The sequence below is a fragment of the Burkholderia sp. Bp9143 genome (assembly GCF_003853645.1).
Classification (GTDB): Bacteria; Pseudomonadota; Gammaproteobacteria; order Burkholderiales; family Burkholderiaceae; genus Burkholderia.
The window spans coordinates 1-102,157 of the sequence record NZ_QTPO01000033.1 but is presented as its reverse complement, the minus strand read 5'-3'; the positions used below and the strand labels follow the sequence as shown (position 1 = coordinate 102,157).

Here is a 102,157-nt window from a genome sequence, read left to right as displayed (position 1 = left end):
CACGGCCTCACGTACTCGGGCCATCCGGTCGCAGCCGCGGTGGCGGTCGCGAACCTGAAGCTGCTGCGCGACGAAGGGATCGTCGAGCGCGTGAAGCACGACACGGGCCCGTACTTCCAGGCGCTGATGCGCGAAACCTTCGCGCGTCATCCGATCGTCGGCGAAGTGCACGGCCACGGGATGGTCGCGAGCCTGCAGCTTGCCGAATCGCCGGCCGAACGCCGCCGCTTCGCGAACGGCGGCGACGTCGGCACGATCTGCCGCGACTTCTGCTTCAACGGCAACCTGGTCATGCGTGCGACGGGCGACCGGATGCTGCTGTCCCCGCCGCTCGTGATCTCGCGTCAGGAAATCGATGAACTCGTATCGAAGGCGAAGAAGGCCGTCGATGCGACCGCCCAGCAACTGGGCCTTTCGTAACGACTTTGCCTACAGGCGTGCGGCGGGTGCCGCACGCCGCCATAACCCAGGGGAATTCCACCATGCGTGCCTGCTTTCTTCGCCAAGCCTGTTCCGTCGCGGCCCTTGCCGCCGCGGCCGCGTTCACGTCAGTCGCCAGTCCGTCGGCGCATGCCGAGGACCTGAACGTCTACAACTGGTCCGATTACATCGCCCCCGACACGATCCCGAACTTCCAGAAGCAGACGGGCATCCACGTCAAGTACGACAACTACGACAGCGACGACACGCTGCAGGCGAAGCTGCTGGCGGGCAGCTCGGGCTACGACATCGTCGTGCCGACGTCGAACTACATGGCCAAGCAGATCCAGGCCGGCGTGTACCAGAAGCTCGACAAGTCGAAGATCCCGAACCTCGCGAACCTCGATCCGCTGCTGATGAAGATGATCTCGGACGCCGATCCGGGCAACCAGTACGGCGTCCCCTGGGCCTATGGCACGGACGGCATCGGCTACAACGCGCAGGCGGTGAAGAAGGCGCTCGGCGACAAGGCACCCGTCGACAGCTGGGCGCTGGTGTTCGACCCGGCCAACATGGAAAAGCTGAAAGGCTGCGGCGTGTCGTTCCTCGACCAGGCCGTCGACGTGTTCGCGGCCACGCTGCAGTACATGGGCAAGGATCCCAACAGCAAGAACCCCGGCGACTACCAGGCTGCGTTCGAAGTCCTGAAGAAAGTCCGACCGTACATCACCCAGTTCAACTCGTCCGGCTACATCAACGACCTCGCGAACAACGACGTGTGCGTCGCGCTCGGCTGGTCGGGCGACGTCGGCATCGCGCACCGCCGCTCGTCCGAGGCGAAGCGCTCGTATGACATCAAGTTCTCGAACCCGAAGGAAGGCGGCCTGCTGTGGTTCGACGTGATGGTGATCCCGAAGGATGCACCGCACCCCGAGGCCGCGCTGAAGTGGATCAACTACGTGTCCGACGCGAAGGTCAACGCGGCGATCACCAACACGGTGTTCTACCCGACCGCGAACAAGGCCGCGCACCCGTTCGTCACGCCGGCCGTCGCGCAGGACCCGACCGTCTACCCGCCCGAGGACGTGCTGAAGAAGATGGTGCTGATGAAGCCGATGCCGGCAGACATCCTGCGCCTCGAGAACCGTCTGTGGGCGCAACTGAAGACGGGCCACTGATCGCAACCCATCACGGCGGCGCAGGCATCGGCTGAACGCCTGCCCCGCCCGAGATCCGCGGACCTTCCGTCCGCCCGCGCGCACCGCGCGCCCTGTTCCATCCGGCACGAGCCGTTGTCCGCGAGTCGCTTTGCGCGCCTCGTGCGGGGACGCTCACGCCTGCAATCCGTGAAGAACGAATGGTGACTCCCATGCAATCGATACCCTCTTCCGCTGCTGCACGCCACACCCAACCGGCCCCCGTGGCCCGCACGAAGAACGACGCGTTCGTGCGCATCGAAAACGTCGTGAAGAAGTTCGGCGACAGCACGGCCGTCGACAACGTGAACCTGACGATCGCGAAGAACGAGCTGTTCGCGCTGCTCGGCAGCTCGGGCTGCGGCAAGTCGACGCTCTTGCGCATGCTCGCCGGGCTCGAGACGGCCACCTCCGGCAAGATCTTCGTCGACGGCGAGGACCTTGCCTCGCTGCCGCCGTACCGTCGTCCGGTCAACATGATGTTCCAGTCGTATGCGCTGTTCCCGCACATGTCGGTCGAATCGAACGTCGCGTTCGGCCTGAAGCAGGAAGGCACGCCGAAGAACGAGATCAAGGAACGCGTGGCGGATGCGCTCGCGCTCGTGCAGATGAGCAAGTACGCGAAGCGCAAGCCGCACCAGCTGTCCGGCGGCCAGCAGCAGCGCGTCGCGCTCGCGCGCTCGCTCGTCAAGCGTCCGAAGCTGCTGCTGCTCGACGAGCCGATGTCCGCGCTCGACAAGAAGATCCGCCAGAAGACCCAGCTCGAACTCGTGAACATCATCGAGAAGGTCGACGTGACCTGCGTGATGGTCACGCACGACCAGGAAGAAGCGATGACGATGGCAAGCCGCCTCGCGGTGATGAGCGAAGGCAAGATCGTGCAGATCGGCTCGCCGGGCGAAGTGTACGAATACCCGAACAGCCGCTTCTCGGCCGAGTTCATCGGCTCGACGAACCTGTTCGAGGGGCGCGTGGTCGAGGACGAACCCGATCACATCTTCGTCGAGAGCGACGACCTCGAAGCGCGGATGTACGTGAGCCACGGCGTGACCGGTCCGCTCGGCATGCCTGTCGGTATTTCCGTGCGGCCGGAACGCGTGCACGTATCGCGCGACAAACCCGGCTCGCATCACAACTGGGCACGCGGCGTCGTGACCGACATCGCGTACATGGGCAGCTACTCGCTGTATCACGTGCGCTTGCCGAGCGGCAAGACGGTTGTGTCGAACCTGTCGAGCTCGCACCTGATGCATGACGGTGCGCCGTCCTGGAACGACGACGTGTTCGTGTCCTGGTCGCCGGCCAGCGGCGTCGTGCTGACGCAGTGAGGGCGACATGATGAGAACTTCCGCTTCCACTCCGTCCGCGCCGGTTCCGACCGGTGCTCCCGCTACGACACAGGCCGCCCGGCGCCGCGGCCGCTTCGCCGCGCTGTCGCGCTTCCTGCCGTCGGGCCGCGGCGTCGCGATCGGCGTGCCGTTCCTGTGGCTCACGATCTTCTTCGCGCTGCCGTTCGTGCTGGTGTTCAAGATCAGCTTCGCCGACCAGGTGATGGGCATCCCGCCCTACACGTCGCTCGTCGAGATCAAGGACGGCGTCGTGCACTTCGCACTGCAGCTGTCTCACTACGCGTTCCTGCTGCAGGACGACCTGTACATCGCGACCTACCTCAGCTCGCTGAAGATGGCCGCCGTGTCGACGCTGCTGTGCTTGCTGATCGGCTATCCGATGGCGTACTACATCGCGCGCTCGGAGCCGGGCCGCCGCAACGTGCTGATGATGGCCGTGATGCTCCCGTTCTGGACGTCGTTCCTGATCCGCGTGTACGCATGGATCGGCATCCTGAAGGACGACGGCCTGCTGAACCACGCGCTGATCGCGCTGGGCATCATCCACACGCCGCTGCGCTTGTATCACAGCGACGCGGGCGTCTACATCGGGATGGTCTATTCGTACCTGCCGTTCATGGTGATGCCGCTCTACGCGCACCTCGTGAAGATGGACCTCACGCTGCTCGAGGCCGCGTACGACCTGGGCGCCAAGCCGTGGGTCGCGTTCACGCGCATCACGCTGCCGCTGTCGAAGAACGGGATCATCGCCGGCAGCCTGCTGGTGTTCATTCCGGCGGTCGGCGAGTACGTGATTCCGGAACTGCTCGGCGGCGCCGACACGCTGATGATCGGTCGCGTGATGTGGGACGAGTTCTTCAACAACATGGACTGGCCGATGGCGTCCGCGGTGACGGTCGCGATGGTGCTGCTGTTGCTGGTGCCGATGGCGCTGTTCCAGTACTACCAGGTCAAGGAACTGGAGGAAGCGAAATGATCAAGCCGAGCAAACCGCTGTCGACGGGCGTTCTCGCCTTCGGCTTCCTGTTCCTGTACATCCCGATCATCAGCCTGGTCGTGTACTCGTTCAACGAGTCGAAGCTGGTGACGGTGTGGTCGGGCTTCTCGCTGAAGTGGTACGCGGCGCTATGGCAGGACGACGAGCTGCTGACGGCCGCGTGGCTGTCGCTGAAGATCGGCCTCCTGACGGCCACCGCGTCGGTCGTGATCGGCACGTGGGCGGGCTTCGTGCTCGCGCGCTTCGGCCGCTTCAAGGGCTTCACGCTGTACACGGGGATGATCAACGCGCCGCTGGTGATTCCGGAGGTGATCCAGGGGATCTCGCTGCTGCTGCTGTTCGTTGCGCTGGAGCAGATGTTCGGCTGGCCGAAGGGGCGCGGGATGGTGACGATCTGGATCGGTCACGTGATGCTGTGCGTGTCGTACGTGGCGATCATCGTGCAGTCGCGCGTGAAGGAGATGAACAAGTCGCTGGAAGAAGCGGCGCTGGATCTGGGTGCGACGCCGCTGAAGGTGTTCTTCGTGGTGACGCTACCGCTGATCTCGCAGGCGCTGCTGTCGGGCTGGCTGCTGTCGTTCACGCTGTCGATCGACGACCTGGTGCTGTCGGCGTTCCTGTCGGGGCCCGGCTCGACGACGCTGCCGCTGGTGGTGTTCTCGCGCGTGCGGCTCGGGCTGAACCCGGAGATGAACGCACTGGCGACGCTGTTCATCACGGCCGTGACGATCGGCGTGATCGTCGTGAACCAGATGATGATCGCGCGCGAACGGCGCCGGGTGGCCGACATGAAGGCGGCGTTCGCGGCGGCCTGACGCCCCTCTTCCCTTTCCCTCGATAACAAGACCCGCGCGCCGCGTGATGCGGCGCGCCAACCGAGCACACATTGACAGGCGCACGACAAGGAGAATCCGCAATGAAGAAGAAACTGATCTGCCTGCTGGTGGCCGGCGCGTTGCCGGGCATCGCGCTGGCCGACTCGACCTCCGCCGAAATCAAGGCACTGCAGGCGCAGGTCGCCGCGCTGCAGAAGCAGATGAAGGCCATGCAGGCGCAGCTCGCCGCGAAGCCGGGCGGCGCGCCGGTCGCGCAGGCCGGCGGGACCGCCGCGGCGAAGCCGGCGATCGTGGCCGCCGATCCGTCCTCGCCGGACTACGGCCGCGCCCAGGCCGCGCTGACCAACGACGAAGTCAGCGAAATGAAGCAGCAGATCGCGAACCAGCAGCTGAAGGTCGACTCGCTGACGGACGCGGCCAACACCGGGCCGCTCGCGGGCCTGTCGGTGACGGGCTACCTCGACCCGACCTACATCTACAACCGCGCGGCCGGCACGTCGTCGTTCCTGTTCGCGAACCACGAGAACGCGTACAACTACTTCAACAGCACGTTCGGCGACCTCTACCTCGACATCAAGAAGACGTTCGGCGTCGGCCCGATGGCGCCGTCAGCGGAGATCACGCTGATGCCGAACCGCGGCAACGGCATCACGCTGCTGCAGAACTCGCGCGGCTCGATCACCGACAACCTGCTGAACACCGCGGTCATCAACGTGCCGATCAGCGCGACGACGACGCTCGTCGCCGGCCTGATCCCGAGCTTCGGCGGCTACGAGGTGCAGCAGTCGAACCAGATGCTCACGCTCACGCACAACCTGCTGTACGACTTCTCCGATCCGGGCAGCTACGTCGGCGCGGGCGCGAACTACACGAAGGGCAACTGGGCGTGGAAGTTCTTCCTCGGCAACGAGCAGTACCGCACGTACGGTTCGGTCACGCAGACGGGCACCAATGCGCTCGGCGATCCGATCACGACCAGCAACAAGGTACCGACCTTCACCGCGCGCGCGGACTACACGTGGTCCAGCGCGCTCGACATCGGCGGGTCATTCAATATCGGCCGCCAGACGCTGCCGAGCGCGATCGACCCGACGACCGGCAACGTGTCGTACGGTGTCGGCGGCGCCGCGCCGAGCGCATACGGCACGTTCTTCTTCGGCGAAGTCGACGCGACCTACACGCTTGCCGACATCCAGTACAACGCCGAACTCGACTACGGCCAGCAGCAGCATGCGGCGTACAACGGCGGGCTCGCGCAGTGGTACGGCCTGTCGCTGCTCGCGCACCGCAAGTTCAACGCGCCGGTGGTCGGCCGCATGGGCGTGACGCTGCGCTACGATGCGCTCGTGAACAGCAAGAACGGCGGCGGCGGCGGCGGCATCGCGCTGAACGGCAACGGGATGGATCCGAGCAACGGCTTCGGCGTCGATGCGGACTGCCTCGCGACGTCGAAGGCGAACGGCGGCCTGGGCTTCGACTGCAAGGGGGCGATCCGCCAGGACGTCGCGCTCGACCTGCTGTTCTATCCGACGCAGCAGATCACCGTGAAGGTCGAATACCGGCACGACTGGGCGAACAACAAGGTGTTCCTGCGGAACGACGGTTCGTACGGCAAGTCCAACGACCTGCTCGCGACGCAGTTCATCTATTCGTTCTGATGCAGGCCGCGCGGGACACCGTGCCGCAAGAATGGCGTCCCGCGCCGTTTCACCCGGCCGGCTCGCGGTGCGTCGCGCACCGCCGCCGGCCGTCTTCGACGGAGTCGGTTTGATGACGCAGTCTTTCACCCGCCGCGCCGACGCGCTCGCGCGCGACTCGTACTACGAAGCGACCGCCACGCGGCCGGTGGTCGACGACCCCGCGCTGGAGGGCGCGATCGACGTCGACGTGTGCGTGATCGGCGCGGGCTTCGCGGGCTTGTCGACGGCGCTCGATTGCCATGCGCGCGGACTGTCGGTCGCCGTGATCGATGCGCACCGGCCCGGCTGGGGCGCATCGGGCCGCAACGGCGGCCAGGCGATCACCGGCTTCGCGAAAGACGAGGTGATCGAGCGGCAGCTCGGCGCCGCCGGTGCACGCGCCGCGTGGTCGCTGTCGCTCGACGGCGTCGCGTTGATCGCCGAGCGGATCGCGCGCCACGGGATCGACTGCGACTTCACGCGCGGCTACCTGACTGTCGCGACGAAGCCGCGCCGCATCGATGACCTGCGTGCATGGATGGAGGCCGCGACGTCGCGCTGGGGTCATCCGTCGCTGTCGTGGCTCGACACCGGCGAGATCCGCGCGCGGATCGCGTCGTCGCGCTATCTGGCGGGCGTCTACGATCCGCTGTCGGGCCACCTGCACCCGCTCAAGTATTGCCTCGGCCTCGCCGATGCCGCGCGCCGCGAAGGCGTCGCGCTCCATGCGCACACCCCCGCGCTCGACGTCGTGCGCGGCGCCCGGCCGGTCGTGCGCACGCCGTCGGGCGAAGTGCGCTGCCGCTTCGTCGTGTCGTGCTGCAACGCAGGCCCCGGCGGCATCCTGCCGGCCGCGACCGCCGCGCGCATCGCACCGATCGCGTCGTACATCATCGCGACCGAACCGCTCGGCCGCGCGCGCGCCGACGCGCTGATCGCGCAGCGCGAAGCCGTGTGCGACAACAACTTCTTCCTCGACTACTTCCGGCTGTCGGCCGATCACCGGATGCTGTTCGGCGGCCGTGCGAACTCCGCGGGCGCGTCGCCCGACACGCTCGCCGAAACGATCCGGCAGCGCATGGTCGGCGTGTTCCCGCAGCTCGCCGACGTGCGCGTCGACCACGCGTGGGGCGGCTTCGTCGACGTCACGCGCAACCGCGCACCGGACTTCGGCGCGCTCGATCCGAACTTCTTCTACGTCCAGGGCTTCAGCGGACACGGCGTCGCACTGACCGGCATCGCCGGACGGGCGATCGCCGGCGCGATCGCAGGCGACACGCGCGCGTTCGACCTGTTCGCGCAACTGCGCCACCGGCGCTTTCCGGGCGGCGACGCATGGCGGCAGCCGGCGCTCGAGCTCGGGATGCTGTACCACCGCGTGCGCGAGCTGTTCTGAGCCCTCTTTCTCCGTTCTCCTGATCATGCAGACATTCGCCAACCAGCCGCACGTCGCGTCGTACTACGCGGCGACCGCCAACGATACGACCCGCCATGCGCCGCTCGCCGGCGCGACCGACGCCGACGTGTGCGTGATCGGCGCGGGCCTCACCGGGTTGTCCGCCGCGCTCAACCTCGCCGAGCGCGGCCATTCGGTGACCGTGCTCGAGGCGTCGCGGGTCGGATGGGCGGCGAGCGGACGCAACGGCGGCCAACTGATCGGCGGCTTCGCGTGCGACATCGATACGTTCGGCAACTTCATGCCGGAAGGCGACGTGAAGCGGATCTGGGACATGGGCCTCGAAACGCTGTCGCTCGTGAAATCGCGCATCGCGCAACACGACATCGACTGCGCGCTCGTGCCCGGCTACCTGACCGCCGCGAACACCGAGCGCGACGCGGATGCGCTGAAGCGCTGGCGCGACGGGGCCGCGAAGCGCTTCGGCTACGACCGCTTCCATTTCGTCGAAGCCGACGCGCTCGGCGACTACGTGCAGTCGGCACGCTATCGCGGCGGCCTGTACGACCCCGACAGCGGCCACCTGCATCCGCTGAACTACACGCTCGGGCTCGCGCGCGCGGCGACCGACGCCGGCGTGCGGATCCACGAGGACAGCTGCGTGACGCGCGTGCGCGACGTCACGGGCGGCCATGTCGTCGAGACCGATCAGGGGCAGGTGCGCGCGCGCTTCGTCGTGCTGGCCTGCAATACGTACGTCGGCACGCTCGCGCCCGCGCTGTCGAGGAAGATCATGCCGGTCGGCACCTACGTGATCGCGACCGAGCCGCTCGGCGAAGCGCGCGCCGCCGCGCTGATGCCCGCGCGCGCGGCCGTCTGCGACAGCCGCTTCGTGCTCGACTATTTCCGGCCGGCGCCCGACACGCGGCTCGTGTGGGGCGGCAAGGTCAGCTATTCGACGCGGCCGCCGCGCAATCTCGCCGACGCGATGCGCGCGGACATGCTGAAGACGTTCCCGCAGCTCGCGGACGTGAAGGTCGACTACGCATGGGGCGGCTTCGTCGACATCACGATGAACCGCGCGCCGCATTTCGGGCGCGTCGCGCCGACGATGTATTTCGCGCAGGGCTTCTCGGGGCACGGCGTGAACACGACCGCGCTCGCGGGCAAGCTGATCGCCGAGGCGATCGACGGGCAGGCGAGCCGCTTCGACCTGTTCGGCAGGATCCGGCATCGCGACTTCCCCGGCGGCGCGACGCTGCGCACGCCGGCGCTGGTGCTCGCGATGAGCTGGTACCGGCTGCTCGACGCGTTCGGCATGCATTGAGCGGGCGGCGCGGCCGCCCCATGCGAAACGGCCGAGCTTGCGCACGGCCGTCTCCCCTTCATCCGGTGCGACGGCACGGTTCCCGCTACTCGGCCACCTTCTGCCGCATCGTCACGAACTCCTCGGCCGCGGTCGGGTGAATGCCGATCGTGTCGTCGAACTGCGCCTTCGTCGCGCCCGCGCGGATCGCGATCGCGATGCCCTGGATGATCTCGCCCGCGTCGCGGCCGACCATGTGCGCGCCGATCACGCGCTGGCTGTCGCGCGCGACCACCAGCTTCATCAGCGTGCGCTCGTCGCGGCCCGACAGCGTGTGGCGCAGCGCCTTGAACGACGTGCGGTAGATATCGAGCTCGCCGTGCACGCGACGCGCATCGGCCTCGGTCAGGCCGACCGTCGCGACCTCGGGCTGGCTGAACACGGCCGACGGCACATAGTCGTGATCGGCCGCGACACGCGACCCGCCGAACAGTGTCCGCGCGAGCAGCGCGCCGTCGCGTGTCGCGACCGGCGTGAGCTGCGGCCGCGACGTCACGTCGCCGATCGCATGGATCGATTCGACCGACGTCGCCGAATACGCATCGACCGCGATCGCGCCGCGCGCGTCGAGCATGACGCCCGCGCGCTCGAGGCCGAGCCCTTCGACGTTCGGCACGCGGCCGGTCGCATAGAGCACCGCGTCGTACGGGCCATGCTGCGCGTCGCCGGCACGCACGGAGAGCGAGCCGTCGTCCGCGCGCGCGATCGATTCGACCACCGCGCGCGCGTGGATCGCGACGCCCTGCTTGGTCATCTCGTCGGTCAGGCATTGCCGCACGTCGTCGTCGAAGCCGCGCAGGATCTTCTCGCCGCGATAGAAGAGATCGACATGACTGCCGAGCCCGTTGAAGATGCCCGCGAACTCGACCGCGATATAGCCGCCGCCGACCACCGCGATGCGCGCGGGCAGCTTCGCGAGCGACAGCGCCTCGCGCGACGTGATCGCATGCTCGATGCCGGGCCGCTGCGGCAGCGACGGGCGCGAGCCGGTCGCGATCGCGATGTGGCGCGCGCGGATGGTGCGGTCGCCGATCGCGACCGTTTGCGCGTCGACGAGCGTCGCGCGCCCCGCGTGCATCTCGACGCCGGATTGCCGCAGCAGGTTGATGTAGATGTCGCTGAGCCGGTTGATCTCGCGATCCTTCGCGGCGATCAGCGCGGGCCAGTCGAGCGTGCCGGCACCGAAGGTCCAGCCGAAGCCCTTCGCGTCCTCGAGTTCGTGCGGATAGTGCGATGCGTAGACGAGCAGCTTCTTCGGGATGCAGCCGCGCAGCACGCAGGTGCCGCCGATCTGCTCTTCTTCCGCTATGCCGACGCGCGCGCCGTATGACGCCGACATCCGGGCGAGCCTCACGCCGCCGGAGCCGGCCCCGATGACGAACAGGTCGTAGTCGAAATCCATCGCAAGCCCTCATCGCAGTTCCGATGACGGCACGATAGCAAGATTCCGGAATTCGTGCGGGACGTGGTGCCGCGGGACGCGCGCGCCATAAAAAACGGCGAGAGACGTCGCCTCTCGCCGGTCAAACCAGCTGCCGGGTGTGCCATGCGTCACCGATCGACCACATGCCCGGCCTGCCGGCCGCGCGGCACCGGTCCGCCCGGGCGCGCGAACGGCGCACCCGCGGCGGACCAGCCGCCATGCTCAGGCCTGCGACGTGTCGCCGCCGTCCGTCGCCTGCGTATCGTCTGCCTGCTGGGGCTGCTCTTCCTTCTTCTCGAGCATGCCTTCGATCGCTTCCGCACCCTTGAAGCCGGCGACGGCTGCCGCCGCCTTGGTCAGCAGACCCGCATCCGGATCGACCTTTTCCGCCGCCTCGACGGCCGCCACGGCACCAACGATTTCACCCACGGTATTCAGGATACCCATCGTCATCCCCTTTCAAGAAAATCGTGAGCGCATCGTCCCACGAAAAAAACCGGCGGACCGTGTTTGTCATCACCGGATACAAAAATTACGCACCAGGCCGGCCGCACTCAAAATGCGCGCCGGAACGACGCCCGCGCGTGCGCTGCGGCACACGGCGGACCCTGCACGCAGCGTAGCGGAAACCCTTCGCGCGCACTGTCAAAGTATGTTCTGGAATGCCGACGGAACCCTTACGGGCGGGCCGTTCCCGATGAAGCGATCGCTGAATGGTCGTCCGCGCCCATGAAGGTCGCGTGACAAAAAAAAGAGGCTCCCGCGGGAGCCTCTTCGATGCGCGCCGAGCCGGAGCCGGCGCACGCGTTCCGACGTTCGTCAGAAGATATTGCGCAGGCCGATCGCGATGCCGGTCTGGTTGCTGCGACCCGGCAGCTCGACGTTCGCCGCGCCGTTCGTCTTGTTGAAGTCGACGGTGCCGTAGACTTCCGTGCGCTTGCTGAGCGCGTATTCGGCGATGCCGACGATCGCGTAGCGGTTGCCGCTCGCGAGCGTGCCATTCGCGGTCATCGCGTTGCGCATGTGGTCGTAGTAGAACGCGCCCGTCAGCGTCAGCGGCGTGCTGACCTGCCAGCTCACGCCCGCGAACGGACCGTCGTCGATCCGGCCCGTGCCCTTCGCGACCGGGATCGACTGCTGCGCGAGCAGGCTGTCGACGAAACCGGTGTCGTCCTTCGAGCGCAGGTAGCCCGCATAGACCTTCGCCTTGCTGAACGCGTACACGACGTTCGCGTGGTAGATCGTCTGCTTGCGTGCGGAGTTGTCGCTGTTCTGCTGCGCGCCGGCCGCGATGCTGAGCGGGCCCGCCACGTACGACAGCGACACGCCCCATGCATTGCCCTTGCCCAGCGAGCCCGGGATCTGGCCCGAGAAGCCGCCCGCGCCGGTCGATTCGTAGTTGGTGCCCGTCGAGTACATCGCCTTCGCGGTCAGGCCCGCGAACTTGCCCGTGTACTTGATCTGGTTGTCCGCATACAGGCCGCCACCCAGCGCGACCGGCAGCCACGCGTTTTCGAGGTAGTTGCCGACCGTCAGCGGATCGTAGGTGTCCGACAGCAGGTCGAACAGCGGCGTCTTCTGGCGGCCGAGGGTCACCGTGCCGTACGGGCTCTGCAGGCCGACGTACGCCGCGCGGTTGAACAGGCGGCCGCTGTCGGCGAATGCGCCGTTCTGCAGGTTCACGCCGCTTTCGAGGTTGAACAGGGCCTTCAGGCCGCCGCCGAGGTCTTCCGTGCCGTAGATGCCGAAGCGGCTGTTGGTGATCGCGCCGTTGGTCATCGACAGCAGGCCGTCGTTCTTGGCATTGGCGTTGGTCAGGTACCGGATGCTGACGTCGGCGACGCCCCAGAGCGTGACCGAGCTTTGTGCTGCTGCGTACTGGCTGGCGAAGGCCAGCACCGCGCCCCCTGCGATGGCTGCGAGTCGGGTGGTCTGCTTCATGAGCTTTCCCTTTTGTTGGTGTCTCCATTCATTGCCGGCCGCGTGCGCAGCCGGGTGGCGATCGCGTACGTTCATGGCGCGCGCGATGTGGGCTGAATCATAAGACCAGTGCGCGCCCTGAAAGAAATTGAAATGCTCGGTCACGTGCGACTGTCGCCCTGGAACAACGTTTCCCGCGCCGGGCTTGCCTCTCGCGTGGCGGATGCGGGGCGCGGCGACAGTGGAACGAGGGCCGGTGCTGTAAGGATCGGGCGGGGACGCGGACGACGCAGTCCGTGGTGCGACGGGTGGAGGTGTGGGTGGAGGCGGACTGATCCGGAGCGGGCCGGCGGCGGCATCGATCGCCGGTATCGGATACGGCCGGGACGGCCGGCTGGCGTTCGGGTGTAGCGGCGGATCCGCGACGCGATGAGCCGTTGGTTCGGTCACGCGGCGCACCGGCGAGGCGCACGGCGGCGGCCCTGCTCGCGTCAGGCCGGCCGCGGCGTCTCGCCGCCGGGGTCGCTGCCGTTGCTGCCGTTGCTGCCATTGCTGCCGTTGCCGGCCGCCCCATCGCCATTATCACGCCCACCGCCCGCGCGCCGCCGCGCCCGCCGCACGATCTCCGCGAACGCACCGACCAGCAGCAGCACCGCGCCCCACAGCGCGACGTCCGGCACGAGTCGCGTCACGAAGCCGCCGACCACCGCGCCGGCCAGGAAGCAGAAGCTGATCGTCGCGAGCAGCGCCGAGTCGTGCAGCGCGAGCGCGTCGTAGCGCGGAATCAGCCCGACGAACAGCTTCTGCGCGGCGCGCCGCAGGTTGCCGGTCGTCATCACCGACGTGTACGACAGTTCCTCGAGATGGGTGAACGACAGCGTCTGCAGCGTCGCGACGAACGAGATGCCGGGAATCAGCCACGCGCTCGACGCGCCGACGAGCCCGCTCGCGGCGACGCCGAGAAACGCGATCTCGACGATCAGGCTCGCGAACGCGGTGTGGCGCATCCAGCCTCGCCGCGCGGCGAGGCCGAGCAGGTGCGCGACGAACACCGCGACCACGAAGCCGCCGAGCGGCGGCACGTGATGCAGCGCGGCCGCCCATTCGCCGGCCGACACGTTGATGCCGAGCAGCGCGACGTTGCCGGTCATCGTGTTCGCGAACACGTGGCCGTGACCGACGTAGGTGTACGCGTCGAGGTAGCCGCCGGACAGCGTGAGCAGCGCGGCGACGGTGAGGTTGCGGCTGGCGCCGTCGAGATCCATCAAGCCTCCCGTGAAAAGTCGCGCCAGTATCGCGCACGGGAGGCCGGTCGTGCGCCGCTCACTGGCCGATGCCGGTGAGCCCGATCAGCGCGCCGGCCGCGAGCAGCCACAGCGGATGGATGCGCGTGCGCCACGCGAGCACCGCGCACGCGGCGGTGATGCCCCACTGGATCGCGGTGCGGTTCGACGCCTCCGAGATCAGCACCGCGCTGGCCGCGACGAGCCCGGCCGTGACCGGCATCAGTCCCTGCTGCACGTAGCGGCGCCACGGCCGGTCGCGAAAGCGCTCCCACGCGTGCAGCGCCAGCACCGTGACGAGCGACGACGGTCCGAACTTCGCGATCGACGCGACCAGCAGCCCGGCCCAGCCGGCCACATGCCAGCCGACCAGCGACACGATCATCATGTTCGGCCCCGGCGCCGCCTGCGCGAGCGCGAACAGCGCGGTGAACTCGTGCGCGCTCATCCAGTGATGCACGTCGACGACCTGCCGCTGCATCTCCGGCAGGATCGTGTTGCCGCCGCCGAACGCGAGCAGCGACAGCTGACTGAAGATCGTCGCGATCGCGATCAGCGTGTCGTTCATGACCGACCTCCGTCGCGCGCGGCGGCGCGCCGCGGTGCCGGCGTCTCGCGGCGCCGCGACGCGAGCCAGATGCTCACGGGCGTCAGCACCAGCATCGTGGTCAGGAGCGGAACGCGCAGCACCGCGATCGCGACGAACGCGAGCGCCGCGATACCGGCCGCCGTGCGCGGCGCGTGCAGCAGCGGCTTCGCGACCTTCACGGCCATCGCGACGAGCAGGCCCGCGGCCGCGGCGGCGAGCCCGCCGAACAGGTGCTGCACGCGCGGATCGCCCTGCGTCTTCGCATACAGCACGCCGAGCGCGACCACCACGAGGGTGGGCCCCGCGATCAGCCCGAGAATGCCGGCGAACGCGCCCGCGACGCCGCGAAAGCGCATGCCGACGGCGACCGACAGGTTGATCACGTTGCCGCCCGGCAGGAACTGGCACAGCCCGAGCAGATCGGTGAATTCGTCGGCGGTGAGCCATTTGCGCTCGTCGACGATCGTGCGACGCGCGAACGGCAGCGCGCCGCCGAACGACATCAGGCCGAGCGACAGGAAGCCGGCGAACAGCTCGGCGAGCCCGACCCGGCGTGGGGGCGCGGCGGGCGGCGGAGAAACGGATTGCATGGGGGTCCTCATCAAACGGTGCCCCGAGGTTACCGCCGTTCAGCACGCCGGCAAAACGATTTTATCGACGCGCCCTTGTGATCTAAAATCACAAGCATGGCACGCGATCTCCCGCCCTTTTCCGCGCTTCGGGCCTTTGAAGCAGCGGCACGACACGAAAGCTTCAGCGCCGCCGGCGACGAGCTGCATGTGACTCACGGTGCCATCAGCCGGCAGATTGCCGGGTTCGAGGCGTGGCTCGGCAAGCCGGTGTTCCACCGCTGCGGCAAGCGCGTGAAGCTCACCGACGAAGGCCGCCGCTATCTGGATACCGTCCGCGCCGCGTTCGACAGCATCGCGCTCGCCACCGAGCAGCTGCGCAACACCGGTGCCGCGCGCGTGCTGCGCATCAATGCGCTGCCGACCTTCGCGATGAAATGGCTGCTGCCGCGCCTGTCGCGGTTCCAGCGCGACGTGCCGAACGTCGAGCTGAAGCTGTCCACGTCGAACGCGCCGCTCGATGCGCTCGACGGTTTCGACGTCGCGATCCGCCGCGGCCCCGGCCACTGGCCGAACTGCACGAGCGGCCACTTCCTCGACGAAAGCGTGATTCCGGTCTGCAGCCCCGCGCTGCTCAAGCGCGCGCCGATCACCCGCGCGGACGATCTCGCGCGGCACGTGCTGCTGCATTCGGATACGCGGCCGGAAGGCTGGCGCGACTGGTTCGCCGCGGCCGGCGTGACGATGAAGGGGCGCAAGCGGCAGTCGTTCGACCACTTCTACCTGGCGCTGCAGGCAGCCGTCGACGGGCTGGGCGTCGCGCTCGGCCCGCTGCCGCTGATCGACGACGAACTCGCGAGCGGCCGCCTGGTGATGCCGCTCGACGGGCCGCGCATCGCGACGCGCAGCTATTGGTGGATCGCGCCGGGCGCGCCGGCCGACGATCCGCTCGTCGCGCAGTTCTGCGCGTGGCTGCAGGCGCAGTCGAATACCGGCGCGTGAGGGCGCGCCGGCGGGCGGCGTTGCACCGCCCGCCCCCGGTCAGACCACCGGGCCCGGTTCCTTTTCCTTGCGCAGGAGCGCGTACAGGATGATCGCGCCGAACGTCGCGGTGCCGATCCCGCCGAGCCCGAAGCCGCCGATCTTCAGCGAGAAGTCGCCGGCGCCGAGCACCAGCGTGACGGCCGCCACGATCAGGTTGCGGTTGTCGGAGAAGTCGACCTTGTTGACGACCCAGATTCGCGCGCCCGTCACCGCGATCAGCCCGAACACGACGATCGACACGCCGCCGAGCACCGGGCCCGGGATCGTCTGGATCACCGCGCCGAACTTCGGCGAGAAGCCCAGCCCGATCGCGATCAGCGCGGCGACCGCGAACACGAGCGTCGAATAGATCCGCGTGACGGCCATCACGCCGATGTTCTCCGCGTAGGTGGTCACGCCGGTGCCGCCGACGCTGCCCGACACGATCGTCGCGAGCCCGTCGCCGATGAACGCACGACCGACGTAGCGGTCGAGGTTGGTGCCCGTCATCGCGCTGACGGCCTTGATGTGGCCGAGGTTCTCCGCGACCAGGATCACCGCGACCGGCGCGAGCATCAGCATCGCGTGCGGATCGAAGACCGGCGCACGGAAGCTCGGCACGCCGAACCACGCGGCATGCGCGACGATCGAGAAATCGACCGGCTTGCCGAGGCCCATCCCGTTGGTCGCGATCGCATAGATCACGTACGCGATCACCAGCCCGACGAGGATCAGGAGGCGCTGCATCATCCCGCGCGCGAACACCGCGACGCCGCCGACGCACAGCACCGTGACGAGCGCCATCACCGAGTCGAAGGTCGATGCCGACACGCCCTTGACCGCGATCGGCGCCAGGTTCAGCCCGATCACCGCGACCACCGCGCCGGTGACGACGGGCGGCATCAGCGTCTCGATCCAGCGCGTGCCGATCGCCTGCACCAGCGCGCCGAGCGCGACGTACACGACGCCGCACGCGACGATCCCGCCGAGCGCGACCGGGATGTTCGGGTTCGGCCCGCTGCCGCCGTAGCCCGTCACCGCGATCACGAGGCCGATGAACGCGAAGCTCGAGCCGAGGTAGCTCGGCACGCGGCCGCCGACCAGCACGAAGAACAGCAGCGTGCCGATGCCCGACATGAAGATGCACAGGTTCGGGTCGAAGCCCATCAGCAGCGGCGCGAGCACGGTCGAGCCGAACATCGCGACGACGTGCTGCACGCCCATCGCGACCATCTGCGGCCACGCGAGGCGTTCGTCGGGGCCGACCACGCGCGAGACCGCGCCGGTCGGTTGCACCCGCCAGCGCGGGAAGTAGGAATCGGACATGGGGAAAAGGGCTCCTGTCGAACGCCGGCTGCGGACGGTGCGCCGGTCTGGAATCTGGCGCGAGTTTACGGAGCGGAAATGGGGCTGGCAAGCGCGAGCCGCCGGTGCGGCGGTCGTGCCCGCCGGGCGGGCATCCGGCGGCATGGTCGTACCGGCGAAGGCCGGCAGCCCAGACGACGGATGGACGGACGGCGCATCGCGCGACGTAAGCGAGCACTCACATCGAGCGTTACGCCGCCGATGTCACGGATTGATGTACTGGAACAGCGACAGGTTCTGCAGTTGCGCGTAGGCCTTCTGCGCGCCGGACAGCGCATTCTGCATCTGCAGGAACTGGCTGATGGTCGACACCATGTTGGTGCTGGTCAGGTCCGCCAGGTTGCTGCTGATCTGCACGGTATTGGTCTGGTTCACCGCCTGCATCGCCTGGATTTCCTGCTCGCGGCCCCCGACCGACGCCTGCACGGTGAGGATGTTCGTCATCGTGTTGTTCAGCTTCGTGGTGCCGGTCGTCATCGTGTTCGCCAGCGCGGCCGCGGCGGCCGTACTGTTGCCGACGGGTACTTTCAGCGCGGCGATCATCGTGTCGAGCGCGGCGAACACGTCGGTGCCGGCCTGCGGCGCGGGCGTGACGGTAAACGTGTCGCCCGACGCCGGCGTTCCCGATACGGGCACCGTCAGGCCGTTGCCGAGCGCGATCGCGGCGCCGTCGGAGTACGGCTGCGGCGCGGTCTGGCTCGACGGCCCGATCACATTGTCGGTGACCGTATAGGTGGGCGCGGCCGCCGTGCCGCCGAACGCGATCGTGAACGAATGCGCGTTGGAAGCGGCCGACGGATTCGTGATCGATACCGCGCCGATCGTGGCCGTGCCCGTGTTGCCCGCGCCCGCGGCCGGCACGGGTTGGCTGCCGAGCATCGGCACCGACAGGAACACGCTGGTGCCGCTGTCGCCCTGGGCGACCGAGCGAGTGTCGGCGATCTGCACCTGGCGCGCGCCGCTGTCGCCGCTGTAGACCACGCCGCCGCCCGCGGCATCCGTGAACGGCGCCGTGGTCGACTGGAAGCCCGCGAACAGGTAATTGCCCGCGCCGTCCGTGGTGTTCGCGAGCGTCAGCAACTGGTTGCGATAGCCTTGCAGCTGCGTCGCGAGCGCCGACCGGTCGCTATCGGTCAACGAACCGTCGCCGGCCTGGATGATGACCGTGTGCATGCTGTTCAGCAGGTTGTTCACGCTCGTCAGCGCCTGGTCCTCCTTCTGCAGCGACGACAGCGCGACGTTCTGGTTCGCGGAGTACTGCGACAACGTCGCCGACGTCATCGACAACTGCACGGCCTGTGCGGCGCCGAGCGGATTGTCGGCCGGCGTGGTCAGGCTCACGCCGCTCGAGATCTGCTGATAGAGCTGGGAGAGCTGCGCTTGCTGGTCGCTCATCTGAGCGACGTTCATCTGGTAAAACTGGGCAGTGGAAATCCGCATCGCTTCGGTCCCCGGAATCAGTTGAACAAGCCGAGCACGGTCTGGAACAGCGTCGACGCCGTCTGGATGACCTTCGCGTTCGCCTGGTAGAGCTGCTGGTACTGCATCAGGTTCGCCGCTTCCTCGTTCTGGTTCACGCCCGACACCGACTGCTGCGCGGTCGTGATCTGGCCGACGAGCGAGGTCTGCGCGGCGCTCGACGACTTCAGCTGACTCGCGGTGTTGCCGATGCCGTTCACGTAGGTCGCGTACGCGCCGGTCAGCGTGGTGGTGCCGTTGCCGAACGATTTCGCGCTGACGAGCTTCGACAGCAGCAGCGCGTTGGAGCCGTCGTTCGTGCCGCCCGCGTACGGGCCGATCCGGAATGAATCGCCGTCCGCCGGTGCGCCCGACAACGAGACGGTCACGCCGTTCATCGTGCCCGACATGGTCAGCGTCGCGCCCTGGGACGCGTTGTACGGCACCGGCGTCGTCGGACCGGTGATCGCAATCGTCTGCGGCGGGGTTCCCGCGATCGTCACCGTCGTTCCGGCCGGGAAGCCCGACAGCGACTGGGTCGCCGCGTTGTAGGTCAGCGTGGTCGACGGCACCTGGTAGCCGGCAGTCACCGCCCCCTGCGTGATGGTGGCCGTGCCCGAGTTCGTCGATACGACCGACGACACGGCCGGCGATGCGGCCGCGATGGCGGAGCCGTTCGACGTCGCGGGGGCGAAGCCGTCCAGCGCGCCGCGCGTCGGCAGCACGGTGAACTGGTCGCCGGGATTCATCGTGCCCGACGCGATCGAGAAGTTCAGCCCGCTCGCCCCACCGAGCGAAACCGGCATCGGCCCGCCTTTCTGGTCGACCACCGCGCCGGTCGCGCGGTTGGTCAGCGTGTAATTGGTGCCGTCGAACGACAGCGTGTAATCGCCCGTCGTCGGCTGCGATGCATTGGCGAACGACACGGACAGCGTCGCGGTGCCGGTATTGCCCTGGTTCGCATAGACGGTCGGCGCCCCCACCGAAAACAGATTGCTGCCCGCGTTGCCCGACAGGTCGATGCCGAGCGCGTTCTGCGCGTTGACCTGCGCGGCGAAGCTGGTCGCAATGGCGCCCAGTTGCGCCTGCGCGGGATCGAGCGTCTGGCGGCGGAACGCGAGCAGGCCGCCGAGCGTGCCGCCCGACAGCGACGTGTCCGGCAGTGCCTGGTTCGGGCCCGGCGGGTTCGCGCCGGCGATTCCCTGCGACACGACGGTCAGCTCGCTCGGATCGGACGGCGACGTGACGGCCGCGAGCTGGTAGCTCTTGTCGGCGACGACGAGCGGCTGGCCGCCCGCGAGGAACAGGCTGTAGCCGCCGTCGTTGCGCACGACCTGCACGCCGGCGAGGCTCGACAGGTTCGACACCGCGAGGTCGCGCTGGTCCAGCAGCTGGTTCGGCGGCTGCCCCTGGCTGCTCGCCCCCGCGATCTGCTGGTTCAGCTGGGCGATCTGCGCCGTGTACGCGTTGATCTGCGACACGGTGCTGGAGAGCTGCGTGTTGACGCTCTGGCGCAGCGCGTCGTACTGCTGGCCGGCCGCCGTGATCTGGTCCGCCAGGGTCTGCGCATTGCTCATCGCCGTCTGCCGCACCGACGGGTCGGACGCGTTGTTCGCGACGTTCTGCAGCCCGGTGAAATAGTTCGTGATCCCGGTCGAGATCCCCGCCGTCGGGCTGCCGACGTAGTTGTTCAGCTGCGCGACGAGCGAATACCACGTCGACAGCGCGCCGCCCTGCGACTGCGCGCTGTTCAACTGGTCGCTCAGGTACTGGCTGTACTGCCGCTGCACGGTGACGGTGCTCACGCCCTGCGGCATGTAGCCGCTCGACGTGTACTGGCCGCTCGCCTCGGCATAGACGGGACGTTCGACCGAATAGCCGGGCGTCGCGGCGTTGCTGATGTTCTGGCCGGTCGTCGTGAGGCCCCAGACCGCGGCATTGAGGCCGCTGACGCCGAGGTTCATGAGTGTGTTGGACATGCGCGATCCTGATGAGCCGGCCGCGCTGCGGCCGCCGGGTTGCGTAACTCCCGGTATAACGGCCGCGGATCGGAAAAATTGAGGGAAAAATGCGCGGGCGACGCGCGCGTGCGCGTCGGCTGTCGAGCGGCCCGGCGGACGATGCCGGCGCCGGCGCGAAAGCGGCCCCGAGCGGGGCCGCGAGGGATGCGTCAGGCCCGCGCGAGCGAGCGGCGCTTCATCTCGAGCTGCGTGATCAGGCGCTGCAGCGTGTTCTCCGCGCTGCCCGGCAGCGACATGAAGCGAAAGCCGAGCTGGAAGCGGCGCGAGCCGTTCGGCAGCTGGGTCGAACGCTGCGACACGAGCTGCAGGTCGAGCGACAGCTTGCCGTGGCCGGTCAGCTCGAGTTCGACGTCCGGCAGCAGCGTGCCGACCTCGAGCGCCTCGACACGCTCGTCGGCCGTCCGCAGCCCGACGCCGCCGAGCGACAGGTTATGCACCTCGAACACGAAGCTCTCGCCGTCCAGCAGCTTGCCGCGGCACAGGAACGGATCGACGATCGGCGCATCGACGCGGAAATACTCGCGGCGCTGGATGCACATGAGCACGTCGGGGAAATCGGCGACGAACGCGGGCAGCCCCTCGTAGCGCGTCTCGCGCGGCGTGCCCGTCGTGAATTCGACGCGCACGCCTTCCGGCGCGGCCGCGAAGGTGCAGTGCGACGCGCCGAGGATGCCGGCGTTCTGCTCGGACAGCGCGCCCCAGTCGAACGTGAACGTGCGCGCGCCGACGTCGACCTCGAGCAGGCGCGTGACGAGCTGGCCGCCCGGGTACTGGACGGTCAGGAAGTCGCCGCGGTTCACGAGGTTGCGCAACTGCACGCCGATCTCCAGCGGATTGCGGCGGGCGTAGTCGGGCCCGGAATGGCCCGCATCCAGGCTCGGATCGGTCGACGTTTCGATATTCATGGCTAGCCGGTTTTCTTTTCATGGGCGCCCGGGACGACCGGTGCGCAGTAAAACCGGGCCAGAACATGGCCCGGTTACAGGTCTCTCACACTTAGCGGCAGTGCTCACCGAAAGTTTAGATCGAAACGCCGGTTTTTTTCGCGCAAACGTTGAAACCGCGCGCGGCGGTCTGCCGGGCGCGGTCCGTAAGATTGCAAACAGGCGGCGGGGCGGGCCCGTCAGCCGATCTGCTGCATGATCGAGATCAGCTTCTTCGCGTAATTCGGGTCGGTCGCGTAGCCGGCCTTCTGCATCCCGTGCGCGAAGCCCTCGACGCTGCGGCTCGCACTCAGCACGCCCGCGTAGCGCGGGTTGTTCTTCAGCAGGTTCGCGTAATCGGTCATCGCGTGCTCGTACGAGTCGTACGCGCGGAACTTCGCGACGACGCGGCGCGGCGTGCCGTTCACGTATTCGGTCGTCAGTGCCGACACCGTGCGGCCCGTCCAGCCCTTGTTCGCCTTGATGCCGAACACGTTGTAGCTCGTCGAGCCGTCGCTCGCGCGGATCTCGCGCTTGCCCCAGCCCGATTCGAGCGCGGCCTGCCCGACGATGAAGCGCGCCGGGATGCCGGTGGTCGCGCTCGCCGCCTGCGCCGGGCCGGCGAGCCGGTCGACGAACGCGTCGGCGTCCTGCACGCCGCTCGCGCCCTTCAGCGGCGGCGTCAGCGCGCTGCCGGCCGTGTAGCCGCGCGCGCCGGCGAGCCCGCCATTGTTCGCCGCGTTCGCGTAGGCCCTCGCCATCGCGTTCATCGCGGCGAGGCTGCCTTCGTTGCCCGAGGTGCCGAAGCCGGCGGCACCGAGCCCGGCCGCGCCGGCGTCGGCCGTCGTGTCGCTACCCGAGCCCTGCCCCGCGTTGCGCAGCAGCTGCTTCATCAGCGCGTCGGCCACGCCGATCCCGCGCTTCGACATCTGCTGCGCGAGCTGCTGGTCGAGCATCGACGTGTACATCTTCGACGTGTGCGAATCGAGCAGCCCGCCGTCGGGCGACGCGTCGCGCATGCTCTTGAGCATCATCTGCGTGAACATCGCGTCGAACTGGCCGGCGACCGCCTTCGCGCCCGCCTGCGGCGACTGCTTCGCCTGCGCGCGCAGCGCGTCGAAGCCCTGCACGTCGAGCGCGAAGCGCTGCGTCAGGTCGTTCGCGTTCGGAAGGTTCGCTGCCATTTAGATCACCTCCAGGTCCGCGCGCAGCGCGCCGGCCGCCTTCATCGCCTGCAGGATCGACATCAGGTCCGCCGGCGTCGCGCCGAGCGTGTTCAGCGCCTTCACGACGTCGGCGAGGTTCGCGCCGGCCGTCACCATCTTGAGCGCGCCGTTGTCCTGCTTCAGCTGGATCTGCGATTGCTGCGCGACCACCGTCTGCCCGTTCGAGAACGGTCCCGGCTGCGACACCACCGGCTGCGTGTTGACGATCACCGACAGGTTGCCGTGCGCGACCGCGCAGCTTTGCAGCGTGACCATCTGGTTCATCACGATCGAGCCGGTGCGCGCGTTCAGGATCACCTTCGCGGCGGCCTTGTCGGGGCTCACGTCGAGGTTCTGCAGGCGCGCCATGAACGCGACCTGCTGCGCGGAATCCGCCGGCGCGGCGAGCTGGATCGTGCGGCCGTCGAGCGCCGTCGCGGTGCCCGGGCCGAAGCTCGCATTGACCGCGGACACGATCCGTTGCGCGGTGCCGTAGTCCATGTCGTTCAGCTGCAGCTGCAGCACGCCGTTCATCTGCGCGATCGCGTTCGGCACCGCGCGCTCGACGATCGCGCCGCCGACGATCCGGCCGGCCGCGAGCTGGTTCACCTGCACGCGGCTGCCGTTCGCGCTCGCACCCGCGCCGCCGACCGCCATGTTGCCCTGCGCGAGCGCGTACACCTGGCCGTCCGCGCCCTTCAGCGGCGTGAGCAGCAGCGTGCCGCCGCGCAGGCTCTTCGCGTTGCCGAGCGACGACACGGTCACGTCGAGCGCCTCGCCCGGCCGCGCGAACGGCGGCAGCGTGCTGGTCACCATCACGGCCGCGACGTTCTTCAGCTGCATGTTGTTCAGCGACGACGGGCCGCCGTTGGCCGAGCCGTTGTTGATCGAGATGCCGAGGTTCGCGAGCATGTTCGCGAGCGTCTGCGTCGTGAACGGCGTCTGCATCGTCTGGTCGCCCGTGCCGTCGAGGCCGACGACGAGGCCATAGCCGATCAGCGGGTTGTCGCGCACGCCCTGGATCTGCGCGAGGTCCTTCAGGCGCTCCGCGTGCGCGGGTGCCGCGCCGAGCGCGCACGCCGCCAGCACGAACGCGGCGGCGAGCCGCGCGACGGCACGCGCACGGGACGACAGGCGGTGAACAAGAGGCTGCGGCATCGTCATCACCACGGTGCGATGTTGAGGAAGAAGCGCTGCAGCCAGCCCATCGTCTCGGCTTCGTTGATGTAGCCCTTCGACGAGTATTCGATCTTCGCGTCGGCGACCTGCGTCGAGTAGACCGAGTTCGCGCCCGAGATCGTGTTCGGGTTGACGACGCCCGAGAAGCGCACGAATTCGTTGCCCTGGTTGATCAGCATCTGCTTCTCGCCGCTGACGACGAGGTTGCCGTTCGGCAGCACGCTGGTGACGGTCACCGTGATCGTGCCGTTGAACGTGTTCGCCGCGCTGGCGCCGCCCGTCGCCGCGAACTTGTTGTTGCCGGCCGCCGACAGGTTCGCCTTCGCGAACAGCCCGCCGAGGAACGCGGCCGTCGGCACGCTGAAGTCGGTGTTGCCCTGCCGGTTCGTGTTCGCGCCGGACGACTTGGTCGCGTTGATGTTCTCCGCGATCATGATCGTCAGGATGTCGCCGACGTTGCGCGGCCGCTGATCCTCGAACAGCGGCCGGCCCGCATAGCCCGGGTTGTAGATCGAGCCGGGCGCCTGCATCGACATCGGCATCGGCGGCTGCGCCGTCATCGGCTGCTGGATGATCGGGTCGCGCGGAATCTGCGCGCAACCGGCGAGCGCGGCCACCGCGACCGCGCACACGGCGCGGACGGGGGCTGACGGGAGGAGGCGAACCTGCTTCATGGCGACGACGTGACGTTCCGGTTAGCTCTTCATCTGCGTGACGGTCTGCAGCATCTGGTCGGACGTCGTCACGGCCTTGCTGTTGATCTCGTACGCACGCTGCGTCTGGATCATGTTGACGAGCTCCTGCACGACGTTCACGTTCGACGCCTCGACGTAGCCCTGGTTGAGCACGCCCGCGCCGTTCAGGCCCGGCTGCGACACGTTCGGCGCGCCCGACGACGTGGTCTCGGCGAACAGGTTCTCGCCCTTCGCCTCGAGGCCGGCCGGGTTGATGAAGGTCGCGATCTGCAGCGAGCCGATCTGCACCGCGTTGCTCGAGCCCGGCTGCGTGACCGACACGACGCCGTCCTTGCCGATCGTCAGCGACTGCGCGTTCTGCGGCACCGTGATCGCCGGCAGGATCTGATAGCCGCTCGACGTGACGAGCTGGCCCTGCGCGTTGGTCTGGAACGAGCCGTCGCGCGTATAGGCGTTCGTGCCGTCCGGCATCACCACCTGGAAGAAGCCCGCGCCGTTGATCGCGACATCCTTCGAGTTGCCCGTCTGCGTGAGGCCGCCCTGCGTGTACAGGCGCTCGGTCGCGACCTGCTGCACGCCGGTGCCGAGCTGCAGGCCCGACGGCAGTTCGGTCTGCTGCGTCGAGTTCGCGCCCGGCTGGCGGATGGTCTGGTACAGCAGATCCTCGAACACCGCGCGCGACGCCTTGAAACCGTTCGTGCTGGTGTTCGCGAGGTTGTTCGAGATCACGTCCATCTGCGCCTGCTGCGCATTCATGCCGGTGGCGGCGATGTAGAGCGATCGGTTCATGTTGAATCTTCTCCTGGTAGCGAGGGCCGTGCCGCTCAGCTGAAGTTGAGCAGCTGGTTCGCCGACTGCTCGTTCTGGTCGGCCGTCTGGATCAGCTTCGACTGCAGCTGGAACGCCCGTGCGTTGTCGATCATCGCGACCATCGCGGTCACCGGGTTCACGTTGCTGCCTTCGAGCGAATTCGGCGTGACGACCACGTTCGGGTCGGCGTCGGCCGGATTGCCGTCGGCGGTGCGGAACAGTCCGTCGTTGCCGCGCGTGAGCGTGGCCGGATCGGGGTTCACGAGCTTCATCTGGTCGACGATCGCGACCGCCGTCGGCGGGTCGCCCGGCATCAGCGCGGACACCGTGCCGTCCTTGCCGATCGTCACTTCCGCGTTCGGCGGCACCGAGATCGGGCCGCCGTTGCCGATCACCGGCAGGTTGCTCGCGTTGACGAGCTGGCCGTTTTCATCGACGTGCAGGTTGCCGGCGCGGGTGTACGCCTCGCTGCCGTCGGCCGTCTGCACCGACAGCCAGCCGGCGCCCTGCACCGCGACGTCGAGCGGGTTGCCGGTGCGCGTGATCGGACCCGGTGCGTAATCCGCGCCGGGCGTCGACGCGAGCACGTAGGTGCGCGTCGTCGTCGGGTCGATCGTGCTGCCGTCGCCGAAATTCATCGGCACCGCGCGGTAGGTCGCGAGCTGCGCGCGAAAACCCGTCGTCGAGGCGTTCGCGAGGTTGTTCGCGACGATCGCCTGCTGGTCGAGCGACTGCGACGCGCCCGTCATCGCCGTGTAGATCAGTCGGTCCATGGCTGCCGGTTATCCGCGCATTACAGGTTGATGAGCGTCTGGTCGACGGTCTGCTGCGTCTTGATCGTCTGCGCGTTCGCCTGGTAGTTGCGCTGCGCGGTGATCAGGTTGACGAGCTGGGCCGTCAGGTCGACGTTCGAGTTTTCCAGCGCGCTGCCCTGCAGCGTGCCGTGGTTCGTGCTGCCCGGCGCGGAGACCTGCGGCACGCCCGACGCGGAGGATTCCGCGTACTGGTTGCCGCCGAGATTCACGAGGCCGTTCGGGTTGTTGAAGTTGGCGAGCGCGATCTGGCCGAGCACCGCGGTCTGGCCATTCGAGTAGTTGCCGGTCAGCTTGCCGTCGGCGCCGATCGAGAAGGTCGTCAGCGTGCCGCTCGCGAAACCGTCCTGTGCGAGGTTGTTCACGCCATCCTTGCCGCCGTACTGGGTCGTGCCGGTCAGGTCGAGCGTCAGCGGCTGCGGCGTCGCGGAGCCGCCGGTGGCCGGGATCGTGAACTGGAACTTGCCGGTCGAGCCGGTGACGGGCGCGACGGGCGTCGTGCTCGCGATCTGGCCCGACGTGTTGAACGCCACGGTGCCGAGGTCGGTCGGCGTCTGGCCATGCACGCCCGCGTATGTTTCCCACGAGCCGGTCGTCGCCGACTTCACGAAGTACATGTCGACCTGCTGCGCGCCGCCGAGCGAGTCGTACACCTGGATCGACGTCGAGTAGTTGTACGACGTGCTGTCGGTCGCGGAGAACGGCGTCGTGGTCGGCACCGTGTCCTGCGAGTTCAGGTTGAACTGGCCGTTGATCTTGGTCGTCGCGCTCGGCACGAGGTTGGTGGTCGGCGCCTGCAGCGGCACGGTCGCCGCGGTGTTGACCACGCCGCCCGCGTTCGCCGCATAGCCCATCAGGTTGCGGCCCTGCGAGTCGATGATGAAGCCGTTCTTGTCACGCTGGAACGTGCCGTCGCGCGAATACGTGATCACGCCGTTGTTCGACATCTGGAAGAAGCCGTTGCCGTTGATCGCGACGTCGAGCGCGTTGCTCGTCGTGTTGATCGTGCCCTGGCCGAACTGCTGCTGCACCGAGGCGATCTGCGTGCCGATGCCGATCTGGGTGTTGACCGACGTCGCGACCGAGTTCGCATACATGTCGGAAAACTGCGCGGTACTCGACTTGAAGCCGACCGTGTTCGCGTTCGCGATGTTGTTGCCGATCACGTCGAGCGCGTTCGACGCACCCGCGAGGCCGCTCAAACCCTGTTGATAACCCATTTCGGTCTCCGTTTTCGAGAAAGCTGGATCAGTTGGTGGTGGTCGTGCCGCCGGACGACGACGACGCGGTGTTCGGGAAAATCGACGCGACCTGGGTCAACCCCACCGTCGTGCCGTTCGACAGCACGAGCCCCGCCGTGCCGTCGGCCTGCTTGATCACGCTCTGCACCTGCGCGGCCGCGAGCACGGTCGGCGCATACGTCTTGCCGTCGCTGCCCGTGTACTGCGCGCTCACGGTGTACTTGCCGTCCGGCAGCGCGTTGCCGGCCGTATCGGTCGGCGTCCAGTTGAACGGCACCGTGCCGGCGGACTGCTGGCCCGCGTTGATCGTGTTCACGACGACGCCCGCGCTGTTCTTCACGGTGATCGTCAGGTTCGACACGTCGCTCGTGAGCGACACGCCGAACGGCGACGCCGCGCCGCTCTTCACCGCGACGCTGTTGCCCGGCGCGAGCACGTTCGTGCCGATCAGCAGCGCGGCCTGCGTCTGCTGGCCGGCCGCGAGCTGCGTCGACAGCGACGTGAGCGACGTGTTCAGCTGCGCGATGCCGCTCACCGTGTTGATCTGCGCGAGCTGCGACGTCATCTGCGAGCTGTCGACCGGGCTCGTCGGATCCTGGTTCTGCAGCTGCGTGACGAGCAGCTTCAGGAACGTCGCCTGCAGGTCGCTCGCCGACGTGCCGGTCGTCGACACGCTGTTGGTGTTCATCGTGTCGGTCGGCAGGGTCGACACGTTGGTGCCATTGCTGCCGATCGTCGTGCTGGAGGAAGTCATCCTGGGTGGCCTTGTGTCGGAACTGTCGGGTCTGGGTCTCGGTGTGGATGGACGCTCGGCGCGCGGCTTACGTGCCGATCGTCAGCGTCTTGAGCATCAGCGTCTTCGCGGTGTTCAGCGTCTCGACGTTGGCCTGGTACGAGCGCGACGCCGAGATCATGTTCACCATCTCCTGCACCGGATCGACGTTCGGCATCTGCACGTAGCCGTTCGCGTCGGCGGCCGGGTTCGCCGGGTCGTAGGTCGATTTCATCGGCGACGGATCGTCGACCACCTGGGTCACGCGCACGCCGCCCACGCCCTGGCCGGACGCGGTGCGCGCGCCGCCCATCGGGTCGGTCGCGAACACGACCTGCTTGGCCTTGTACGGCTTGCCGTCGGGGCCGGTCGCGCTGTCGGCGTTCGCGAGGTTCGACGCGGTGACGTTCAGGCGCTGCGATTGCGCGGACAGCGCCGAACCGGCGACGCCGAAGATGTTCATCAACGAGGGCATGGAGGCTCCTTGTTCGGGTGCGGAAGCGGCGCGCGCTTACGAGTTCGTCGAGATCGCGGCGATCATCGCCTTGATCTGCTGGGTCATCACGGTCATCCCGGTTTCGTAGTGCAGCGCGTTGTTCGCGAACTGCACGCGCTCGACGTCGAGATCGACCGTGTTGCCGTCGAGCGACGGCTGCAGCGGCATCCGGTACTGCGCACGACCGTAGTCGTCGGCCGGGCCGCCGGTCGGAATCAGCTTCGCGGTGCCGGCCATGTGGCCCGGCGCCGTCGACACCATCGTCATCCCGCTCGTCACGCCGGCCGGCTGCGCCATCGGCAGCTGCGCGGCGTTGCTCGGCGCGAGACCGCCGTCGGTCTGCTTCAGCGAGCGCGCGAGGGTCGACGCGAAATCGGTGTCGCGGGCCTGGTAGCCGGGCGTGTCGGCGTTCGCGATGTTCGACGACAGCAGTTCCTGCCGATAGGCGCGCACGTCGAGCGCCTGTCGGCCGAACGCGAATTCGGCATCGAGTTTGTCCAGCATGTGTGCGTCTCTCCGTATGAAGCGCTGCACGCCCGTTGCGCCGGATGGCGACCCAAGGGGCTTTTTTCCATGACAGCGATGGTAGGCGCCGGGCGCAACCGGCAATCGGACGAATAACGCGGCAAAGGCCCCCTCTATTCATCGTTTGCGCGACGGCCCGGCTCCCTAGAATGCGAATCGGATCAACGGCTTCGAGGACACGGCGATGACAGGCAGCGCACTTCGCGGAAACGACCGACGCGGCACGCGCATGGCGCGTGCGTTCGCGCTCGCCGCGGCGCTGTGGCTCGCGGTGCCGGTTGCGCACGCGGACGACGGGATGATCGTGATTCCCGGACGCGGCGAGACGGCCGAGACCGCGCTCGCGCATGCGAACGCGGCGACCGGCGGTCAGTTCGGCGGGAATGCGGGAACGGCTTCGGGCGCGGGCCTGGCGATGGCGGCCGGTGCGGGTGGTGCCGCCGGCATGACCGGTGCGGCCGATGCGGCCGCGGCCGGCTACGCGGCGCAGTCGGCCGGCTCGATGGTCGTGACGAGCGTCCCGCCGCCGGCCGCCATCCCGGCGCCCGCGCCGCGCCCCGTCTACGCCGCCGCGCGCACGAACCCCGCGAATGCCGGTTTCGGCGCACGGCGCGCCGCCGATCCGGGTGCCGTCGCGGCCGTCGTCGCCGGTACCACCGACCCCGCATCGAATCCCGCGCGACCGGCCGTCGCCGCGCGCATGGCAGCGGCACGCGCCATGCCGGCCGCACCGGCCCCGCGCGCGCCGGCGGCTGCCGCCAATCCAGCCCAGCCAGCCAACCCGCCGCAGGCGGCCGCCGCGCCCCAGCCGGCGACGCCGCCCGGCCAGCAGGACCCCGACACGATCCGGCGCACGGCCCTCGCGTTCCTGCAGCAGCAGGTCGCGGGCCTGCCCGGCAAGACCACCGCCACCGTCGCGGCCGCGTTTCCGCGCGGGCTCGCCGCGTGCACGACGCTCGAGCCGTTCCTGCCGACCGGCGCGCGCCTGTGGGGCCGCACGACGGTCGGCGTGCGCTGCGCCGGCGAGCGGCCGTGGACCGTCTACCTGCAGGCGAAGGTCGCCGTGCAGGCCACCTATTACGTCGCCGCGCGGCAGATCGTGCCCGGCGAGCCGCTCACCGCGGCCGACCTCGTCGCGCGCGACGGCGATCTGACGGTGCTGCCGCTCGCGGTGATCACCGATCCCGCGCAAGCCGTCGGCGCGACCGCGCTGGCCCGGATCTCGGCCGGGCTGCCGCTGCGCCAGGACATGCTGAAGAGTGCCGCGTCGGTGTCGGCCGGCCAGACGGTACGGGTCGTCGCGGCCGGGCCCGGCTTCACGATCTCGGCCGAGGGCAGCGCGCTCGCGAATGCGGCGCCGGGCCAGTCGGTCCGGGTCAGGATGGCCGCGGGGCAAATCGTCACGGCGATCGTCAAGGACGCCGGGACCGTGGAGATTCCGCTATAGGGACGGATCTCGCCGCAAGATTGTAAAGAATTGTTTATTCGGAGAATTTCGGGCTCACGATGCTAAAGTTCGGGCCGACCCGGCCGTTATCTGGGTCATACCGTCCAGGAAACCCATCGTGAAGATCGATTCCACTCCGAACCCGAGCCCACTCGCGTCGACCGGCAACGGCGCGGCCCGCGCGCAATCCGGCGCGGCTTCGTCGTCGTCCGCGCAGGCGGCCGACGCAGGATCGACCGGCGGCGACACGACCGTGAACCTGTCGGGTCTGTCCGGCCAGTTGCGTTCGCTGTCGGCCTCCGGCAGCGCCGACATCGACACGGCCCTCGTCCAGTCGATCAAGGACGCGCTGAACAACGGCACGTTGACGATCGACGTGAACAAGATCGCCGACGGCGTATTGAATACCGCCCGCGACCTGCTGAAACAGCAGCGCTCGCAGGGCAACTGAGCCGGCCCGGGGCCCGTCACGCCCTGACCGGTCCCCTGGTTTGCCGGCCTGCGGACACGCGTGCCGGCGCGATGAGCATGACGCGATGAGAGAAGAGCTGCTGGCCACGGTCAACGACGAACACGCGACGGTCGAAGCGTTCGCGTCCCTGCTCGCCTACGAGGAAAAGGCGCTCACGACGCCGGAGCCGCTGGAAATGCTGCCCGGCATCGTCGAGAAGAAAAGCGCGCTGATCGACCGGCTCGCGCAGCTCGAGCGCACGCGCGACACGCAGCTGTCCGCGCTCGGCTTTCCGGCCGGCAAGAAAGGGATGGACCAGGCCGCCGAGCGCGATGCACGCCTCGCCCGCCGCTGGCAGCTGCTGCTGCAGGCCGCCGAACGCGCGCGCCAGGCCAACGCGACCAACGGGATGCTGATCCGGATCCGCATGGACTACAACGAGCGCGCGCTCGCGGTGCTGCGCTCGGCGCCCGCGCCGGCCGGCGTCTACGGGCCGGACGGGCGTGTGTCGGCGCTGATGCGCTGATACGCTGCCTGCACCGATGTACCGATCACGCCGGCGCACCGACGCGCCGGCTGCGCACCGCGCGGCCCTTCCCCGTCTTACAGCAGCGGACACGCGGTGACCTGCGTGCCGCGCTCCATGCAAAGCCGTTCGTAGTCGCGCAAGTACGCGCGCTCGTCGTCGTCCAGCAGCTCGACATCGATCAGGTCCCAGTCGTAGCCGACCGTGACGAGGTTCTCGAACGCCACGGTGTCCGACGCTTCGTCGTCCGCGCGCACGATCACGATGTTCTCGATCCGCACGCCGCCCTTGCCCGGCACATAGATGCCCGGCTCGACCGAAATCACCGCGTTCGGCACCAGCCCGTACTTCGCGCCCGGCGCGAACCGCACGCCGCCCTCGTGCACGTGGATCCCGACGCCGTGCCCGGTGCCGTGGCCGAAATCGTAGCCGTGGTCGCGGCACACCTTGCGCACCGTCGCATCGACGTCGCCGCCCGTCGCCGTCTTCGGGAAGCGCGTGACGAGCCCCTTGATGCAGGCCTTCAGCGCGACCGTGTAGATCTCCCGCTGCCACGGCTGCGCGACCGTCTCCGGCTGTGTACGACGCAGCACGACGCGCGTGCAGTCCGTCGCGAAACCGGCGTCGTAGTACGCGCCGCTGTCGAGCAGCACGAGCTCGCCTTCGGTCAGCGCGACGCCGGCGCTCGCCGCCGTGTAGTGCGCGAACGCGCTGTTCGCGCCGTTCGCCGCGATCGACGGGAATGTCAGCGCGACCGCCGAGCGGGCGCCGTACGCGTCGTTGATCCTGCGGGCAAGGTCGTACTCGGTATGGCGCTGCCCCGGCTCGCCGGCCTTCGCCCAGCGCATCGTCTCGGCGATCGCCGCGGAGCTGCGCGCGAACGCGTCGCGGAACCGGTCGAGCACCGCCGGCGTCTTGCCGGCCCGCAGCGCCTCGACCGGGTTGAAATCGGCGTGGCGCGCGTGCGGCCACACGCGGCGCACCGATTCGACGAGCGCGCAGTTGACCGATTCGAAGCCGTAGCACACGTGGTCGACCGCGAACTGCGCGAGGAAACGCTCGAGTTCGGCGAAGTCGCGCCGGATCACGTGCAGCGCCGGATACGACGCCAGTTCGACCGGGCAGCGGTCGCAGCCTTCCGGCAGGAACAGCGCGACCTGCTCGCCGACCGCGAACAGGAAGCCCAGATGCGACGACGCATTCGGGATGTGATAGCCGCGGCTGTTCAGCAGATACGCGAGATCGTCCGATGCGCACGTGAAGAATGCGGTCTTGCCGGGCGCCGCGCCGATGTGTGCGGCGAGCCGCCGGTTCAGCGCGTCGAGGTTCTGCGCGACGCTCGCACCGGTCATCGCGTCCGGCAGTTCGAAGATCGGCCGCTCGACCACCCAGCCCGGCAGCGCGATCGCGCGGTCGATCTCGCGATCGGCGAGGCTCGTCCAGTCGAGCGACGCGGCCTGCGTCTGCTCGAACAGACGATCGCGCTGCGCGACGCTGATCCGCAGCGCGTCGTAGCCGACCCGCGCGAGCCGGCTCGCGTGCGCGACCAGCCAGTCGGCCATCGCCTGCCAGATCGTTACGTTCATCGCGAGCTTCTCGATGCGCACCCGTGCCGGATCGCACTGCTGTTCGACCTGCAGGTGATAGCGGCCGTCGACGAACAGCACGAACGGCGGCAGGTCGAGCGCCTGCGCGGTCGCCGCGCTCAGGAAGATCCCGCAGCCGGCCGAGCCGTCGAAGCCCGACAGCGCGTAGCGCGGGTTATTGCTGCGCGGCAGGTATTCGGTGACGTACTCGTCCTGCGACGTGACCACGACCGCGTCGAGCCGCGCGGCGTCGAGCAGGCGCGACAGGCCGGCCTGCGCGTCGGCGACGGACGCGTCATACGGGGGAAGGCCGGAGAAGCTGTATTTCAGTCGATCGATCATCGGATACCCGTTCTTGATTGTTGTCGGCGGCCGGCGGCGTCACGCGGCATGGCGCATGCCTGAAACGGCACGCCGCCCGTGCGCGGACGACGCGCGGTCCGGCGGACAGCCGGGCCGCGGTGCCGTTCAGACGGCAGGCCTTGGGGGGAATTTTTGTCTCACTTAACTTTGTTTGATGCGCGCGACAGAATCTAGAGCACGCTGAAATTGAGGTCAAGCTAAAATTTTCGTAGGGCTAAAATTACCGGCACGGCGCGCGAACGCGGCGCGGCCATGCGCGGCGCGGCGCCGTCCGGGCGCGACCGCGCGGTACAATGCGCCGGCATCGTCGTCCCGACGGCCGTGCTTCGTGCGATTCGCGCAAAGCAACATCCCGGCGACTGCCCCGCCCCTCGGCTCGCCTTCCGGCTCGTTGCCACGAAAGAGATTCATGGATTCAGACATCATGCGTATCGGCCAGCGCATTCGCCGCCTGCGCCGGGAAGCGAAGAAGACGCTGCTGGAAGTCGCGACCGAAGCGAACCTGTCGGTCGGGTTCCTGTCGCAGGTCGAGCGCCATCTGACCGGCATCTCGCTCTCATCGCTCGTCAACGTCGCGAAGGCGCTGAACGTGCCGCTCGGCACGCTGATCGACCAGCCGCGCCAGGCGCAGCCCGACTCGCACGCGGGCCGCCGCGAACCGTACGCGGTCGACGCCGCGTCGCAGTGGTACGAGCGGCTGTCCACCACCTTCGACGGCAGCCAGATCAACGCGCTCAAGGTCCGGATGATGGAGGGCTACCGGTCGGAATGGGTCGCGCACGGCGGCGACGAGTTCGTGTACGTGCTGACCGGCCGGCTCTGCTACACGATCGGCAAGAAGGATTACCCGCTGTCGTCCGGCGATTCGCTGCACTTCGATGCGAGGAAGCGCCATCGCGTCGCGAACGTCGGCGACGGGCCCGCCGAGCTGATCGCGGTCGGCACGCTGCCCCTTTTCGACGACAACTGCGCGGAGCTGGGATCCGAGGCGATGAAAATCAGGCTGCTCGCGCGCGATGCCGGCGCAACGCCGGGCGAGCCGCGCGTGAGCCGCCGCGAACCCGCGCCGGCACGCGAGCGCGACGCGGATGCGGCAACGCCCGCCGACACGCCGGCCCGCGCAGCGGCAAAGCCGGCCGCCGGGAAACCGCGCGCCGCTGCCGGCAAACGTCCGGCTGCTGCCACCCCGGCCCGCCGCGCCAGCGCCCGCACGAAGCAATAACGGCTGGCGGCCAGGCGGCCATCCGCGCCCCCGTCCGCACCTCGTTCCTGACTATTCGCCGATCGCCAGCGCCTGCTTGACGGCCTCGACCCGCGCGCGATGCACGGCGTCCTTGATCTGCATTGCATCGTTGCCGACGCCGCGCGCGATCGCGCCCGCATCGACGCTGCGCGCCGCCACCAGCGCCACGCGCAGCCGCTCGGCCTGCGGATACGGCTGCGTGTCGAGCCCGAGCCGGCCGCGCGCATCCGATTCGCATGCCTGCAGCATCTCGGCGAAGCGCGCCGGCTTGCGCAGCGCGTCGCTGCGCTCGAAGAGCCGCACCAGCGCCGCCGCGCCCATCTCCATCACGCGATGCAGGTTGCCGTGCTCGCGCGCGACCACCAGCGCGAGATCGCGGCAATCGTTCGGCACGCGCAGCCGCTCGCACAGCGGCTTGATGAGGTCGACGCTGCGGCCTTCGTGGCCGACATGGCGCGGCAGCACGTCGGCAGGCGTCGTCGCCTTGCCCAGATCGTGCGTGAGCGCCGCGAAGCGCACCGGCAGCGAATAGCCCTGCTTCGCCGCATGGTCCACGACCATCATCACGTGCACGCCCGTGTCGACTTCCGGATGGTAGTCCGCGCGCTGCGGCACGCCCCACAGCGCGTCGACCTCGGGCAGGATGCGCGCGAGCGCGCCGCAGTCGCGCAGCACCGCGAACATCCGCGACGGTTTCGCCTCCATCAGCCCGCGCGCGATCTCCTGCCACACGCGCTCGGGCACCAGCGCGTCCGCCTCGCCCGCGTCGACCATGCGCCGCATCAGCGCGAGCGTGTCGTCCGCGACCGTGAAATCCGCGAAGCGCGCGGCAAAGCGCGCGATCCGCAGGATCCGCACCGGATCCTCGACGAACGCGTCGCCCACGTGCCGGAACACGCGCGCACGCAGGTCGGCCTGCCCGTCGAACGGATCGATCACCGGGCCGACCAGCGCGCCCTCCGGGCTCACTTCGCGCGCCATCGCGTTGATCGTCAGGTCGCGCCGCGCGAGGTCCTCGTCGAGCGTCACGTCCGGCGCGTAGTAGAACTGGAAGCCGTGATAGCCGGCCGCCGTCTTGCGCTCGGTGCGGGCGAGCGCGTATTCCTCCTGCGTGTCCGGATGCAGGAACACGGGGAAATCCTTGCCGACCGGCCGGAAGCCCTGCGCGGCCATCTGCTCGGGCGTCGCGCCCACCACCACGTAGTCGCGGTCCTGCACCGGTACGCCGAGCAATTCGTCGCGGATCGCTCCGCCTACTGCGTAGATGTTCATCGCGTCGGTTCGTATTCGGCAATCACGTTGGTTTCGCGGCGCGCCGCATCGATCCAGCGCTGCACCGCCGGCAGCGCCGTCACGCGCGCGGCATATCCGGCCGCCTCCGGCGACAGCGCAGGCGCATACGTGTTGAAGCGCATCACGACGGGCGCATACATCGCATCGGCGATCCCGAATTCACCGAACAGGAACGGCCCGCCCGATGCCTCGATGCACGCGCCCCACAATGCGTCGATGCGCGCGACGTCGGCGAGCGCATCGGGCGTCGCGCCGCGCCCCGGCATCGACGCGCGCACGTTCATCCCCATCTGCGTGCGCAGCGCGGCGAAGCCCGAATGCATCTCGGCCGAGATGCAGCGTGCATGCGCGCGATCGAGCGGATCGGCCGGCCACATCGGGAACTGCGGATAGCGCTCGGCGAGCGTCTCGGCGATCGCGAGCGAATCCCAGATCGCGACGCCGTGGTCGTCGATCAGGCACGGCACCTTGCCGGTCGGCGAATACTCGCGGATGCGCGCGGCCGTGTCGTCGCGGCGCAGCTCGATCGCGATCTCGTCGAACGGGATCCCGAAATGCGCGAGCAGCAGCCACGGCCGCATCGACCACGACGAGTAATTCTTGTCTCCAATGACGAGTTTCATGGCGGTGTTCCGATAAGCGCGAAAGTGAAGGACGGAAGCGGCGGCCCGCGACGCCTAGCGGCGGCGCGAGCGGAACCAGTCGAAGCGGGACCGCTGCCCGGCGTTGCCCAGATACGCGGGTGCGATGCTCTCGAGACTCGCGGGCGAGATCCCGAGTTCCGGCGCGAGCGGCCCGGACAGCACGTTCGGCACCGACATCGACGCGAGATTGTCGCGCGTGATCACCGGCTCGCCGGGCAGGCATTCGAACACGCGCGCCTGCAGCCGGGCGAGCGCGTCGGGCAGGCGCACGATGCGTGCCTGCCGGCCGACCAGCGTGCCGCAATAGCGCACCAGCTGCTCGAGCGTATAGACGGTCGGGCCACCCAGCTCGTAGGTCTTGCCGTGCGCGGCCACGAGATCGAGCGTGTTGACGGACGCGCTCACGACGTCGCCGACGAACACCGGCTGGAAGCGCGCGTCGGGCATCGCGAGCGGCAGCACGGGCAGCGTGCGCTGCAGGTTCGCGAAGGTGTTCAGGAACGCGTCGCCGGGGCCGAACACGACCGACGGGCGGAAGATCGTCAGCGCGAGCGAATCGGTCGCCGCGACCGCATGCAGCGCGGCCTCGCCGTCGCCCTTCGAGCGCTGGTACATGCTCGGGCCGTGCGAATCGGCGCCGAGCGCGCTCATGTGCAGCACGCGCCGCACGCCGACTTCGACGCACGCGGCGGCCAGCGCGGCCGGCAGCGCGACGTGCGCGCGCTCGAACCCGGGCCCGTACGGCGTGCCGCGGCCGCCGTGCAGCACGCCGACGAGATTGACGGCCGCGTGCGCGCCGGCGACGAACCGGGCGAGCGTGCGCGTATCGAGCGCGTCGAGCTCGACGATCTCGACTGGCAGCATCTGCAGGTGGCGCGCGTGCTCGCGCCGCCGCGTGCCGATCCGCACCTGCTTGCCGGCGTCGATCAGTGCGTTGACGAGCCGGCTGCCGATGAAGCCGGTGCCGCCCAGCAGCGCGACGGTCTGGCGATCCATGTTCGGGTCCTCTAAGGGGCTGCTCACGCTAATAACGGGCTTGCGCTGGCCGCCAGAAGGGCCGAGCGCAAGGATTGCGACGAAGCGAATACTCGACGTATTCGCAAGGAGCATGACGCAGCGATCGGCCCTTCTGGCGGCCAGCCCCTCGAATGATTTTTTTCAAACAGGGGAACGAGCCCGTTATTAGCGTGAGCAGCCCCTTAAACACTGCCGCGTCTCGCGCGGCAGTGTGAAGATTGCGGATCAGGGCGAGATCATGCCTAGACGCTTCTTCAACGACTGCGGTTTGCCCTCGAAGAGCGCCGCGTAGTAGACGGTGTTCGACAGCACGTTCTTCACGTAGTCGCGCGTCTCGTTGAACGGAATCGTCTCCGCGAAGATCGCGCCTTCGACCGGCTGCGTCAACACCTGGCGCCACTGGCGCGGCCGGCCCGGGCCCGCGTTGTAACCGGCGGTGGCCAGCACCGGCGAGCTGTCGAAGGTGTTGTAGATGTCCGCCAGATACCAGGTGCCGAGCTGGATGTTGGTATTGATGTCGTGCATCTGCGCACGCGTGATCGCGCCCATCCCGAGCTTCTTCGCGACGAGCTGCGCGGTGGCCGGCATCAGCTGCATCAGCCCGCCCGCGCCGACCGACGAACGCGCGTTCGTGATGAAGCGCGATTCCTGGCGGATCAGTCCGTACGCCCATTCGATGTCGAGGCCCGACGACTGCGCGTTGCGTTCGACGATGTCGCGGTACGGCGACGGGTAGCGCAGCGTGAAGTCGTGCTCGGCCTTCGTGCGGTCGGCCGTGTTGACCGTGCGGTCGAGCAGGTCGATGCGCTTGCCGTATTCGGCGGCCGCGAGCAGCTGGCGATCGGTCATCCCGCGTAGCGGCCAGTTCCATTCGCGGTTGCCTTCGAGACGCAGGTTCAGCCCGTAGAAGCGTTGCGCGAGCGCGAAGCCCGGGATCTTGCTCATCGCGTCGACGTCGGCGTCGCTCACCTTGGTGCGCGGCGGGATCGACGTGCGCTGGCCGAGCTCTTCGCCGGCGAGCTGCCCGTAGAAGTTGTACTGGCCCGCGACCTGCTCGAATTCCTGGTTCGCCTGCAGCGTGTCGCCGCTCTGCTTGAGCGCGCGCGCATGCCAGTAGATCCAGGCCGGATCGTCGCGCAGCGACGGCGGCATCTGTTCGATCGACCAGCGCACCATCGGCCAGTTGCCGGCGAGCAGCGCGGCGCGCGTGCGCCATTCGTAGCCCGGGTTCGACAGCGGCGCGTTCGAGGATTTCGCATACCAGACCGACGCGAGCGGCGAACGCTTGATCGCGCCCTGGTAGCCGATCGCGCCCCACGCGATCGCCAGTTCCTGCTTCGTCAGCGAGCCGGCGACCGACGTCAGCATCCCGGCCGCCGCGTCCGGATCGTTGCGCGCCATGCGGCCGAGCGCGATCAGCGCGAGCTGGTGCGACGCCGCGTCGGAGCCGACGCCGCGCGCGAGATACAGCGGCGGAGCGCTGGTCGCCTGGTCGAAGCCGACCGGACGCGCGCCGAGCGCATCGACGATCTTGCCGCCGAGCGTCGTGTAGTTCTGCTCGTACGCGAGGCGCGCCTGCTGCCACACGTCGTCGCTCGTGAGCTGCTGGTTGACCGTCAGCGCCGTAATCAGGTCGACACAGGCGTCGCCGTAATATTTCGGCTCGACGAGCAGCGCGCGCGCCGCCTCGGCGACGTTCTCGCCGCGCGCCGCGCGCGATTCGAGCGCGTAGCACTTCACCTGCGTGTCGTCGTCGAGCACGAAGCGCTTGTACTGGTCGTCGAAGTTGCGCCAGTCGTGGCGCGCGCCGAGCACGAGCAGGTAGTCGTTGCGCAGGCGGTCGGCGATCGCCTGGCCGTCGTAGCGCTGCAGGAACGACTGCACGGGTGCGTCGGGTGCGTCGACACGTGCGCGGCCGGTCGAATCGAACAGCTGCGGTTTGATCTGGAAATACTCGACGTAGGACGGAACCGGATAGTTCGGGATCGTCGACGCGAGCTGCGCGGCCTTCGCGGCGTCGTTGCGGCGCGCGGCTTCGCGCAGCTGCACGAAGATCTGGTCGTCCCCGGCGAGCGTGTCGTCGCCCGGTGCGGCGCACGCGGCCGTGCCCGCGACCAGCGCGGCGGCCGACAGCGTGAGCGCGACCGCGCGATATACTCGAAAAAGGCTGTTCGACATCGTTTTGAATGGAGCACGAATTGAGCGAAAGCATAGCATGCAACCCTGTGCCGAACCCGAAGGCTGCGCTGCGTAAAACGCTGTCCGGCGCGCGTCGCGACGCCGCGTCACAGCCCGCCGCGAACGCCGCGCTCGACGCGCGGCTGCGCCTGTTGCTCGAACGGCTCGCACCGCGCACGGTCGGCTTCTACTGGCCGTTGCCGGGCGAATTCGACGCGCGCGACGCGGTGCTCGCGTGGTCCGCGGCAGGGCCGGGCCGCCGTGCCGCGCTGCCGGTGATCGGCGAGAAGCACACGCCGCTCGCGTTCCATGCGTGGGATGCGGATACGCCGATGCGCGAAGGGCACCACCGGATTCCGGAACCGGCGTCCGGGGTCGTCGTCGTGCCCGATCTGTTGCTGATTCCGTGTGTGGGATTCGATCTGCAGCGCTACCGGCTCGGCTATGGCGGCGGCTATTACGACCGTACGCTCGCGGTGTGGCCGGGCGCCACGCTGCCGGTGACGGTCGGCATCGCGTATGACGCGTGCCGCGTGGATGCGCTGCCGGCCGAAGCGCACGATCTCGCGATGCGCTGGATCGTGACCGACGGCGCGCTTTACCCGGCCGTCGGATGACGCGGCGCGCGACACCGCGTCAGCGGCATGCCGCGCGTCACCGCGTTCATCGTCCCGTTCGCAATCGTTTACAGCGAGGCCGCCGCGCGCGCGGCCGTGTCGTAGAGCCCCGATGCGTGGCGCAGCAGCTGCGCCGCGTCGCCGATCTGCTCGTTGGTGAGGCCGCTGTCCTTCAGCGTCTCGATCAGGCAATGCTCGCGCACCTCGCGATACTTCAGGCACAGCTCGCGGCCCGAGTCGGTCGCGAAGAAGAACACTTCCTTGCCGCTCTTCTCGCTCTTCACATAGCCGCGCGCGATCAGTTTTTTCAGCGCATAGGTCGCGACGTGCGTATCCTCGATATTGAGCACGAAGCAGATGTCGGCGAGCTTCTTCTTCCGTTCGCGATGGCTGACGTGATGCAGCAGCGACACCTCGACCGCCGTCATGTCCTTCGCGCCCGCCGCCGACATGCAGCGCACCATCCAGCGGTTGAATGCGTTGCCGGCCATGATGAGCCCGTACTCGAGCTCCGACAGCTCCGCGCTCGAATCGGAAACGAGGTGTTCGGATGACACGATCTTGGTCGCAGGACGCTTCATGGAAAGGCGGCGCAAGCCGGATGACAGGGTGTGCCGAGTGTACGCCAGAAGCCCCGACATACGGGCTAGGCGAAAACGCTTATTGGGAAGTTGTCGATATTTTATTGACAATGTGCGCTAACATTGCCGTCCGAACCGTGCCAGTCCGATGACGCAACCCCGCATTTATCCGCTCGGCGATGCCGCCCTCGTCTGCGAGGTGCCGCCGCCCGCCACGCTCGATTGCCAGCGCCGCGTCTGGGCCGTCGCCGAGGCCGCGCGCGCGTGGCCCGACGTGATCGACGTCGTGCCCGGCATGAACAACCTGACGATCGTGTTCGACGCGCTCGCCGCGACGGCCGAGTCGCTCACGCCGGCGCTGCGCGACGCGTGGGAAACCGCCGACGTCGAGCACGCGGACGGCCGCGAGATCGAGATCCCGGTCGAATACGGCGGCGCCGCCGGACCCGACCTGGCGGCGGTCGCCGCGCACACCGGGCTGTCGGCCGACGAGGTCGTCGCGCGCCACGCGGCCGGCGAATACGTTGTGTTCTTCGTCGGCTTCCAGCCGGGTTTCGCGTATCTCGGCGGCCTCGACGCGTCGCTGCACACGCCGCGCCGCGCGGCACCGCGACTGGAAGTGCCGGCCGGCTCGGTCGGCATCGGCGGTGCGCAGACGGGCATCTATCCGGCCACGTCGCCCGGCGGCTGGCAACTGATCGGCCGCACGTCGCACGTGCTGTTCGACCCCACGCTGCCGCAGCCGACGCTGCTGCTGCCCGGCGACCGCGTGCGCTTCACCATTGCCGGAGTCCACGCGACATGAGCCAGAACACCGCACCGGGCACGATCGAGGTCGTCCGCGCCGGCCCGCTGTCGACCGTGCAGGATCTCGGCCGCCGCGGCACGCGCCATCTCGGCGTCGCGCAGGGCGGCGCGCTCGACGGCCTCGCGCTCGAAGTCGGCAACCGCCTCGTCGGCAATCGCCCCGACGCGGCAGCCGTCGAAATCACGATCGGCCCGGCCGCGTTCCGCTTCACCCGCGCGACGCGCATCGCGATCACCGGCACCGAATTCGGCGCGACGCTCGACGGCAGGCCCGTGTATTCATGGTGGAGCCTGCCGGTCGAGGCCGGGCAAACGCTCGTGCTGCCGGCCGCGAAACGCGGCATGCGCGGCTACCTGTGCATCGCGGGCGGCATCGACGTGCTGCCGATGCTCGGTTCGCGCAGCACCGATCTCGCGTCGCGCTTCGGCGGCCTCGGCGGCCGCGCGCTGCGCGACGGCGATCGGCTACCGGTCGGTGTGCCGCCGGCCGGCGCCGGCTGCCTCGCGGCCGATGCGCCCGAATTCGGCGTGAAGGCGCCCGCGTGGTGCGCGTTCGTGCGCGTCGACGAACCGCCGCGCCGCCACCGGCCGGCGCATGCGCCATGGGCGATGCCCGTGCGCGTGCTGCCGGGCCCCGACTACGCGTCGTTCGCGGCCGATTCGCAGCAGGCGTTCTGGGACGAGGAATGGCTCGTCACCGCGAACAGCAACCGGATGGGCTATCGCCTCGCCGGCGCCGAACTGGTGCGCGAGCGGCCGGCCGAGCTGCTGTCGCACGCGGTGCTGCCCGGCACGATCCAGGTGCCGCCGAACGGCCAGCCGATCGTGCTGATGCACGACGCGCAGACCACCGGCGGCTATCCGAAGATCGGCACGGTGATCCGCGCGGATCTCTGGAAACTCGCACAGGCGCGGCTCAACCTGCCGATCCGCTTCGTGCGCACGACACCCGACGCCGCGCGCGCCGCCCTGACCGCGGAACGTGCCTATCTGCGGCAGATCGACGTCGCGATCGAGATGCGCGAGGAAACTCGCCGCCGCGCGCAATCGCGCGCGGCGTGACAATGGCGGAAGCAGGACGAAGGACGCGCCACGCAATCAGTGGACGAGGAACACCATGGAAATCGATCTGAATGCCGATCTCGGCGAAGGATGCGGCTCGGACGAGGCGCTGCTCGACCTCGTCACGTCGGCGAACATCGCGTGCGGCTGGCATGCAGGCGGCGCGAATGCGATGCGCGACTGCGTGCGCTGGGCCGTGCAGAAAGGCGTGTCGATCGGCGCGCACCCGAGCTTTCACGACCCGGAGAATTTCGGCCGCAAGGAAATGCAACTGCCGGCCAGCGACATCTATGCGGGCGTGCTGTACCAGCTCGGCGCGCTGTCGGCGATCGCGCAGGCCGAGGGCGGCCGCATCGCGCACGTAAAGCCGCACGGCGCGCTGTACAACCAGGCCGCGCGCGACCCGATGATCGCCGACGCGGTGGTGTCCGCGATCCACGACTTCGATCCATCGCTGGCCGTGTTCGGGCTCGCGAACAGCGTGTTCGTCGCGGCCGCGCGCCACGCGGGGCTCGTCGCGGTGGAGGAAGTGTTCGCCGATCGCGGCTACCGCGCGGACGGCTCGCTCGTGCCGCGCAACCAGCCCGGCGCGCTGATCGACGATGAGGATGCGGTGCTCGCGCGCACGCTCGACATGGTGCGCGAGCGGAAGGTGCGGGCGGTGAGCGGCGAGTGGGTACCGCTCAATGCGCAGACCGTCTGCCTGCACGGCGACGGGCCGCATGCGCTGGCATTCGCGAAGCGGATTCGCACGGCGCTCGAAGCGGCGGGTGTCGACGTCGTCGCGCCCGGCGCGCTGCAGGCCGACGAAGGCGCCTGACAGGCGCGCGAGCCCCGCTGCCGCTCGGCGAAAACCGCCGCACCAAAGAAAAAAGCGCCCGAGTGGCGCTTTTCTGTTGGCGCAATCGCCGCGGCCTTCGCCGTCTGTCGATTCGCCCCCCGAAACCGTCTGTCGACGGTGACCGGAAAAATGCTCCGGGTTAAAAAACGTCCGCCGCCGCCCGATTACTGCTTCCCCCGGTCGGACGACGGAACGTCGCTTATACCGCAAGTCTGCCGCATGCATTTGTTGTGCCGACGATGTATGGCCCCGCCGTGCATGCAGACACTCCGCGGCCGGCACGACTATCACGTGCCGGCAACGCTAACCCCGCGCTTTGTTTTCTGCTACCCCGTAGAACTTTTTCTATTCTTTTCATTTTTTCAACTTGTGGGATGAAGAATAGAGATTCGCAGAACGGGATGTCAATCGTCTTAAACGCTATTTCCTGAGGATTCGAGGGTTTTCCTTATCGAATCGCGCGGCCGCGCAGGCGCCTCACACCGCACGCGCGCCGTCAATCAAACAGGGGAGGATCGGTGCGCAGCACCCGGCGCGATCAGTTCGCGTCGACCTGATACCCTTGCTGGCGCAACAATTCGAGCACGCCGCGCGGGCCGCCCAGATGCAGCGCGCCGATGGCGACGAATACCGGCCGGTTCGGCGCGGCGATTGCCGTCATCCGTGCAACGAAGCGCCGGTTGCGCTCGTACAGGATCTTGGTGTCGATCGACGCCGACAGCGCCTTCGAACGGGCCAGCCGCTCGCTCTTCGCGACCGCCCACGCCGAGATCGCATCGGCGTCGCCAATTCGCCACAGCCGGTGCAGCGACTTGATGTCGTCGGCGTTCTGCGCCGGGGTCTGCACCATGTCCTGCGCGAGCATCTCGCGCTGCTCGGCGAGCGTCAGCCCGGTGAACGCGCGCATCTGCTCGGCGAGCGTCTCGAGCCCGATCACGCGGCCGCCCTTCTTCTTCAGGAACACGTTCTGCAGCTGCGCCTCGGTGCCGAACTCGGTCTGCAGGCCGGCCGCCAGCGAGTCGTAGGTCTCGACGACCAGCGCCGCGAGCCACGGCCGCATCCGGCGAATCTCCGCGAGCGCGGCCGGATTGCCGCGCAGGCGTGCCGCGAGGCGCTGCCACAGCGGCTCGGGCAGCTGGCGCTGCAGGCACGGGTAGCGGCACACGCCGTACTTCGACACGTCGTCCTGCGATTCGAGGAGGTCGTCCGGCGACAGCTCGAGCGCGAGCGTCGGCGACGCGGCGAGCGCCGCGAGGATGCGCGGCCGGAACGGCTGCGCGGGCGGATAGTCGGACGGGTCGCCCGTATGCAGCGTGCCGAGCACGTACAGCGTGACCTTGCCCCGGGTCGCGACATAGAACGGCATGCGCGCGGGCTGCACGCGCACCGTGCCGCGCGCGACCGTGCCGTTCGACACGGACGGCGCGTGGAAGCCGGGCAGGTTCATGGCGGGCGGCGGAACCTGCGCCGGATGGATCGGCGAACTCGCCGGCGCACGCCCTTCGGCATGCGCGGCGTCGACCGGGACCAGCACGCTGGCGGCCACGCACGCGCCGGCCAGCGCCGCGCCCGTGACCGTGCGCACGCTCCAGCGCCGTGCGTTGCGGCACGCGCGCATCACGCGCGCGCTGCCGGCCCCCGAACGGCGCACGCCAGGCGCGCGCGCCGCCAAACCATCAGGCATTCGCCTCCCCTACCTCCTCGGCGCGATGGCAGGCCACGCGGCGTCCGTCGACGTCGCGCAGCTGCGGTTCCTCGACGCGGCAGCGCTCGACCGCGTACGGGCAGCGCTGGTGAAACGCGCAGCCCGACGGCGGATTGAGCGGCGACGGCAGTTCGCCCTGCAGCTTGATCTGCACGCGACGGTCTTCCTCGAAGATCGCCGGCGTCGCCGACATCAGCGCGCGCGTGTACGGATGGCGCGGCCGTGCGTAGATCGTCGCCTTGTCGCCGAGCTCGGCGACGCTGCCGAAGTACATCACCATCACGTCGTCGGCGACGTGCTCGACCACCGACAGATTGTGCGAGATGAACACGTAGCTCGTCTTGAACTGCTCCTGAAGGTCCATGAACAGGTTCAGGATCTGCGCCTGGATCGACACGTCGAGCGCGGACACCGGCTCGTCGGCGACGACGATCCGCGGATCGAGGATCATCGCGCGCGCGATCGCGACCCGCTGGCGCTGGCCGCCCGAGAACATGTGCGGATAACGCTTCGCGTGCTCGGGCCGCAGGCCGACCGTGCGCATGATCTGCGCGATGCGCTGCGCGCGTTCGGCGGCCGTCAGGTTCGTGTTGATCTCGAGCGGCTCGGCGAGTGTCTGCTCGACCGTCTTGCGCGGGTTCAGCGACGCGAACGGGTTCTGGAACACCATCTGCACGCGGCGGCGCAGGTCGGCAACCGTCTCGCGGTTCGCGCCGGCCACGTTCTTGCCGTCGATCACCAGGCTGCCCGCGGTGGGCGTCTCGATCATCGTGAGCTGGCGCGCGAGCGTCGATTTCCCGCAGCCCGACTCGCCGACGACGGCGAGCGTCTTGCCGCGCTTCAGCGAGAACGACACGCCGTTCAGCGCCTTCACCGTGCCCTGGCCGAACATCCCGCGCTTGACCGTGTAGTGCTTCGCGAGGCCGTCGGCCACCAGCACGGCTTCCTCGTCGTGCGGCGTGGCACGCGTTTGATTGACTGCATTCATCGTGCACCTCCCGTCAGGTCGAGGTTGGAAACATTGAGCGGCTTGATGCAGCGCGCACGCATCGCATCGTTGGCCGGCACCAGCGTATCGAGCGCAGGACGCGCCTTGCGGCAATCGTCGACGACGTACTTGCAGCGCGGCGCGAACAGGCACCCGGACGGGCGATCATCGCGGCCGGGCACCATGCCCGGCAATGCGGCAAGGCGACGCGCCCCCTGATTGTGCTCGGGAATCGCCGCGAGCAGCGCTTCGGTGTACGGATGATGCGGCGCACGGAAGATGTCCGGCACGCGATTGGTCTCGATGACCTCGCCCGCGTACATCACCGCGACGCGCTGCGCGACCTCCGACACCACGGCCAGGTCGTGCGAGATCAGCACGAGCGCCATCCCGCGCTCCTTCTGCAGCTTCACGAGCAGATCCATGATCTGCGCCTGGATCGTCACGTCGAGCGCGGTGGTCGGCTCGTCGGCGATCAGCAGCTTCGGGTTGCACGCGACCGCCATCGCGATCATCACGCGCTGGTTCATCCCGCCCGACATCTGGTGCGGGAACGCCGTGATGCGGTTCTTCGCATCGGGAATGCCGACCTGGTCGAGCAGTTCGAGCGCGCGCCGGTGCAGCGCGTCGCCGCGCAGCCCTTCGTGCAGCTTCAGCACCTCCTTGATCTGGTACCCGACCGTGTAGCTCGGGTTCAGGCTCGTCAGCGCATCCTGGAACACCATCGCGATGTCCTTGCCGACGATCTTGCGGCGCGCCTTCGGCGACGCCTTCAGCAGGTCCACGCCGTTGAACGTCACCTCGTCGGCCGTCACCTTGCCGGGCGCGTCGATCAGGCCCATCAGCGCCATCATCGTCACGCTCTTGCCCGAGCCCGATTCGCCGACGACGCCCACCACCTCGCCCGGCGCGATCGACAGGTTGATCCGGTCGACGGCGGGCAGGCCGTTGAAGTTCACCGCGAGATTGCGGATGGTCAGAAGATCTTGGCTCATGTTCACGCCATCCGTTTCAGTTTGGGATCGAGCGCGTCGCGCAGCCCGTCGCCGAGCAGGTTGATCGCGAGCACCGAAATCAGGATCGACAAGCCGGGCATCGTCACGATCCACCATGCGTTGTCGATGTAGTCGCGCGCGGACGCGAGCATCGCGCCCCACTCGGCGGTCGGCGGCTGCACGCCGAGGCCGAGGAAGCCGAGCGCCGCGGCGTCGAGGATCGCCGACGAGAAGCCGAGCGTCGCCTGCACGATCAACGGCGCCGTGCAGTTCGGCAGGACCTGCGAGAACATCAGGCGCACCGTGCCGGCACCGGCCACGCGCGACGCCGTCACGTACTCCTTCTGCAGCTCGCCGAGCGCCGATGCGCGCGTGAGGCGCACGTAGGCCGGCAGCGCGACGATCGCGATCGCGAACATCGTGTTGGTGAGGCCCGGGCCGATGATCGCGACGACCGCGACCGCGAGCAGCAGCGACGGCAGCGCGAGCAGCACGTCCATGATGCGCATCACGGGCGTGTCGGCCCACTTCTGGAAGAACGCGGCGACCAGCCCGAGCACGATGCCGGGGATCAGCGCGAGCACGACCGACACGAAGCCGATCCAGAACGACATGCGCGCGCCGAACATCAGGCGCGAAAGGATGTCGCGGCCCGCTTCGTCGGTGCCGAGGATGAACTGCCAGTTGCCGCCGGCGAGCCACGCGGGCGGGATCTTCACGAAGTCGCGGTATTGCTCGACCGGGCTGTGCGGCGCGATCAGCGGCGCGAAGATCGCGACCAGGATCAGCACCAGCACGACGATGCCGGCGCCGACGGCGCCGCGATTGCGCGAGAAGTTGGCCCAGAACTCGCGCAGCGCGAGCGCACGGCCGCCGGCCGGCGCGGATTCGCTCGGCAGGGTATTTTGCAGATTGCTCATGGAATTACCTCGTGTGGCGGATGCGCGGATTCAGCACGCCGTACAGCAGGTCGACGACCAGGTTCACGACGATCACGAGCGTCGCGATCAGCAGGATGCCGCCCTGGACGACCGGATAGTCGCGGCGGCCGATCGCATCGATCAGCCATTTGCCGACACCGGGCCACGAAAAGAGCGTCTCGGTCAGCACGGCGCCCGCGAGCAGCGTGCCGATCTGCAGGCCGATCACGGTGACGACCGGGATCAGCGCATTGCGCAGCGCATGCACGACGACCACGCGCGCGGGCGACAGCCCCTTCGCGCGGGCGGTGCGGATGTAGTCCTCGCGCAGCACTTCGAGCATCGACGAGCGCGTCATCCGCGCGATCACCGCGAGCGGGATCGTGCCGAGCACGATCGCGGGCAGGATCAGGTGGCTGACCGCCGACTTGAACGCGCCTTCGTCCGGCGCGAGCAGCGCGTCGATCAGCATGAAGCCGGTCGGGTGCGGGAAGTCGTATTCGACGGCGATGCGCCCCGATACTGGCGTCCAGCCGAGGTACGACGAAAACACCATGATGAGGATCAGCCCCCACCAGAAGATCGGCATCGAGTAGCCGGTGAGCGCGGTGCCCATCACGCCATGATCGACGATCGAGCCGCGCCGCAGCGCGGCGATCACGCCGGCCGGCAGCCCGACCGCGAGCGCGAACACGAGCGCGCACAGCGACAGCTCGACGGTCGCCGGGAAGCGCGCGAAGAATTCGCCCGCGACGCTGGTGTTGGTGATGATCGACGTGCCGAGGTCGCCGTGCAGCGCACGGCCTATGTAGTGGATGTACTGCAGGGGCAGCGGCTGGTCGAGGCCGAGCCGTTTCATTGCCTCCGCATGCATCGCGGGATCGACGCCGCGCTCGCCCATCATCACTTCGATGGGGTCGCCCGGTATCAGGTGAATCAGCGCAAACGCCAGGATGGTGATGCCGATGAAGGTCGGGATCACCATGCCCACGCGGCGCAACACGAATGTGAACATGATGCGTCTCGTATTTTCTTGTGGGAAATGTGCGACCGGCGACGGGAAGCTTTTGGCCTCCCGCCGCCGGATGAATGAGCTAGTCTTCGCGACAGCTTACACGGGTCGTGTTACTTCACGCCGACACCGTCGAAGCGGGCATAGCCGAGCGGCTCGATACGCATGTCGACCACGGTCTTGCGTACGGGCTGGTAGACCGTCGAGTTCGCGATCGGCGAGAACGGCAGCTGCTGCGCGAAGATCTGCTGGGCCTGCGTGTAGATCTTCGTGCGCGCGTCCTGGCCCGTCGTCGTGCGACCCTTCTGGATCAGCTCGTCGAACGGCTTGTAGCACCAGTGCGAGAAGTTGTTGCCCTTGATCGCTTCGCAGCCGAGCAGCGTGCCGAGCCAGTTGTCGGGGTCGCCGTTGTCGCCCGTCCAGCCGATCAGCATCGTGTCCTGCTCGCCCGTGTGCGCGCGCTTGATGTACTCGCCCCACTCGTACGTGACGATCTTCGCCTTCACGCCGATCTTCGCCCAGTCGGCCTGGATCATCTCGGCCATCAGGCGGGCGTTCGGGTTGTACGCGCGCTGCACCGGCATCGCCCACAGCGTGATGTCGAAACCGTTCGGATAGCCGGCCTTCGCGAGCAGCGCCTTCGCCTTCTCGGTGTCGTTCGGGGCCATCTTCAGGTTCTTGTCGTACGACCATTGGGTCGGCGGCATCGGCGCGCTGGCGGCCTGGCCTGCGCCCTGGTACACGGACTCGAGAATCGCCTTCTTGTTGATCGCCATGTCGAGTGCCTGACGCACTTCGAGCTTGTCGACCGGCTTGTGCTCGACGTTGTACGCGAGGTAGCCGAGGTTGAAGCCCGGCTGCGACGGCATGTCGATGCCCGAGTCGGCCTTCAGCGTCGTGATGTCGGCCGGACGCGGATAGCTCATCACCTGGCATTCGTTGCGCTTGATCTTCTGCACGCGCACGCCCGGGTCGGGCGTGATCGAGAAGATCAGCTTCGAGATCTTCACCGCGCCCTTCTTCCAGTAATCAGGATTGCCGTCGAAACGGATCGTCGCGTCCTTCGTGTAGCTGCGGAAGATGAACGGGCCCGTGCCGATCGGCTTCTGGTTGATGTCGGCGGCCTTGCCGGCCTTCATCAGCTGATCGCCGTATTCGGCCGACAGGATCGACGCGAATTCCATCGCCATGTTCTGGATGAACGGCGCGTTCGGCTCGGCCAGCGTGAACTTCACGGTGTACGGATCGACCTTCTCGACCTTCGTGATCAGCTTGTCGAGGCCCATGTCGGTGAAGTACGGGAACGACACCGGGTAGGCCTTGCGGAACGGCTGGTTCGGATCGAGCATGCGCTCGAACGAGAACACGACGTCGTCCGCGTTGAATTCACGCGTCGGCTTGAAGAAGTCGGTCGTGTGGAATTTCACGCCATGGCGCAGGTGGAACGTGTACACCTTGCCGTCGGACGAGACGTCCCACTTCTCGGCGAGGCCAGGCTCGACCTTGGTGCCGCCGCGCTCGAATTCGACGAGGCGGTTGTAGACGGTGAACGTGGCGGCGGTGAAATCGACGCCGGTCGTGAATTGCGCGGAATCAAAACCCGCCGGGCTGCCTTCTGAGCAGTAGACGAGCGTTTTGTTCGGGATCTGTGCGAATGCAGAGCCCGCGACGCCGAGCGATGCCGCTGCCACGCCTGCAATGGCGGTAACACGCAGGGTGTGCAACAGACGGTTGTATTCCATGTTTCCTCCAGGTCTCCAGATCGGAACCGGTCCCCCCAGGGGCCGGGTACGCGGATATTACTTGAGCTAGCGATTCTGCAACAAGCTGGAGAAAAAACTCTTCTAGACGCATCCACGCGGGTTTTTGCGGATGTCTCGCGCCCGCGAAAAGTGCGTTTGCACGCGCGAGCGGCCATTTCGCCGATCCCGCGCGTGTTTCCTTCGACAACTAAACAATTCGTACGCGCATGCGAACGTGCGTCACGCGGCATGTCCGCGTGAATTCCCGGACTTCGCCGCGCATTATTGCGTTTTCCGAAATGATGAGATGCCTGTCCTGGAATGCACCGTCAGGCCGGCGCGTCGAGATCCGCGCTGCGCGCGGGCACGAACGCGACCGCGACGATCGACAGCGCAATCCCCGCCATCACGTAATAGGTCGGCGCGAGCGGCGTGCCCGTCACCTTGATCAGCCACGTGACGATGAACTGCCCGAAGCCGCCGAACAGCATCACCGCGACGTTGTACGCGATCGACAGCCCGGTCGAGCGCACGTTGGCCGGGAACAGCTCGGCGATCATCGCACCGAACGGCCCGTAGTAGCCGGCGAGCGTCACCGACAGCACGGCCTGCACCACGATCAGCCGCCCGATGCTCGGCGCCGCGTCGAGCCACGCGAACAGCGGATACATCAGCGCGAGCGTCAGCACGAGCGACCACAGCGACAGCCCCTTGCGGCCGATGCGGTCCGACCACGCGCCCGCGACCGGCGACAGCACCATCAGCAGCAGGTTGCCGATGATCACCGCGTAGAACGATTCCGCATACGGCAGCTTCAGCTGCTTCACCGCGAAGGTCGGCAGATAGCTGATCAGCACGTAGATCGTCACCGTCAGCGCGATCACCGAGCCGAGCCCGCACAGCACCTCGCGCGGATGGCGCGTGAACACGTCGCCGAGCGTCGCGCGGCGCGCGCTTTGCTGCGCATGCAGGAACGCTTCGGAATCGGCGAGATGACGGCGGATATAGAAGCCGATCGGCCCGATCACGAGCCCGAGGATGAACGGCACGCGCCAACCCCAGCTGCGCAGCGCGTCATGCGACAGCCCGCGCGTGACGGCCGCGCCGACCAGCGCGCCGATCAGCAGCGCGGCCGCCTGGCTCGCCATCTGCCAGCTGCCGTAGAAACCGCGTTTCGAGAACGGCGCGGCTTCGATCAAGAGGGCGGTCGCGCTGCCGAATTCGCCGCCGGCCGAGAAACCCTGCAACAGGCGGCCGAACACGATCAGGAGCGGGCCGCCGATGCCGATCGCCGCATACGGTGGCGCGATCGCGAGCAGGAAGATGCCGGCCGTCATCAGCAGGATCACGAGCGACAGCGCGGCCTTGCGGCCCGCGCGGTCCGCATACAGCCCGAACACGATGCCGCCGATCGGGCGCATGAAGAACGCGACGCCGAACGTCGCGGTGGTCAACAGCAGCGAAGAGTATTCACTCGAAGTCGGGAAAAACAGCTCGGCGATCACGACCGTCATGAAGCCGAACACCGTGAAGTCGTACCACTCGAGCGCGTTGCCGATCACGGCCGCCGCGACCGCGCGCCGGTTCAGCGCACGCTCGGGCCGGATCGTTTTCGTTGAATTCGCAATCGTCGCCATGCGAGCCTCGTCCTCGTGAATTCGCCGTATCGGGGCGGCGCGGCGTGCGGGGGGCCGCGGCGCGCTGGTTTGCAGCGAGTGTAGAAAGCGACGGAACCGTTTTCAAGCATAAAAAACGCCCGCCGTCGTCCGACGGCGGGCGTTTTGCGGTTTTCGCCACATTGCGGCATCGCACGATGCCGCCACGGACGTCAACCCATCTTCGAGAATGCGCTGCACCAGCCCTTCGCCGACACCTGCTTGCCGGGGAACGCGCCGCACGGGCCCGAAGCCGAACCCTTCTTGCCCTGGTACAGCATGCAGGCCGCGCAATCCTGGCCCGCTGCGTATTTCGGATACTTCGTCTTGTCGACCTTCGTGGCATCGGCCTTGTAGCCGAGCGCCACCGCGGTCGGATCGGTTTCCGACAGCATCGGCGCATCGGCCAGCGCTTCACGCGACAGCGCCAGCGCCAGCGCGGACACGGCACCAATGCTCGTAATCAGGAAACTCCGACGGGTTGCTTTCATGGGGGACTCGCTCCAACGTTATCGGTTTGAAAGCCGTTCTGGCGACGGCCGTTCGACAGAATAACGCTCAAGCGAGCAAATGTGCGCGCCGAAATGCCGGAGATAAGGGATTTCACACGGGGTTTTGCACGGCCGGCCCGCACGGATGCGGACCGCGTGCGTCACGTATGCGACGTCATGTCGCCGACGCGCTGCGCGAGCGCGAGCGACGCGGTCAGCCCCGGCGACTCGATGCCGAACAGGTTCACGAGCCCGCGCACGCCGTGCTGCGCCGCACCCTGCACGATGAAGTCGGCCGGCGGCTCGCCGGGCCCCGCGAGCTTCGGCCGGATCCCTGCGTAGGCCGGCTGCAGTGCATCGTCGGGCAGTTCCGGCCAGTACGCGCGAATCGACGCGTAGAACGCCTGCGCGCGCGCCGGATCGACTTCGTAGCGCAGCGCATCGACCCATTCGACGTCCGGGCCGAAGCGCGCCTGCCCGGCCAGGTCGAGCGTCAGGTGCACGCCGAGTCCCGCCCGGTCCGGCATCGGATAGACGAGGTGCGAGAACGGCGCGCGCCCGGCCAGGCTGAAGTAGTTGCCGCGCGCGAGATAGAGCGGCGGCACCCAGCGCGGGTCGAGGCCGCGCGTGCGGCGCGCGAGCGCCTGCGCGCCGAGGCCCGCGCTGTTGATCACGCACGCCGCTTCGATTTCGGTCGGCGCGTCGCCGCCGGTACGCACGACGAAGCGGCCGCCGCGCAACACGTCGATCGACTCGACCGGGGCTTTCAGCGCACACGTCGCGCCGTCGCGCTCCGCATCGCCCAGCAGCGCGAGCATCAGCTGGTGGCTGTCGACGATGCCGGTGCTCGGCGAGAACAGCGCCTCCGTGCATTCGAGCGCGGGCTCGAGCGTCTGCGCCTCGGTGCGCGTGAGCGGCATCAGGTCGAGCACGCCGTTTTCCGCCGCGCGCGCGGCGATCGCCTTCAACTGCTTCACCTGCGCGGCGCTCGTCGCGACCAGCAGCTTGCCTGTGCGCCGGTGCGGCACGTGATGCGTTTCGCAGAATTCGTACAGCAGGTCGCGCCCGTGCACGCACGACATCGCCTTCAGCGAGCCGCGCGGGTAGTAGAGCCCCGCGTGAATCACCTCGCTGTTGCGCGCGCTCGTTTCCGTGCCGATCGCGTCGGCCGCCTCGAGCACGATCGTTTCGCGCCCGCGCGCGGCCAGTTCCCGCGCAATCGCCAGACCGACCACACCCGCGCCGATCACCACACAACCGATCTGCTCCATGGCGTTTCGCGTCGCTCACGCGTCGAGGGGAGAGAAGAGAATTGTACGTCCCGGTTCGCCCGCTTGCCGAACGTATGCACATCCGACCGGGCGAGCGCATCGCGCGGCCCGGCGCGACGCGCACGGGCCGCGGCGAGGCGCGCGCCGCCGGCTCAGAATCCGATCGGCCGGCGCTTCGCCGCGCCCTCGTCGGCGCGAATGTCGGACGGTGCGATCACGTCGCGGCCGTCGAGCCGCGCGGCGCCGAACGCATGCAGCAGCGCACGGCGCATCGTGCGCGGCGGCGTCGCGGCCAGCACGTCGAGCGCGTCGTCGTCGAGCGCGTCGGGGAAGCGCCGCCCCCACGCGTGCGACGTGCGGATCTCGTCGTAAATTGTCTGCGCGATCCGGCGCGCGCCGGCCGCGTCCGGCGGCGCGATCTCGTACACGTTCATCCGGTTCAGCAGCGGCTCCGGAATCGCCTGCGCATCATTCGCGGTCGCGACCCAGATCACGTTGCCCGCATCGATCGGCACTTCGGCGAATTCGTCGACGAACGCGCGCGCGGTGTCGTGCTCGAGCAACGCGTACAGCGCGCCGAGCGGATCGTATTGCGCGTCGCTGCCCGCCTTGTCGATCTCGTCGACCGCGATCACCGGGTTCGCATAGCTGCCGTTGACGAGCGCATCGAACACCTTGCCGGGCTTCGCGTTCTTCCATTGCGACGATGCGCCCGACAGGATCCAGCCGGCTGTCAGCGAACTCATCGGCACGTAGTGGTACGCGGTGCCGAGCAGCTGCGCGAGCGCCTTCGCGAAATGTGTCTTGCCGATGCCGGGCGGCCCGAGCAGCAGGATCGGCATCAGTTCGAGCCGGTCGTCCGTCTCGAGGCACAGCGCGACCTGCTTGCGCACGTCGTCGAGCGGCTCGGTGAAATTGGGCAGCGCGTTGCCGAGTTCGTCGAACGACGGCATCCGGTTCGGCTTCACGCAAAAGCGTAGATTGCCGGTCTTGAGCATCCGCTCGTAGGTGGCGCGCAGTGCGTCGCTCGCGCTCTCGTTCAGGTCGTTCAGCGCGGTCTCGACCTGCTCGAGGTCGTACACCGTGCTGAAGGACGCCACCGCCAGTTCCTGTTTCACCATCGCCGTCGTCATACCAACCTCGCAACCGCTGCCGTCACACGACCATCAGACCCTTACGATTTCAGTGTAGCGATCCCGCATCGGCGTGCAAGCAAGCAGCCGTCCCGGTCTGCTGCTAACACCGCGCGCGCACCGCAGCGTCGCGCCGCGCGGCGTATGATCGAAAGTTTACCGGCCGCCGCGCCGGCCTCGCCGACGGCGCGCGAGCGTCGGCGAGTTCGCGCGCTTTTACGCTTGAAAACGCGCGACGCGCACCTACCTTTCGATCAGGACCGGATCGTGCTGCGAACCCGCGGCGACGCGTCCTGTCACACCACTGTCCAAATCGATCGGGCGTAAGATGTGCGTCCGTTCCCCGCTCCCCGCGTTTCCGGAGAAGTTTCATGCTGAAACACGGCCTGGCCGTCCTGCTCGCGAGCGCCGCGCTCGCGGCCCATGCGCAGAGCCCCGCACCGGCCGTCGTCGCGTGGGAGATCCAGGTGGTGCGCGACGCTCAGACGATCGACACGTTCCAGCAACGCACCACCGTGGGTCAAACCCGCACCGACACCCATCGCTATCCGTCCGCCGTGCCCGTCGGCTGCGGCAATGCCGCGCGGGTCGTGCCGACCGAGCGCTCGCGCTCGGTGACGGTCGCGCCGCTCACCGTCGACGACGCCGCGCACACGGTGTCGCTCGCGCTCGACGTGCAGGAAACCCTCGACGACGAAAACGCGACGCGCAGCGATCCGTGCCTGCCCGCGTCGCCGCGGCAGATCGTCGCGAGCCATCCGGGGCTGTCGGTCGGCGGCGAAGCCTGGACCGACTGGACGCTCGTCGAGCAGCACCCGCAGCTCGTCTACCGCGTGCGCGCGCACGTCGCGAAGGACTGAGCGCCATGTCCGCCGACGCCCTGTCCTTGCCGTTCGCCGAACCGCACGCCGCGCCCGACGAAATCACCGCGGTCAGCTGGAACCTGCACAAGGGCCGCTCGCCGCTCGGCTTCACCGCATGGAACGCGATGCGCAACTGGATGCAGTCGACGCACGCCGACGTGTATTTTCTGCAGGAAGCGATGGCGCGCCGCATGCCGCGCCCGATGCTCGCACCCGGCTTCGGCGCGCCGATGGACGACGCGGTCGACGACGTGTGGCACTGCCAGGCCACCGAGATCGCGCAGGCGCTCGACTGGCAGATCGCACTCGGGCCGAACGTGTTCAAGCCGTCGTGGCGGCACGGCAACGCGATCCTGTCGCCGCATCCGCTCGACCTGGGCGGCCGCTGGGACATCTCCGCGCACCGCTTCGAGCGGCGCGGGCTGCTGGTCGCGCGTGCGACGCTTGCCGGCGCGCGGCCCGTCACGCTGCTGTGCGCGCACCTCGCGCTCACGCGCGCGGCGCGGCTGCGCCAGATGCACTGGATCGCACACTGGATCGTGCGCAACGCAGGCGACGACCCGCTCGTGCTCGCCGGCGACTTCAACGACTGGCGCAACGATTCGGTCGCGTTGTTCGCCGAGATCGGGCTGTCCGAGGTCGCGACGCTGCTCGGCCAGTCGGGCCGCACGTTCCCCGCGTTCTCCCCGGCGCTCGCGCTCGACAAGATGTTCGTGCGCGGGCTGACGCCGCTCGAATGGCAGGCGCCGTCCGGCGAAACCGCGTGGCTGTCGGACCACCTGCCGTATATCGCACGGCTGCGCCTCGATCCGCAGTGACGCAGTCGCGCGGCGGCACGGCCAGCGCGGCCGCGCGGCGCCGCGCTCGTCGGCCTCGGCGCGAAGCTCGCGGCCGATCGCTGAAAGCCGGTTGCAAGACTTCGTTGCGCCAAATCCGCGCGGCCGCGCGGGTCAAGCCCGCATCTGCCCCAAGCAGGGTAAAATAACGAGTTCCTCAAACGTCTGTCATCGAGAAGGCGCGTGTCCGACGCGCCGGCCGGCCGATCCGCGATCGGGCCGACGCACTCGGTTTTTTTGCCCGTTTTTGGGCCCGTTACACGCGTCCGCTACGCGCGTCCGTTTTCAAAGCCATGAGCAAATACGACACCGCCACCGTCCAATCCGTCCATCACTGGACTGACACGCTTTTCAGCTTCACCTGCACCCGTGAGCCGAGCCTGCGCTTCAACAACGGCGAATTCACGATGGTCGGCCTCGAGGTCGATGGCAAGCCGCTCGCGCGTGCCTACTCGATCGTCAGCCCGAACTACGAAGAGCACCTCGAATTCTTCAGCATCAAGGTCCAGAACGGCCCGCTGACGTCGCGCCTGCAGCACCTGAAGGTGGGCGACTCGGTGCTGATCGGCAAGAAGCCGACCGGCACGCTCGTCGCCGACAACCTGCTGCCCGGCAAGACGCTGTGGATGCTGTCGACCGGCACGGGTCTCGCGCCGTTCATGTCGATCATCCGCGACCCGGACATCTACGAACGCTTCGACAAGGTCATCCTGACGCACACCTGCCGCCTGAAGGGCGAGCTGGCGTACATGGACTACATCAAGCACGACCTGCCGGGCCACGAGTACCTCGGCGACATCATCAAGGAAAAGCTCGTCTACTACCCGACGGTCACGCGCGAGGCGTTCGACAATGAGGGCCGGATTACCGACCTGATCGCGACGGGCAAGCTGTTCACGGACCTCGGCGTGCCGGCGTTCTCGCCGGAAAACGACCGCGTGATGCTGTGCGGCAGCACCGCGATGCTGAAGGACACGACCGACCTGCTGAAGCAGGCCGGCCTGGTCGAAGGCAAGAACAGCGCGCCGGGTCACTACGTGATCGAACGCGCATTCGTGGACTGATCGATCCCCGAATTTGTGCCGCATCAAGAACCGGAGCAATAGCTCCGGTTTTTTTTTGTCCCTACTTGGCGAATTCGTAACAAACTGGGACCATTCCATGTCAAATCGTTACATTTGGATACGAGCCGTCCAGGTGCTTTCGTGTCGGTGTTTTTCCTACAACAGCTTCATTCCGATTATTCACATTTACCCTTAAATGGCCGCCTGACATGATCTTTTCAGAAATTTTGAGATATTATTCGGCCCGCGTGGATGGCGTTCGGATGGTCATTGAAGGGTCGGACTCAAACGTTACAAAATGTAACTTTTGTTACCTCGGCAAGGGGCGATTCTCCGGCGGCGACCGTCATCGAAACGGCAGCCGATCCACGCAGCCAGCCGGTGCCTGAACCGCTTTCTGACAGCAGGGAGAGTCATGGATACGTCGCTCAACGCGCCCCCGCGCGCCCACGCCCCGTTCCCGTCGCAGCCGCTCGTGCATGGCTGCGACGCGGCCGCACCCGTGGCCGAAGCCCTGCCCGATCGCGACACGTCCGCCGCCCGGATCGCCGCGCTGTCCCTCCAGCTGATGGCCGCCGACGAAGCGGCCCGCAGCCATCTGGCCGGCGAGCTGCATGACGGGCTCGGCGCCGAACTCACCGCCGCGCGTTTCGCGCTCGCAAACGTTCAAACGTGGCTGCCGGCCGATGCGCCGGACGGCTGCCTGCGTGCGCTCGAGTTGGCGCAGCGGTCGCTCGACGCCGCGACCGACGCCAATCGCCGGCTGATCGACGAGCGCGACACGCCGGCACTCGACGGCGGCGTCGTCGGTGCACTGTCGGCGTGGGTCGACAGCCACGCAGCCCGCACCGGCCTGCGCACGAGCTTCGTCTGCGCGGCCGACGCCCGGCTCACGCAACTCGGCGGCGCCGGCGCGCTCGCGATCTTCCGCGTCGCGCAGGAAGCGCTGTCGAACGTCGCGAAGCATGCCCGCGCGGCGTCCGTCGACGTGCAGATCGACACGGACGGCTCGCATCTGTCCCTGATCATCACCGACGATGGGACCGGTTTCTCCCGCAGCCGGCGCTCCGGCTATGGCCTCGCCGGGATGCGCGCACGCTGCGAGGCGTTCGGCGGCAGCTTCGACGCGAGCGGACCGGAAGCGGACCGCGGTACGCGCGTCACCGCGCGCTTCGCGTGGGACTCGCTGTTCGCGGTGCCGGCCGCCGCGCGCCGCGCGTCGCTTTCGTGAGGTCGTCATGAGCCTGAACATCCTGCTCGTGGACGATCACGCGATCGTCCGGCAAGGGATCCGCCACCTGCTGATCGACCGCGGCGTCGCGCGCAACGTGACCGAAGCCGAGACCGGCAGCGATGCGGTGGCCGCCGTCGACCGCCAGGCCTTCGACGTGATCCTGCTCGACATCTCGCTGCCGGATACGAACGGCATCGAGGTGCTCAAGCGCATCAAGCGCAAGCTGCCGGGCGCGGCGGTGCTGATGTTCTCGATGTACCGCGAGGATCAGTACGCGGTGCGCGCGCTGAAGGCCGGCGCGGCCGGCTACCTGTCGAAGACGGTGAATGCCGCGCAGATGATCGGCGCGATCCAGCAGGTCGCGGCCGGCCGCAAGTACGTGAGCCCGGCGATGGCCGAGGCGCTCGCCGAATACGTGTCGTTCGAGAACGAACCGCTGCCGCACGAGAAGCTGTCCGACCGCGAATACCAGACGCTCTGCATGCTCGCGTCCGGCAAGCGCCTCACCGACATCGCGAACACGCTGTCGCTGTCGGTGAAGACGGTCAGCGTGTACCGGACGCGGCTGCTCGAGAAGATGCGGCTGTCGAACAACGCAGAACTGACGTTCTACGTGATGAGCAACCGGCTCGTCGAGATGGCGCCCGCGTCGGGCGCCTGATCCATCGGATTCACCGGAATCGCGCGATTCACCGCGCCGGCCGGCTCCGCGCCGGCTCCGGCCGCCGAACGTTGCGCGCAAGCGCTTGTTTTATCGGGCGATTCCGGCGCGCGCCGCTGCGCCGCAGCGGGTCTTCCACGCCAAATCGGCTAAAATTCCGGGTTTTCACTCACTCGGCGCCGCCGCACTCGCGCGCGCTGGAGACTCATCCGCAATGTCCCTCTTCCGCAAGAAAAACGTCGATCGCATGATCGCCGGTGCGCACGGCGCCGGGCTCAAGAAAGCGCTCGGCGCAATCGACCTCACCTTCCTCGGCATCGGCGCGATCATCGGCACCGGCATCTTTGTGCTGACCGGCACCGGCGCCGTGCAGGCCGGCCCCGCGCTGATGCTGTCGTTCGTGATCGCCGCGATCGCGTGCGGCCTTGCGGCGCTGTCGTACGCCGAATTCGCATCGACGATTCCGGTCGCGGGCTCCATCTACACGTACTCGTACGCGACGCTCGGCGAACTCGTCGCATGGATCATCGGCTGGGACCTGATGCTCGAATACGGCCTCGCGGCATCGGCCGTGTCGGTCGGCTGGTCGGGCTACCTGCAGTCGCTGCTGCAGGGTTTCGGGCTCTCGCTGCCGACCGTGCTGACGGCCGCGCCCGGCGCGATTCCGGGCGTCGTCACGTGGTTCAACCTGCCTGCGTTCCTCGTGATGGTGGTGATCACGACGCTGCTGTCGATCGGCATCCGCGAGTCGACCCGCATCAACAACATCATGGTGTTCATCAAGGTGTCGGTGGTGCTGCTCGTGATCGCGGTCGGCGTGTTCCACGTGACGCCCGCGAACTGGAAGCCGTTCATGCCGCACGGCTGGAACGGGGTGTTCGGCGCGGCGGCCGTGATGTTCTTCGCGTTCATCGGCTTCGACGCGGTGTCGTCGGCGGCCGAGGAAGTGAAGAATCCGAAGCGCGACCTGCCGATCGGCATCATCGCGTCGCTCGCGGTGTGCGCGGTGCTGTACGTGACGGTCGCGGCGGTCGCGACCGGCATCGTGCCGGCGGCGCAGTACGCGAACGTGTCGCACCCGATCTCGTATGCGCTGCAGATCGCCGGCGAGAAGTGGGTCGCGGGCTTTATCGATCTCGGCGCAGTGCTCGGCATGCTGACCGTGATCCTCGTGATGAGCTACGGTCAGACGCGGATCATCTTCGCGATGTCGCGCGACGGGCTGCTGCCGGCGGCGCTGTCGCGCGTGCACCCGCGCTACGCGACGCCGTTCCTGACGACCTGGCTCGTCGGCCTGTTCTTCGGGCTGATCGCCGCGCTCGTGCCGCTCAACGTGCTCGCCGAGCTGATCAACATCGGCACGCTCGCCGCGTTCTCGATGGTGTCGATCGCGGTGCTGGTGCTGCGCCGAACGCACCCGGAACTGCCGCGCGCGTTCCGCTGCCCGGGTGTGCCGGTGGTGCCGATCCTCGCGGTCGGCGCGTGCCTGTTCCTGATGCTGAACCTGCAGCCCGTCACGTGGGCCGCGTTCGGCATCTGGCTCGTGATCGGCCTCGTGATCTACTTCCTGTATTCGCGGCACCACTCGAAGCTCGCCCGCGGTCACCACGACGCGCACTGACCCGCACCGCCGCGTGCGCATGCCGCGCGCGGCGGTGCGATACCGCACCGGGCCATGACCGGCCCCGTGCGGCACCCCTCCCCCCCGTTGTCGAACCCGCCGCCGGGCACGCGCCGCCGCGCCGCTCCCGCGCGCGGCCGCTGCCCGATCGTCGCGATGTCTTGCTCGATCCTCCGGATTTGCGCAGACGATTCGCACGCTGCCTGCGGGCGCGCGCCGGGCGGTTCATAATCCCGCCATCGAACACGGCCCTGCCCGGCGGGCCGTCCGCCAACAGGAAAAGATGATGGAAAGCGTCGATCTCGATGTACTGAAATCCAGCGCGCGCTGGCTCGACGAAGGGCGCCGTGTGCTGCTCGTGACGGTCGTGAAGACGTGGGGCTCGTCGCCCCGCCCAGAGGGCGCGATGCTCGCCGTGCGCGAGGACGGGCTCGTGGTCGGCTCCGTGTCCGGCGGGTGCATCGAGGACGACCTGATCGCCCGCGTGCATGCGAGCGGAATCGCAACCGACGCGCGCCCGGAAGCCGTCAAGTACGGCGTGACGGCCGAGGAAGCGCACCGCTTCGGTCTGCCCTGCGGCGGCACGATCCAGCTCGTGCTGGAACCGCTCACGCGCGACAGCGGGATCGCCGCGCTGTGTGCGGAAGTCGAAGCCGGCCGCCTCGTCACGCGCACGATGACGCTCGCCACCGGCCGCGCGTCGCTGTCGCCCGCGCAGGCGACCGACGGGCTCGGGTTCGACGGCGAACGGCTCGTGACGATCCACGGGCCGCGCTACCGGATGCTCGTGATCGGCGCGGGGCAGTTGTCGCGCTATCTGTGCCAGATCGCGGTCGGGCTCGACTACCAGGTGACGGTTTGCGATCCGCGCGAGGAATACACGGATGCGTGGGACGTGCCGGGCACGCGCGTCGTGCACACGATGCCGGACGACACGGTGCTCGACATGAAGCTCGACGCGCGTTCGGCCGTGATCGCGCTCACGCACGACCCGAAACTCGACGATCTCGCGCTGATGGAAGCGCTCAAGACACCCGCGTTCTACGTGGGCGCGCTCGGCTCGCGGCGCAACAACGCGGCGCGGCGCGAGCGGCTGCTCGAATTCGACCTGAGCGAAGCGGAACTGGTGCGGCTGCACGGGCCGGCCGGCATCTACATCGGCAGCCGCACGCCGCCGGAAATCGCGATCTCGATCCTCGCCGAGGTGACGGCCGCGAAGAACAACGTGTCGCTGCCGACGATCCTGCAGGTCGAGGGCGCGAAGGCCGCCCGCGAGATCGCGGCAAACAGCGGCGCGACCTGCGGCCTCTGAGGCCCGCCGGCACCGGCGCATGGCCGGCGCGCCGGATGCGCGCACCATGCGCCGGCAGCAAGCCGGCGCGTTTCGACTGTTGCGTCAGGCGAGGCCCGCGGCGAGCGCCGCGGCGACCGAGCCGGCCACCAGCACGACGCCGACCGTGCGGCGCTTGTTCAGCTCCGTCCACAGCAGCACGCCCGTCAGCGACAACAGGATCAGCGAACCCGCGATCGTGTCCATCAGCAGCACCCAGCCCAGATTCATGCCGACGCCGCGATGCAGGTTGTTCAGCGTCGTCAGGAACGTGTTGCCGGTGCGCTTCACCGACACGTAGCCGTTGCCGACCCAGTACTCGGCCTGCAGGTTCTGGTGCGGACCGTACAGGCCCATCTGCCAGTGCTCGGGCTGCATCACGCGCCGGTCGCCCCAGGCGACCGGCTGCGCAGGCTCCTTGCGCACGCGGCCCGGCCGGCCGTCGAAGTGCAGTTCCTGCTGCAGCCACTTCGTCATCGCGGCCGGTGACTTCGGCACCGGGTCAGGCAATGCGATCTGCATCTGCTCGACTTGCGGTTCGCCGGTCGGGATCTTCAGCGGCGGCGCGCGATGGTTCAGCAGCACGCCCGTCATGCCGAACAGCAACCCGAGCACCGCGCCCCACAGCCCGACCCAGCCGTGCACCTTGCGCAGCCACTTGATGAAGGTCGCGCGGCGCGAGCGCTGGCGGCGCGCCGCCAGTTCGGCGTCGCTCAGGGGACGTGCGGCCGGATGCAGCACGGTGACGCCCGCGGGGGGCCTGCCCGCCTGCGGCGGGGCGATTGTTTCGGGCGCGTTCACGCGAGAGTGTCCATTCGTTCAAAACAACGGGCGGCGCACGGAAAAACGTGCGCCGCCCGGTCAGCATGAAAATGAGAATGGATATCATTACACAAATAGCACGACCGCTCAATCCTCCGGCGCACGGCGGGCGAGCGGAAAAGTCCGGCGATAACCGACAAAGCATGTGGATTGCACGCCAATCCTTGTCAATAGAAGAAAAATGCCGGCGAAATGATCGCGAAAGACCCGGACAGCATTTCGCAAGATAACCGGAGCCGGCGCGCGCTCAGCGGCGCAGCGGCGGCAGCGGAAAGCGTGGCGCGGCGTCGCCCGGCTCGGGCTCGGTGCGATCGAGCGCGTACAGCCACGCGAGCAGATCCGCGACGGCCTGGTAAAGCTGCGGCGGAATCCGGTCGTCGAGGTCGACCTGCATCAGCAGCGACACCATCTCCGGCGCGGTATGCACGTACAGCCCCGCATCGCGCGCCCGGGCGACGATCATCTCGGCGAGCAGGCCATACCCCTTCGCGACCACGCGCGGCGCGGTATCGCCGCCTTTCGGATCGTAGACGAGCGCGGCCGCGCGCTTGCGGGAGGTCATGCTCATCGCGGGCTCTCGTCGTCGGCACGCGGCGTACCGCCGGCCGCGCCGCGCGCGTATGCAGCAACGGCGGCCTGCGCGACCAGCGGGTCGAAGCCGTCCGGTTCGTCGCCGACCGCGCGAATCGACAGTCCGCCGAGTTGCAGCCCCGATCCCTCGAACCGCTGCCGCAGCGCGGCCTCGTTCCGCGTGAGCCGGTCGGCGCCGGCCGAATTCGCGCGCAGCCGCGCGACGAGCTGCTTGCCGTTCAACACCAGCTCCGCGTCGACCGTGCCGAGCGACAGCAACGTGAGCGTCAGCCGCGTACGCCATGCGATCCCGTCCCCCGTGTCGTCGCCGCCGCGCGACGCGTGGCCGCCCGGGTCGTCGGGCTCGATCGTCCAGTCGAGCCGCGCGCCGGGCCACGCCTCGCCCGCCCAGCGGAACTGGTCGGTCGCGAGTGCATCGAGCTGCTGCCGGACGATCGGCACGGCGGCCGGATGCACCGGAACCGGCGCCTGCGGATCGGACGACGCGGCGGCCAGTTCGGCACGCGCGGGCGTCCAGCGCGTGTCGGGGTGGTCGCCGAGCGGGTCGGTCGTCGCGGCCGTGCTCGACGCGGCAGCCTGCCGGGCCGCCACCGCCGCGTTCTGCACGAGTTCGTGCGCGCCCGCACCGCCCGGCGCGGGCGCACCCGGCTGCGTGGCGGATCGCGGCGCCGCCGTCGGCAACGGCAGACGCTGCGCGAGCAGTTCGTCGAGCACGTCGGGCGCATCGTGCTGCGCGGCATCCGGGGCAGGCTGCACCGGCGCGGTCGTGAGGCGCGCCTGCGGTTCGCGCATCAGCGCGGCGAGCGGGCGCTGGCCGGCCAGCCACTGCGCGAGATGGGATTCGTAAAAGAGGCCGCTTTCGCTCACGGCCTGCGCGAGCGCCGCGCGCAGCGCCGCGACGGGCGGTGCGGCCGCCGCAGCGCGCGCGGCCGCGACGTCTGACGCGGGTGATGCGGTGGAAGCTGCAACGGCAGAAGCAACCGGATCGGAGGCCGGCTGCCCGTCCGGCGGCGCGGCCGCCGCGGCGCTCAGCAGCACGGAAGGATCGGCCAGCAGCGGCGCGCGTCCGGCGATGACGGGTGTCGCGACACCGCCCGAGCGCGAGATCGCGTCGAGCACGAGCGCGACATCGGACAGCGCAGTCTGCGCGGACGCCGGCGGCGCGGCCGGCGTGGCTCCTGGCGAAGACGGCGACGACGCGCCGGTGCTCGGCATGCCGACCTGCGCGGTCGCACCGCCGCCGGCGGGCGCCGTCACGGTGCCGGTCAGCAGGCTGTCGAGGCGGCTCGCCAGCAGGGCGGCTGCAACGGAGTCGATACCGGTCATGATCGGAGCCTGCTCACCTCAGCCACATCGTTGCGAAGCCGGGCACGCGGCAACCGCCGCCCCGGCGAACGGGCACTACCCGCGAGCGCGGTAGAGATCGGTCAATACCTTGGTCGAGCGCCGCGCCTCGAACAGCGCGGACAGCCGTGCGACTTCCGGGCTCGCGAGATCGCGGATCGCGGCGTCGTCGGCGAGGATGCGCCGGATCAGCGTGAGCTTGCGGCCGAGGTCCGCTTCGTCGAGCGCGACGCCCGGATCGGCCTCCTTCAACCCGTCGACGAGCCTCAGGAATTCGGCCTGCAACTCCGGCAGCGCGCGCCAGTCCGCGCCGCGCGCCGCGGACAGCATGCGGCCCGACACGGCCGCGAGCGCCTCGTAACGTGCGAAGTATTCGGCCTTGAGATTCATCGTGCCGCGCCCGCCGCCTGTTGCGCGGCCATGCGCGCGACTTCCGGGGCGATGCCCGTCCACGCTTCCTCGAGCGTCGCGAGCAGCCCGTCGACCTCGACCAGCATCGCGTCGCTCGCATGCAGGTTGGCTTCCAGCAGGCGCCGGCCGATATACGCGTACAGCGCGTCGAGGCGCCCGGCGATCTGGCCGCCCGCGTCGAGGTTCAGCGACGCCTGCAGGCCGCTCTCGACGATCCCGATCGCCTTGCCGATCGCTTCGCCGCGTGCGGGCACGTTGCCCTGCTGCAAATGGATGCGCGCGAGCGCGATGGCCTGTCGCGCACCCTGGTACAGCATCGCGATCAGCCGGTGCGGGGAGGCGCCCATCACCCCTGTCTCGACGCCGACACGCGCGTACGCACTGGCTCCAGCGTGTCCTGGGGAAAACATGCGCTTCTCCTTGTGATGCGGTGGCTATGCGGTGGCCGCCGCCCTGCGATGCAGGACCCGGCCTTGTTCCAGAGTTATCGGAAGGGAATTGAAAAGCTTTAGGCGCTCGGACCGCCGGGCCGGCCGGCCACGCCCGGATGCCCGTCGCCGGGTGGCCGTCCCCGGATGCCCGTCGCGTCACACCGACATCTGCATGATGTCGTTGTACGCGCTCACGAGCTTGTTGCGGACCTGGAGCCCGAACTGGAAACCGATGTTGGCCTTCTGCATGTCGACCATCACGTCGTTCAGCGACACGTTCGCCGCGCCGACCTCGAACGCGTGCGCCTCGCCGAGTGCGTGCTGCTGGTCGCCGCTGATCTTGTCGAGCGACGCCTTCATCGCGCTCGCGAACGTGCCGGCCGTCGCGGCGCCCGAGCCGGCGAGCGCCGCCGCCGGGCTCGCGACGCCGCCGCTCGCCTGCGCGGCCATCGCCTGCATCTGTTGCAACACCGAACCGATTCCGCTGACGTTGGCAGCCATGCTGTCCCCAGACATATAAGAGAAAAGACCCGGACGCACCGGGCGATCTGACGGCGCCGCACGACGCGCACCATGCCGGATCGCGAAAAAGGATAGCAGCGCGGCGCGCGCCAAAGCCGCGAAAGTACGGGGGAAACCCCGCTCTTTTCGGTCGATCGGAGTCGCGCCCGGGTCCCGATAATCGCATCGTGTCATTGTCCGTCCGCTCGTCCGAGCGGCTCAGTCGTCCCGCTCCGGAGAAACTCGACGCATGGATTCGCAGGCCAACTCGCTGATCAACCCCGACGCCCGCACGGGCCTCGCCAGCCCGGTGCCAGGCGCCACCGCGGCCGCCGCGTTGCCGGGAGCAGGCGGCGCCGGCGCGGACTTCGGGTTCGGCGGTTTCGCGGAACGCATCCCCGGCATCTCGCGGATGAAGGGCAACCCGAAGCTGCCGTTCGTGATCGCCGTCGCGCTCGCCATCGCCGCGATCACCGCGCTCGTGCTGTGGAGCCGCGCGCCCGACTATCGCGTGCTGTACAGCAACCTGTCGGACCGCGACGGCGGGGCGATCATCGCCGCGCTCCAGCAGGCAAACGTTCCCTACAAGTTCGCCGATGCCGGCGGCGCGATCCTCGTGCCGTCGAACCAGGTGCACGAAACGCGCCTGAAGCTCGCCGCGATGGGCCTGCCCAAGGGCGGCTCGGTCGGCTTCGAGCTGATGGACAACCAGAAATTCGGCATCAGCCAGTTCGCCGAGCAGGTGAACTACCAGCGCGCGCTCGAAGGCGAGCTGCAGCGCACGATCGAGTCGATCAACGCGGTGCGCGGTGCGCGCGTGCATCTCGCGATCCCGAAGCCGTCGGTATTCGTGCGCGACAAGGAAGCGCCGAGCGCGTCGGTATTCGTCGACCTCTACCCGGGCCGCGTGCTCGACGAGGGCCAGGTGCAGGCGATCACGCGGATGGTGTCGTCCGGCGTGCCCGACATGCCGGCCAAGAACGTGACGATCGTCGACCAGGACGGCAACCTGCTGACCCAGACGGCCTCGGCCTCCGGCCTCGACGCAAGCCAGCTCAAGTACGTGCAGCAGGTCGAGCGCAACACGCAGAAGCGCATCGACGCGATCCTCGCGCCGATCTTCGGCACCGGCAACGCGCGCGCGCAGGTCAGCGCGGACATCGATTTCTCGAAGCTCGAGCAGACCTCGGAAAGCTACGGCCCGAACGGCGCGCCGCAGCAGGCCGCGATCCGCAGCCAGCAGACCAGCAGCGCGACCGAACTCGCGCAGGGCGGCGCATCGGGCGTGCCGGGCGCGCTGTCGAACACGCCGCCGCAGCCGGCCTCCGCGCCGATCGTCGCCGGCAACGGCCAGAACGGGCCGCAGTCGACGCCCGTCAGCGACCGCAAGGACCAGACGACCAACTACGAGCTCGACAAGACGATCCGTCACGTCGAGCAGCCGATGGGCAACGTGAAGCGGCTGTCGGTCGCCGTCGTCGTCAACTACCAGCCGGTCGCCGACGCGAAGGGCAAAGTGACGATGCAGCCGCTGCCGCCCGCGAAGCTCGCGCAGATCGAGCAGCTCGTGAAGGACGCGATGGGCTACGACGAGAAGCGCGGCGACTCGGTGAACGTCGTGAACAGCACGTTCTCGACCGCCAGCGATCCGTACGCCGACCTGCCGTGGTGGCGCCAGCCGGACATGATCGCGATGGCGAAGGAAGCCGCGAAGTGGCTCGGCATCGCGGCGGCCGCGGCGGCGCTCTATTTCATGTTCGTGCGCCCGGCGATGCGCCGCGCATTCCCGCCGCCCGAGCCGGTCGCACCGTCGCTCGCGGCGCCGGAGGATACGGTCGCGCTCGACGGCCTGCCCGCCCCGGACAAGGTCGAAGAGCCCGATCCGCTGCTGCTCGGCTTCGAGAACGAAAAGAACCGTTACGAACGCAACCTCGACTACGCGCGCACGATCGCCCGCCAGGATCCGAAGATCGTCGCCACCGTCGTGAAGAACTGGGTGTCCGATGAACGCTGAAGGCCTGACCAAGAGCGCGCTGCTGCTGATGTCGATCGGCGAGGAAGAGGCCGCTGAAGTATTCAAGTTCCTCGCGCCGCGCGAGGTGCAGAAGATCGGCGCCGCGATGGCCGCGCTGAAGAACGTCACGCGCGAGCAGGTCGAGGACGTGCTGCAGGAGTTCGCGAAGGAAGCCGAGCAGCACACCGCGCTGTCGCTCGATTCGAGCGAGTACATCCGCTCGGTGCTGACCAAGGCGCTCGGCGAGGACAAGGCCGGCGTGCTGATCGACCGGATCCTGCAGGGCAGCGACACGAGCGGCATCGAGGGCCTGAAGTGGATGGACTCGGGCGCCGTCGCCGAACTGATCAAGAACGAGCATCCGCAGATCATCGCGACCATCCTCGTGCACCTCGACCGCGACCAGGCGTCCGAGATCGCGTCGTGCTTCACCGAGCGGCTGCGCAACGACGTGCTGCTGCGGATCGCGACGCTCGACGGCATCCAGCCGGCCGCGCTGCGCGAGCTCGACGACGTGCTGACCGGCCTGCTGTCCGGCAGCGACAACCTGAAGCGCAGCCCGATGGGCGGCATCCGCACCGCGGCCGAGATCCTGAACTTCATGACGAGCAATCATGAAGAAGGCGTGCTCGAAAGCGTGCGCCAGTACGACGCCGACCTCGCGCAGAAGATCATCGACCAGATGTTCGTGTTCGAGAACCTGCTCGATCTCGAGGATCGCGCGATCCAGATGGTGCTGAAGGAAGTCGAGTCGGAAACGCTGATCATCGCGCTGAAGGGCGCGCCGCCCGCGCTGCGCCAGAAGTTCCTCGCGAACATGTCGCAACGCGCGGCCGAACTGCTCGCCGAGGATCTCGACGCGCGCGGCCCGGTGCGCGTGTCCGAAGTCGAGACGCAGCAGCGCCGCATCCTGCAGATCGTGCGCAACCTCGCCGAGAGCGGTCAGATCGTGATCGGCGGCAAGGCGGAAGACGCGTATGTCTGATTCCGCGCGCGACCGCGCCGGCACCCTCACCGCGTACCAGCGGTGGGAGATGGCGTCGTTCGATCCGCCGCCGCCCCCGCCGCCGCCCGACGACGCGGCAGCGGCCGCCGCCGCGCTCGCCGAGGAACTGCAGCGCGTGCGCGACGCCGCGCATGCCGAAGGCCATGCGGCCGGTCACGTCGAGGGCCAGGCGCTGGGTTACCAGGCCGGCTTCGACCAGGGCCGCGAGCAGGGTTTCGAGGCCGGCCAGGCTGAAGCGCGCGAACAGGCCGCGCAGCTCGCGGCGCTCGCCGCGTCGTTCCGCGAAGCCGTGTCGAGCGTCGAGCACGATCTCGCGTCCGACCTCGCGCAGCTCGCGCTCGACATCGCGCAGCAGGTCGTGCGCCAGCACGTGAAGCACGATCCCGCCGCGCTCGTCGCGGCCGTGCGCGACGTGCTCGCCGCCGAACCGGCGTTGTCCGGCGCGCCGCATCTCGCGGTGAATCCGGCCGACCTGCCCGTCGTCGAAGCCTATCTGCAGGACGATCTCGACACGCTCGGCTGGAACGTGCGCACCGACGCGTCGATCGAGCGCGGCGGCTGCCGCGCGCACGCCGCGACGGGCGAGGTCGACGCGACGCTGCCCACCCGCTGGCAGCGCGTCGCCGCCGCGATCGGCAAGGTGAGCGCATGGTGACGCCCACGCCCGAATCGATCCTGTACGACGGGATGACGCCGCTCGAGCGCGAACTCGCGCTCGCGTCGTTCGGTCCCGAAAGTACGCACGACACTGCTCACGGCGCGCCTGCGCACGTGACGGATGCCGCCTGCGATGCGCCGCGCGCACCGCACAATCCGCATCTCGCGCACTGGCGCACGCACCTGAACGGGCTCGCGACACGCAGCCACCGCGCGCTGCCGCTGCGGCCGTGCGGGCGCCTCACGCGCGCCGCGGGCCTCGTGCTCGAGGCGATCGGGCTGCGCCTGTCGGTCGGCGCCGAATGCACGATCGAATTGCCGCCCGGCAGCACGCTGCCGCACGCGGAAGCGGAAGTCGTCGGGTTCTCCGGCGATCGCCTGTTCCTGATGCCCACCACCGACGTCGCAGGCGTGCTGCCCGGCGCGCGCGTGTGGCCGCTGGAAGCCGCGCCCGTCGCCGACCCGCTCGCGGGCGCGAAGCGGCTGCCGGTCGGCTGGGAAATGCTCGGGCGCGTCGTCGACGCGTCGGGCCGCCCGCTCGACGGCCTGGGCCCGCTCGCGTCGAAGGTCGACGCGCCGCTGTCGGCGCCATCGATCAACCCGCTCGATCGCGAGCCGATCCACCACGTGCTCGACGTCGGCGTGCGCGCGATCAACGGGCTGCTCACCGTCGGCCGCGGGCAGCGGATGGGCCTGTTCGCAGGCTCCGGCGTCGGCAAGTCGGTGCTGCTCGGCACGATGGCGCGCTACACCAGCGCGGAAGTGATCGTGATCGGGCTGATCGGCGAACGCGGCCGCGAAGTGAAGGAATTCATCGAACAGATCCTCGGCGAGGACGGGCTCGCGCGCTCGGTCGTCGTCGCGGCGCCGGCCGACGTGTCGCCGCTGCTGCGGATGCAGGGCGCCGCCTACGCGACGTCGCTCGCCGAGTATTTCCGCGACCAGGGCAAGCACGTGCTGCTGCTGATGGATTCGCTGACGCGCTACGCGATGGCGCAGCGCGAGATCGCGCTCGCGATCGGCGAGCCGCCCGCGACCAAGGGCTATCCGCCGTCGGTGTTCGCGAAGCTGCCCGCGCTCGTCGAGCGCACCGGCAACGGGCCCGAAGGCGGTGGCTCGATCACCGCGTTCTACACGGTGCTGACCGAAGGCGACGACCAGCAGGACCCGATCGCCGACTCGGCGCGCGCGATCCTCGACGGTCACATCGTGCTGTCGCGCGCGCTCGCCGAGGCCGGCCACTATCCGGCGATCGACATCGAGGCATCGATCAGCCGCGCGATGACCGCGCTGATCGACGAAACGCATCTCGACCGCGTGCGGCAGTTCAAGCAGATGCTGTCGCGCTACCAGCGCAATCGCGACCTGATCGCGGTCGGCGCCTATGCACCCGGCCGCGACGCGCAGCTCGACCGCGCGATCGCGCTCTACCCGCGCATCGAATCGTTCCTGCAGCAGGGCTTTCGCGAATGCGCGCCGTTCGCGTCGAGCCTCACCGCGCTCGATGCGCTGTTCGACGTACACGGAGGCTGATCCCGATGGCACCCGGCTTTCCCCTTCAACTGCTGCTCGACCGCGCGCAGGAAGACCTCGACACGGCCGCGAAGCAGCTCGGCACCGCTCAGCGCGACCGCACCTCGGCCGCCGAACAGCTCGATGCGCTGCTGCGCTATCGCGACGAATACCACGCGCGCTTCGCGCAGTCCGCGCAGCACGGGATGCCGGCCGGCAACTGGCGCAATTTCCAGGCGTTCATCGATACGCTCGACGCGGCGATCGCGCAGCAGCGCAACGTGCTGGCCGCGGCCGAACTCCGCATCGACGAGGCGCGCCCGAACTGGCAACAGAAGAAACGCACCGTCGGCTCATACGAAATCCTGCAGGCGCGCGGCGTCGCGCAGGAAGCGCAGCGTACCGCGAAGCGCGAACAGCGCGACGCGGACGAACACGCCGCGAAGATCCTGCGCATGCGGGCCGACGCGGCCCGCTCGGCGTAACCGCTCACCGCTTTCGAACGAGAGAATCGTCATGCCTCCCCTGCCCCTGCTCGGCGCGCTGCTCGACACCGCCGGCACCGCACTCAAGGCCGTCCGCGACGCGAGTTCGTCCGCCGCCGCCAAGTCCGCCGGCAACGATGCCGCCACCAGCCCGGCCGCCGTGCCGTTCGCGCAGACGCTGAAGCAAAGCGTCGTCACGCGGCACGACGCGGCGCTCGCCGGCAAGCCGGACGTCTCGACGAAACAGGCGTCGTCGACGCCGGTCGCCGGCACGAAGCCGTCCGGCAGCGACAGCGACGACGACAAGTCGATCGTCGACGCGAACACGCCACCCAGTCCCGACGCCGCCGCGCTCGCGGCGGCCGCCGCCGTGCAGGCGCAACTGCAGGCGCGCGCGAACGACGCGGCGCCGGCTAATGCCGCTACCGCCGATACTGCCGCTAGCGCAGCCACCACCGCGCAAACGACGGCCGCGTCCGGCCAGCCCGACGCCACGGCCGCGCTGACGAATCATGCCGACAAGGATGCGGCCGCCGTGCCGGCGTCGGGTCGCGACGCGCTGCAGGCGGCGCTGGCGAAGCTGACCGACGGCTCGGGTGCGATCGCGATGCCCGCGACCGGCACGGCAGCCGCAGCGGCAGCGGCAGCACCGGCATCGACGACGCCCCCATCGGCCGCCGCCGCCCCGCTGACGCCGAAAGTCCCGACCTTCGACCGCACGCTCGCCGACGCGAAAGGCGCGCTCGCGACGCAGCAGACGTCCGCGCCAGCCACCGCGCCGGCGCTGCAGGCCGGCGCAACCGGCCAGCCCGCGGCGCATGCATTCGCTGCCGCCGAAGAAACCGCCGGCCCGGCCCCCGACGCAACGGTCGCGGCCGCCGCGACGGCCGCGGCAGCTGCACAGGCGAACCTCCCGACATCGCCCGCTGCAAGCTCGATCGCCGCGGCCAACACGCATGTGCTGGCCCCGCATGTCGGCACCGCCGACTGGACCGACGCGCTGAGCCAGAAGGTCGTGTTCCTGTCGAATGCGCACCAGCAGAGCGCCGAGCTGACGCTGAACCCGCCGGACCTCGGCCCGCTGCAGGTCGTGCTGCGCGTCGCGGACAACCACGCGCATGCGCTGTTCGTGTCGCAGCACGCGCAGGTGCGCGACGCGGTGGAAGCCGCGCTGCCGAAGCTGCGCGAAGCGATGGAAGCCGGCGGGCTCGGCCTGGGTAGCGCGACCGTCAGCGACGGCGGCTTCGCGTCGCAGCAGCAGAACCCGCAACAGCGCTTCGCCGGCGGCCAGTCGTCGCCGCGCGCGCGCGCCGGATCGTCAGCCGTCGATGCACCGGTCGCCGCTGCGCAATCCGCAGCGGCCGGCGCGACCGTGAGCCGCGCGGGCCTCGTCGATACGTTCGCCTGAGCATCGCGTCGGTCGCGTGCCGGTGCGCGCCGCTCAGCGGCCGTGCACCGCCGCGGCCGCCTGGCCGCGCGGCACGTCGCCCTTGCGCGTCGCGACGATGAAGTCCGCCGCTCGTTCGCCGATCATCACCGACGGCGCATTCGTGTTCCCGCCGATCAGCGTCGGCATTACCGATGCATCCACCACCCGCAGCCCTTCGACGCCCCGCACGCGCAGTTGCGGATCCACGACCGCGCGCGCATCCGAGCCCATCCGGCAGGTACCGACCGGGTGATAGATCGTGTCGGCGTGCGCGACGATCGTCGCGCGCAGCTCGGCTTCGCTCTGGTCCGCCCGCGTATACAACTCGCGCCCGCCCTGCGACGCGAGCGGCGCCTGCGACAGGATCCGGCGCATCGCCTGCGCCCCCCGCACGAGCAGGTCGAGATCGCGCGTATCGCTGAAGAAGCGCGGATCGATCAGCGGCGCGTCGCGCGCATCGCCGCTCGCGAGCGCGACCGTGCCGCGGCTGAACGGGCGCAGCGCGCACACGTGCAGCGAATAACCGAAGCCCCAGTGCATCTTGCGGTTGTGATCGTCGACGAGCGCCGTGCAGAAATGCAGCTGCAGGTCCGGACGATCGAGCGACGGATCGCTCTTGATGAAGCCGCCGGCCTCCGCGACGTTGCTCGTCATCATCCCCGTGCGGCTCGAGAAGTAGCGCGCGAGCGCCGGCGTCATCTTCGCGATCCCGCGCAGGCAGATGCCGACCAGCTCCGACGAATTCACCCGCGTGTTGATGATGAAGTCGATATGGTCGATCAGGTTGGTGCCGACGTCCGGCGCGTCCTGCACGACCGCGATCCCGTGCCGGCGCAACTGTTCCGCCGGACCGATTCCCGAGCACATCAGCAGTTGCGGCGAATTGAACGCGCCGGCCGACAGGATCACTTCCGCACGCGCGCCGAGCGTCTCGACGCGTCCGTCGCGCGACACCACGACGCCGACCGCGCGCTTGCCGTCGAAGCCCACGCGCAGCACCGTCGCATCGGTGATCACATGCAGGTTCGGCCGGTTGCGGCCGTAGATGTACGCACGCGCGACGCTGCAGCGCGAGCCGTCGCGATGCGTGACCTGATAGAAGCCGACGCCTTCCTGCGTCGCGCCGTTGAAATCGTCGTTGAGCGGATAACCGGCCGCGTGCGCGGCCTGGATGAATCGTTCGGAAAACGGATTGCGAAAGCGCAGATCGGACACCGTCAACGGACCGTCCGCGCCGTGCCATGCATCGGCGCCGCGCGCGTTGCCTTCCGCGCGGCGGAAATACGGCAGCACGTCCTGCCAGCTCCAGCCCGTCGCGCCGAGTTGTGCCCACTCGTCGTAGTCGCCCGGGTGGCCGCGCGTGTAGATCATCGCGTTGATCGCGCTCGAGCCGCCCATCCCGCGCCCGCGCGGCTGGTAGCCGCGGCGGCCGCCGAGGCCCGGCTGCGGCACCGTCTCGTAACCGTAGTTCGTGCCGAGCTTGAACGGCACGAGCGCCGCGATCCCCACCGGCATGTTGACGAGCAGGTTGCGCTCCGTGTGCGAGCCGGCCTCGATCAGTGCGATCGTCGCGTCGGGGCACGCATCGGCGAGGCGGCTGGCGAGGCTCGCCCCGCCCGACCCTCCGCCAACGATGATGTAGTCGTATTGCACGTCACGTCTCCTTCGTGTCATGAACGGCGGCCGGCGCGGCCCGGCTCACGCTTGTAATGTTCGGGCATTGTAGGAATGGCCGTCGCGCACGCGGCACGCCGATTCAAGAGCGATTCCTCTAAACGCCCGCGCGAACTAAATTTAAGATGTATCGATCGATGCGACGCGATGCACCGGCCGACAGAAGCCGCGCCATCGTGAAACTGGGGAGACGACGATGCAGCGCGACGTTCCGCAGGCCGCGTGCCGACCGGGTTGTCCGGGCGCACCGCGCGCGGCCCGCATTTCATTTCAAACGGATGCCCGGACGGTGACGTGCAACACCGTGCGCGCGGCCGGTCGAAATCGAACGACACCACCTATCGCCGACCGTTTGGACGGTTCGTCGCATGCGCGGCACGACCTGCCGGTGCGTGCGTCGTCGCGCGCATCGCACGACGCCGCTTCCGTGTGCCGGCAAGCGCCTGCAGCACGCGATCGCGCATCGTTCGGAAGTCGCATCGAGCCGCACGCGCATCCCGCGCAATCCCGTTTTGGGACGCGAACACCGTCGCGCGGATGCGACGCTTGCCGCACGCTGCACCCTGTTTTCGCCCGCGCATCGCATCCGGCCCCGCGCCGCGCGACGCGCGCCAACCTGACCCGCCCCGCCACGCTCGCCGAGCGGGTGCGTGCGGCCTGACTGCTGGCCGCCGTGCCACGCTCAACTGGAGTAGACGACATGAAGAACGACCTGCCCGAACTGGCCCCGCAAGCGCTGCCGTCGGTCGATGCGCTGACGTCGCTGCTGCGCGACCAGCGCGCGGCCTACCTGCGCGCGCCGTATCCGGAGTGGGACACTCGCGCGCAGCACCTGCGTGCGCTGCGCACGATGCTGATCGATCACGCGGATGCGCTCGCCGACGCGATCCGCGCCGACTTCGGGCATCGCGCGAAACAGGAAGTGCTGCTGTCGGAAATCTGGATGGCGAAGGAAGAGATCGACGACGCACTCAAGCACGGCAAGCGCTGGATGAAGCCGATCCGCAAGCCGATGAACAAGTGGCTGCGGCCTGCGCGCGCGAAGGTGCTGCCGCAGCCGCTCGGCGTGGTCGGCATCGTCGTGCCGTGGAACTATCCGATCCTGCTCGCGGCCGGTCCGCTGATCTGCGCGCTCACGGCCGGCAACCGCGCGATCATCAAGATGTCCGAACTGACGCCGCGCACGTCGGCGCTGTTCGAACAGCTGATCGCGAAGACCTTCTCGCGCGACCACGTCGCGGTCGTGAACGGCGATGCCGAGATTGGCGTCGCGTTCAGCGCGCTGCCGTTCGATCACCTGCTGTTCACCGGCTCGACGCACGTCGGCCGCCACGTGATGCGCGCCGCGGCCGACAATCTCACTCCGGTCACGCTCGAGCTCGGCGGCAAGTCGCCGGCGATCGTCGGCCCGAATGCGCGCTTCGATGCGGCCGTCGACGCGATCATCGGCGGCAAGACGCTGAATGCGGGCCAGACCTGCATCGCGCCCGACTACGTGCTGCTGCCGCGCGGGATGGAGGGCGCGTTCATCGAGCGCGCGCGGGTGCGCTTCGCCAAGCTGTATCCGGACCTGTCGACCAACGGCGACTACACGACGATCGTGTCGCCGCGCCACTACGCCCGGCTGCAGCAGCTTGCGGCCGACGCGCAGGCAGCCGGCGCGCAACTGCATCCGCTGTCGGACGCGCAGTCCGATCCCGCGTCGCGCCGCTTCGTGCCATGCGCGGTCACGCACGTGCCGGCCGCGTCACAGCTGATGCAGGAGGAAATCTTCGGGCCGCTGCTGCCGCTCGTGCCGTACGAGCGGCTCGACGAGGCGATCGCGTACGTGAACGCGCGGCCGCGGCCGCTCGCGCTGTACCTGTTCGACGAGGATGGCGGCACGGTCGACCGCGTGATGCGCGAGACGATCTCGGGCGGCGTGACGGTCAACGACGCGCTGTTGCACATCGCGTGCGGCAGCTTGCCGTTCGGCGGCGTCGGCGCGAGCGGGATGGGTGCGTATCACGGCTACGACGGCTTCGTGACGTTCTCGAAGATGAAGCCCGTGCTCACGCAGGCGCGCCTGAATACCCGCGGGCTGATCGCGCCGCCTTACGGCAAGCGCTTCGCTGCGGTGATCAGGATGATGCTGAAGTTCTGAGCGGTGCGGGCCGCGCGCGGCGGCCCACTCGAACATGCCGCGCGGCGACGCTGCCGCGCGTGCCGTCACACGGGCCAGAGCGGCCCTTCCTGCATCGCGCCGATCTGTTCGCGCAGTTCGAGCACGCGTGCCTCCCAGTAGCGATGCGTGTTGAACCACGGGAATGCGGCGGGAAACGCCGGATCGTCCCAGCGGCGCGCAAGCCACGCCGCGTAGTGGATCAAGCGCAGCGTGCGCAGCGCTTCGACCAGATGCAGCTCGCGCGGCTCGAATTCGCAGAAGTCCTCATAACCGGCGAGCAGATCCGCGAGCGCACGCGACGCGCCTTCGCGATCGCCGGGCAGCAGCAGCCACAAATCCTGGACCGCGGGCGCCATCCGGCTGTCGTCGAAGTCGACGAAATGCGGGCCCGCGTCGGTCCACAGCACGTTGCTCGGATGGCAGTCGCCGTGCGTGCGCAGCAGGCGAATCTCGCCCGCACGCTCGAACGCGGCCTCGACGCCTTCGAGCGCGAGCGTCACCGCCGTTTCGTAGGCGGGCCGCACATCGTCGGGAATGAAATCGTGCGCGAGCAGGTAGTCGCGCGGCTCGTAGCCGAACGTGCGGATGTCGAGCACCGGACGCGCGACATACGGCTGGGTCGCGCCGACCGCGTGAATCCGGCCGATGAAGCGGCCGAGCCATTCGAGCGTGTCGCTGCGGTCGAGATCGGGTGCGCGGCCGCCGCGCCGCTCGAAGATCGAGAAGCGGAAGCCGTCGAACGCGTGCAGCGTGCGGCCGTCGAACACACGCGCGGGCACCGCCGGAATCTCGCGCGCGGCGAGTTCGGCGACGAACGCGTGTTCTTCCAGGATCGCGTCGTCCGACCAGCGCGCCGGCCGGTAGAACTTCGCGACGACGGGCGGGCCGTCTTCGATGCCGACCTGGTAGACGCGGTTTTCGTAGCTGTTGAGGGCGAGCAGGCGCCCGTCGGTACGCAGCCCGGCCGGCATCAGCACGCTGTCGAGCGCGTCGAGCACGCACTCGGGCGTGAGGCCGGCGAACGGCGGGCCGGCGGGAGCTGCGGGGGCGGAAGTGTCGTCTTTCATGCCCCGCATTGTGCCGTCAGCCGCGCCGAAACACGAGCGCCCGGTGCGGCACGCGCACTCAGTGGATCGCGGCGCCGGCCGGCAGCACGGATTCGCCGGTGTCGATCAGGTCCTCGAGAAAGAACGGCTCGGTGTTGAGTTCCTTCGACTCGCCCGGCACGCCCGCGTACCAGGTCACCATGGCCATGTCGCCCAGAAGGCGCTGAACGATGCCGCGCGCGCCCTTCGGCACCGCGATATGGGTAGTGCAGACAATCGACCCGACATGCATGATGGTTCCCCACTCTTGAAACTTGAAACCCGGTTCGCTGGCGAGCCGGCAAATGCACGATCCGCGCCGCCCTCGTCGGGGTGTTGCGCGTGATCCCATTGTTCACGGTTTATCGAAGCGCGAAAAGAAGAAGAAGCAGGCGAAGTGCCGCGAATTCGTCGAATGTCTCCAATCAACCACTGCGCCGCGCGTGCGCTTGCACGAGCGGATACCCCCATCATACCCTGTCGAATGTGACTGTCCGCCGAATCCGGCCACACGCGCGGCGCGCACGCGAATTGCATCACGGGCGTATCGTCTGCCCTTTGCCCGGTCGTCAGGAGACTTCACGTGCGTGACGCTCGAGCGCGCGGCAGCGGCTCGCGGCCGACAGTGGTTGCGCGGGATGGCCGCCTTGCGTTACCTTTGACGTTCATTCGCGTTCAATCGCATTTCGACACGATGCATCCGCTCACGTCCGCTCTCGCAAAATCCCGGCCGCAGTTCGACTCGCGGCCGCAGGCGTGCGCGCATCCGTCGGTCCTCCCTCCTCCTGTCGCACCGCCGCTCGTCGGCGCCGCGCCGCCCCCGCCGGCGGCACGCGTCGGCTGACCAGCCGGCTCTCGTTTTCCGTTTTCCATTCGCCCGTTTGCGGCCGTTCGTGCGTGATCACGCACGGCGCGTTCCCGCGCGCGCGACATGGAACGTTTCGATCCGTTCGACAGGTGGATTCACATGGTTTCGTTCAAACGCGCGCTCGCCGCGCATGGCGTGACGTCGCTCTTCGTCTTGCTGTGGAGCAGCGGCGCGATCTTCGCTGAACTCGGTCTGCGTCACGCATCCGCGTTCGTCTTTCTCACCGCACGATTCGCGCTCGCGTCACTCGTGCTGCTCGTGCTGGCCGTGGTGCGCGGGCGCTGGCTGCCGCCGCGCGGCGAGCGGCGCATGGCCGCGCTGACCGGCCTGCTGATGATGGGCGGCTATTCGATCTTCTACCTGCTCGCGCTCGACCGCGGGATCGCACCGGGCGTGCTCGCGACGATCCTCGGCGTACAGCCGATCCTCACCCTCGCGATCGTCGAGCGGCGCTGGCAGCCGACGCGTATCGCCGGGCTCGGGCTGTCGCTCGCCGGCCTCGCGCTCGTCGTGTGCCGCGGCGTGGGCGGTGCCGGCCTGCCGATCATGGGCGTCGCCTGCGCGCTCACGGCGCTCGTCGCGCTGACCGCCGGCTCGCTGCTGCAAAAGCGCGTGCGTGCGGCGCCTGCCGACGTGCTGCCGCTGCAGAACGCGATCGGCCTCGCGCTGTGCGTGGCGATCCTGCCGTTCCGGCCGATCTCGCTCGAGATCGGCTGGGCGTTCGTCGTGCCGCTGCTGTGGCTCGGCATCGTGATCTCGGTGATCGCTCAGCTCCTGTTCTACCGGTTGATGCAACGCGGCGATCTCGTCAATGTGACGAGCCTGTTCTATCTCGTGCCCGTCGTCACCACGCTGATGGACGCGGTCTGGCTCGGCAACCGGCCCGAACCGCTCGCGCTCGCCGGCATGGGGGCGATCGTCGCGGGGCTCGCGCTCGTGTTCCGCACGCCGGCCGTTCGCGCGCAACCGGATCGCGCGTAAGCGGACGGGCCGCCGCACCCGCGGGTGCGGCGGCCCGTATCGAACACGTACGACGTTTCCGCGCAAATCGAAAGGAATGAGAAAGACTTGCGCAAGGCATTCGTCCAATTCGCGGGAAAGATGTGGAATCCCGGGGGTTTTCCGCATACTTTTAATGGTTCGGATAGCGAAAAACGCGGCGAGGTTGCCTATACTCGAACTGTCCGCCCCGCTCGCAATCGGGTCGGCCCAACATGAGAAATGCCCGGCATGGGGCTGGAAGACGCGTGTGCGCCTGTTCCGGCCGACTATGGAGACACGCATGACGACCTATTTCACGATCGGCGACTTCATCCTGTTGATTCCGATGGCGCTGGCCGGAGCGCTATTTCTCGGCGCGGTGCCGTGCGCAACCGAATTCCGCCACAACCTGCTGCGCGTGCTCGGCGTCATCCTCGGCGTCGGCGTGGCGGTATTGCTCGTCGAAGGCCTCCCTGCGCTGCTCTAGCGAAGCGTCGGTGCGCGCCGGTCACATCGCTGCATGGCGGCGACGTGACGGCTTGTGTGTGCGCCGCGATACGGCACACGATAGTTCGCATCCCGTATCGACTGTCCTTGCTGCCGGTCAGATCGCCTGATCGGTGGACGGCTTTTCCCACAGATTGATGCCGCCTTCGGTCGCGTAGCGATCGATCTCCGCGAGTTCGTCCGCCGAGAATTCGAGGTTCTTCAGCGCGCCGACGTTTTCGCGCACCTGCTCCGCACGGCTCGCGCCGATCAGTGCGGACGTCACGCGGCCGTTGCGCAACACCCACGCGAGCGCCATCTGCGCGAGGCTCTGCCCGCGCCGCTCCGCGATGCCGTTGAGCTTGCGCACGTGCTCGAGGTTGTCCGCGCTCAGGTGATCCTGCTTCAGCGATCCGCCGCCCAGCTTGTTCACGCGCGCATCGGCCGGCACGCCGTTCAGGTATTTCGACGTCAGCAGCCCCTGCGCGAGCGGCGTGAACGCGATGCTGCCCGTGCCGATGTCGTCGAGCGTGCCGAGCAGGTCCTGCTCGATCCAGCGGTTCAGCATGTTGTACGACGGTTGGTGGATCAGCAGCGGCACCTTGTATTGCGCGAGCAGTTCGGCCATCTCGCGGGTCTTCGCGGCCGAATACGACGAGATGCCGATGTACAGCGCCTTGCCCTGCTGCACGGCCGATGCGAGCGCGCCGGCGGTTTCCTCGAGCGGCGTGTGTGCGTCGAAGCGGTGCGAATAGAAGATGTCGACATAGTCGAGGCCCATTCGCTGCAGGCTCTGGTCGAGGCTCGCGAGCACGTACTTGCGCGACCCGCCGCCACTTCCGTACGGCCCCGGCCACATGTCCCAGCCGGCCTTCGTCGAGATCAGCAGTTCGTCGCGATACGGCCGGAAATCTTCCTTCAGCAGCCGGCCGAAGTTGGTTTCGGCGCTCCCGTATGGCGGCCCGTAGTTGTTCGCGAGGTCGAAGTGATTGATGCCGAGGTCGAACGCGGTGCGCAGGATGTCACGCTGCGTCGCGATCGGCGTCGAGTCGCCGAAGTTGTGCCACAGGCCGAGCGACAGGGCGGGCAATTTGAGCCCGGATTTGCCGCAGGTGCGGTATTGCATGTCGGCATAACGTTCGGAAGCTGCTTCGTAGGCCATGAGTCGGTTCCGTCAGGACGTCAGGGAAGGGACACGCGCCGCGCGCGAACATCGCGCGCCGGCGGCGAAGGAAACATACGACGGTTATGGTAGCGAACGCGGCCGAAGCGCGCACGGCAATGGACGCGGCCGCGCCCGTCGCCTACACTGCGGCGTCTCGAATCACCGTTACAGCGAGGTTGGTATGTCCCGGGTCATCTCGGTTGCGCTGCTCGTCGGCGGCGTCGTGCTGCTGTATTTCGGCGGCCAGTCGTTCCATTCGATCAACGACAACGTGTCGCGCTTCTTCACCGGCTCGCCCGCCACGAAGACGATCCTCCTGATCGCCGGCGGCGCCGTCGCCTTGCTGATCGGCCTGATCGGCCTCGCGATGCCGGCCAACAAGCGCTGATCGCGCAGCCGCGCGAATCACGACGGCCCGCATCGCGCGATGCGGGCCGCGCAAAACGCAACGGGCGGCCCAGGCCGCCCGTTTGTTCATCCGCTCGCGCGGCCACCGTGCCGCATCGGGCAACCGATACGGCCGCATCGCCGTCCGAACCGCTGCTAGAACTGCACTTCCGGCTTCGCCGCCGAACGCGTGCCCGGCACCGGCCGGTTGCTCACGCCGTGATACGTGTACACGAGCGAGAACTTCACCTGGTCGGAGCGATTCTGCCCCGCCGAGTGCAGCGTGTTGCAGTGGAAGAACACGACGTCGCCGGTCTGCAGCGGCGGGCAGGTTGCCGCGTCGATCATCTTGCGGTTCTCCGGCAGGTCGCCGCGGAAGAACTTCGCATCGTCGAACGCTTCCGGCCCGAATTCAGCCGTGTGCGAGCCCGGCACCAGCCAGAGCGCGCCGTTTTCATTCGTTTCCGGCCCGAGCGCGAGCCAGACCGACACCATGTCCGCGCGTTCGAACGACCAGTAGCGGAAATCGCGATGCCAGCCCGTCAGGCTGCCGTACGCAGGGTGCTTCGTCATCATGCAGTTGTGATGCGCGCGCGACAGCACGGGCTGCTCGCCGAAGTATTCGCGCATCCATGCGCCGATTTCGGGTGCGATCGCGCGCTCGGCGAACGCCGGATCGCGCGTGTAGGCGTCCAGCAGCCGCCGCACCGTATGACCGCCCGGCGCATGCTTCGACTCGGGCGCGCCCGGGTAGCGCAAATCCGCCTCGAACTCGATCGGCTCCGCTGCTTCCTGCAACTGGCGCTCCGCGATCTGCTTGAGCGCCGCGCACTGCGCTTCGCCGACGAGGCCGCGCGCGACGACGAAGCCGCGTTCGCGCAATTCCGCGACTTGCGCGCGGATCGATTCCGACTGCAATGGAGACGACATGGGATGCCAAACGTTTATTGTGTGAATGTGACGATTGTAAATCGGCGCCGGATGCCGCGAACAGCGCCATTGTCGTGCGCAGGGGCATGCCAATCGCCGATTTGATCTGGCGCAAGGGAACTGTGCGGCGCGCCGCGAGCCTCAGCGACAGGCGGTATGCGGCGACACGCTTGCGGCACAAGGGTTTATCGCGACTTTTGCCAGTCATGAAACCCTTGTAGCCTGTCGCGGCCTGTCAATTCTGGCGGGCGCGGCGCGCGACGACTTTCGGTAAGATCCGTTGCGCCATCCGAGGCCGTTCATACCAGTGTGCTCTTCAAGGGCGCCATCCATACAAGCGAAGCATCGTTCACATGCCATTCCGTCTGACTTCCCGTCTCAGCCGCGCTGCGAAGCGCGTCGTGCCGTCCGCTCCCGCCCGCCCGCTGCGCCATCACCGTGCCCGCACGCAGGCGCTCGCCGAGCACACGCATGCGCACAGCCGGCTGGACGGCATCCGCGCGTGGTTCCACGCGTTCTTCTCGATGATGAGCGCGCAGACGTTCGCACGCCGCGCCGGCCTGCGCTCGCTGCTGCAGAAGCCGTCGTCGCTGCGCGCGCTCGCGCTGCGCCGCACGCTGGGCCCGCAGCGCCGCGTCAACCGCCCGCGCCGCCTCGCGGCGAGCAACGGCTGGTTCGGGTTCGGCGCACGCTGACGCCGCGCTGGCGGGCAATGCCCGCCGCGATCGTCGCGACGCCGGCATCTCGCTGGCGCTCGACGCGCATAAAAAAACCCCGGCATGCCGGGGTTTTTCGTTTCAGGCAGACGACGCTTACGCGACGCGTGCCGTCGGCTCCACGCCGGCCGCTTCGGCCAGTGCGAGTGCCTTGTCGGTCGCTTCCCACGAGAATTCCGGCTCTTCGCGGCCGAAGTGGCCGTAAGCGGCCGTCTTCTCGTAGATCGGGCGCAGCAGGTCGAGCATCTTGATGATGCCCTTCGGGCGCAGGTCGAAATGCTCGCGCACGAGCTTCGTGATCACCGCATCCGACACGCGGCCCGTGCCGAACGTGTTGACCATCACCGAGGTCGGCTCGGCAACGCCGATCGCGTACGACACCTGGATCAGCGCGCGCGATGCGAGGCCTGCCGCGACGATGTTCTTCGCGACGTAACGGCCGGCATACGCTGCCGAACGGTCGACCTTCGACGGATCCTTGCCCGAGAACGCGCCACCGCCGTGCGGTGCGGCACCGCCGTAGGTATCGACGATGATCTTGCGGCCCGTCAGGCCGCAGTCGCCCTGCGGGCCGCCGATCACGAACCGGCCGGTCGGGTTCACCAGGAACTTGATGTCGCCCTTGATCAGGTCGGCCGGCAGCGTCGGCTTGATGATTTCCTCGATCACGGCTTCGCGCAGCGCCGGCAGTTCGATGTCCGGTGCATGCTGCGTCGACAGCACGACGGTGTCGATCGAATCCGGGCGGCCGTCGACGTAGCGGACCGTGACCTGCGACTTCGCGTCCGGACGCAGCCACTGCAGGCGGCCGTCGCGGCGCAGGCTCGCCTGACGCTCGACGAGACGGTGCGACAGGTAGATCGGCAGCGGCATCAGTTCCGGCGTTTCGTCACATGCGTAACCGAACATCAGGCCTTGGTCGCCCGCGCCTTGATCGAGGTTGTCGTCATGCGCGCGATCGACGCCTTGCGCGATGTCCGGCGACTGCTTGTCGTACGCGACGAGCACCGCGCAACCCTTGTAGTCGATGCCGTACTCGGTGTTGTCGTAGCCGATGCGCTTGATGGTGTCGCGCGCGATCTGGATGTAATCGATGTTGGCCGTCGTGGTGATTTCACCGGCCAGAACGACAAGACCCGTGTTGCACAGCGTTTCGGCCGCAACGCGGGAATATTTGTCCTGCTCGAGGATGGCGTCGAGAATCGCGTCCGAGATTTGGTCCGCGACCTTGTCCGGATGGCCTTCGGAGACGGATTCGGACGTGAAGAGATAATCGTTTGCCACTTTTCAGGCTCCTGTGTGGTTACGGTTGGTTTCACGTAGCCAGCTTCGTTGGGCCTGAAGCGGCGACGCTTTAGCGGATTACCAGGACCGGGCAGCGCGCTTCGCGCCAGCCGGCTTCGCCCCGCAAGTTGTCAGTTAACTCGGCGAAGCCCGTATTATAGCGGCTTTCGTGAATTGTCACAGAGCGCCACCCGTGCTGCATCGTCCGCTGTCCTCCCCCCCTGTTCGCAACGTGCCGGCCAGCCGGCCCCACGGAGATTCCGCATGCTAGGCCGCCTCGGCACGCACCTCGCCATCGGCTTGCTGAAGCTGCTCGCCCTGCTGCCGTACGGTTTGACCGCACGGTTCGGCGACGGCCTCGGCTGGCTGCTGTACCAGATTCCCAGCCGGCGAAAGCGCATCGTACATATCAATCTGAAACTCTGCTTCCCCGACTGGAGCGACGAACGGCGCGAGGAAGTCGCGGGCCTGCATTTCCGCCACGCGATCCGCAGCTACGTCGAGCGCAGCTACCAGTGGTTCGCGTCGGAGCAGGCATACCGCAAGCTGTTTACGGTCGAGAGCGAGGTTGACCTCAGCGATCCGGACATGCCGCCGACCCTCTTGCTCGGCTTCCATTTCGTCGGCATCGAGGCCGGTTCCATGGCAATCAACCTCGCACTCGGCCGTACGTGCGGCTCGCTCTACACGCCGATGAAGAGCCCGGCAATCGAAGCCGCAGCCAAGGCCGGCCGCAGCCGCTTCGGCGCGGAACTGGCGAGCCGCGCCGACAGCGCGCGAACCGTGTTGCGGTGGCTGCGCGACCGCAAGCCCGTGATGCTCGGCGCCGACATGGACTACGGGCTGCGCAACTCGACGTTCGTGCCCTTCTTCGGTGTACCCGCCTGCACGCTGACGGCTGTCGGCCGGTTCGCAAAGACTGGCCACGCGCAAGTCCTGCCCTTTATCGGCGAGGTGCTGCCGAACTACAAGGGCTATCGGCTGAAGGTCTTCAAGCCGTGGGCCAATTACCCGACCGGCGACGACGATCTCGATGCGCGGCGGATGAACGAATTCCTCGAGGAGCAGATTCCGCTGATGCCCGAACAGTATTACTGGGTGCACAAGCGCTTCAAGACGCGCCCGCCCGGCGAGCCGAGCCTCTACTGAGTCGAACCCGCGGGCGCGCCGTCAGATGCGCGCCTGCACCCTCGCCACCTTCGGCGCGCCTTTCGCGCGTGCCTGCCAGAGATCGTAGGCCGACTGCTGCGCGAGCCACGGATCCGCCTTCCCGCCGTTTTCCTCGCCCAGCCACGCTTCGAGACGCAGCGCCATTTCAGGCGAGATGCCGGCGTGGCCGCGCAGGATGCGCGACAGCGCCGCGCGCGTGACGCCGAGCTGCGCGGCGGCTTCGGTGACGGTCAGACCGAGCGCCGGCCGGTGGAGCGCACGCCACCGGATTCACCTGCCCTGGCAACGCTCGTCATATCGCACCGCCTCAATCTGCCCACTCACTGTCCGCGCAACCCGTCAGCCGATCGGCCGACATCGTTCCGATCCGACACTCAAGCGACGCGCGGCGCCCCGCCCGCGCAGGACGCCCTTGTCGGCTGCATGTATCATTTGCGGTTGAGATCAGCACGACGAACGACGACGCCCGGCATGGCGGCACACCGCGTCCGTCGTGCCGGCCGTCCTGTTCGCCATGGAATTCCGAACCCAGTGAAACTCTCGTTCACCAAGATGCACGGCGCGGGCAACGACTTCGTCGTGCTCGACAGCTATTCGCGCGCGTTGCCGCCGCTCACCGAGGCGCAGGTGCGCGCGCTCGCCAACCGACACTTCGGCATCGGCGCCGACCAGTTGCTGCTCGTCGAGAAACCGACCGTCGAGGGCGCGGATTTCAAGTACCGGATCTTCAATTGCGACGGCGGCGAAGTCGAACACTGCGGCAACGGCGCGCGCTGCTTCGTGAAGTTCGTCAGCGACCGCGGCCTGACCGACAAGCACAGCGTGCGCGTACAGGTGATGAAGGGCCTGATCACGCTGACGATGCAGGACAACGGCGAAGTCGTCGTCGACATGGGCGCGCCCGTGTTCGCGCCGTCGCAGGTGCCGTTCGACGCCTCGGGGCTCGACGGCCGCACGGAAGGCAACGACACGCTGTGGCCGCTCGACGTCGGCGGCCACACGCGCTGGATCTCGACGGTGTCGATGGGCAACCCGCACGCGGTGCAGGTGGTCGACGATACCGAAGCGTATCCCGTGCTCGACGAAGGCCCGCTGATCGAGCGCCACGCCCGCTTCCCGGAGCGCGTAAACGCCGGCTTCATGCAGATCGTGTCGCGCAACGAGGTGAAGCTGCGCGTGTACGAACGCGGCGCGGGCGAGACGCTTGCGTGCGGCACCGGCGCGTGCGCGGCGGTCGCGGCGGGCATCCGGCGCGGCCTGCTCGATTCGCCGGTGACCGTGCACACGCACGGCGGCACGCTGACGATCGGCTGGGGCGGCGCGCGCGACGAAGCCGCCGCGCTGATGATGTCCGGGCCCGCCGCGACCGTGTTCGAAGGCGAGATCGACCTGAACGTCTGACCCTGCAACGTCCTTGATAACTGAACGCTCCAGCCACATGAACGATCGCGAAGTCGCCGACTACCTGCTCGCCAATCCCGAATTCTTCGCGCAACACGCGGAACTGCTCGCGACGATCCGTCTCGCGAACCCGCACGGCAAGGCCGCGATCTCGCTGCAGGAGCGGCAGATGGAGATGCTGCGCGACAAGAACAAGCATCTCGAGCGCCGGCTCGCCGAGCTCGTGCGCTACGGGCACGAGAACGACAGCCTGTCCGCGAAGTTCAGCCGCTGGACCGCGCGTGTGATCGCGGAACGCGACCCCTACGCGCTGCCACGCACGATCGCCGAAGGCATCGCCGACGTGTTCGACGTGCCGCAAACGGCGCTGCGCGTGTGGGACGTCGCCGACACCTACGCGCAGGCCGATTTCGCGCGCCAGGTCGGCGAGGAAGTACGCCTGTTCACGAACGGGCTGTCGACGCCGTACTGCGGCGCGAACACCGGATTCGAAGCCGCCCAGTGGCTCGCGCCCGCGCTCGCGGCACCGGCCGCGAATGCGGCGGAAGGCGCCGAAGCCTCGCCGGCCGGCGACGGCTCGGCCACGTCGGTCGCGCTGCTCGCGCTGCGCACGCCGCTCGCCGGCACCGATGCGCCCGCGTTCGGCCTGCTCGTGCTCGGCTCGCCCGATCCGCGCCGCTTCCACGACGGCATGGCGACCGACTTCCTCGCGCAGATCGCGACGCTTGCGAGCGCCGCGCTCACGCGCCTGCTGCCGCACTGATGTCGCACTCGTGACCGACGATCCGATTGCCGCCTACCTGTCGAACCTGAAGCACGTCAGGCAGCTGTCGGAACACACGCTGCGTGCGTACACGCACGAACTCGACGAACTGAAGAAGCTTGCCGCCGGCCGCCCGCTCGACGCACTGACGGCCGCCGACATGCGCGGCGCGGTCGCGCGCGCGCATGCGGGCGGGCTGTCCGCGCGCTCGATCTCGCACCGGCTGTCCTCGTGGCGCGCGTTCTACCGCTGGCTCGCGCAGCGCATCGAGATGCCCGCGAACCCCGTCGCCGCGGTGCGCGCGCCGAAGCGCCCGAAGACTCTGCCGAAGGCACTGTCGGTCGACGACGCATCGGCGCTGATGGACGCGCCGCTCGCCGGCACGACCGAGGGCATCCGCGATCACGCCATCCTCGAGCTGTTCTATTCGTCCGGGCTGCGCCTAGCCGAACTGGTTGGGCTCGACGTCATGTACACGCAGGCCGACGGCTACCGCTCGGCCGGCTGGCTCGATCTTGCCGAAGCCGAGGTCACCGTGCGCGGCAAGGGCAACAAGGAACGCAAGGTGCCAGTCGGCCGCAAGGCGATCGAGGCGCTGAATGCGTGGCTCGCGGTGCGCGACGAATTCGTGAAGCACGATCCGCATCCGCTGTTCGTGTCCGTGCGCGGCAACCGGATGGCGCCGGGTGTCGTGCGCGACCGCGTGAAGCGCGCGGCGCTGACCGCCGGCATCCCCGCCAACGTCCACCCGCACGTGCTGCGCCATTCGTTCGCGACGCATGTGCTGCAGTCGAGCGGCGACCTGCGTGCGGTGCAGGAACTGCTGGGCCACGCGAGCGTCGCCGCGACGCAGGTCTACACGTCGCTCGACTTCCAGCATCTCGCGAAAATTTACGACAGCGCGCATCCGCGCGCGAAGAAGCGCGACTGACGCGCGTCCCGCAACACCCACCGCGCGCGGTGGCCGGCAACGGCCGGCGCCGTCCGCGGCCCCTTTCGATCCGATCATGCAAACCGTCACACTCAGACCGTCCAAGGAAAAATCGCTGCTGCGCCGACATCCGTGGATCTATGCCAATGCGATCGACCGCGTCGACGGTACGCCCGCCCCCGGCGCGACCGTCGTCGTGCGCGCGCACGACGGCCGCTTCCTCGCACGCGGCGCGTACAGCCCGCAGTCGCAGATCCGCGTGCGCGTCTGGAGCTTCGACGAGAACGAGCCGATCGATCACGCCTTCTTCAAGCGCCGCGTGCAGCGCGCGGTCGCGCACCGCACGACGATGGTGTCGGGCACGGGCGCGGTGCGGCTCGTGTTCGGCGAAGCCGACGGGCTGCCGGGGCTGATCGTCGACTACTACATCGCGGACACGGCCGAACCGGGCGCCGCGCCGCGCGGCCAGCTCGTGTGCCAGTTCATGGCCGCGGGCGTCGAAGCGTGGAAGGACGCGATCGTCGCGGCGCTCAGCGGCGCGACCGGCTGCCCGAACGTGTACGAACGCTCGGACGTGTCGATCCGCGACAAGGAAGGGCTCGCGCAGACGACCGGCGTGCTCGCCGGCGACGCGCCGCCCGCGACGCTGATCGCAAACGAAAACGGCGTGCGTTATCACGTCGACGTGCCGAACGGTCACAAGACGGGTTTCTACGTCGACCAGCGCGACAACCGCGCGCTCGTCGCGCAATACGCGGACGGCCGTGACGTGCTCAACTGCTTCTGCTACACCGGCGGCTTCTCGCTCGCGGCACTCAAGGGCGGCGCGAAACGTGTCGTGTCGATCGACTCGTCGGGCGACGCGCTCGCGCTCGCGCAGCAGAACGTCGTGGCGAACGGCTTCGATGCCGAACGCGCGACCTGGCTCGACGCGGACGCGTTCAAGACGCTGCGCCGCCTCGTCGACGAAGGCGAGCGTTTCGACCTGATCGTGCTCGATCCGCCGAAGTTCGCGCCGACCCGCGACAGCGTCGACCGCGCGTCACGCGCGTACAAGGACATCAACCTGAGCGGCTTCAGGCTGCTGCGTCCGGGCGGCCTGCTGTTCACGTACTCGTGCTCGGGCGCGATCGACATGGACCTGTTCCAGAAGATCGTCGCGGGCGCGGCCGCCGACGCGAAGGTCGACGCGCGGATCCTGAAACGCCTCGGCGCGGGCGTCGATCACCCGCTGCTCGCCGCGTTCCCGGAAGGCGAATATCTGAAGGGCCTGCTGTTGCAAATCGTCTGATCGCCCCGATCTACGCGCACACCCGCGTCCGCCGGCCCGTCCCCGCTGGCGGCCCCGCGCTCGAGCCTGTCGTCCGGACGACGGGCGAGGGCTTGACAGGTATGTTTCAATGGATGGTTGTGCGCCCCGGCTCGCGAGTCGACGGCGCGACGCACACATCCTGGTTTTGACCCCGATTCACGAACCACAGGCGACCGACATGGCCTCTCCCGTCACCATCCTCACCGGCTTCCTCGGCAGCGGCAAGACGACGCTGCTCAAGCGCATCCTGAACGAACAGCACGGCATGAAGATCGCCGTGATCGAGAACGAGTTCGGCGAAGAGAACATCGACAACGAGATCCTCGTTCAGGACACGAACGAGCAGATCATCCAGATGAGCAACGGCTGCATCTGCTGCACGATCCGCGGCGACCTCGCACGCGCGCTCGGCGATCTGGCCGCGAAGAAGCGCGAAGGCAAGCTCGACTTCGACCGCATCGTGATCGAAACGACCGGCCTCGCGAATCCGGGCCCCGTCGCGCAGACCTTCTTCATCGACAGCGAGATCGCCGACGATTTCCTGCTCGACGCGGTCATCACGCTGGTCGACGCGAAGCATGCGAACGCGCAGCTCGACGAACACGAAGTGGTGCAGCGCCAGGTCGGCTTCGCCGATCGCCTGTTCATCACGAAGTCGGACCTGGTCGACGACCAGACGGTGGCCGACCTCAAGCACCGCCTGATGCACATGAACCCGAAGGCGACGATCAAGGTTGTCAACTTCGGCGAAGCCGACATCAAGGAAATCTTCGACCTGCGCGGCTTCAACCTGAACGCGAAGCTCGAGATCGACCCGGACTTCCTCGCCGAGGACGACCACGCGCACCATCACCACGATCACGACCATGACCATGACCACGATCACGCGAATTGCGACCACGATCACGGTCAATGCGCGCACGATCACGAACATGGCCACCACCACGCGCACCACGACGACAAGATCAAGTCGTTCGTGTACCGCAACGATCGCCCGTTCGACCCGAACAAGCTGGAGGACTTCCTCGGTGGCATCCTGCAGATCTACGGCGAACGGATGCTGCGCTACAAGGGCGTGCTGTACATGAAGGGCGTCGACCGCAAGGTCGTGTTCCAGGGCGTGCACCAGATGATGGGCAGCGACCTCGCCGCGAAGTGGCTGCCGGTCGAGAAGAAGACCAACAAGATGGTGTTCATCGGCGTCGACCTGCCGCAGGACCTGATCACCGACGGCCTCGACGCCTGCCTCGCCTGAGCGTTCGGCTGGCGTCGCGCGCCTTCCGTGCGGCCGCCTTCGCGGGCGGCCGCGGCGCTTGCGCGGTGCCTTTTCCGGGCAGGGTTTCGCCGTCATCGCTTTTTCGCGATTTGCGCGTTATATTTTCTAGATATTGGCGCAGCCGACGGGGATCGACCCGATACGGCGCCCGCTTGCGATTCAGTTACAATACGTGCCCGCTGGAGTACGGCAATAACAGGCCCGGTTCTTGCTGAACCATTACCCGGGCATCGCAACCGCGCCGGATCGCCCATCCGCCACCCGGCCGCGGCCGATGCGATCTGCCGCGCAGCACCGGTTCGCCGCGCGCGCAAATCCGCGCCAGGCCTATCCTGGTATTTGAGAACCGGTTTTCCAGAGGCTTTCGGCCCCGCGGCGGCAAATCGCAAATGATTGCAAGCGCAGTTGCGGGTAATCCCAAAGTGCAGGCACTATCTCTTGATTTGCCGCACATTGAAGAAGCAAGCAGATGACGAAGAAACTCTTGACCGAAGCCGAAATCCTGAAGATGAGCGACAAGGATTACATGAATGAGGATCAGCTCGCCTTCTTCAAAAATCGGCTCGAACAGTTGCAGGCGGACATCCTCAAGAACGCAGGCCAGACGACCGAGAACCTGCGCGAGACGGTGATCGTGCCCGATCCCGCCGATCGCGCGACGATCGAGGAAGAGCACGCGCTCGAACTGCGTACGCGCGATCGCGAACGCAAGCTCCTCAAGAAGGTTCAGCAGTCGCTCGCCCGCATCGACTCCGGCGATTACGGCTGGTGCGAGGAAACCGGCGAACCGATCGGCATCCCGCGCCTGCTCGCGCGCCCGACGGCCACGCTGTCGCTCGAGGCGCAAGAGCGCCGCGAGCTGCGCCAGAAGCTGTTCGGCGACTGATCGAGCGGCGTTCCGCTCCGACACGCTGCTTCCCGAAAGCGCGCGGCCTGCCGCGCGCTTTTTGTTTTTCCGGCACCTTTTCCGGCACCGGTTCCCGGCCGGCCGGCGATTTGCATCCCCCTCTTGATATCCCGGCGCCCGCCCTAAAATGAAACGGACGCGCGCCGGGCCGCTCCCCGGCGCACTGCGATTCACGCGGCGGCGCCCCGCGCCGCCCGACTCTTCCCCGTTTTTCTCAAGGAACGCAGATGGAGCAATTTCACGGCACGACCATCGTTTCGGTCCGGCGCGGCGACAAGGTCGCGCTCGGCGGCGACGGCCAGGTAACCCTCGGCAACATCGTCATGAAGGGTGGCGCGCGGAAAGTGCGGCGGATCTACAACAACCAGGTACTGGTCGGATTCGCGGGCGGCACCGCCGATGCGTTCTCGCTGCTCGATCGCTTCGAGGCGAAGCTCGAGAAGCACCAGGGCAACCTGACCCGCGCGGCCGTCGAGCTCGCGAAGGACTGGCGCACCGACCGGATGCTGCGCCGCCTCGAGGCGATGCTGATCACGGCCGATGCCACCACCACGCTCGTGATCACCGGCAACGGCGACGTGCTCGACCCGGAAGGCGGCATCTGCGCGATCGGTTCGGGCGGCGCCTATGCGCAGGCCGCGGCCCGCGCGCTCGCGGAGAACACCGAGCTGTCCCCGCGCGAGATCGTCGAGAAGTCGCTCGAGATCGCCGGCGACATGTGCATCTACACGAACCACAACCGCATCATCGAAACGATCGAGTAAGGACCGCCCCATGAGCACCATGACCCCTGCCGAGATCGTCTCGGAACTCGACAAGCACATCATCGGCCAGGCCAACGCGAAGAAGGCCGTCGCGGTCGCGCTGCGCAACCGCTGGCGCCGCCAGCAGGTCGCCGACCCGCTGCGCCAGGAAATCACGCCGAAGAACATCCTGATGATCGGGCCGACGGGCGTCGGCAAGACCGAAATCGCGCGCCGCCTCGCGAAGCTCGCCGACGCACCGTTCATCAAGATCGAAGCGACCAAGTTCACCGAAGTCGGTTACGTCGGCCGCGACGTCGACAGCATCGTGCGCGACCTGATCGAGATCTCGGTCAAGCAGACGCGCGAATCCGAGATGCGCAAGGTGCGCAGCAAGGCGACCGACCAGGCGGAAGACCGCATCCTCGACATCCTGCTGCCGCAACCGCGCGCGGTGGGCTTCGGCGGCAATGCCGAACACGCGAACGACGACAACAACGCGACGCGCCAGACCTTCCGCAAGCGCCTGCGCGAAGGCCAGCTCGACGACAAGGAAGTCGAGCTCGATATCGAGCAGCCGTCGGTGGGCATGGACATCATGGCGCCGCCGGGGATGGAAGAGATGACCGAGCAGATCCGCTCGATGTTCTCGAACCTCGGCAGCGGCAAGAAGCAGCGCCGCAAGGTGAAGATCAAGGAAGCGTTGAAGCTGCTGACCGACGAGGAAGCGGCCAAGATGCTCAACGACGAGGAAGTGAAGACGAAGGCCGTGCAGAACGTCGAGCAGAACGGCATCGTGTTCCTCGACGAGATCGACAAGATCACGTCGCGCAACAACGAAGGCAGCGGCGGCGAAGTGTCGCGCCAGGGCGTGCAGCGCGACCTGCTGCCGCTCGTCGAAGGCACGACGGTCAACACGAAGTACGGGATGGTGAAGACCGATCACATCCTGTTCATCGCGAGCGGCGCGTTCCACCTCGCGAAGCCGAGCGACCTGATTCCCGAACTGCAGGGCCGCTTCCCGATCCGCGTCGAGCTCGACTCGCTATCGGTGAAGGATTTCGAGGCGATCCTCGTCGCGACCGACGCGAGCCTCGTCAAGCAGTATCAGGCGCTGCTCGCTACCGAAGACGTGCAGCTCGAGTTCGCCGAAGACGGCATCCGCCGCCTCGCCGAGATCGCGTATGCGGTCAACGAGAAGACCGAGAACATCGGTGCGCGCCGGCTGTACACGGTGATCGAGAAACTGCTCGAGGAAGTGTCGTTCTCGGCCGGCAACCATGCCGGCGAGCGCGTGACGATCGACGCGAAGTATGTCGACCGCGCGCTCGGCGAAGTGTCGCAGGACGAAGACCTGTCGCGCTACGTGCTGTAACGCGCGCGGCGTCGGATGCGAAACGGGCGGCCCGGCGGGCCGCCCGTTTTCTTTGATGCGGCCGGCCGATGCCGCCGCGCCGCTTACTGGCGCACCGGCTTCTTCGCGAGCTTGCGCTGCAGCGTGCGGCGGTGCATGTTCAGTGCGCGCGCGGTTGCCGAGATGTTGTTGTTGTTCTCCGCGAGCACGCGCTGGATGTGCTCCCATTCGAGGCGGTCGACCGACAGCACGACCGGATTCTCGAGCGCCTCGTCGGCCTGCACTTCGCTCGCGTTGGTCTGCAGCGCGGCCAGGATCGACTCGATGTTCGCAGGCTTCGCGAGATAGTTGTCGGCGCCCTCCTTCACGGCCTGCACGGCAGTCGCGATGCTCGCGTAGCCGGTCAGCACGAGAATCCGCGCGTCGGGCTGCAGGTCGCACAACGGCGCGATCAGGCTCAGGCCCGAATCGTCGCCGAGATGCAGGTCGACGGTGATGAACTGGAACTTGCCGCCGGCCGCGAGCCGCAGCGCCGCCTCCTTGTCGTGCGCCTGCTGGACCGCATAGCCGCGGCGCTCGAGGCCGCGCGCGAGCGTGCCCGCGAACACCTCGTTGTCGTCGATCACCAGGAAATTGTTCTCGCTCATGTGGTTTCTCCGTCTACGTGTTGGTTGAGGCGGCCGGCGCCGCGATGCGCGCCACCGGCAGGCGCAGCACCGCGCGCGTGCCGCGGCCCGGCGCACCGGCCGGGCGGCCGGCCGGGCGGCCGTCCGGCGCGGCTACCGCTCGTTCGGTCGCGCGCTGGCCCGACGCGGCAGCGGCGTGACCGTTCGCGCCGCCACCGGCGCGCCCGTTGCCGCCCGCCGTGCGCGGCGTGACATCGGACAGCTCGATCTCGCCGCCGAGGCGCACGGCCGCGCTGAACGCAAGATACAGGCCGACCCCGTGCCCGCCCTGCGTGCTGTCGACCGGCATCGCGCCGAGCGATTCGCGCAACGCGGCCGGAATACCGGGGCCGTCGTCGCATACTTCGAATTCGATCCGGTCGGCCGCCCGCTCGTTGTGCGCGAGCTTCGCGGCCAGCGTCACGCGATGCGGGCTCGCCCGCGCGGCGTTGTCGAGCAGGATCGTCAGGATCTGGCCGGCCGCGACCGTGTCGTCGAGCCCGACGCCCGACGGACGCGCGCCGAGCAATTCAAACTGCACATGCGGATGCCGCAGGCGCCAGTGCTCGACGAACGTGTCGAGCCAGTCGTCCACCGGCTGGCGGCTCGCCGGCGCGCTCGCACGGCTGCGCAGGCGCGCCAGCGCCGACGTGCAGAGCGTCATCTGTTCTTCCAGCACCTTCAGGTCGGCTTCGTAGCGCGCGAGCCCCGGATCAGCGCGCGCCGCGTCGCGCAGCTCCTCCGCGAGCATCGCGATCGTCGACAGCGGCGTGCCCATCTCGTGCGCGACGGTGGCGGCCTGCACGCCGAGCGCGACCGCCCGCTCGTCGCGCAGCAGGTGCGCCTGCGCTTCGCCGAGCGCCGAGTCGCGCTGGCGCAGCGCGTTCGACATGCGCGCGACGAACCACGCGATCAGCCCGACGCTGACCATGAAGTTCGCCCACATCCCGGTGCGGTAGTAGTCGAACAGGTTCGCCGGGTTGTCCATGTTGAGCGGCACCGAATCGAAACCGAGCGCCGCGTAGCACGCGACCGCGAATGCCGCGAGCCAGATCATCAGATGCCACGGCAGCACGGCCGCCGCGATGGCGAGCGACGGCAGGTACAGCGACACGAACGGGTTGGTCGTGCCGCCCGACAGGAACAGCAGCGCCGACAGCGCGCCGAGATCGACCCACAGCTGGCCGAGCAGCTCGAAATTGGTCTCGGGCCGCGCGCGCAGCACGCGCACCCAGGTCAGCGCGTTGAAAACGATTTCGAGCGCGATGACCATCAGCATCGCCGGCAACGGCAGGTGCACGCCGAAATAGGTCTGCACGACGCCGATCGTCACGAGCTGGCCGATGATCGCAAGATTGCGCAGCCAGAACAGGTGACTGAGGTTGACGCGCCCGGTGGTGGTGATTCGTTGCATCCGAGCAGTTTACCCGTTTAGCACCCGGGGCCTCTACCGGGGGCCGGATCGGGAAGGATCAATGGACCGCCGGGGCGAGCCGGTGGCTCGTCCGGTTGCACGGGCCTGCACCGTCAGCCAGCCGCGCCGGCCATGCGCTGCGCGATCTCGTCGGCGAGGCACTCCGGGCAGCGGCAGCGCGTACCGGCCGCAGGCGGCGCGCCGCCGGGCACGGTCGGCATCGACGCGCACCAGCACTCGAACGGCTGCGTGCGGGCGCCGCAGTCGAAGCCGCGCCCGCAGTGCGGGCAACGCGCGCGGCGCGGGGTCGAACGGGCGTCGGCGGCGGAATCGGTCATGGCGAAAGCGCGAAAGCGGGCATGAACGTCACCCTACGCGACAAGCATAGCGCGACGCACGGATTTTGCACGTCGGCCGTCCGGCCGATGCGTGCCGCCGACACCGCCGCACACGCCGGGCGCCGCCCCGCCCGCACCGCTGCCGCAGGGCCCGGCGCAGGGTCCGGCACCACGGCCGGCGGGCCGCCGCGCGCGGCGCGGGACCCGCGCGATCCGCCGTCCGGCCAGCCCAAAAACCCGATGCTGCGCTGCGCCACTCCTGTACAATTCGCCCTGTTTCAACCGTTCCCAGCCAGAGCCGCCGCCATGTCCGAGCCCATCGACCTCTCGCAGATCGCCCCCACGCTGAAGGCAGAAATCCTCGCCGAGGCGCTGCCGTACATCCGCCGTTACCACGGCAAGACCGTGGTGATCAAATACGGCGGCAACGCGATGACGGAAGAGCGGCTCAAGCAGGGCTTCGCACGCGACGTGATCCTGCTGAAACTGGTCGGCATCAATCCGGTGATCGTCCACGGCGGCGGTCCGCAGATCGATCACGCACTGAAGAAGATCGGCAAGGCCGGCACCTTCATCCAGGGCATGCGCGTCACCGACGAAGAAACGATGGAAGTCGTCGAGTGGGTGCTGGGCGGCGAAGTGCAGCAGGACATCGTGATGCTGATCAACCACTTCGGCGGCCACGCGGTGGGCCTGACGGGCAAGGACGGCGGCCTGATCCACGCGCGCAAGCTGCTGATGCCGGACCGCGACAACCCGGGCCAGTACATCGATATCGGCCAGGTCGGCGAAGTCGAGGCGATCAACCCGGCGGTCGTGAAGGCGCTGCAGGATGACGCGTTCATCCCGGTGATCTCGCCGATCGGCTTCGGCGAGGATGGCCTGTCGTACAACATCAATGCCGACCTCGTCGCCGGCAAGCTCGCGACCGTGCTGAACGCCGAGAAGCTGCTGATGATGACCAACATCCCCGGCGTGATGGACAAGGACGGCAACCTGCTGACCGACCTGTCCGCGCGCGAGATCGACGCGCTGTTCGAGGACGGCACGATCTCGGGCGGCATGCTGCCGAAGATCTCGTCGGCGCTCGACGCGGCGAAGAGCGGCGTGAAGTCGGTGCACATCGTCGACGGCCGGATCGAGCACTCGGTGCTGCTGGAAATCCTGACCGAGCAGCCGTTCGGCACGATGATCCGCTCGCATTGAGCGCGCGCCGCCCACCCTCCCGCCCCGACCTGCCGGCGTCGCTGCGACGCCGGCGCAGCTCCCGCAGCCGGCCGCGCGCCGGCGCGCCCGTCTGGCTGTTCGATCTCGACAACACGCTGCACCACGCATCGCACGCGATCTTTCCGGAGATCAACCGCGCGATGACGCAGTACATCATCGACACACTCCACGTCGGGCGCGCCGAAGCCGACCGTCTGCGCACCGGCTACACGCAGCGCTACGGCGCCGCGCTCCTCGGCCTCACGCGCCATCATCCGATCGATCCTCACGACTTCCTGCGGGTCGTCCACACGTTTACCGACCTGCCCGCGATGCTGCGCGCCGAGCGCGGCCTCGCGCGCATCGTCGCCGCGCTGCCGGGCCGCAAGTTCGTGCTGACCAACGCGCCCGAGAACTATGCGCGCGCGGTGCTGCGCGAGCTGCGCATCGAGCGGCTGTTCGAGCGCGTGATCGCGATCGAGCACATGCGCGACCGCCGCACCTGGCGCGCGAAGCCCGACCACGCGATGCTGCGCCGGATTTTGCGCGGCGCGCATGCGCGGCTCGCCGACGCGATCCTCGTCGAAGACACCCGCAGCCACCTGAAGCGCTACAAGCGCCTCGGCATCGGCACCGTATGGATCACCGGCCATCTGCCAGGCCATCTGCCGAACATCGGCCGTCCGCATTATGTCGATCAGCGCATTCGTTCGTTAAAATCGCTCCGACTGGGCACACGATCGGGGCGACAGAAATGCAGCCGACTTACCCGCAGGACCAATCCGTAACGGAAGACCAGGCCACACCGTCCCGCCCGCGCCCGAAGCCGGGCGAGCGGCGCGTGATGATCCTCCAGACGCTCGCCGCGATGCTCGAGGCGCCCAAGCCCGAGAAAATCACGACCGCCGCGCTCGCGGCCCGGCTCGACGTGTCGGAAGCCGCGCTGTACCGACACTTCACCAGCAAGGCGAAGATGTACGAGGGGCTGATCGAATTCATCGAGCAGGCACTGTTCGGACTCGTCAACCAGATCGTCGCGAAGGAGCCGAACGGCGTGCTGCAGGCACGCACGATCGCGCTGACCATGCTCAATTTCGCCGCGAAGAACCCTGGGATGACGCGCGTGCTGACTGGCGAGGCGCTGGTCGGCGAGGACGAGCGGCTCACCGAACGCGTGAACCAGCTGCTCGACCGCATCGAGGCGACCGTCAAGCAATGCCTGCGGGTCGCGCGCACGGAAGCCAACGCGCCGCAGGACGGCGCGGCGCCGTTCGCGCTACCGGCCGACTACGATCCCGCTGCCCGCGCGAGCCTGCTTGTCAGCTATGTGATCGGCCGGTGGCACCGCTTCGCGAAGGGCGGGTTCCAGAAGCCGCCCGCCGAGCAGGCCGATGCGCATTTGCGGTTGATCCTGCAGTAACGCTCGAGACGGCGACGTGCGTGCCCGCGAGCGCGCCGTCGAGCGTCGCACACGCGTGGCGACATCGTCGACGTGCAAGCGCCGACTCCACGCTCGCCGTTGCACACGGCATGACTCGCCTGTCCGCGCCCGCGGGATCGACGGCCTGAATCGGCACGGGGTTCATATCCCGCGCACGCCTCCATTGCTTCGACGTCCTCAATACATCCCTAACTGAACCGGCCGTCGAAGCGCGCCGCATCCATCAGACGGTCTCTCGATCCTTGCGACGCTCCCGCAACGTCCTGGCACGTGTGTGCGGCGTACGCGTCACGGGCCTCTGACGATTCTTGAAAGAAATTTAGTACTTGACCTACGAGAAAACCATTCAACTTGGACATCGTCCCATTCTTTCGAATGGCTTACTTCGCAACAATATCACCTGTTTCCCGCAGCTGCTGCCGCCCCGTAGCAGCGATGCGCGACAGCGCGATGGAAACGTCCGTGCGTCGTCTTTCGACGCGAGGCTCTTACTAGGTCCTGTTCACATTCTCACCAGCGGCCCAAAGGCGCAGGCAAGCACCGCGAAGGCGAAATAGTTGCCGACGAG

Annotated in this window: 98 protein-coding genes; 47 read left to right on the top strand and 51 right to left on the bottom strand. The window is 68.3% G+C overall.

The genetic code is table 11. The annotated features are described in order from the left end of the window. The 8 genes from DIE23_RS24155 to DIE23_RS24120 form a co-directional block, all read left to right on the top strand. On the top strand, nt 1–420 hold a 420-nt coding region (locus DIE23_RS24155; protein ID WP_124614441.1), incomplete at its 5' end, for an aminotransferase class III-fold pyridoxal phosphate-dependent enzyme. Between the two features lie 62 nt (nt 421–482). Next, nucleotides 483–1,598, top strand: a complete 1,116-nt coding sequence (locus tag DIE23_RS24150) for a polyamine ABC transporter substrate-binding protein (RefSeq protein WP_124614440.1) — start codon at nt 483–485, stop codon at nt 1,596–1,598. Nucleotides 1,599–1,789: 191 nt separating this feature from the next. Further along, a complete protein-coding gene (locus tag DIE23_RS24145; protein WP_124614439.1) occupies nt 1,790–2,944 on the top strand; it encodes an ABC transporter ATP-binding protein in 1,155 nt (384 codons plus the stop codon). 10 nt (nt 2,945–2,954) lie between these two features. After that, complete coding sequence (locus DIE23_RS24140; protein WP_124614442.1) at nt 2,955–3,941, top strand: ABC transporter permease subunit; 987 nt, start codon at nt 2,955–2,957, stop codon at nt 3,939–3,941. Further along, complete coding sequence (locus DIE23_RS24135; protein WP_044847895.1) at nt 3,938–4,777, top strand: ABC transporter permease subunit; 840 nt, start codon at nt 3,938–3,940, stop codon at nt 4,775–4,777. Before DIE23_RS24140 ends, DIE23_RS24135 begins: the two co-directional genes overlap by 4 nt. Before the next feature lie 101 nt (nt 4,778–4,878). After that, nucleotides 4,879–6,456 carry a DUF3138 family protein gene (locus DIE23_RS24130; protein WP_124614438.1) on the top strand — a complete coding sequence of 526 codons (1,578 nt, stop codon included), beginning with the start codon at nt 4,879–4,881 and terminating at the stop codon, nt 6,454–6,456. Between the two features lie 112 nt (nt 6,457–6,568). Further along, nucleotides 6,569–7,873: an FAD-binding oxidoreductase gene (locus tag DIE23_RS24125; protein WP_124614437.1), complete on the top strand. Its 1,305-nt coding sequence runs from the start codon at nt 6,569–6,571 to the stop codon at nt 7,871–7,873. 25 nt (nt 7,874–7,898) lie between these two features. Further along, nucleotides 7,899–9,200 (top strand): FAD-binding oxidoreductase, encoded by a 1,302-nt coding sequence (locus tag DIE23_RS24120; protein WP_124614436.1) that lies wholly within the window; start codon nt 7,899–7,901, stop codon nt 9,198–9,200. Nucleotides 9,201–9,285: 85 nt separating this feature from the next. Here the strand turns inward: DIE23_RS24120 and gor are convergent, their stop codons facing one another. The 6 genes from gor to DIE23_RS24090 form a co-directional block, all read right to left on the bottom strand. Next, nucleotides 9,286–10,641 carry a glutathione-disulfide reductase gene (gene gor, locus DIE23_RS24115; protein ID WP_124614435.1) on the bottom strand — a complete coding sequence of 452 codons (1,356 nt, stop codon included), beginning with the start codon at nt 10,639–10,641 and terminating at the stop codon, nt 9,286–9,288. A gap of 243 nt (nt 10,642–10,884) precedes the next feature. Then, entirely contained in the window at nt 10,885–11,109 is a 225-nt protein-coding gene (locus tag DIE23_RS24110) for a hypothetical protein (protein ID WP_124614434.1), read from the bottom strand. Nucleotides 11,110–11,481: 372 nt separating this feature from the next. Beyond that, nucleotides 11,482–12,603 (bottom strand): porin, encoded by a 1,122-nt coding sequence (locus DIE23_RS24105; RefSeq protein WP_124614433.1) that lies wholly within the window; start codon nt 12,601–12,603, stop codon nt 11,482–11,484. A 470-nt stretch (nt 12,604–13,073) separates the two neighbouring features. Continuing rightward, entirely contained in the window at nt 13,074–13,847 is a 774-nt protein-coding gene (locus tag DIE23_RS24100; RefSeq protein ID WP_124614432.1) for a YoaK family protein, read from the bottom strand. A 58-nt stretch (nt 13,848–13,905) separates the two neighbouring features. Further along, nucleotides 13,906–14,433: a chromate transporter gene (locus DIE23_RS24095; RefSeq protein WP_059535107.1), complete on the bottom strand. Its 528-nt coding sequence runs from the start codon at nt 14,431–14,433 to the stop codon at nt 13,906–13,908. Then, complete coding sequence (locus tag DIE23_RS24090) at nt 14,430–15,044, bottom strand: chromate transporter (protein ID WP_124614431.1); 615 nt, start codon at nt 15,042–15,044, stop codon at nt 14,430–14,432. Before DIE23_RS24090 ends, DIE23_RS24095 begins: the two co-directional genes overlap by 4 nt. 96 nt (nt 15,045–15,140) lie before the next feature. On the opposite strand from DIE23_RS24090, the gene DIE23_RS24085 reads away from it, so the two are divergent. Further along, nucleotides 15,141–16,025, top strand: coding sequence for a transcriptional regulator GcvA (locus DIE23_RS24085; protein WP_124614430.1), 885 nt, complete (start codon nt 15,141–15,143; stop codon nt 16,023–16,025). 39 nt (nt 16,026–16,064) lie between these two features. On the opposite strand, the gene DIE23_RS24080 is transcribed toward DIE23_RS24085, so the two are convergent. The 13 genes from DIE23_RS24080 to DIE23_RS24020 all read right to left on the bottom strand — a co-directional run bounded on the left by DIE23_RS24080 (nt 16,065) and on the right by DIE23_RS24020 (nt 29,527). Then, nucleotides 16,065–17,372 (bottom strand): solute carrier family 23 protein, encoded by a 1,308-nt coding sequence (locus DIE23_RS24080; protein ID WP_124614429.1) that lies wholly within the window; start codon nt 17,370–17,372, stop codon nt 16,065–16,067. A gap of 243 nt (nt 17,373–17,615) precedes the next feature. Next, the gene (gene flgL, locus DIE23_RS24075) at nt 17,616–18,851 is read right to left on the bottom strand and encodes a flagellar hook-associated protein FlgL (protein ID WP_124614428.1); all 1,236 of its coding nucleotides are present in this window, start codon (nt 18,849–18,851) and stop codon (nt 17,616–17,618) included. A 17-nt stretch (nt 18,852–18,868) separates the two neighbouring features. Beyond that, the gene (gene flgK / locus DIE23_RS24070) at nt 18,869–20,848 is read right to left on the bottom strand and encodes a flagellar hook-associated protein FlgK (protein ID WP_124614427.1); all 1,980 of its coding nucleotides are present in this window, start codon (nt 20,846–20,848) and stop codon (nt 18,869–18,871) included. Between the two features lie 191 nt (nt 20,849–21,039). After that, nucleotides 21,040–21,795: a flagellar brake protein gene (locus DIE23_RS24065; RefSeq protein WP_124614426.1), complete on the bottom strand. Its 756-nt coding sequence runs from the start codon at nt 21,793–21,795 to the stop codon at nt 21,040–21,042. Between the two features lie 218 nt (nt 21,796–22,013). After that, nucleotides 22,014–22,997: a flagellar assembly peptidoglycan hydrolase FlgJ gene (gene flgJ, locus DIE23_RS24060; RefSeq protein WP_124614425.1), complete on the bottom strand. Its 984-nt coding sequence runs from the start codon at nt 22,995–22,997 to the stop codon at nt 22,014–22,016. Next, nucleotides 22,998–24,176: a flagellar basal body P-ring protein FlgI gene (locus DIE23_RS24055; RefSeq protein WP_124614424.1), complete on the bottom strand. Its 1,179-nt coding sequence runs from the start codon at nt 24,174–24,176 to the stop codon at nt 22,998–23,000. It lies immediately after the preceding gene. A 5-nt stretch (nt 24,177–24,181) separates the two neighbouring features. Next, nucleotides 24,182–24,871: a flagellar basal body L-ring protein FlgH gene (gene flgH / locus DIE23_RS24050; protein ID WP_124614423.1), complete on the bottom strand. Its 690-nt coding sequence runs from the start codon at nt 24,869–24,871 to the stop codon at nt 24,182–24,184. Between the two features lie 21 nt (nt 24,872–24,892). Further along, a complete protein-coding gene (gene flgG / locus DIE23_RS24045; protein ID WP_121861173.1) occupies nt 24,893–25,681 on the bottom strand; it encodes a flagellar basal-body rod protein FlgG in 789 nt (262 codons plus the stop codon). Between the two features lie 35 nt (nt 25,682–25,716). Next, the gene (gene flgF, locus DIE23_RS24040; protein ID WP_124614422.1) at nt 25,717–26,475 is read right to left on the bottom strand and encodes a flagellar basal-body rod protein FlgF; all 759 of its coding nucleotides are present in this window, start codon (nt 26,473–26,475) and stop codon (nt 25,717–25,719) included. 20 nt (nt 26,476–26,495) lie between these two features. Continuing rightward, a complete protein-coding gene (gene flgE, locus DIE23_RS24035) occupies nt 26,496–27,734 on the bottom strand; it encodes a flagellar hook protein FlgE (protein WP_124614421.1) in 1,239 nt (412 codons plus the stop codon). Between the two features lie 28 nt (nt 27,735–27,762). After that, a complete protein-coding gene (locus DIE23_RS24030; protein WP_124614420.1) occupies nt 27,763–28,509 on the bottom strand; it encodes a flagellar hook assembly protein FlgD in 747 nt (248 codons plus the stop codon). A 67-nt stretch (nt 28,510–28,576) separates the two neighbouring features. Next, nucleotides 28,577–29,002, bottom strand: a complete 426-nt coding sequence (gene flgC, locus DIE23_RS24025) for a flagellar basal body rod protein FlgC (RefSeq protein WP_124614419.1) — start codon at nt 29,000–29,002, stop codon at nt 28,577–28,579. Between the two features lie 36 nt (nt 29,003–29,038). Then, nucleotides 29,039–29,527, bottom strand: coding sequence for a flagellar basal body rod protein FlgB (locus DIE23_RS24020; protein ID WP_124614418.1), 489 nt, complete (start codon nt 29,525–29,527; stop codon nt 29,039–29,041). Between the two features lie 205 nt (nt 29,528–29,732). Between DIE23_RS24020 and flgA the strand changes: the two genes are divergently transcribed. The 3 genes from flgA to DIE23_RS24005 all read left to right on the top strand — a co-directional run bounded on the left by flgA (nt 29,733) and on the right by DIE23_RS24005 (nt 31,972). Next, complete coding sequence (gene flgA, locus DIE23_RS24015; protein WP_124614417.1) at nt 29,733–30,995, top strand: flagellar basal body P-ring formation chaperone FlgA; 1,263 nt, start codon at nt 29,733–29,735, stop codon at nt 30,993–30,995. A gap of 118 nt (nt 30,996–31,113) precedes the next feature. After that, a complete protein-coding gene (gene flgM, locus DIE23_RS24010; RefSeq protein ID WP_124614416.1) occupies nt 31,114–31,446 on the top strand; it encodes a flagellar biosynthesis anti-sigma factor FlgM in 333 nt (110 codons plus the stop codon). An 85-nt stretch (nt 31,447–31,531) separates the two neighbouring features. Continuing rightward, entirely contained in the window at nt 31,532–31,972 is a 441-nt protein-coding gene (locus tag DIE23_RS24005; protein ID WP_124614415.1) for a flagella synthesis protein FlgN, read from the top strand. Nucleotides 31,973–32,049: 77 nt separating this feature from the next. On the opposite strand, the gene DIE23_RS24000 is transcribed toward DIE23_RS24005, so the two are convergent. Further along, nucleotides 32,050–33,900: a M24 family metallopeptidase gene (locus DIE23_RS24000; RefSeq protein WP_124614414.1), complete on the bottom strand. Its 1,851-nt coding sequence runs from the start codon at nt 33,898–33,900 to the stop codon at nt 32,050–32,052. Between the two features lie 430 nt (nt 33,901–34,330). Here DIE23_RS24000 and DIE23_RS23990 point away from each other — a divergent pair, with 430 nt between their 5' ends. Beyond that, nucleotides 34,331–35,143 (top strand): helix-turn-helix domain-containing protein, encoded by an 813-nt coding sequence (locus DIE23_RS23990; RefSeq protein ID WP_124614412.1) that lies wholly within the window; start codon nt 34,331–34,333, stop codon nt 35,141–35,143. A gap of 51 nt (nt 35,144–35,194) precedes the next feature. Here the strand turns inward: DIE23_RS23990 and DIE23_RS23985 are convergent, their stop codons facing one another. The 4 genes from DIE23_RS23985 to DIE23_RS23970 form a co-directional block, all read right to left on the bottom strand. Further along, entirely contained in the window at nt 35,195–36,436 is a 1,242-nt protein-coding gene (locus tag DIE23_RS23985) for a multifunctional CCA addition/repair protein (protein WP_124614411.1), read from the bottom strand. Next, a complete protein-coding gene (locus DIE23_RS23980; RefSeq protein WP_124614410.1) occupies nt 36,433–37,080 on the bottom strand; it encodes a glutathione S-transferase family protein in 648 nt (215 codons plus the stop codon). The genes DIE23_RS23985 and DIE23_RS23980 overlap by 4 nt, the downstream gene beginning before the upstream one ends. Nucleotides 37,081–37,134: 54 nt before the next feature. After that, complete coding sequence (locus DIE23_RS23975) at nt 37,135–38,097, bottom strand: complex I NDUFA9 subunit family protein (RefSeq protein WP_124614409.1); 963 nt, start codon at nt 38,095–38,097, stop codon at nt 37,135–37,137. Between the two features lie 246 nt (nt 38,098–38,343). Then, entirely contained in the window at nt 38,344–40,296 is a 1,953-nt protein-coding gene (locus DIE23_RS23970; RefSeq protein ID WP_124614408.1) for a lytic transglycosylase domain-containing protein, read from the bottom strand. An 8-nt stretch (nt 40,297–40,304) separates the two neighbouring features. Here DIE23_RS23970 and DIE23_RS23965 point away from each other — a divergent pair, with 8 nt between their 5' ends. Then, nucleotides 40,305–40,913: a 5-formyltetrahydrofolate cyclo-ligase gene (locus tag DIE23_RS23965; protein ID WP_124614407.1), complete on the top strand. Its 609-nt coding sequence runs from the start codon at nt 40,305–40,307 to the stop codon at nt 40,911–40,913. Nucleotides 40,914–40,981: 68 nt separating this feature from the next. Here DIE23_RS23965 and DIE23_RS23960 read toward each other — a convergent pair whose 3' ends face one another. Then, on the bottom strand, nt 40,982–41,494 hold the full coding sequence (locus tag DIE23_RS23960) for a winged helix DNA-binding protein (protein ID WP_124614406.1): 513 nt from the start codon (nt 41,492–41,494) through the stop codon (nt 40,982–40,984). A gap of 148 nt (nt 41,495–41,642) precedes the next feature. On the opposite strand from DIE23_RS23960, the gene pxpB reads away from it, so the two are divergent. Genes pxpB through pxpA form a run of 3 tightly spaced genes read left to right on the top strand, consistent with a single transcriptional unit; the run spans nt 41,643 to nt 44,183 of the window. Beyond that, nucleotides 41,643–42,299 carry a 5-oxoprolinase subunit PxpB gene (gene pxpB, locus DIE23_RS23955; RefSeq protein ID WP_124614405.1) on the top strand — a complete coding sequence of 219 codons (657 nt, stop codon included), beginning with the start codon at nt 41,643–41,645 and terminating at the stop codon, nt 42,297–42,299. Beyond that, nucleotides 42,296–43,363, top strand: coding sequence for a biotin-dependent carboxyltransferase family protein (locus DIE23_RS23950; protein ID WP_124614404.1), 1,068 nt, complete (start codon nt 42,296–42,298; stop codon nt 43,361–43,363). The genes pxpB and DIE23_RS23950 overlap by 4 nt, the downstream gene beginning before the upstream one ends. 55 nt (nt 43,364–43,418) lie before the next feature. Then, the gene (gene pxpA / locus DIE23_RS23945) at nt 43,419–44,183 is read left to right on the top strand and encodes a 5-oxoprolinase subunit PxpA (protein ID WP_124614403.1); all 765 of its coding nucleotides are present in this window, start codon (nt 43,419–43,421) and stop codon (nt 44,181–44,183) included. Nucleotides 44,184–44,742: 559 nt separating this feature from the next. Here the strand turns inward: pxpA and DIE23_RS23940 are convergent. From DIE23_RS23940 to DIE23_RS23895, 10 genes are all read right to left on the bottom strand, one after another. Beyond that, nucleotides 44,743–45,888, bottom strand: a complete 1,146-nt coding sequence (locus tag DIE23_RS23940) for a TraB/GumN family protein (protein ID WP_124614402.1) — start codon at nt 45,886–45,888, stop codon at nt 44,743–44,745. Beyond that, the gene (locus DIE23_RS23935; protein ID WP_124614401.1) at nt 45,881–46,897 is read right to left on the bottom strand and encodes a peptide ABC transporter ATP-binding protein; all 1,017 of its coding nucleotides are present in this window, start codon (nt 46,895–46,897) and stop codon (nt 45,881–45,883) included. Before DIE23_RS23935 ends, DIE23_RS23940 begins: the two co-directional genes overlap by 8 nt. Further along, nucleotides 46,894–47,892 carry an ABC transporter ATP-binding protein gene (locus DIE23_RS23930; RefSeq protein ID WP_044848857.1) on the bottom strand — a complete coding sequence of 333 codons (999 nt, stop codon included), beginning with the start codon at nt 47,890–47,892 and terminating at the stop codon, nt 46,894–46,896. Before DIE23_RS23930 ends, DIE23_RS23935 begins: the two co-directional genes overlap by 4 nt. Before the next feature lie 2 nt (nt 47,893–47,894). Further along, the gene (locus DIE23_RS23925; protein WP_124614400.1) at nt 47,895–48,812 is read right to left on the bottom strand and encodes an ABC transporter permease subunit; all 918 of its coding nucleotides are present in this window, start codon (nt 48,810–48,812) and stop codon (nt 47,895–47,897) included. A 4-nt stretch (nt 48,813–48,816) separates the two neighbouring features. Further along, a complete protein-coding gene (locus DIE23_RS23920; RefSeq protein ID WP_124614399.1) occupies nt 48,817–49,827 on the bottom strand; it encodes an ABC transporter permease subunit in 1,011 nt (336 codons plus the stop codon). Nucleotides 49,828–49,937: 110 nt separating this feature from the next. Then, nucleotides 49,938–51,566, bottom strand: a complete 1,629-nt coding sequence (locus DIE23_RS23915) for an ABC transporter substrate-binding protein (RefSeq protein WP_124614398.1) — start codon at nt 51,564–51,566, stop codon at nt 49,938–49,940. A 329-nt stretch (nt 51,567–51,895) separates the two neighbouring features. Then, nucleotides 51,896–53,203 (bottom strand): MFS transporter, encoded by a 1,308-nt coding sequence (locus DIE23_RS23910; protein ID WP_124614397.1) that lies wholly within the window; start codon nt 53,201–53,203, stop codon nt 51,896–51,898. Between the two features lie 191 nt (nt 53,204–53,394). Beyond that, on the bottom strand, nt 53,395–53,712 hold the full coding sequence (locus DIE23_RS23905) for a high-potential iron-sulfur protein (RefSeq protein ID WP_124614396.1): 318 nt from the start codon (nt 53,710–53,712) through the stop codon (nt 53,395–53,397). Between the two features lie 161 nt (nt 53,713–53,873). Next, complete coding sequence (locus tag DIE23_RS23900) at nt 53,874–54,983, bottom strand: NAD(P)/FAD-dependent oxidoreductase (protein ID WP_124614395.1); 1,110 nt, start codon at nt 54,981–54,983, stop codon at nt 53,874–53,876. Nucleotides 54,984–55,135: 152 nt separating this feature from the next. Further along, complete coding sequence (locus DIE23_RS23895; RefSeq protein WP_124614394.1) at nt 55,136–56,116, bottom strand: AAA family ATPase; 981 nt, start codon at nt 56,114–56,116, stop codon at nt 55,136–55,138. Between the two features lie 371 nt (nt 56,117–56,487). Here DIE23_RS23895 and DIE23_RS23890 point away from each other — a divergent pair, with 371 nt between their 5' ends. From DIE23_RS23890 to DIE23_RS23860, 7 genes are all read left to right on the top strand, one after another. After that, nucleotides 56,488–56,976 carry a hypothetical protein gene (locus DIE23_RS23890; protein WP_124614393.1) on the top strand — a complete coding sequence of 163 codons (489 nt, stop codon included), beginning with the start codon at nt 56,488–56,490 and terminating at the stop codon, nt 56,974–56,976. 5 nt (nt 56,977–56,981) lie between these two features. Further along, complete coding sequence (locus DIE23_RS23885; protein ID WP_124614392.1) at nt 56,982–57,797, top strand: endonuclease/exonuclease/phosphatase family protein; 816 nt, start codon at nt 56,982–56,984, stop codon at nt 57,795–57,797. A 311-nt stretch (nt 57,798–58,108) separates the two neighbouring features. After that, the gene (locus DIE23_RS23880) at nt 58,109–58,879 is read left to right on the top strand and encodes a ferredoxin--NADP reductase (protein WP_059535031.1); all 771 of its coding nucleotides are present in this window, start codon (nt 58,109–58,111) and stop codon (nt 58,877–58,879) included. 415 nt (nt 58,880–59,294) lie between these two features. Continuing rightward, a complete protein-coding gene (gene rqpS, locus DIE23_RS23875; protein ID WP_124614391.1) occupies nt 59,295–60,110 on the top strand; it encodes a quorum system sensor histidine kinase RqpS in 816 nt (271 codons plus the stop codon). Nucleotides 60,111–60,117: 7 nt separating this feature from the next. After that, nucleotides 60,118–60,774 (top strand): response regulator transcription factor RqpR, encoded by a 657-nt coding sequence (gene rqpR / locus DIE23_RS23870; protein ID WP_124614390.1) that lies wholly within the window; start codon nt 60,118–60,120, stop codon nt 60,772–60,774. 214 nt (nt 60,775–60,988) lie between these two features. Further along, a complete protein-coding gene (locus DIE23_RS23865; protein ID WP_124614389.1) occupies nt 60,989–62,395 on the top strand; it encodes an amino acid permease in 1,407 nt (468 codons plus the stop codon). A 286-nt stretch (nt 62,396–62,681) separates the two neighbouring features. Next, complete coding sequence (locus DIE23_RS23860) at nt 62,682–63,707, top strand: XdhC family protein (RefSeq protein WP_124614388.1); 1,026 nt, start codon at nt 62,682–62,684, stop codon at nt 63,705–63,707. An 84-nt stretch (nt 63,708–63,791) separates the two neighbouring features. Here DIE23_RS23860 and DIE23_RS23855 read toward each other — a convergent pair whose 3' ends face one another. The 6 genes from DIE23_RS23855 to fliE all read right to left on the bottom strand — a co-directional run bounded on the left by DIE23_RS23855 (nt 63,792) and on the right by fliE (nt 67,825). Continuing rightward, nucleotides 63,792–64,526, bottom strand: a complete 735-nt coding sequence (locus tag DIE23_RS23855; RefSeq protein ID WP_124614387.1) for a PepSY-associated TM helix domain-containing protein — start codon at nt 64,524–64,526, stop codon at nt 63,792–63,794. Between the two features lie 268 nt (nt 64,527–64,794). Next, nucleotides 64,795–65,115, bottom strand: a complete 321-nt coding sequence (locus tag DIE23_RS23850) for an EscU/YscU/HrcU family type III secretion system export apparatus switch protein (RefSeq protein WP_124614386.1) — start codon at nt 65,113–65,115, stop codon at nt 64,795–64,797. Beyond that, entirely contained in the window at nt 65,112–66,464 is a 1,353-nt protein-coding gene (locus DIE23_RS23845; RefSeq protein WP_124614385.1) for a flagellar hook-length control protein FliK, read from the bottom strand. Before DIE23_RS23845 ends, DIE23_RS23850 begins: the two co-directional genes overlap by 4 nt. A gap of 75 nt (nt 66,465–66,539) precedes the next feature. Then, nucleotides 66,540–66,872: a flagellar protein FliT gene (locus DIE23_RS23840; RefSeq protein ID WP_124614384.1), complete on the bottom strand. Its 333-nt coding sequence runs from the start codon at nt 66,870–66,872 to the stop codon at nt 66,540–66,542. Then, nucleotides 66,869–67,303, bottom strand: a complete 435-nt coding sequence (fliS, locus tag DIE23_RS23835) for a flagellar export chaperone FliS (RefSeq protein WP_124614383.1) — start codon at nt 67,301–67,303, stop codon at nt 66,869–66,871. The genes DIE23_RS23840 and fliS overlap by 4 nt, the downstream gene beginning before the upstream one ends. Nucleotides 67,304–67,480: 177 nt before the next feature. After that, a complete protein-coding gene (gene fliE, locus DIE23_RS23830) occupies nt 67,481–67,825 on the bottom strand; it encodes a flagellar hook-basal body complex protein FliE (protein ID WP_124570749.1) in 345 nt (114 codons plus the stop codon). A 250-nt stretch (nt 67,826–68,075) separates the two neighbouring features. Here fliE and fliF point away from each other — a divergent pair, with 250 nt between their 5' ends. From fliF to DIE23_RS23795, 6 genes are read left to right on the top strand one after another with little or no spacing between them, the layout of a single operon-like run. Continuing rightward, the gene (fliF, locus tag DIE23_RS23820) at nt 68,076–69,839 is read left to right on the top strand and encodes a flagellar basal-body MS-ring/collar protein FliF (RefSeq protein ID WP_124614382.1); all 1,764 of its coding nucleotides are present in this window, start codon (nt 68,076–68,078) and stop codon (nt 69,837–69,839) included. Then, nucleotides 69,829–70,824 carry a flagellar motor switch protein FliG gene (gene fliG, locus DIE23_RS23815; RefSeq protein ID WP_124614381.1) on the top strand — a complete coding sequence of 332 codons (996 nt, stop codon included), beginning with the start codon at nt 69,829–69,831 and terminating at the stop codon, nt 70,822–70,824. Before fliF ends, fliG begins: the two co-directional genes overlap by 11 nt. Next, entirely contained in the window at nt 70,817–71,500 is a 684-nt protein-coding gene (fliH, locus tag DIE23_RS23810; protein ID WP_124614380.1) for a flagellar assembly protein FliH, read from the top strand. Before fliG ends, fliH begins: the two co-directional genes overlap by 8 nt. Next, entirely contained in the window at nt 71,494–73,035 is a 1,542-nt protein-coding gene (gene fliI, locus DIE23_RS23805; protein WP_124614379.1) for a flagellar protein export ATPase FliI, read from the top strand. Before fliH ends, fliI begins: the two co-directional genes overlap by 7 nt. A gap of 5 nt (nt 73,036–73,040) precedes the next feature. Beyond that, entirely contained in the window at nt 73,041–73,499 is a 459-nt protein-coding gene (gene fliJ / locus DIE23_RS23800; RefSeq protein ID WP_124614378.1) for a flagellar export protein FliJ, read from the top strand. A 31-nt stretch (nt 73,500–73,530) separates the two neighbouring features. Beyond that, a complete protein-coding gene (locus DIE23_RS23795; RefSeq protein WP_124614377.1) occupies nt 73,531–74,907 on the top strand; it encodes a flagellar hook-length control protein FliK in 1,377 nt (458 codons plus the stop codon). 33 nt (nt 74,908–74,940) lie between these two features. Here DIE23_RS23795 and DIE23_RS23790 read toward each other — a convergent pair whose 3' ends face one another. Beyond that, a complete protein-coding gene (locus DIE23_RS23790) occupies nt 74,941–76,581 on the bottom strand; it encodes a GMC family oxidoreductase (RefSeq protein ID WP_124614376.1) in 1,641 nt (546 codons plus the stop codon). A 721-nt stretch (nt 76,582–77,302) separates the two neighbouring features. On the opposite strand from DIE23_RS23790, the gene DIE23_RS23780 reads away from it, so the two are divergent. Beyond that, a complete protein-coding gene (locus DIE23_RS23780; protein WP_124614375.1) occupies nt 77,303–78,745 on the top strand; it encodes a coniferyl aldehyde dehydrogenase in 1,443 nt (480 codons plus the stop codon). Nucleotides 78,746–78,810: 65 nt separating this feature from the next. Here DIE23_RS23780 and DIE23_RS23775 read toward each other — a convergent pair whose 3' ends face one another. Both DIE23_RS23775 and DIE23_RS23770 read right to left on the bottom strand, forming a co-directional pair. Beyond that, entirely contained in the window at nt 78,811–79,842 is a 1,032-nt protein-coding gene (locus DIE23_RS23775) for a serine/threonine protein kinase (protein ID WP_124614374.1), read from the bottom strand. 49 nt (nt 79,843–79,891) lie between these two features. Next, complete coding sequence (locus tag DIE23_RS23770; RefSeq protein ID WP_006753011.1) at nt 79,892–80,104, bottom strand: hypothetical protein; 213 nt, start codon at nt 80,102–80,104, stop codon at nt 79,892–79,894. Nucleotides 80,105–80,818: 714 nt separating this feature from the next. Here DIE23_RS23770 and DIE23_RS23755 point away from each other — a divergent pair. Together DIE23_RS23755 and DIE23_RS23750 are read left to right on the top strand one after the other, a co-directional pair. Then, nucleotides 80,819–81,700, top strand: a complete 882-nt coding sequence (locus DIE23_RS23755) for a DMT family transporter (RefSeq protein WP_124614371.1) — start codon at nt 80,819–80,821, stop codon at nt 81,698–81,700. A 301-nt stretch (nt 81,701–82,001) separates the two neighbouring features. Further along, the gene (locus DIE23_RS23750; RefSeq protein ID WP_014895742.1) at nt 82,002–82,187 is read left to right on the top strand and encodes a hypothetical protein; all 186 of its coding nucleotides are present in this window, start codon (nt 82,002–82,004) and stop codon (nt 82,185–82,187) included. Nucleotides 82,188–82,304: 117 nt separating this feature from the next. Here DIE23_RS23750 and mgrA read toward each other — a convergent pair whose 3' ends face one another. Then, entirely contained in the window at nt 82,305–83,348 is a 1,044-nt protein-coding gene (gene mgrA, locus DIE23_RS23745) for an L-glyceraldehyde 3-phosphate reductase (RefSeq protein ID WP_124614370.1), read from the bottom strand. A gap of 184 nt (nt 83,349–83,532) precedes the next feature. Here mgrA and DIE23_RS23740 point away from each other — a divergent pair, with 184 nt between their 5' ends. Further along, nucleotides 83,533–83,739, top strand: coding sequence for a DUF3185 family protein (locus DIE23_RS23740; RefSeq protein ID WP_124614369.1), 207 nt, complete (start codon nt 83,533–83,535; stop codon nt 83,737–83,739). Between the two features lie 155 nt (nt 83,740–83,894). Here the strand turns inward: DIE23_RS23740 and DIE23_RS23735 are convergent, their stop codons facing one another. After that, a complete protein-coding gene (locus tag DIE23_RS23735; RefSeq protein ID WP_124614368.1) occupies nt 83,895–84,668 on the bottom strand; it encodes a phytanoyl-CoA dioxygenase family protein in 774 nt (257 codons plus the stop codon). Between the two features lie 353 nt (nt 84,669–85,021). On the opposite strand from DIE23_RS23735, the gene DIE23_RS23730 reads away from it, so the two are divergent. Next, nucleotides 85,022–85,363 carry a hypothetical protein gene (locus DIE23_RS23730; RefSeq protein WP_124614367.1) on the top strand — a complete coding sequence of 114 codons (342 nt, stop codon included), beginning with the start codon at nt 85,022–85,024 and terminating at the stop codon, nt 85,361–85,363. A 117-nt stretch (nt 85,364–85,480) separates the two neighbouring features. Here the strand turns inward: DIE23_RS23730 and metK are convergent, their stop codons facing one another. Continuing rightward, nucleotides 85,481–86,668, bottom strand: a complete 1,188-nt coding sequence (gene metK / locus DIE23_RS23725) for a methionine adenosyltransferase (protein ID WP_059468609.1) — start codon at nt 86,666–86,668, stop codon at nt 85,481–85,483. A gap of 264 nt (nt 86,669–86,932) precedes the next feature. On the opposite strand from metK, the gene DIE23_RS23720 reads away from it, so the two are divergent. Further along, entirely contained in the window at nt 86,933–87,817 is an 885-nt protein-coding gene (locus DIE23_RS23720; protein ID WP_124614366.1) for a lipid A biosynthesis lauroyl acyltransferase, read from the top strand. Nucleotides 87,818–87,838: 21 nt separating this feature from the next. Here the strand turns inward: DIE23_RS23720 and DIE23_RS23715 are convergent, their stop codons facing one another. Further along, nucleotides 87,839–88,108, bottom strand: coding sequence for a HigA family addiction module antitoxin (locus tag DIE23_RS23715; protein ID WP_124614365.1), 270 nt, complete (start codon nt 88,106–88,108; stop codon nt 87,839–87,841). A gap of 261 nt (nt 88,109–88,369) precedes the next feature. Between DIE23_RS23715 and dapF the strand changes: the two genes are divergently transcribed. The 8 genes from dapF to hslU all read left to right on the top strand — a co-directional run bounded on the left by dapF (nt 88,370) and on the right by hslU (nt 96,546). Then, a complete protein-coding gene (gene dapF / locus DIE23_RS23710; protein ID WP_124614364.1) occupies nt 88,370–89,239 on the top strand; it encodes a diaminopimelate epimerase in 870 nt (289 codons plus the stop codon). Between the two features lie 37 nt (nt 89,240–89,276). After that, complete coding sequence (locus DIE23_RS23705; RefSeq protein WP_124614363.1) at nt 89,277–90,002, top strand: DUF484 family protein; 726 nt, start codon at nt 89,277–89,279, stop codon at nt 90,000–90,002. A gap of 10 nt (nt 90,003–90,012) precedes the next feature. After that, nucleotides 90,013–90,933, top strand: coding sequence for a tyrosine recombinase XerC (gene xerC, locus DIE23_RS23700; RefSeq protein ID WP_124614362.1), 921 nt, complete (start codon nt 90,013–90,015; stop codon nt 90,931–90,933). Nucleotides 90,934–91,009: 76 nt separating this feature from the next. Continuing rightward, the gene (locus DIE23_RS23695; protein ID WP_124614361.1) at nt 91,010–92,224 is read left to right on the top strand and encodes a class I SAM-dependent rRNA methyltransferase; all 1,215 of its coding nucleotides are present in this window, start codon (nt 91,010–91,012) and stop codon (nt 92,222–92,224) included. Nucleotides 92,225–92,423: 199 nt separating this feature from the next. Continuing rightward, a complete protein-coding gene (locus tag DIE23_RS23690; protein WP_124614360.1) occupies nt 92,424–93,500 on the top strand; it encodes a GTP-binding protein in 1,077 nt (358 codons plus the stop codon). Nucleotides 93,501–93,990: 490 nt separating this feature from the next. Further along, on the top strand, nt 93,991–94,407 hold the full coding sequence (gene dksA / locus DIE23_RS23680; RefSeq protein WP_006477498.1) for an RNA polymerase-binding protein DksA: 417 nt from the start codon (nt 93,991–93,993) through the stop codon (nt 94,405–94,407). A 248-nt stretch (nt 94,408–94,655) separates the two neighbouring features. Then, on the top strand, nt 94,656–95,192 hold the full coding sequence (gene hslV / locus DIE23_RS23675; RefSeq protein ID WP_006760749.1) for an ATP-dependent protease subunit HslV: 537 nt from the start codon (nt 94,656–94,658) through the stop codon (nt 95,190–95,192). 10 nt (nt 95,193–95,202) lie between these two features. After that, entirely contained in the window at nt 95,203–96,546 is a 1,344-nt protein-coding gene (gene hslU, locus DIE23_RS23670; RefSeq protein WP_124614359.1) for an ATP-dependent protease ATPase subunit HslU, read from the top strand. An 83-nt stretch (nt 96,547–96,629) separates the two neighbouring features. On the opposite strand, the gene DIE23_RS23665 is transcribed toward hslU, so the two are convergent. From DIE23_RS23665 to DIE23_RS23655, 3 genes are all read right to left on the bottom strand, one after another. Then, the gene (locus DIE23_RS23665) at nt 96,630–97,172 is read right to left on the bottom strand and encodes a response regulator transcription factor (protein ID WP_044847841.1); all 543 of its coding nucleotides are present in this window, start codon (nt 97,170–97,172) and stop codon (nt 96,630–96,632) included. Nucleotides 97,173–97,185: 13 nt separating this feature from the next. Then, complete coding sequence (locus tag DIE23_RS23660; RefSeq protein ID WP_124614358.1) at nt 97,186–98,604, bottom strand: ATP-binding protein; 1,419 nt, start codon at nt 98,602–98,604, stop codon at nt 97,186–97,188. Nucleotides 98,605–98,717: 113 nt separating this feature from the next. Then, nucleotides 98,718–98,942, bottom strand: a complete 225-nt coding sequence (locus tag DIE23_RS23655; protein ID WP_124614357.1) for a cysteine-rich CWC family protein — start codon at nt 98,940–98,942, stop codon at nt 98,718–98,720. Nucleotides 98,943–99,248: 306 nt separating this feature from the next. Between DIE23_RS23655 and argB the strand changes: the two genes are divergently transcribed. From argB to slmA, 3 genes are read left to right on the top strand one after another with little or no spacing between them, the layout of a single operon-like run. Continuing rightward, on the top strand, nt 99,249–100,148 hold the full coding sequence (gene argB, locus DIE23_RS23640) for an acetylglutamate kinase (RefSeq protein WP_006490510.1): 900 nt from the start codon (nt 99,249–99,251) through the stop codon (nt 100,146–100,148). Further along, on the top strand, nt 100,145–100,936 hold the full coding sequence (locus DIE23_RS23635) for an HAD-IA family hydrolase (protein ID WP_124614356.1): 792 nt from the start codon (nt 100,145–100,147) through the stop codon (nt 100,934–100,936). The genes argB and DIE23_RS23635 overlap by 4 nt, the downstream gene beginning before the upstream one ends. Further along, entirely contained in the window at nt 100,903–101,568 is a 666-nt protein-coding gene (gene slmA / locus DIE23_RS23630; protein WP_124614355.1) for a nucleoid occlusion factor SlmA, read from the top strand. Before DIE23_RS23635 ends, slmA begins: the two co-directional genes overlap by 34 nt. The last annotated feature ends 589 nt before the right edge of the window (nt 101,569–102,157 follow it).

Excerpts from the sequence above, each read along its gene's own strand:
- DIE23_RS24150 (WP_124614440.1), top strand. The coding sequence starts at position 483 with ATGCGTGCCTGCTTTCTTCGCCAAGCCTGTTCCGTCGCGGCCCTTGCC.
- DIE23_RS24145 (WP_124614439.1), top strand. The coding sequence starts at position 1,790 with ATGCAATCGATACCCTCTTCCGCTGCTGCACGCCACACCCAACCGGCC.
- DIE23_RS24140 (WP_124614442.1), top strand. The coding sequence starts at position 2,955 with ATGAGAACTTCCGCTTCCACTCCGTCCGCGCCGGTTCCGACCGGTGCT.
- DIE23_RS24135 (WP_044847895.1), top strand. The coding sequence starts at position 3,938 with ATGATCAAGCCGAGCAAACCGCTGTCGACGGGCGTTCTCGCCTTCGGC.
- DIE23_RS24130 (WP_124614438.1), top strand. The coding sequence starts at position 4,879 with ATGAAGAAGAAACTGATCTGCCTGCTGGTGGCCGGCGCGTTGCCGGGC.
- DIE23_RS24125 (WP_124614437.1), top strand. The coding sequence starts at position 6,569 with ATGACGCAGTCTTTCACCCGCCGCGCCGACGCGCTCGCGCGCGACTCG.
- DIE23_RS24120 (WP_124614436.1), top strand. The coding sequence starts at position 7,899 with ATGCAGACATTCGCCAACCAGCCGCACGTCGCGTCGTACTACGCGGCG.
- gor (WP_124614435.1), bottom strand. The coding sequence starts at position 10,641 with ATGGATTTCGACTACGACCTGTTCGTCATCGGGGCCGGCTCCGGCGGC.
- DIE23_RS24110 (WP_124614434.1), bottom strand. The coding sequence starts at position 11,109 with ATGGGTATCCTGAATACCGTGGGTGAAATCGTTGGTGCCGTGGCGGCC.
- DIE23_RS24105 (WP_124614433.1), bottom strand. The coding sequence starts at position 12,603 with ATGAAGCAGACCACCCGACTCGCAGCCATCGCAGGGGGCGCGGTGCTG.
- DIE23_RS24100 (WP_124614432.1), bottom strand. The coding sequence starts at position 13,847 with ATGGATCTCGACGGCGCCAGCCGCAACCTCACCGTCGCCGCGCTGCTC.
- DIE23_RS24095 (WP_059535107.1), bottom strand. The coding sequence starts at position 14,433 with ATGAACGACACGCTGATCGCGATCGCGACGATCTTCAGTCAGCTGTCG.
- DIE23_RS24090 (WP_124614431.1), bottom strand. The coding sequence starts at position 15,044 with ATGCAATCCGTTTCTCCGCCGCCCGCCGCGCCCCCACGCCGGGTCGGG.
- DIE23_RS24085 (WP_124614430.1), top strand. The coding sequence starts at position 15,141 with ATGGCACGCGATCTCCCGCCCTTTTCCGCGCTTCGGGCCTTTGAAGCA.
- DIE23_RS24080 (WP_124614429.1), bottom strand. The coding sequence starts at position 17,372 with ATGTCCGATTCCTACTTCCCGCGCTGGCGGGTGCAACCGACCGGCGCG.
- flgL (WP_124614428.1), bottom strand. The coding sequence starts at position 18,851 with ATGCGGATTTCCACTGCCCAGTTTTACCAGATGAACGTCGCTCAGATG.
- flgK (WP_124614427.1), bottom strand. The coding sequence starts at position 20,848 with ATGTCCAACACACTCATGAACCTCGGCGTCAGCGGCCTCAATGCCGCG.
- DIE23_RS24065 (WP_124614426.1), bottom strand. The coding sequence starts at position 21,795 with ATGAATATCGAAACGTCGACCGATCCGAGCCTGGATGCGGGCCATTCC.
- flgJ (WP_124614425.1), bottom strand. The coding sequence starts at position 22,997 with ATGGCAGCGAACCTTCCGAACGCGAACGACCTGACGCAGCGCTTCGCG.
- DIE23_RS24055 (WP_124614424.1), bottom strand. The coding sequence starts at position 24,176 with ATGCCGCAGCCTCTTGTTCACCGCCTGTCGTCCCGTGCGCGTGCCGTC.
- flgH (WP_124614423.1), bottom strand. The coding sequence starts at position 24,871 with ATGAAGCAGGTTCGCCTCCTCCCGTCAGCCCCCGTCCGCGCCGTGTGC.
- flgG (WP_121861173.1), bottom strand. The coding sequence starts at position 25,681 with ATGAACCGATCGCTCTACATCGCCGCCACCGGCATGAATGCGCAGCAG.
- flgF (WP_124614422.1), bottom strand. The coding sequence starts at position 26,475 with ATGGACCGACTGATCTACACGGCGATGACGGGCGCGTCGCAGTCGCTC.
- flgE (WP_124614421.1), bottom strand. The coding sequence starts at position 27,734 with ATGGGTTATCAACAGGGTTTGAGCGGCCTCGCGGGTGCGTCGAACGCG.
- DIE23_RS24030 (WP_124614420.1), bottom strand. The coding sequence starts at position 28,509 with ATGACTTCCTCCAGCACGACGATCGGCAGCAATGGCACCAACGTGTCG.
- flgC (WP_124614419.1), bottom strand. The coding sequence starts at position 29,002 with ATGCCCTCGTTGATGAACATCTTCGGCGTCGCCGGTTCGGCGCTGTCC.
- DIE23_RS24020 (WP_124614418.1), bottom strand. The coding sequence starts at position 29,527 with ATGCTGGACAAACTCGATGCCGAATTCGCGTTCGGCCGACAGGCGCTC.
- flgA (WP_124614417.1), top strand. The coding sequence starts at position 29,733 with ATGACAGGCAGCGCACTTCGCGGAAACGACCGACGCGGCACGCGCATG.
- DIE23_RS24005 (WP_124614415.1), top strand. The coding sequence starts at position 31,532 with ATGAGAGAAGAGCTGCTGGCCACGGTCAACGACGAACACGCGACGGTC.
- DIE23_RS24000 (WP_124614414.1), bottom strand. The coding sequence starts at position 33,900 with ATGATCGATCGACTGAAATACAGCTTCTCCGGCCTTCCCCCGTATGAC.
- DIE23_RS23990 (WP_124614412.1), top strand. The coding sequence starts at position 34,331 with ATGGATTCAGACATCATGCGTATCGGCCAGCGCATTCGCCGCCTGCGC.
- DIE23_RS23985 (WP_124614411.1), bottom strand. The coding sequence starts at position 36,436 with ATGAACATCTACGCAGTAGGCGGAGCGATCCGCGACGAATTGCTCGGC.
- DIE23_RS23980 (WP_124614410.1), bottom strand. The coding sequence starts at position 37,080 with ATGAAACTCGTCATTGGAGACAAGAATTACTCGTCGTGGTCGATGCGG.
- DIE23_RS23975 (WP_124614409.1), bottom strand. The coding sequence starts at position 38,097 with ATGGATCGCCAGACCGTCGCGCTGCTGGGCGGCACCGGCTTCATCGGC.
- DIE23_RS23970 (WP_124614408.1), bottom strand. The coding sequence starts at position 40,296 with ATGTCGAACAGCCTTTTTCGAGTATATCGCGCGGTCGCGCTCACGCTG.
- DIE23_RS23965 (WP_124614407.1), top strand. The coding sequence starts at position 40,305 with ATGGAGCACGAATTGAGCGAAAGCATAGCATGCAACCCTGTGCCGAAC.
- DIE23_RS23960 (WP_124614406.1), bottom strand. The coding sequence starts at position 41,494 with ATGAAGCGTCCTGCGACCAAGATCGTGTCATCCGAACACCTCGTTTCC.
- pxpB (WP_124614405.1), top strand. The coding sequence starts at position 41,643 with ATGACGCAACCCCGCATTTATCCGCTCGGCGATGCCGCCCTCGTCTGC.
- DIE23_RS23950 (WP_124614404.1), top strand. The coding sequence starts at position 42,296 with ATGAGCCAGAACACCGCACCGGGCACGATCGAGGTCGTCCGCGCCGGC.
- pxpA (WP_124614403.1), top strand. The coding sequence starts at position 43,419 with ATGGAAATCGATCTGAATGCCGATCTCGGCGAAGGATGCGGCTCGGAC.
- DIE23_RS23940 (WP_124614402.1), bottom strand. The coding sequence starts at position 45,888 with ATGCCTGATGGTTTGGCGGCGCGCGCGCCTGGCGTGCGCCGTTCGGGG.
- DIE23_RS23935 (WP_124614401.1), bottom strand. The coding sequence starts at position 46,897 with ATGAATGCAGTCAATCAAACGCGTGCCACGCCGCACGACGAGGAAGCC.
- DIE23_RS23930 (WP_044848857.1), bottom strand. The coding sequence starts at position 47,892 with ATGAGCCAAGATCTTCTGACCATCCGCAATCTCGCGGTGAACTTCAAC.
- DIE23_RS23925 (WP_124614400.1), bottom strand. The coding sequence starts at position 48,812 with ATGAGCAATCTGCAAAATACCCTGCCGAGCGAATCCGCGCCGGCCGGC.
- DIE23_RS23920 (WP_124614399.1), bottom strand. The coding sequence starts at position 49,827 with ATGTTCACATTCGTGTTGCGCCGCGTGGGCATGGTGATCCCGACCTTC.
- DIE23_RS23915 (WP_124614398.1), bottom strand. The coding sequence starts at position 51,566 with ATGGAATACAACCGTCTGTTGCACACCCTGCGTGTTACCGCCATTGCA.
- DIE23_RS23910 (WP_124614397.1), bottom strand. The coding sequence starts at position 53,203 with ATGGCGACGATTGCGAATTCAACGAAAACGATCCGGCCCGAGCGTGCG.
- DIE23_RS23905 (WP_124614396.1), bottom strand. The coding sequence starts at position 53,712 with ATGAAAGCAACCCGTCGGAGTTTCCTGATTACGAGCATTGGTGCCGTG.
- DIE23_RS23900 (WP_124614395.1), bottom strand. The coding sequence starts at position 54,983 with ATGGAGCAGATCGGTTGTGTGGTGATCGGCGCGGGTGTGGTCGGTCTG.
- DIE23_RS23895 (WP_124614394.1), bottom strand. The coding sequence starts at position 56,116 with ATGACGACGGCGATGGTGAAACAGGAACTGGCGGTGGCGTCCTTCAGC.
- DIE23_RS23890 (WP_124614393.1), top strand. The coding sequence starts at position 56,488 with ATGCTGAAACACGGCCTGGCCGTCCTGCTCGCGAGCGCCGCGCTCGCG.
- DIE23_RS23885 (WP_124614392.1), top strand. The coding sequence starts at position 56,982 with ATGTCCGCCGACGCCCTGTCCTTGCCGTTCGCCGAACCGCACGCCGCG.
- DIE23_RS23880 (WP_059535031.1), top strand. The coding sequence starts at position 58,109 with ATGAGCAAATACGACACCGCCACCGTCCAATCCGTCCATCACTGGACT.
- rqpS (WP_124614391.1), top strand. The coding sequence starts at position 59,295 with ATGGATACGTCGCTCAACGCGCCCCCGCGCGCCCACGCCCCGTTCCCG.
- rqpR (WP_124614390.1), top strand. The coding sequence starts at position 60,118 with ATGAGCCTGAACATCCTGCTCGTGGACGATCACGCGATCGTCCGGCAA.
- DIE23_RS23865 (WP_124614389.1), top strand. The coding sequence starts at position 60,989 with ATGTCCCTCTTCCGCAAGAAAAACGTCGATCGCATGATCGCCGGTGCG.
- DIE23_RS23860 (WP_124614388.1), top strand. The coding sequence starts at position 62,682 with ATGGAAAGCGTCGATCTCGATGTACTGAAATCCAGCGCGCGCTGGCTC.
- DIE23_RS23850 (WP_124614386.1), bottom strand. The coding sequence starts at position 65,115 with ATGAGCATGACCTCCCGCAAGCGCGCGGCCGCGCTCGTCTACGATCCG.
- DIE23_RS23845 (WP_124614385.1), bottom strand. The coding sequence starts at position 66,464 with ATGACCGGTATCGACTCCGTTGCAGCCGCCCTGCTGGCGAGCCGCCTC.
- DIE23_RS23840 (WP_124614384.1), bottom strand. The coding sequence starts at position 66,872 with ATGAATCTCAAGGCCGAATACTTCGCACGTTACGAGGCGCTCGCGGCC.
- fliS (WP_124614383.1), bottom strand. The coding sequence starts at position 67,303 with ATGTTTTCCCCAGGACACGCTGGAGCCAGTGCGTACGCGCGTGTCGGC.
- fliE (WP_124570749.1), bottom strand. The coding sequence starts at position 67,825 with ATGGCTGCCAACGTCAGCGGAATCGGTTCGGTGTTGCAACAGATGCAG.
- fliF (WP_124614382.1), top strand. The coding sequence starts at position 68,076 with ATGGATTCGCAGGCCAACTCGCTGATCAACCCCGACGCCCGCACGGGC.
- fliG (WP_124614381.1), top strand. The coding sequence starts at position 69,829 with ATGAACGCTGAAGGCCTGACCAAGAGCGCGCTGCTGCTGATGTCGATC.
- fliH (WP_124614380.1), top strand. The coding sequence starts at position 70,817 with ATGTCTGATTCCGCGCGCGACCGCGCCGGCACCCTCACCGCGTACCAG.
- fliI (WP_124614379.1), top strand. The coding sequence starts at position 71,494 with ATGGTGACGCCCACGCCCGAATCGATCCTGTACGACGGGATGACGCCG.
- fliJ (WP_124614378.1), top strand. The coding sequence starts at position 73,041 with ATGGCACCCGGCTTTCCCCTTCAACTGCTGCTCGACCGCGCGCAGGAA.
- DIE23_RS23795 (WP_124614377.1), top strand. The coding sequence starts at position 73,531 with ATGCCTCCCCTGCCCCTGCTCGGCGCGCTGCTCGACACCGCCGGCACC.
- DIE23_RS23780 (WP_124614375.1), top strand. The coding sequence starts at position 77,303 with ATGAAGAACGACCTGCCCGAACTGGCCCCGCAAGCGCTGCCGTCGGTC.
- DIE23_RS23775 (WP_124614374.1), bottom strand. The coding sequence starts at position 79,842 with ATGCGGGGCATGAAAGACGACACTTCCGCCCCCGCAGCTCCCGCCGGC.
- DIE23_RS23770 (WP_006753011.1), bottom strand. The coding sequence starts at position 80,104 with ATGCATGTCGGGTCGATTGTCTGCACTACCCATATCGCGGTGCCGAAG.
- DIE23_RS23755 (WP_124614371.1), top strand. The coding sequence starts at position 80,819 with ATGGTTTCGTTCAAACGCGCGCTCGCCGCGCATGGCGTGACGTCGCTC.
- DIE23_RS23750 (WP_014895742.1), top strand. The coding sequence starts at position 82,002 with ATGACGACCTATTTCACGATCGGCGACTTCATCCTGTTGATTCCGATG.
- mgrA (WP_124614370.1), bottom strand. The coding sequence starts at position 83,348 with ATGGCCTACGAAGCAGCTTCCGAACGTTATGCCGACATGCAATACCGC.
- DIE23_RS23740 (WP_124614369.1), top strand. The coding sequence starts at position 83,533 with ATGTCCCGGGTCATCTCGGTTGCGCTGCTCGTCGGCGGCGTCGTGCTG.
- DIE23_RS23735 (WP_124614368.1), bottom strand. The coding sequence starts at position 84,668 with ATGTCGTCTCCATTGCAGTCGGAATCGATCCGCGCGCAAGTCGCGGAA.
- DIE23_RS23730 (WP_124614367.1), top strand. The coding sequence starts at position 85,022 with ATGCCATTCCGTCTGACTTCCCGTCTCAGCCGCGCTGCGAAGCGCGTC.
- DIE23_RS23720 (WP_124614366.1), top strand. The coding sequence starts at position 86,933 with ATGCTAGGCCGCCTCGGCACGCACCTCGCCATCGGCTTGCTGAAGCTG.
- DIE23_RS23705 (WP_124614363.1), top strand. The coding sequence starts at position 89,277 with ATGAACGATCGCGAAGTCGCCGACTACCTGCTCGCCAATCCCGAATTC.
- DIE23_RS23695 (WP_124614361.1), top strand. The coding sequence starts at position 91,010 with ATGCAAACCGTCACACTCAGACCGTCCAAGGAAAAATCGCTGCTGCGC.
- DIE23_RS23690 (WP_124614360.1), top strand. The coding sequence starts at position 92,424 with ATGGCCTCTCCCGTCACCATCCTCACCGGCTTCCTCGGCAGCGGCAAG.
- dksA (WP_006477498.1), top strand. The coding sequence starts at position 93,991 with ATGACGAAGAAACTCTTGACCGAAGCCGAAATCCTGAAGATGAGCGAC.
- hslV (WP_006760749.1), top strand. The coding sequence starts at position 94,656 with ATGGAGCAATTTCACGGCACGACCATCGTTTCGGTCCGGCGCGGCGAC.
- hslU (WP_124614359.1), top strand. The coding sequence starts at position 95,203 with ATGAGCACCATGACCCCTGCCGAGATCGTCTCGGAACTCGACAAGCAC.
- DIE23_RS23665 (WP_044847841.1), bottom strand. The coding sequence starts at position 97,172 with ATGAGCGAGAACAATTTCCTGGTGATCGACGACAACGAGGTGTTCGCG.
- DIE23_RS23660 (WP_124614358.1), bottom strand. The coding sequence starts at position 98,604 with ATGCAACGAATCACCACCACCGGGCGCGTCAACCTCAGTCACCTGTTC.
- DIE23_RS23655 (WP_124614357.1), bottom strand. The coding sequence starts at position 98,942 with ATGACCGATTCCGCCGCCGACGCCCGTTCGACCCCGCGCCGCGCGCGT.
- argB (WP_006490510.1), top strand. The coding sequence starts at position 99,249 with ATGTCCGAGCCCATCGACCTCTCGCAGATCGCCCCCACGCTGAAGGCA.
- slmA (WP_124614355.1), top strand. The coding sequence starts at position 100,903 with ATGCAGCCGACTTACCCGCAGGACCAATCCGTAACGGAAGACCAGGCC.